This is a genomic window from candidate division KSB1 bacterium (assembly GCA_016214895.1).
Lineage (GTDB): Bacteria > Electryoneota > RPQS01 > RPQS01 > RPQS01 > JACRMR01.
On record JACRMR010000020.1, the window covers coordinates 115,344 to 230,686 of the forward strand.

The window sequence follows — 115,343 nt, forward strand, 5'->3', positions numbered from 1 at the left end:
AAGCGGCGACTCTTTCGAGTCGCCGCTCATGAACGAGGAGTCAGTCAGAATTACTTCTTGACCGGCTTCGCGGGGGCCGGCTTCGGCGCCGGTTTGAGCTTATTCAGCTCTTCCTGGGCCTTCATCATCGTCTCGGTACCCGCGAACTTGGGGTTCTTGACGAATTCTTCGGCCTTTGCGATCTTGGCCTTTTTGGCCAGTTTGGCGATTTTGTCCCATTCAGCCGCGGCCAGCTCATTACGAGCCTTCATACCGGCCGGGGTGTTGGGATACTTCGCGACGAGTTCATCGACCTTTTTGGCATCGTAGAGGCCCTGGGCTTGGGCATTACGGGCCTCATTGGCCGCCGGCGTGTCGGCATACTTGGCGAGCACTTCGTCGTACTTCTTCTCAGCCACGAGCTTGGCCGCGATGCGATTCTTGGCTTCGCCGACGAACTTGGTATCGGCGTAGTTGGCGAGGATTTCGTCGAATTTGCCATCGGCCAGCAGTTTTTCGGCGACCTTCTCTTTCGCTTGAGCCGCGATCGGCAGGTTCGAGTACTTGGCCATAATTTCCTCGTACTTACCCGCATCAAACAGCTTTTGCGCGCGCTGCTCCGGCGACGCACAGCCGCCCGCCATCAGGGCGATGACCACTAGAACTGAGACGACACTTAACGTGCGCTTCATGGAAATTTACTCCTCCTTGGAGTACACTAAGATCTACCCGCCTGAATTCTCGCAGCGCGACATCGGGGCGAGTCTCCGGTGTGCCTTGCTTTCTATTGTTTGTAGAAAAAAAACGAAGGGGATCGGGCGGGCCAAACGGGCAGGCGGTCCGATCAGAGCCGCGGAGCCGCGACGGCAGCCTATTTCTTACCGGCCTTGCTGCGGATCTCCTGCAGGAGTCGGCTGGCCTCTTTGTAGGATGCGGTACCGGGCCACTTCTTCAGCAGCAGGTCAAATGCCTCTTCCTTGGCCTTACCTTTGAGCTTCTTGGCAGCCTCGAGATCGACCTTTGACAGCGAATCTTTGTACGCGGTAGCACGGGGCGCATCCGGGAAGCGCTTGAACAAAGTATCAAAGGCAGCGACGGTGATCAGGGAGTCAACGAGCTTGTCGCGCGACGACGCCGCGAACTGCGATCCGGGGAAAGAATCGAGCACAGCCTGGTATCGTCCGGCGTCAAAGAGCTGCCGGGCGAGTTCGTTTTTGGCTTTGAAGGCGGCTGGTGTATCTCGGTAATTTGCAAGTACTTCGGAGTAATTCTTGGCATTGACCAGCTCTTCGGCGACTTTGGCGCGGGCGCGGCGTCCGATTTCGAGGTCACTGAAGTTATCCATGACCTTTTGATACTCACCCTTGTCGAAGAGTTTCTGTGCCTGGGCGGCTCGGTTTGAACATCCGTTGATGCCGAGCAGTGCGAAAAGGAGGGTCAGGGAGAAAGTGAAGAGCAGAACGCGTTTGCTCATGACGAGATTATGCGAAGTGGTGCAGGCCATCAATTACAAACGGGGAATTTAGTCAATTTGACTCAGAAAGTCAAGCGGAATATCATATTTTTCACCACCCTACTCGTTCGGGCGAGACCAAAACGGTCGGTTGGTGAGCAGCTTGGCATCGCGTTTGGGGCGGCGAATTGTCGGCGTGGTCCCGTGTTTGCTGTCGCTCGGCAACATGCCGGGCGCGGGTTAGGACCGGCGAAACGGGGCGAAAATTCACAGTGATAAGATACAAGGTTTTGGAATCACTTGCAATTATGACGGGTCGCGGCTATATTCCGAGCTATAGCACTGTTCAGGGGTCACTCACCACCAAACCACCGAAATGAGCCCACGTTTGAAACTCCTTGCGCGCCGGGAATCGCTCGCCATTGCGGGGCTGAGCTTGATTTTGACGGTCGTTTATCATTCACTATCCTACGCATCGCCCACGACGGGATCACGTTATGTCACGATGTCCGAGCGCATCGGCAATGTGCTGGTGTTGTTCCGCAATCTGGACGTCTGGATCTATTTTTTCCAGGGCATCTTGCTGTTCGGCGGCATCGGCCTCACGGTCTATTACATGGTCGTGTTTCACCGCAAAGGATTCATCGCGACTCTGCAGCATAAGACGGAAGAGCTGACAAAGACGTCCGATTTGCAGGCCGCGGTCAATTTTGAGTTGGAGAGCCTGGCGAATCGGTTCTTGTTTCTCGATCTCATGGTCGGCGGGGCGCCGGTCGCGGGCCTGTTGGGCACGGTCCTGGGTCTGGTGCAGGTGTTCAGTGAGCAGACGCTGGTGGAGAACGTGACGATGCAGACGATTGCGGGCGGGATGTACGTAGCGATGGTGACGACGGTGTGCGGCTTGATCGTCGCGCTGTTCGGCATCATCGGCCGACACCTGTTGAACACGCGGTTGTCGGAGATTCGGGATACGCTGACCGGAGCCAGGTAATCCATGAGACGAACTCGCGATCCGTTCGACGAGTCGATGACGTCGCTCATTGATCTCGCCTTCAATTTGCTCTTGTTTTTTGTGATCTCGCTGGTGATTGTGCCTGAAGATCTGGTGCCGCTCAAGTTGCCGACGAATTTCGGCGAAGGGCAGCCGGATTTGAAGGTCGGTGACGAGATCATATTCCATGTGCTGCGCTCGGGCGCGGTGGTGGTCGAGGATCAGTTGCTGGCCGATTCGACGGTGCTCGACTCGCTGTTGTTTGCGCGGGCGGACACGCTGTTGTCGCAGTTTCACGCGTCGAAGCCGCAGGGCAAGGTGATTCTAAAGGCGGACAGCGGCGCGGTGTGGGACCGTCCGATCCAACTCATGCAGGCGGCGGGGAAGCAAGGCGTTCCGATCAGTATCGCCTTGACACCCGACGTGGGAAGTCCGGCGGCAATTCCATGAGCGACAAACAGGTCAAACGCGGCATTCACGGGGCATCGTTGGTGCTGACGACGATCATGCTGCTCACGATCCCGACGGTGAACCTGCCGAAGTCACTGGCGGACGTGAAGCTGCCGTTGCTGTTGATTCCGATCGAGGAACTCATCCGCATCGAGCAGGAGCGACCCAAGCCGAAGCCGATCCCGCTGAGTCAAGCGGGGATTGCTTCGGCCAGCACCCATGCGCCGATTTTCGCGCCGACGGAGATTCAGGCGGAGCCGTCGGAGATCCTGGTGGCGGAGCCGTCGCTGGAGCAGCCGGAGTTTGGATTGCTGTCTCCGCTGTATGAAGTGCCGCCGCCGGAGAATCGCGAGCCGACGCGGATGGAACCGGTGTCGTCTCCGCTGCCGGACATGCTGACGATGCGGAGCAATGAAGGACCGTTAGTGCCGCCGGCCGCGATGCCGGCTCCGGTATCGCAACGCGGGGCGAACTACCGCGGGTCGGGCGCGGCGGATCTTGATATGGCGACTCAGCCATCCTATACGGGACCGAATCTCAATCTACCGGCCAGCGACATACCCGCAACCGGACTCAGTCACGGAGACGCGGTCTCGACATCGCCGACACCGGGCGCGGCCCGGGGGGATCGGTATCAGAGCAACGCGGGCAATTCGACCGGTCCCGCGACGAGCGCGGGTTTGAGCGGGCCGGGCGACGATGTGATCGGCGAAGGCGAGTTGAGCGGCTTGCTGAACTGGTTGCGCAGTCAGCACGCGGAGTTTCCGCCGGTCGTGCAATCGTATATGGAGACTCGGAGTTCCGATTTACGCGGGATCACGAGTCACTCCGGGTGGGATATCTTCGTGCAGTTCAGCGAGGCGGAGCATCAGCTCAAGATCTTTCTGGCACGCGGTGGGATTGGAATTCTGCTGGCGGATTCCGACTTCAAGTCGCGCTCGCAGTTATTTGGCATGGGCAACGTGACGCGGGAGGGTGGAGTGATCAGCGCGATCGCGGCGCGGCGGGATAAGCCCACGACGGAGCGGACGGATGAATTTTATCGTGTGTTCACGGAATGGATGAGCACGATTGGCATTTCGTTGGGATCGAGGGCGGCGCGATGAAATCTGAAATCCGAAATTCGAAATCCGAGTATCGATTCCGGCGGGGTCGGGAGACTCTGCGCGGGGTGAGGGAAGCGAAATCGCGCGCGGCCGCGCGGTGCTACGGAGGATGCTGCGCAATTCTGATGGCCCTGGTCTTGCTCGCGGGAACCGCGGTGGCGGGAAAGAAGCAGGCTCCGGCCCCGGCGGGAGTCGATTCGACGACCGTCCAGCAGGCGGATTCGTTGGCCCGGGAGCTGTTCGGCGACCAGAAGCGATTCGACGAGGCGCGTCGGCAGTTTGAAAACGGCAAGGATGATTTCAATGCCGGCGAAGCGTTCATTCGGGAGGCGGACTCGTTGCGCGCGATTGGAATTGACACGACGCTGCGTCGTCCGGGCGGAGTGTTCGGCCAGATCCGGCAGGCGCTCGGGGATACGGTACCCTCGTCGCGGGAACAGGATACGCGCAAGCGGGCCGAGGCGGCGTTCAAGCGCGCCGTGCGTGAATTTGAGCAGGCCCAGAAGATTCAGCCCGACATGCAGGAGATCCCGCTCTGGCTGGTGGCGACGTACGATCGTTTGCAGGATTGGACGAAGTCGCTCGCGCTGTATCGCGAGATCCTGAATGAGCGCCAGGGCGAGGACCGGCTGTGGTTCAGTTACGGCTATGCGGCCCTGCGGGCGGGTCAATATGACAAGGCGGTGATGGCGTTCGGGCAGGCGATCTCGGTTCACTTTCTGGTGAATGAGGACTCGGCCCGGATTCCGAACCGTTACCGCGCATATCTGGGCGAGGCCTACATCAAGACGTATCAGGACCGGCTCGCGCTGGAGCAGTTCCGGCAGGCGCAAGAATATGCCGCGGATACGAGCGAGCGCGCGGAGCTGCAGCGCACGATCGATTGGATTCAGTGGGACGAGGGCGGGATTGCGACGGTGGAGTATCGCGATGCGGCGTTTCGGGCCGAGACCGAATCGCGTTGGAATGACGCACGGGAGGCGTATCTGGGCGGCATTCAAGCGTCGCGGAGTCCGGCCGCGCGCAACGAGTTGAGTTACCGGCTGACGCTACTCGAATTCCGGCAATCGTCGAAGTCGGATGCGCTCGCGCGGATGAAGTCACTGATCGATGGGACGCCCGATGCCAGCGACGAATGGCGTGAGAATTACGGCAAGATGTTGTATGCGTATGCGCAGGAGACGGAGCAGGGCGGCGATACGCGCGGCGCGCTGGGCTATTATTTGCAGGCCACGAAGTTTCCGTGGAGCGGGCAGGGCGTCGGCTATTTGGAGATTGCGCGCGTCGCGGCGAACGATCTGGACCAGGCGATTGAGCACGCAACGCACGCGCTGGAGTTTCCGCTCTCCGCGGAGCAGCGGCAGGCGGCCTACAAGCGGCTGGAAGAAGCCTATCGATCAAAAGGTAACTGGGACAAAATGAAATACTATCGCAGGTTGCAGGAAGGCGGTCCGGTCGAGGAGGGTGAAGCAAAGCGATGAATCTATGCCTTACCGTTTTGCAGTTCGCCCGGTCTCGTTGGCGAGAGTTTCGGGTCGGTGGTATGCTGTTCGTGGCGGTGCTTGCGCTGACGACGGATGCGACCTACGCGGCCGGCGATTTGGAGTTCAAGCTGATCACGCTGAAGACGATCAGCGATCAGCGGGAGATCGGGTTGATTCGCAACGAACTGCTGCTCGGTTCGGAAGCCATCGACCGCATCGTGATTACCGATCTGTTGAATGACGGGTTTGATGAGAACGATTTTATGCAGCTCTATCCGACGGGCCGCGTCGTACGGATCCAGCGGATTGAACCGCGGCTGGACTCGCTGCTGCGATCTTACAAGCTGCCGTCGAACGTGGAGATTCATGAATCGAAGTCGTTTTTTACGAAGTACGATTCGACTTCGCGGGTGCGCAACGGCGGCCAGGCGTTGGGGTACGGGCTGTTGGGCGGGATCAGCGAGCGGTTGTATCGCGGGTACCGGGGAACGGATGTGGAAGGCTATTTCAAATTTACGCCGAGCGGGATGGCGATTCAAGCCTGGAATTTCGATTCGACGAAGGTCCGATTTCCGCCGCCCGATGCGCCGCGGGTGGACACATTTTATGTGTATTTGCACGACACGATCCGCGTTCCGGAAGTCGTAACAGTCGCGGCGGAACCGATCGTGATTCGCGACACGGTGTATATACCTAGCGAGTTGTTGCTGCGCCCGCGCGGCATGTTTTATCGTGTGGGATTAGGGCTTGTGGGCGGCAGCTACCACACGGGCTTGCGCGAGGTTTCGCGCGGTCGCTTGACGTTGGGGGCGGGCAATGAGTGGGATTTCGGAGTGTGGGATCCGTGGATCAGCGGCCGGCAGGATGTGGATTCGCGGATTGGGTTGCGGTTTCTGGCGGACATGGCGCCCTGGAAGAGCGACACGCTGTCGCCGCGATTTCTGGGGACGTCGATGGAGGCGATGTACATTCCGGCGTGGGATCGTTCGCTGTTCGCCTTCGTGGGCATGCGGGCCTATCTTGACGATGATCCGTTCTGGGATCGCGCGCGGGCCGCGTGGGACGAAGCGGATTACGAGGAGCCGTCGGCGCAGGATTTATCGCAGTACGAATTGACGTTTAAGGGCGGATTGGACAAGTTAAGCGCCACCGGCGCGGGCAAGAAGCTGGGCTTATGGCTGAAGCTCGCGGGGTTTATCAACACGAACAAGTCGGGTTACGACGTGACGGTGGCCGGACCCGTGGTTGGCCGGTTCTACAGTTCCGCGCAGCCGCTGCGGTTCCGTTGGGAGCATAGCGGCGGCGGCGACATCGAACTTGGCTTGAACGCGCGGCTCAGCGACTTCGCGCAATTGACGATCAGCGCGGGCGATTATCAGTTGCCGAACTTCGCCTGGGAATACACGGACTCGACGCTGGGCGCAAACGGGACGCGGACGGGCCTGATTCGCGCGCAGCAGATTTATCAGACGGTCGCGGTGCGGATCGCGCCGATCAACTCGGAGGACGCGCGGTTGTCGCTGGAGGGCTGGTTCCGCAACCACAGCTTCACGAAGTCGAACAAGCGCGGCGAGGACAACGCGATCATCGAGCGTGTGTTCCTGCCGTACTTCGAGACGCCGGAAATGGGCGGCGCGGTGCAGCTCGACATATCGTTTGTGCGGGTCGAGGCCGGTGCGAAGTATTTTGCGCCGCCGGACGGTCTGAACGCAGTCGTGCGGCCTTATGGATCGGTGCATTTCATGATTCAGTAGCCGGTGCGGCGAGCTGGACGCATCAAAATCCCCGCGAGTCGTCGCGGGGATTTTTGTGTCGGGGTGTGCGGTGGTTTGCTCAGCGGATCTTGCGGGCGGCGGCGTGATCGAGGAGCCACAGGCACTCGCCGGGTGCGGGATCCACGCGCGCGGCGGGAAGTTGTACACGGTTTTCGTGAATGATCTCGTGGACGCGCTGCGCTTTTGCTTCGCCGCAGACGAGGAAGATGACGCGGCGGGCGCGGTTGATCAGATTCAGCGTGAAGGTGATGCGGTGACGCACCGGCTGATCGACCTCGACGGCTTCGATGAGGCTCGCGGATTCCAAGGCGGGCTGGCCGGGAAATAGCGAAGCGGTGTGGCCGTCGGCTCCCATGCCGAGCAGAATCACGTCGAACACGGGAGGACCGGGATCGAGCCGCGCGCGCAGCGTGCGGGCGTATTCGGCAGCGGCTTCACGCGGGTCGATCTCGCCGCGGATGCGGAACACTTCACCGATGGGCATCCGGTCCAGCAGCAGACGTTTGGCGATCGCGAAATTGGAGTCGGGGGAGTCGGGCGGCACACAGCGCTCGTCGCTCCAGAAGACTTCCCAGTTTTCCCAGGCCATCTCATCGCGCCATTCCTCGGTGGTGAGCCGCGCGAACAGCAGACCCGGAGTCGTGCCGCCGGAGAGTGCGACGCGAAATACACCACGCTCGGCGACGGCCTCGGTCTGAGATTCGAAGATGAGATCGGCGGCGGCGTCCGCCACGTCGTCGGGGGTTTCGCAGAAGACGATTTGTCGAGAATCCGCGGTCATGCCCGTCGCTCGAGTCGCGCGCGGGCGAGGTTCAGGGTGGATTCCATGACGGGATCGCGTCCCCACACTCGGAGCTCGGCGGAGATGAGATCGGTCATTGCCCGCTCGACTTGAGCCTCAGGCGCAGCCTGCACTCGGCCGTCGGCGAGCAACAGTTCGGTTGTGTTGGCATCGGCGACGATCTCGCAGACGGGACTGCCGCCGTGGTGATGCAGCGTGGTCTCGATCCAGCAGGCGAACAGTAGATCGGCGGCGCTCAGGCCGCTGGCGGGCAATCGCAGTCCGCGAATCGGCGGCCGCGACGTGCTCTCATACCATCTCACGAACGCGACGCGACGCGGCTGTAATCGGGTCCAGCACAGGTCCGAACATACGGCATCCCTTCCGAGCAGTTGTCGTAAGGAGAAGAATTCGCGCAGCGCGGCGGCGGAGCTTGCGGGCCTGATCAAGTCGGTGATGACGCGGTTCGCGGAATGGCCGAACTGCAAGAGCAAGGGATGCGCGGAATCGACGGCCGCATCCCAGATCAGCACGATCGGCAGGCCGGGCAGCATGAGCGAGAGCAAAGTGGATGCGATATGGTGCAGGCCCGAGCCGGTGACTTCGAGGGAGATGAACTCGCTGCAAATCTGCGGCGCATTCGGCGCGGGTTGGTGGCAATAAGCCGTAACCCAGGCGGTCTGCGTGGGCGGCGCGGCGGGATCGCCCATACGCAGGAGGATGCTGCGGGAGGGGTGCGCGAGTGTCAGGCGGGCGAGCAGATTGCCGGCGTTATCATCCGCGGCGGGCGCCACGTACACGAGATTGAAGGCGGTGGCGCGGGTGACGGACTCGGTGTCGCCGCCTTTCGCGGCATCGCGCCAGAGCGTTTCGAGTTCGCGTTCGATGGCCGCGACGTCAACTTCGCAGGGGTCCGCGAGGGCGTAAACGGCTGGGCCGGTCTCGCTCATCAGATCTTTCTCCAGCGGCGGCCATCTTGTGCCAAGAGAATATCGGCTTCGGCCGGTCCCCAACTGCCCGCGGGGTACTGTGGCAGCTCAGAAGCGATGTCCTGTTCCCAGTGCTTGAGGATCGGTGAGGCGAAGCTCCACCCCGCTTCGACCGCATCGCGCCGGGCGTAGAGCGTGGGATCGCCGAGCATGCCGTCGAGCAGCAACCGCTCATAGGCATCGGAGATTCGACCGCCGAACGACGTTCCGTAACGAAACTCCATGTCCACGCCGCGCAAGTGCAGCGCATGCCCGGGCAGTTTCGCGTTGAACTTCAGACTGATTCCTTCATTGGGTTGAATGCGGATGGCCAGCGTGTTGCGCTCGACTTGATTCAGCGGCGAGTCGTCGAACACCATATGCGGGACATCGCGGAACTGTATGGCGACCTCGGTCGAGCGTTTCGGCATGCGCTTACCCGTGCGCAGATAGAATGGGACGCCCTTCCAGCGCCAGTTGTCGATCCACAGGCGCAGCGCGGTAAAGGTTTCCGTGCGCGATTGCGGATTCACGCCCTGCTCCGCAAGATATTCGGGGACGGCGCGACCACTCACGGCACCGGCGGCATACTGCGCGCGCACGACGGACTTGCGCACATCGTCGGCGGTCAACGGTCGAATCGCGGCGAGCGCTTTGTTCTTTTCGTCGCGAATGGCCTCCGGAGTGAGCGTGGCGGGCGGCTCCATCGCCACCATGGCCAGAATCTGCAACAAGTGATTTTGGATCATGTCGCGCAGCGCGCCGGACTCTTCGTAATACGCGGCGCGATCCTCGACGCCGAGTGCTTCGGCCGCGGTGATCTGGACGTGGTCGATGTAGCGGTAGTTCCAGAGCGGCTCGAACAGTGCATTCGCGAGCCGCAGGACGAGAATGTTCTGGACGGTCTCTTTGCCAAGATAGTGATCGATGCGATAGATCTGCTGCTCGTCGAAGGCTTCGGCGAGGGTGGTATTCAGGCGGCGGGCGGTTTGGAGATCGCGCCCGAAGGGTTTTTCGACGATGATGCGGGTCCAACCGTTTTCGGCTGAACGCGCGAGTCCCGACGCTCCGAGTTTGAGCACCAGCGGCTCATAAGTCGAGGGCGGAACGGAGAGGTAAAAGAGGATATTGTCGCGGGTGTTGTGTGCCGCCGCGATCTGCTTCAGCTTATCGGGCAGCGTGACAAACGGATTCGTGCCGGACAGTTCCTCGCTGTGGACGAACAGGCGGTGGGCGAAGCGCTCGAGGAAATCGGGATCGCGCGGGGAATCGGGGGCGAATTTTGCGGCGGAATCGAGGACCGTGGCGCGGAATACGCTCGCGTCGAGGGGTCGGCGCGACACCGCGATCATCACAGTCTCGCGAGCCAGCTCACCGCCGCGCGCAAGGTTCATGAGCGCGGGAAAGAGCTTGCGTTGCGCGAGGTCTCCGGTAGCGCCGAAGATCACGATCAGGCAGGGATCGGCGGCCCGATCTTGCAGGAGTCCGGCGCGGAAGGGGTTGTCGCCCGTGTTGGTCATGCCTTTTTCACGGCGTGGCCGCCGAATTCGTTGCGCAGCGCGGAAATCAAGCGCAGACCGTAGGCGTTGTCATGGCGCGAAGCAAACCGCGCGAACAGGCTGGCGGCGATCACATAGGCGGGGACGTCGCGGTCGATCGCTTCCTGTAGCGTCCAGCGGCCTTCGCCGGAGTCCGCGACGTAGGCTTTTACGGCAGCGAGTTCGGGATCCTTTTCCAGTGCGCGAGTCGTCAGTTCGAGCAGCCAAGAGCGCACGACGCTGCCCTGTTCCCAGAGCTTGGAGATGCGCGCGAGATCCAGATTGAAGGGCGAGCTCTTGAGAATCTCGAAGCCCTCGCCGTAGGCCTGCATCATGCCGTATTCAATGCCGTTGTGCACCATCTTGGTGTAATGTCCGGAGCCGACTCCGCCGGTATGCAGATAGCCGTTTTCCGGAGCGAGTGTTTTCAGGGCGGGTTCCAGATAAGCAAATGGTTCTGGTTCACCGCCGACCATCAGGCAATATCCGACTTGCAAGCCCCAGATGCCGCCGGACGTTCCGGCATCCATGAAATGGAGTGCTTTGGTCTTGAGCAGCTCGCCGCGCCGGATGGAATCCTTGTAGTTGGCGTTGCCGCCATCGATCACGATGTCACCGGGTTTGAGCAGGTCCATGAGTTCGACGAGGGCGCTCTCGGTGACGTTTCCGGCCGGCAACATTACCCACACGGCTTTGCGTCCGCCGGGCATATTCCGGACGACGTCGTGGAGGGTTGCGGCCCCGACGGCGCCCTGGCGAACGGCGTCCGCGACGGGACCGGGGCTGCGATTTCCGGCGATGATGGAATGTCCGCCGCGGAGCAGGCGCTCCACCATATTTCCGCCCATACGGCCCAGACCGAAGAAACCTAAGACCATAGTGAGTATTCCTGCAAGTTGGTGTTGATTGATAGGCTCGCCGACCGGGTCAGGCGCGCTGGGGAAAAGGTGTCGAATTTTGGGGAATGTTGCAACTCCGGTGCCGCAAATGCGGCGGACCGTCCGGGAGGAATGCGAAGCCCCCTTCGTCCGGAAACGAAGGGGGCGACATCGCACATCGCGCCGGGGCGCTTACTTCAGCAGGACAACCTTGCGCGTGACGGTGGTTCCGTTGGCACTCAGTTGCGCGAAATAGAGGCCGGAAGTCAACTCGCTCGCGTCAAAATGAACGATATGAGCGCCGGCGGCCATGGCACCGTCCACCAACGTTGCAACCTGTTGCCCGGCGAGGTTGTAGATTCGCAGGGCGATGTTGCCTGGGTTGGCAAGCTCAAAGGCGAAGTCAGTCGATGCGTTGAACGGATTCGGGTAGTTGCCGGCGAAATCGAAGCCGCGGGCAACCGTCGGATCGTCATCGACTCCGTTAATGTCATCACCGGGCACCGCAATAACCTGGACCGCCCAGCTGACGATGCTGCCGATGTCTTCGGCATGGTTATCGTAAACCAGCAGAGTCCAGCTGCCTTCGGCGGGAGCGGAGTCAAAGATGTTTAACGGGTTTGCAGGGCGCAGCGTGCCGGAATAGGGCGGCGACGTGAAGAAGATGTAGTCCGTGGCTTCGTCATCGAACATCACGTCTTCGATATTGTCACCCCAGATATTCAGGTTGTGCTGGTACAGCTGGACGGTGCGGCCGTCGGGCGCACGCAGCCAGACGTCGAGATCTCCAATCCACGAGTGCTCGATGTTGACCCTGACGTTCAGATCGAGGACGGTGAAGTTCAGCGGGAAGCTGATCGGCCACGAGGTGGTGTCGAAGTCCAGCACAGCCCGGGGGAGGCCCAGGGCAGGATAGGTCCGCGTCAGCGTGTCTTGTCGTTGCAGAACCAAGTTCGCCGAATCCGTCACCGCACCGACATTGACATTGATGTTCGCCAGGGTCCCAAGTTCATAGTGAACGCCGGCATTGATGCTGATACTGTGAACTCCGGCGGGAATGAAGTTGAACCGGTACGAGCCATCATCGAGGCAAATGGTCTGGTATCCGAGTCCGTCAACGGTGACGGCCACATCGGCATCGGTGATCGGCCGAAAGTGGGTTTCATCCACGGCCCAGCGGATCACACCGGCGAACGATCCGGTGGGTCCGATGGCATCGGTGTTGATTTCGAAGTCATCGAACTTGAGCACGAATCGATTAGACGACGTGCAATGGAGCGCGATATAGATCGACTGATCGGCGAAGGCGGCGAGGTCAACTATGTGTCGAGTCCACTGCACCGGCGCATCGTTGACGGTTTCAATCACCGTGGTGAAGTCCTCGGGCGCGAATCCGGTCGTGGAGACGCGGATTTCGTAGGATTCGAGAAACGCAGGGTCCTGCGAGGCGGCGTAATAGTGCAGATTCAGTCCGGCGCCGGCGGTGATTTGCGGCAGGATGAGCCAGTCGTTGTTGGGCAGGCCGCCGTCATTGTAGTGAACCATGGCGATGCGCGTTCCGCTGCGGGCGTTTTCGCGACCATAGTTAAAGACTTCGAACAGGGAATTGCGATTCCACTGGTTGCAGAAGCCACCATCCTGGTCGATTCGGCGCCAGCCGCTGGGAAGATCGCCGCTCACGATCGATTCGAAATCTTCGCTATAGACCACATCATCAAGGCTGCGCGAGCCGCTGCGTCCGGGCAGATCACCGGCCAGCGGAAGGGCGGGCGGATCGGCGCTGACATCCGCTTTGCTCGCGGGGCTGAAGGGGAGTTTGGCGGTTGGGCCGCCGGCGAGAGCGACCGCGGCAGCAAGGCAACTCGTCAAAAGGACCGCGGTAAGAAACCGTTTCATCTGAACTTCTCCTGAGAGGGGGGGAATATGAAGGAACAGAAATCTCGTAATGAAGAAGGCTATTTGACCAGCGCGATTTTGCGGGTCAGGGTCTGGCCGGGCGATTGCAGGCGCGCGAAGTAGATGCCGCTGGGCAGGTTTCCGGCGGCGAGATAGACATGATGTACGCCTGCGTCGGCGCGCGCATTCAGTAGTACGCTGACCTGTCGTCCGGTGATATCGAAGAGCGTAAGCGTCACGTATTGCGGAGCGTCGAGCGAGAATCGGAATTCGGTCGAGCTATTGAACGGATTGGGGTAGTTAGTCAACAGCTCGAAATCGTCCGGACGCGCGGGTCGAGGATCATCCGCGGACATGGGGACGGTGATGTGTAGCGCGAAGCTGACAATCCGACCTTCGGTATTCAGAAAGAAATCCGCCGCCAGCAGCTGCCACTCACCACGCGTGGTATGACCGTCAATCGCTGAGAGCGTTCCGTGCGGGCGAAATCTTCCGGTAAACGGTCCGGTTCCGTCATTGATCGACAGCTCGGCCTCGTCGTCCAGCGTCGTCTCCGTCAGATTAGCGTCCGTGCGCACTTGGGGGAAGTTCACTAGATCGACCGCCGTCGCTTCCGGATCAATGATCTGCACGATCAGGTCATACACCCGAGGATGCTCGAGATTGATCGTCACATCCACGTCGCTGACCGAGAAGTCGTCATTCACGAACAGGCTCATCGTAACGCCGCTCGACGTCGTGTCCGGAATCGTCACTGGCGGGTCGTCACTGGCGTAGTCGACGCTGTTGATCAGCGAAACGAGGCTGGTGTCTATGACTGTGAAACCGCCCTCAACGATCTCGACTCCGCTCACCAGCACAGTGTCGTAGGTGGCCTTTGTGAACTGGAGTGTGTACAGGCCGGGAGCGATGTCCGCGAATTCGTAGCGGCCCTGCGAGCTGGTGGTGGTCGAGTCTTCGGAGTCGATCAGCTTGACCTTGACCAGCGAGAGCGGTGAGCGAGTTACGCGATTCACCACGCGACCGCTCAGCGGAACCGCCCGGTTGATTTCGATGGCCCAGTGCTCGATGAAGCCGGTGTCGTCGGCGAATTCATCTTCTACGCGCAGTGTCCAGGTTCCGTTCGGGTCGATGCCGTCAAGCGAGTCCAGACGTTGCAGCGGACGAAACGAACCGGTGAACGGCGGCGCGCCTTCATAGATGCCAAGATCGGCTTCATCATCGAACCAGCAATCGGTCAGATTCTCCACGGAATCACCGGGAAAGCGACGCAGCAGGAGAATTTCGGAGGCGGAGTCATTGGGGGCGATCAGCGTAATGTGCAAGTCGCGCACCCAGGGGTGCGTGATGGTCACGCGCACGTTGAGATCCGTGACTTCGGTCTCGCCGCTGATCTGAATTGATGACGTGGCGACTCCGCCCGGACCGTCGGGAATCGGCAGGTGAATCTCTCCTGATTCATGAACGCCGTCAAGCGTGTGCACTGGAGTCCGCTCCGCGGTCGAGCCGATTACGGTTCGGCCGCAATGTTTTCCATCGAGCGGCTTGGGTGAGGCGGCGGCCAGCGCCAGATAGATCAGCGCCAGCGTCGCGACAACAACGGCGAGTTTCAGTACGGGCAGCTTCACGCGACACTCACCTCCGTAGTCAACCGTACATTCATGGATTGCAGGTCGTTCACAAATCGGTTCGGCTCGACGATATGTCCCATCATCTGCAGACCTGAGTTCGGTTTGAGCGAACCGTCGAGGTATTGTTTCAAACAGGCGACGACGGGCGCCGCAGTAATCAGGTAGCCGTCATCACTTTCGGCAACCATGCTCACGGAAAGCGGCTGTTCGTTTTTCAATCCCTTGACCTCGACGATCATTTGAATGGTCTCGGGCGGCTTGAAGAACTTGGTCGAACTCCAGATGAACAGCTTCGCGAGCCGGTCGCGCACGAGGTCCGAGCGGGACTTTCCGAACATGGCCACCAAGGGAAAGACGAGGTAATCTGTAACCGGATCGAACCCCGCGACATACATCGCGAGGTCACGGATTCCGAGCATTTGCGGCAACGGTTTCAGTTCGTCGAGGAACATTGCGTAGCAGGTCCTCACACCGAAGCGTGGACCAAAATCGAATTTGGCGGTGTCGCGGTAGCCGGATTTGCGCCACTGCCCCGCGCGGCAGATTTCGGCGTGGTAGTCGGCGAGTTCCTCGACGAATTCGCGCGCGGAGTCGAGCGTCTCGATCCTGGCATGCACAAGGAGACCGATGGAAACGGAATTCAACCGGTCAAAGCGCGGGGCGAGATAACGGATCAGCGCCGCGGGCAAGCCCGGATGGAATCCGGCCTGCGTGATGAACAAGCGGCCCGCAGCTTCGATTTGCCTGGCCAGCGGCGCCAGCGCGGGGTACACGTTCGGGCCGAAGTGAATGTCGAGGTAATCGACCCCGGCATCGAGACAGATTTCCGCGATCTCGTCAACATGTTTCGCGCTGGCGGAGGCGATCAGGACCAGCTCGGCTTTCGTGATCACATGCGACGCGCTTTCAATATCGGCGGCGTCCACATAGACGCCGTGTACGCGTTCGCCGGGGAAGTCGCGATTCAGCCGGCTGGCGAAGTCGTTAGCTTTATCCAGATTTCGCCCGGCGATAATCACGCGGGCGTCGGTCTCGCGCAGGATCATTCGCGCGAGCGCGGAGCCGGCGCCGCCGTAGCCGCCAATCAGCAAGATGGTCTTCATGAGCACTGCCTCCGGCGCTTGCGTCGCTGCCGGGACAAACGAGGAATGTCGCGCGCGCTTTCGTTCAATTGAGATCGAGCGTGTATCCCACCCAGCCCGCGCTCTTCGTATCGTACGGATCGAACAAGTACTGTGCCGTGACGTCCATGTTCTTGATGAACCAGACGATTCGCCGGTGCTTCCGTTTTCTCGCCCAACGCAACGCATGATCGAACAGTTGGCGGCCGAAGCCATTTTCGCGGTGCGGCACGGAGACAAACAGGTCCTGAATCCGCGGAAACTGTTCCGCGTGCAGTGTTGACGGGGTAAGAAAGATCGAAATGAAACCCACCGGTTGACCGCTGGAGGTGCGGCCGAGGAAGATGGTGCCCAGTCTCTCGTTGGCCAGAATTTCGCTCAGGTACCGTTCATTTTGAGCGACGTCAACTTTGTCGATGGTCTCGTCAAGTTCCTGATACTCGGCAACCAGCTCAAGCAGGTCTTTCAGGTCGGCGGTGCGCGCCGTAGAAACATTCATGGCTATGGATGTGCGAAACGATAGCGTGAATTGTATCGAGGGGACCGAATGCGGCGCTCCGGGCCGCGGTTAGGGGAGTTCGAGCAGGATGGCTTGGCCCTGACCGACGCCGACGCAGAGGCCGGCGATGCCGTATCGGGTATCGTAACGGCGCATGGAGAAGGCCAGGGTTCCGGCCAGTCGAGTTCCCGACATGCCCAGCGGATGGCCGATAGCGATCGCGCCGCCATGCGGGTTGACGCGGTCGATGACGGGATCGAGTTCGGCGATCACGGCGAGCATTTGCGCGGCGAAGGCTTCGTTGAGTTCCCACAGACCGATCTCGAATTTACTGCGGCCTGTGCGGGCGAGCAACTTCTCGACGGCCGGGACGGGGCCGACGCCCATGTAGCGCGGATCGACCCCGGCCGAGGCGGTGCCGAGCATCTTGCAGAGCGGCTTGAGGTTGTGCTCGCGGACGAACTGATCGGAGGCCAGCAGGCAGGCGGCCGCGCCGTCGTTCAGCGATGACGAGTTACCGGCGGTGACCGTGCCGTCCTTGCGAAAGGCCGGTCGCAGCGCGGCCAGTTGTGCCAGTGATGTATCGGAGCGCGGCTGCTCGTCTTTGTCGAGCACGGTCAGCTCGCCTTTTTTGCCCGGAATTTCGACGGGGATGATCTCGGCGTTGAAAAAGCCGGCCCGTTGTGCCGCGACGGCTTTTTCGTGCGACTCGAGCGCGAACTGATCCTGCTTATCACGGGAGATATTCCACTTCTGTGCGACATTTTCGGCGGTCTCGCCCATAGACTCCAGCGGGAACAGCTCTTTCATTCTGGCATTCGGGTATCTCCAGCCCAGCGTAGTGTCGTAGGCCGTGAGATTGCCGAATTGAAAGGCGTTTTCGAGTTTCGGTACCGAGAACGGTGCGCGCGTCATGGACTCGACGCCGCCGGCGAGTACACAGTGATTCTCGCCGCTCTTGATCGCGCGAAAGCCGCAGGCAATCGCCTCCATGCCGGACGCGCACAGGCGGTTGATCGTGACGGCGGGGACGCTGTGCGGCAGCCCGGCGAGCAGCACGGCCATGCGCGCGACGTTGCGATTGTCTTCGCCCGCCTGATTCGCGCAGCCGAGATAGACTTCGTCGATTCGTTCGGGATCGAGGGAATTGCGCTCGACCAGTCTCTTCAGTACCAGCGCCGCCATGTCGTCGGGCCGCACGGATTTGAGGATTCCGTTGTGCCGTCCGACCGGCGTGCGCGTCATATCGCAGAGGTAAACTTCAGGCATATCTACGCGTCGGTCGGTTGGCAATCGCGGTCCGACGCCCAAGTTGCCTTACCATTCAAGTCGTATGTGGCTGCGCGTACTCCGGTTTCGTGAACACCAATGGACGCTCGGGGATGACCATCGGAATCACACAATACGATTTGAAATCCTGCCTTATCAGAACGGATCATAACTCCCATGTTGCCCTTAGGACTCGAAATCATGATGGCCGGCTGGCCAGAAGCGTCACTTGTCGTGAAATGCACAGCTCCCCTCTTCCCAGTACCCAGCAGACTCATCGAAATCGACTCGTCCTCTTGGCTGAATGATAGCATGAACCGTGAATTACCTCGCTTATCGACGACACCGATTGAAGGTTGAGAGTCCACGCCCTCGAATCCAACGATCACTCCTGCTCCATTTGAATTCAGTAGACTTATGCAAGGCTGCGGCTCAGATTCAAGGACTATGCGAGGATTCTCTGCCGAATCGCGGACAGAGATATGGCGAGTCGACATTGAATCCGCAGTTGCAGTAGGAGTGACAGTGCCGTCCACCAAGAGCTCAGCCGAGTCGCTATCGTTCTCGACGGAGAAGCTTAAGCGCACTCTGCCCTGCTTGTCACTTGCGCTGACATAAGGTTGCGAAGACACTTCATCTAAACCAATCAATATGCCCGCACCTGTTTGATTGCGCAACCCAATAGTGGGGTGGCCACGTGAAGCATCCAAAGTAATGCGTGGTTGGCCAGATTCGTCAACAATTGCAAGGTAATCGGTAAAGACGGGTTCGGGCTTCATCTATTCCTTCACCTTGACCGTCTTTGGCTTGAGGTAGGCGTCGAAGAATTCGATCTGCTTTTCGTAGGTCTGGATCGTGTTCTCTTTCTTGGCGGAGCCGTGGCCTTCGTCGGCGAAGATCAGCGTATCGACGATGCCGCCATTGGCGCTGATGGCCGCGCACATTTGGCGGGCTTCGCCGATGGGGACGCGCGGATCGTTGGCGCCGTGGATCAGTAGCAGCGGCGTCTTGACGTCGCCGGCTTTGTGGATCGGCGAGATCGTCGCGAGGAAAGTCGAGTCCGACAGCGGGCCATATTCGGCTTCGCGCAGCGCACGGCGATAGGACGCGGTGTTGGTGAGGAAGGTCACGAAATTCGCAATCCCGACATCACAGACGGCGGCGGAGAACAGCGTCGGGTATTCGGTGATCATCCCGAGTGAAACATAGCCGCCATAGGAGCCGCCGCGAATGGCCATCATGCCCGGCGCGGAATAGCCCAGCTTGACCAACCAATCGGCCGCAGCCTTGTAATCTTTCAGCGAATCCTTGCGCTTCTTGTAATTGTCGAGGGCCATGAAGTCGCGGCCATAACCCGACGAGCCGCGCGGATTGACCGCCAGCACACCGTAGCCGTTCAACATCAGATACTGATAGTTGCGGATGAAGCCGGGGCGCGCCTGACCCTCGGGGCCGCCGTGCGCGTCGATCACGAACGGGACAGGTTGACCTTGCTTCCAGCTCGGCGGCAGATAGAGGAAGGCGGGAATCTGCAACTTGTCGAAACTCTCGAAGCGGACGAGCCGGGGTTCGATGAACATGCTGCGATCAATCCCGGCATAGATCGAGAACGTAAGCTGTTTGAGCTCTTTGGTCGTCGGGTTCCACTTCCAGACATCGGGTGCGCGAGTGGGGCCCGAAAAGGAGACGTAGATGTTGCCGTGCTTGTCGGAGCCGCCCGCGCCGAGCAGACCGTCGAGGGGCGGATTGGGCAGCGGCTGCTTCGTCGTGAAGTCACGCATGTACATCCGCGCGTAGCCATCTTCGTTCACTTCCGCGAACTGAATCCGTTTGTCGCGGGAGAAACCGCAGCCTTCGACTTCCCACTTGGTGTCGAACCAGCCATCGTTGACGTATTCGAGTTTCCTGGTGGTCAAGTCCAAGGTTGCGATCTTGGACATGCCGCTGGGATTATCATTGCAGGTCAGCCAGATTGTCTGTCCGTCAGGCATCAGCTCGATGCTGCCGTAAACTACATCGCCCGAATCGTTGTTCAACTGCTCGTGACGGCCGGTCTTGAGGTCAACGAGAAAGAGATCGTTGTTGACATTGGATGTGTAGCGCGCGACGATGATCCTCGAATCATCCTCGGACAGGTCGTTGATCGCCAGATTGCCGCGCACGCCGTTCGTGTCGCCAAAGACCTTGGCGTAGTTACCCGTCGCCATCTCGAACCGGTAGATGAAGAAGTCCTTCAGATTCTCCTCGTTGGAGCGGAAGAAGAAGGACTGGTCATCATGCGCCCACGCGACGTTGCCGAACTGAACGTTGGGCATGTCGATGAGCTGCTGCTGTCGTCCGGATTGCGGATCCATCCAGAACAGTTGCGAGTTCTCATTGCCGCCGACCGCCGCGGTCGTGATCGCCTGATCGCCCGCCCACGACAGCGAGAAGCCACTCACGCCATCGGTAAACGTGGTCAGCTGCATCGGCCAACCGGCCTCATTGACACGGTAAACCTGCGGCTCGCCGGACATGTTGGCGGTAAAATAGACGTCTTTGCCGTCCCAGCTCACGCCGGACGGTCCACAGCCTCCGATCTGGAGAAACGTGGCGATCTTCGGAACATAGGGGCGGTGCTTGAAGCTGGCCGATTGCTGCGCCTGCGCGGCGGACACTAAAGTCAGAACGAGCGCGGCGAAAATGGTGATCGGATTCTTGGTGTTCATGGTTGGATATCGCCTGCCGCGGGTCGCGGTGTTGAGGTTCCGCGCGCCTCCGGTTCCGCCGGGTACCGAACTGGAGGGTTCGTAACGATTACTTCTTCCAGCTGTGATAATGCGGCAGCAACGGGTGCGTGTCATCGATGCTGTTGGACATCACGGTCGCGACGCTGAACTCCGTGGCTTTGCCGTCGAACGAGATCAACGGCAGCTTGCCGCTCTCCCCGAGGTAGTTGCCGTTTGAGGACTCGAAAGTTTCCGAGCCGGTGTCGAGATAATAAAGTACCGGGCAGCAGTCACAGTTGGCCGCGCGCATGAAACCGGCGCTGTCCCACGAGGAGAAGGTGAACTTGATTTCGCCGACCAGCACGCCGCCTTCCTCGTAGAGTTTTTTCTCGGTGACGCGAAACGCAGCGTTCTCGTCTTCCCACTTCGTGCCTTCGACGTAGTCCGTCACGAGTTCGGCAAAGTCCTTGAACGAGACGTCCTTGTCATCGTCATCGCTCGACAGCAGATTGATGAAGCGAATCGAGCCCGTACCGCTGCCATCGGCGCTCACCTTGAAACGATACTCTTTCTTCTCGGCGACGATGCAACCGGACGCGAGCAGCGAGACCAGCGCCGCCAAGCAGAGCCGGGCGATCAGTCGTGAATGCGGGAATTTTGGCATGGGAGGAAGGGTTAGAGCAGACAAAAAACCGGAATCAGCGGTAGGTGTGAAAGCCCTGTCCGACGAGCACACCGGTGCGCCCGGCGCGAACTTGTCGTTTCAGGAGTGGCACGGGGCGGTAGCGCTCCTCTTTGAATTCCGCGAACAAACCATCCATCACGGCGACCACGCGGTCGAGGCCGATTTGATCGCCCCAGGCGAGCGGCCCGGCGGGATAGTTCACACCGAGTTTCATCGCGGAGTCGATTTCGGCGGCGGTGGCGATGCGCTCTTGCAGCGCCAACGCGGCCTCGTTGACGAGGCAACAGACGGCGCGGACGAGCACTCCCGCGGGCGCATCTTCCACGTGCACGGCGGTCATACCGAGGCTCTCGCAGAACCGGCGTGCCGTGTGGAGCGCTTCACGCGTCGTGTCCGGCGCCGTCATCAATTCGGCGACCTTGGTCTCCGCGAACGGCGGAAGCATGGAGACGCCGATCACACGTTCGGGCATGAGCATCTCGCGGACCAACTCGCCCGTAGAGATCGCCATGGTCAGCGTCAGGATCGGCACCTGCTCATTGAAAACGTCTTCGAGATAGAGCAGGGTTTCGGCCTTGGCTCCGAGATCCGTGCAATGTAGTTCGATGGCGAGATCGAAATCGTCCTCGCCAATAACCGACTCGGAATTCAGCACCGGGAAGTTCTGCGGCGCCTGCTCGACCTCTTCGTCAGGAATCAGCAGACTCACCTGGTGTCCCGCCGCGCGCGCGCGGGCGCCGATCGCAAGGGCATCGGTCAGCGGTCCGCAGACCAGCAGTCGTTCGATGGGATAGAATTCGCCGGTCAGATCGACGCTGTCACTTGCCATCGGCGTATTCGTAGAAGCCGCGGCCACTCTTGCGCCCGAGGTATCCGGCATCGAGCATTTTTTTCTGAATCGGATGCGGACGGTAGCGCGGATCCTCGAAGTAGGCTTCCCAGATCGAGCGCGTCGCCGTGAAGTTGATATCGATTCCGATCAGATCCATGAGTTCAAACGGACCCATCTTGAATCCGCCGGCCCTGAGGATTTCGTCGATGGTCTTCACGTCCGCGACGCCTTCGCCAAGGCAGCGCAAGGCTTCGCCGTAGAACGGGCGGGCGCACCGATTGACGATGAAACCGGGCGAATCTTGCACGAGCACCGGTTCCTTGCCGATGTCGCGCGCGAAACCCAGACAACGCTCGACGACATCGGGGGCGGTCTGGTGTGCCTTCACTACCTCAACCAGTTTCATCCGCGCGGGCGGATTAAAGAAATGCAAGCCGGCCACCCGGTGCGGAAATCGCGTTGGCGCGGCAATCGCGGTTACGGAAAGCGAGCTGGTATTGGTCGCCAGCACGGCATCGGGTGACACGAGGTCATCGCACTTGGCGAACAGCTCTTGCTTGAGTTCAAGGCGCTCCGGCACGGCTTCGATGACCAGTTCAACGCCCTCACAATCGCCGAGCATTTGCGTGTATTTCAACCGCGCATGGACCGCCCGTTCGGCCTCCCGGTCGAGTTTGCCCAGCTCGACGCCCTTTTTCAGATCCGTTTCGATGGATTTTTGCGCGCGCTTCTGGACATCGGGCGCAGGTTCGAACAATACGACATCGCATCCGGCCAGCGCGCAGACCTGCGCGATTCCGGCGCCCATCGTGCCGGCGCCGAGCACGGCGGTTTTGTTGAAACCCTGCGTGCTCACTTACTCAAGGGCTCCGCACTGTTTGAGCAATTGCATCATCTGCGCGGCTTTCGCGTAGGCGGCGACACGCAACGGTGTCCAGCCGTTTTCATTGTGATCATTGACATCCGCGCCGCCGGCGATCAGCACTTTTGCCACCGCCACGTTGTCGTTCAGGCCGCACAGATTGAGCGGTGTCTGTTTGTTGTTATCGCGTGTGTAGAGCAGCGCTCCGGCCTTGAGCAGCAGCGCCGCCGCACCGGAATCCCCGGACAGCGCACAGCAGTGCAGCGGTGTGAAGCCGTCGTTGTTGACGGCATTGACGTCCACCCCGCCGGCGACCAAATAGCGAATCACCGTGTCGGCGCCGCCCCAGGCGGCATAGTGCAAGACCGTGGAGTTATTGGCGTCGAAGTCATTCAGCGAGGAGCCGTTGGTCGTGAACAATTTGAGCAGTTCCAGATCCCCGTCGTGGGCGGCCTGCAAGATCGTCCCCGGCGCACTCTGCGCGGGCAGCAGCGTGTGCAGCGCGAGCATCGTGAGCAGGACGCTCGTCCAGCGGATCGTCGAATTCATCGCACCCGCCCTGGGGAGATCGTTGGCGGCATGGTTACTTCAACAACTCCTTGGTCTGCCACTCCAGTGACTCGCCGAGGCTGGGATCGTATCCCACGTGACGATAGGCGATTTTGCCGTTCTTGTCAATCACGACCAGCGTCGGAATTCCCTGCACGCCATAGTTGCGCGCGATTTCATCGGTACCCAGCAGAATCGGGAAGTGAATCCCGCGCTCTTCGACGAACGGCTTTACGCCGCCGGTGCCACCGCGCTCCCAGACGTTGACTCCAAAGACTTCCACGCCCGCGGGTCTGGACTCCGAATAGAACTTGTCGAGCAGCGGCATGGTCTTGCGGCACGGGCCGCACCAGGTCGCCCAGAAATCCAGAATTACGACCTTGCCCCGCAGGCTCGATAATTTGACGTCTTTGCCATCGAGCCCGTTCACGGTGAAATCCGGGGCCTCCGCGCCGAGGCGTTGTTCGATGGCCGCTTCGCGCCGTTGCGGGGCCGTCTTGGCCATCTCCTGCATGTAGGCCAGCAAGTCCTTCTGCTGGTTCGCCTCAATCCGATTCAGCAGGTCATCCCAACGCGGATCCGATTTGATTGGAATCAGGTCTTCATCCTGCTTGTACTGCTCAAGGTCATTATAACCGCCATCAGTCGCGGCAAACAGCGCGGTAAATGCCGAGTCAGTCATTCCGCTCAGCGTGAAGGCGCAAGCGAGGTTGTAGTAGTTTTCGCCGCGGGGTTCGGCGGCGACGGCCTTGCGCATGGACCGCACGTAGCCGGTCCAGTCCGCCTGCTCGCGTTGCGCCGCACCCAGCGTGTACAGCGCGTCAACGTGCGCGGGGTTCTGTTTGAGGAAGTCGGTGACGAGCTTGGTGGCCTTGTCGATGTCGCCGGCACAGAGCCGCAGTCGGAGTTGGATCGGTTCGAATCGCTCGGGCTGCATGCCGGCGAGTTTGGCATACACTTCGTCGGCGGACTTGGGATCGTCGCGTCGTTCGAAGATTTCGCCCAGCGCGGCCACCGCATAGGGTTGGGACGGATTCGCGTCGATCGCCTTGCGCAGCGCCTGTTCAGCTTTGACCAGTCCCTGATCCTGATCGAAGGTCATGGAGGTGCCGCGAAGCGCGTTGCCCCAGTAATTATCCGGTTCGACCTGCAGAATCTTATCCGCGTAATCCTGACGTTCGCGCGGCGAAGCGGACATCCGACCGGCCAGAAACAGCGCGGCGAGGTTTTGCGGGTTGGCTTCGGCGCGGTCCGCATAGAACTTGCGGGTAGCTTCGACGTTTTCCTGCGCGAGTTCCGTGGATACGAGTAGCTGCAACTCCACATCGTCCGGCGCGCGATCGCGAAAGGCGCGCGCCACGATCAGCCGTTGCGCGAACGTTTTCGTCGAGTCCAGCGCGGCGCGATAGTCGCTGATGCTGGCGGGAGTCTGGTACGGTCGAACGGATAGCTCAAGAGCGAAGGCGGCCAGGGAGGATGCGCCGGCGAGCAGGACGAGCAGGAGTTTGGTCATCGGGAAATGTCGGGAACAGGATCAGGATCGGGAGGGATAAGTTCGCCGCGGCCGGGGTGCTTGACCTTGACCAGCTCACGAACGTAGTCCGGTCCGCCGATCTGTTCTTTGACCAGACCGACACCGGGGGCAAACCAGCGCGAGACGACGAGCCGGGCTTGCTCGATTTGCAGCTGATAGTCCTGGACGGTCAGCGAGCCGTCATTTCGTCTCGACGTCAACGAATCGAACAGTTCGGGCGACGCTTCGGTCACGGTTCGATAGCAATGCTCGAAGGTTCCGGCCGGGACGGTGACCGATTCGAATCCCGCCATGACGGTGCGGGTTCCCGTGTCGGGATCATCCCAGCCTTCGCCGCGGGCGACGGATTCGTCAACCCAAACTTGCCGGAACTCGGGCACAATCCGCGGGGATTCGAGCATGGTCAGCGGCTTCGTCGTGGCAAAGGTGATAGCGGAATCACTCTGGATCAAAGTGCCGTCGCCCATGTCGATACCGTCGATCGTCAGCGAGAAGACCTTCACGCGTTTGCCGCCCAACCAGTTCTGCCGCCAACTATATTCGGTGGTGACGTCGCCCCGCCGCTGGCGGTAAACCATCGTTCTCCGGTCCAGCAGCGGGAAGTGGGCGGTTCCGGCAATCGGGTACTTTCGTTCCGGTCCGCCGCAACCGGACGCGAGCACGAACAGCAACAGCGCGCCAATCGCGACTCCCCGAAACTCCGCTCGACAAGACGAACGCTTCACACGACTCCCATCAAATGCATCAACCCGATTTGCCTACGGAGTGGGATCAATCGCCGTCACGCGAAACATTCGGATGGTGTCCACGGTCGCGGGGGCGACGTAGAACGTGTCCGTCACGGTGTCGATCGCGAGAAACGGGTCGAGCGCGTAGCGAGCGGCATAGATAACGTATCCGGGCACCGGCGGATCGAGCGCACATCCGATGGACGACACGTAGATTCCGCCCCAGACAACTTTGATGCTGTCCTCCAGTCCGATGATCACGACGCTGTCCGGTTCATCGGGCACGGAGAACTGCGTCACGGTCATCGGAAATTCAAAGTAATCGTTGACTGCGTTTGCCGCATTCGTTCGCATCCGCAGCGTATCCGCGAACGAGCCGTCGAGCCCGTCACCGAAACGCGGCAAGATCGAACACGAAGTGTACGCCCCGGGTGCCACGTAGAACGAATCGGCACACGTTTCCTGCGCGGAGAAGCCCGGCGTGGTCAGCGGCAGCGGTACGGAGACCAGCAAGGTATCGGTGCCAAAATTTTTGATGTGAAGTGCGCGTTGGCGGGCGGTCCCGCACTCGACCACACCGATATCCCACGAATAGATCGGGGTGGTCTGGTCGGGCAATTCGATGAAGGCGATTTGGCCGTTGCTGGATCGGACGGAGAAATCGATGTCTGATTCATCGCTACCGCCGACGGGCAGTTGTGTCACGCGAATCCGGCAGCTGTCCGATGGCGGCTGGCCGATGGCGACGACCTCGGCGCCGTCGTCCGGGGTACTGCCGGTCAGGATTTCCCACGGGCCATCGGGGTAATCGCGGTTCAGCTCGATTCTTACATTAGCGACGGGCGGGCTGCTGAACCATGAAACCGTGTACGGAAGCAACACGGTCCACTCCTCATAGCCGTTGGGCGCCAGCAGCGAGAGCGCGCCTTCGGCCCCGGTCTTGACCAAGTAGATATCCGCGTTTCCACTGAAGGAGAAGCTGTATCCACACATCACGATCCCGCCGTCACTCATCTGTTCGGCATCGAGACAGTAATCCTGTTGAGCGCCGCCGTAGTTGCGCGTCCACGTGACCACGCCGTCGGGCGTGTATCGGGAAAGGAAGTAATCGGTTGATCCAACGGCGAGGGAGTAACCGGCTAGATAGCATCCACCTTCCGCGGTAGGCATGACCGACCACGCGGGACCTCCGCCGACTCCCGCCGTCCGCGTCCAGGTGGTGTCACCGGTTCCGGTAATCTTCAGCAGGTAGGGATCGCCGGAGGGGAATCCGGTGGACGTGGTGTAGCCGCAAACGAAGTAGCCGCCGGTATTGTCCGGACGAATCGAGTAGCCGACGTCGGTCAGCGTGCCGCCGTAAGTACGGGTCCAGAGCGTGTCGCCGTTGGCATCCGTCCGCACGACATAGACGCCCTCGGCACCCGCGCCCGCCGATGATGAATACCCGGCAATCACGAAGCCACCGTCAGATTCAAGGATAATATCATGACCGACTTCTGATCCGGTGCCGCCGATGCGTCGCGTCCAGAGGGTATCGCCGACGGAGCTGAATCTCACGAGCCACAATTGCGATCCGCCGGAGTTGCGCGTGCCGCACATGATGTAGCCGCCGTCGTCCGTCTGTTGCACGCCGTAACCGCGTTCAATGGCGCCCGATGTTCCGACGTATTTCACCCACGACGTATCCCCCGCGGCGGTGAGCTTCACGAGCCAGGCATCGCCGGTGCTATTGATCTTTTTGGAGAAACCGGTGAGGATGTACCCGCCATCGCTGGTCTGTTGGATGTCGAATGCCTGATCGTCCGGCACACCTCCGACGGTCCGGGTCCATTCCAGTGTACCGGCGGCCGAGTATTTGAGCACGTAGCCGTCGATCCCGCCGGCGCCGAACGAGCGGGTCTCTCCGGCCAACACAAAGCCGCCATCGTCGGTTAGATCGAGGGCGTTGGCATAGTCAATGTTACCGCCTCCCGTGACGCGTGTCCAGAGGGTGTCCGGGTCGGGCTGGGCGATCGCACCAACGGTCATGCTGAGGCAAACGGTTAACATAATAAGTTTCAACATCTTGCACTCCTTTATCGTCGTCGCTCTATCCATGTTTCATCTATGCAATACCCCAATTGGCCAATATACCAAAATCACTCAGGATTGTCAAGCAACTCAAGGATTTTGAGTAGTTTGGGGTGGGTAATGGCTTGGCATTGCGCGTGGTTAGTCGCTGCGGCAGCGTTCGATACGCGGGAAATTCGATGCTTTCTCTCCGGCCCGGCTCTACTTCTTCAAGCGTGCGGAGAGCCGAGCGGCCAGTAGGGCATCCTCTTGGAGCGACTTGCGGAGCTGTTCCAGGCTCATGGTCCGGAATTCGGGATTTGGAACCTGCAACCGGGCATGGTCGAGGTTGGATTCGTTATACCAATCCGGGATGGCCGAGACGGTTAGCATGTTCTCAAACGGGAGCTGGAAGACGTACCCATCGCAGTAATCCTGCAGTTTGAACGCGTCGTATCCCGCCGCATAGACCGCCCCGGGCGCGGGCAGTGAGCCGAACGGAGTTCCTTTCGTGTCGAAGGCGACCGGGTATGCGGTCGGGCCGAGTTCAGCCATCAGCGCGTCCACCACGCCCTCTACCGGTCTGACCAATCCCTTGTCGTAGCCTCCGGCCTTGTACCACGGCGAATGCAGGAAGATCGTGATCGCGCGTTTGCCGACGGCGCGATAGACGAAGTTGCCCATGCGGTCCGTTTCGAAGCGGATGAACTTGCCGGTGGCACCATCCACGATCGGTTGCTGGAATTCGCTGAACGCGTGATGCATTCCGCTATAGACGCAGACTTTACGGCCCGCGTTGACCTGATTGAGAATGACATCAGCCCAAAACTTCTCGCCGCCGCCGCGCCAGACTTGGCGCTTGATCTCATCGTTGTCGCGATCCGCTTCGGTCTTGATCAGACTCCAGTCCGGGGAATCATTCACACCGAGAATCCGGAACCGCGGTGCCGTCGCGGGCAGGTCGTGGTTGAGCGTCCAGGCCGCCTTGTAGATATCCACGTACTCCTGAAATCCCCAGGGCACAAATTGCAAGAACACGATCTTGCGCGCGAGCATCTCATCGTAGGTCGGCGAGTTCAGCAGCGAATCGATCAGCGGCTGGTCCTCGCGTCGCGCGAACTCCGTGGCCAGAATTCGCACACTGTCAGCATAGAGTTTTGGAATTAGGTTCTGGACGAAATGCAGATCCTGCCCGAGCTTGTGAAATTCACCGATGAACACGACGTCATGATCCTTGAACTTGGTCAGCACGTACTCCACCGGCCGTTGACCGTGCTGTTGCAGGTACTCTGACAACGTGGATTTCAGTTGCGGCGTCAGTAGCGACGCCGTTCGTTTTTCAGTGCAACCGGACAAACCAACGACAAGCAGGACAAGCAGCATGAGTAACTGCATAGGACCTCCGTTTACTCGGAAAGTTGCAGAACAGAAAGCGCCCCGTTGCCGGGGCTTATGTTGCTGAGATCGTGGAGTTGCATACGCGGCGCTCGCCCGCTCACTTACCGGCGGGCCGGAAGAATGCAATCAGCCCGAAGCAGCCGGGCTCATTCTGGAAGACTCCGATCAGTCCCCGCAGCCCAGGCAAGCCCCGATAGCCCAGATCGCGACCCATGGATCTTCCACCTCCGTCCGGGTCATACTTCGCGTTGCGCATTTCGTATTGCCGTTTCCAGCTCCGCATCGCGGAACCGGAACCCCGCGAGCGTCAGTCGTCGCGGAATCGCTCGAATGCTGTCCGTAGCCATCTCCTCCACCACCCTGCCGAACAGGAGGCGCAGCGCCAGTGGCGGTACCCGGAGGAGCGCCGGGCGATGCAGCACACGGCCCAGCGTCCGCGCAAATTCGTTCATCGTTACCGGGTTGGGCGAGCAGACATTTAGCGCGCCGGTGGCCGCTTCGTTCTCTATGGCGAACACGAAGGCGGCAGCGGTGTCTTCGAGGGCACACCATGGCAGGTATTGCCGCCCGTTGCCAATGGGTCCGCCGACGCCGAATTGAAATGCGGGGAGCATCTGTTTCAGGAGTCCGGCCTTGCGGGACAATACCGGTGCGATCCGCAGATTCACGACGCGGATTCCCGCTTGACGCGCGGGTTCACAAGCAGCCTCCCAGTCCCGCACGAGTTCCGCCAGAAAGCCGCTTCCCAGTCCTGCGGACTCGTCGAGCACGCGGTCGCCCTGATCGCCGTAGTAACCGATCCCTGAAGCACACACGATTACGCTGGGCGGCTTGGGCAGACCGGCGAGACTCATGCAGAGCGCGTGAGTCGCGTCAATCCGGCTTGCGCGAATCTGCTGCTTGATCGCAGCGGTGATTCGTCCGTGGCCGATGCTGCGTGCCGCCAGATGCACGACGGCATCGCCTGGCGGAAGGTCGGCGCCCGGCGACACACCCGTTCGCGGATTCCAGCCGATTTCACCGGCATCGGCGACGCCGCGCGTCAGCCTGACGGTCACGTGTCCCCGCGCCCGCAGCTGTCGTGTCACCGCGGAACCGATCAGGCCCGTCGCGCCGGCAATCCAGACGTTCACCGAAGCCTCAGGAAACTCCGCCGCCGCGCTTAAGTTCACGCCCCTTCACAATCACGTAAGCGATGAGCGCGAACACGAAGAACACCAGCAGCATCCACGCCACGGCCTGCAGCGTGCCGATGATGGTGCGGTAGAGTTCCAGTGACCAGCGCTCGGCTGTCAGTTCAAGAATGGTGCTGTTCTCGCCCTGCGGAAAGACGTAGCGCTCAAAATCCCACACCCGCACGCCGCCGGACAGACCTGTGACGAAAATCGCGAAGCCGAGGTACCGGGTCCAGGCCTTGTAGATTTCCTCGCCCACCAGTCGATGCAGGATCTCATTGACCGATTTCCGGAAGACACGTGCCACCACGACGCAGGTGATAAACGAAGCCGCGAAGGTAACCGCCAGCAATGTAAAGAACATACTTCCCTCTCTTAGAGATAGACAAACTGCAGGACGCAGAACTGATTGTCGTCGGGGTCAGAAAACCAGAAAAGCTGAAGTCCTTCGAGCTGCTGCAATTCCGTGACCTTGATCTGCTTGGCGACAAAGGCCTGGCGTTCGCGTTCGGGATTGTCGGATTGAAACACGACATAGGGCGCGGCGATGCCCGCGCGAGTCACCGGGCGTCCGGGGTGGTCCTGGCGGATCGAGAGGTCCGCGCCACAGGGCAGTCGCAGCGCGACGACGTTCCAGGCATGATCGCGCCGCACGACACCGGCGCCGAGTTTTTCCTCGTAGAACTGGATCGCGCGATCGAGATCGCTGACCCAGAGCATGGTCGTCAGACAACGCAGTCCACCCGGATGTGGTGCGATGGTATCAGGCATCATTCTGCTCGTCCTCCGTTGTGCTGATCGGATGTCGGATATAGCTTGTTCCGGCGATCACCATGACAAACTCGCCGCGGGGTTCCGTGCGCTCGAAGTGCCGGAGGTGATCGCTCAAGGACCCGCGCCGGATCTCTTCGTAAACTTTCGTCAGCTCTCTGGCCACGGCGGCGGGTCGGTCGCCGAGTCGCAGGAGCAGTTCACGCAGGGTCTTCACTAATCGATGCGGGCTTTCGTACAACACGATGGTGCGCGGCTCGTCGGCCAGCGTTTGCAAGCGGGTCTGTCTGCCTTTCTTATGCGGCAGGAAACCCTCGAACACGAAACGGTCGGTCGGTAGCCCGGCCAGTGACAGCGCCATGACAAGCGCGCTCGCACCCGGGACTGCCGTAATCCGTACGCCAGCCCGAACCGCCGCGTCCACCAGCACCGTTCCCGGATCGGAAATGCCGGGGGTACCGGCGTCGCTGACCAGCCCGATTCGCTTTCCCGCGTTAAGCTGCTCGATAATCCACGGGAGTTTGCTCCGCAGATTGTGGCTACCATAGGACGACGTGGGGATTTCGATCTGATAGTGTCCCAGCAGCCGGGCGGAGTGTCGCGTGTCCTCGCAGAGCAGCAGGTCCACGCCGCGCAGCAGTTCCACGGCCCGATAGGAGAGATCACCCAGATTGCCGATCGGGGTCGCCACCAGAATCAACTCGCCCTGATCCGTGCGTAGAGGTTGCATGGTAAACTTATGGCAGCGACTCGCCAGAGTACAGCGGGACTCCCTTAAGGGAGTCCCGCTGCCCTGACATGATGAGCGAAAACGGCCGCGAACGGAGGCAGACTCCGTTTGCAGCGGTGAAGCACACCGACCCGTGGGTCAGGCCACGGGCTGCCACTCCACCTCTTTGGTCATGCGGGCCAACGATTTTTGGAAGATGCTCAAGCCTTCTTGCACTTCGCTGGGACTGATGGTGAGCGGCGGACGGAATCGCACGGAGCGAATTCCGCACGGCAGGAGAACGACGCCTGCTTCGTAGAAATCCCGGCGCATATGATCGCGCACGGCCGGGGTCGGCAGATCAAACGCGCACATCAGGCCTTTCCCGCGCACGTTTGAGATGAGATGCGGGAACTCTTCTTCGAGCCTCTGCAAACCGTTGTGCAAGAGGTCGCCGGTCTTCGTCGCGTTCTCCAGCAGCTTCTCTTCCTGAATGATTTCCAGATAGAGCTTGAAGCGGTACATGTCGATCAGATTTCCGCCCCACGTGGAATTCAGACGACTCCCGACGTGGAAGCAGTTGTCCGGGATATCGTCGATTCGCGGTCCGCAGAGGAAGCCGCAGACCTGCGACTTTTTGCCGAACGCCAGCATGTCGGGCTGCACGTCCGCATGCTGATGGGACCACCACTTGCCGGTCAACCCGACGCCGGCCTGGACTTCGTCCACAATGAACATCGCGTCGTTTTCGTTGCAGAGTCGGCGCAATTCTTTCATGAACTCGGGCCGGAAGTGATTGTCGCCACCCTCACCCTGAATCGGTTCGATGATGATGGCACAGACTTCGTCACGGTTGTCGAGAAACGCCGTTTTGATTTGGGCGATGGCGATTTTTTCGCGGTTCTCAACATCTTCGAGATTGCCCTCCGTCAGCGGGAACTTGACTTTGGGGCTGATGATGCGCGGCCAGTCGAACTTCGCGAAGTACTTGTACTTGTTCGGATCGGCGGTGTTGGTCATCGACATCGTGTAGCCCGTCCGGCCGTGGAAGGCTTCCTCGAAGTGGATGACCTTGTTGCCGATCTCGCGGCGGTAACCCTTCGCGAGATTCTTGCGTACCTTCCAGTCCATCGCGGCCTTGATGGCGTTTTCGACACCCAGCGCGCCCCCCGCGACATAGAAGGAGTACTTCATGTACGGCGGCACGGCGCTGCGGTGAAACGTGTCAACGAATTCGGCCATCTCCACGGTGTAGAGATCGGAGTTCGTGATGTTGTTGACCGCGAGTCGGCCGAGTTTCTGAATCATCTCCGGCGTAGTCAGCTTCGGATGATTGAATCCGACCGGCGATGACGCGAAGAAGCTGAAGAAGTCAAGGTATTTGCGACCGGTGCGCAGATCGTAGAAGTAGGAACCCTGCGACTTCTCCAGATCGAAGACGAGCTCGAACCCATCGGCGAGCATATACTTGCCGAGGGTCGCATGAACATTATGTGGCGTGATGTGAGTCATGGTAAACTCTCCTCTATGGCTATGGTGATCCTGGCGATGACGTGTTGCACAAATTCGGACATAAGTCATCGCGGCGGGTCACAAGAGCCTGTCTGCCGTTGCGCAAACTGGTGGAGATTGGTCAGACTCAGCATGGTATCACTTTCTCCCCCGTCCGCCGGGGAGATCACGGAGGTTTCATCTATCTCAGGCGGTCAGGAATTTCTGGATAATCGCTCGGGTCTCCGCTTCGGCATCGAGCATCGGATATTCGCCGGCATCCACGCGATGCAGTTCGGCGGCGGTGCTCAATTCCGTGTCCGCCCCGGTTGCGAGTGCCGCGTCCCGGCTACCGATAATCGCGAGCTTGTGCCCCGGGAATTCACGCCACACGGCACGATGCGCGGCGGCACGATCGTCAAACGCGGCGCGGGCCCGCTTGATCTCGGATGGACCAGGGGCAGCACCCGAGCCCAATAGCAGCTCCTCAAAGAATGGCGTCCATGTGGCGGCGCACGTGGCGCTCATATTTTGCGCGACATACCGACTCAGTGCCGTGGCCGACCAGCGCCCACCGCCAAACCACGATGCAATTCGCGCGCCCAATGATCGGGGGACCGGTGTCCACGGTGATGGTTGAATCAGCGCAAGTCGCCTGACCCGACCAGGATGTCGTCCCATGAACTCGAGGCCGATGGCGGCTCCCATGCCGTGTCCAACCAGATCGAACTCGGCGACACGTTGCGTCGCCAGCATGTCGAACAACCACTGACGGCAACGCTCCGCTGACCACTCGAACGGTTGGCTCGCGAACGCTGACCGCGAACGCCCCCAGCCGGGCAAGTCGGGTGCGATCACCAACCGCTCGCGCGAGATTCCTGTGAGCAGCGGCCGCCACAGGAATGAGGCGCCGGGAATTCCGTGCAGGAAGACGGCGGGAAACGCATCCAACCGGCCTTCGATGATTGCGAATGTCCGCACCCCGCCCGCGGCAAATTCCTGATGGTCCAGTTCATCCGCTTCAAACCAGGCGCGGGGACGAACCGGATGGGACGAGCTTCCGGCAGGAAACGCTTCGCTCAATGCAAATTATGGCTGGTAATCGTAAATCATGACCGGCGCGATCCCCAGCATGCGCAGGTATGCCGTGAGCTGTCCGCGATGGTGCCAGTGCTCGTCGTACATGAAATTGGCGAACTGTGCGCCGGTGAATTTTTCACCCCACGCCGTGATCTCTTTATCCAGCTGGGCATCAGTCACGTTCGCCCAATCGGTCCAGAATTTCGCCTCGCAATCGGCCATGTACTTGAGCGCGTCAGCTTTGCTCTTCAGCGGCACATCATCGGAGAACTTCGATTCGCCCGCGACGAGCGTGGCAATCGTGTCCGGCAGCTGGCCGTACATATGCGATACGATTTCCGCGACACTGCGCGCACCCTCACCGGAACGAAAATCGAATTTCTCGGTCGGGAACTGCTCCACGATCCGGCGCGTCACGCCCAGGACCATCCGCAGATAACCGAACTTCGCATCTAACATTTGCTTGTTCATCTTGAACTCAATAGTTTAGGTATGAAATGGTTCAGCCAGTCCAACTCAATGGAACTCCGTCTTCACCGTCCCGGCACGGAGAACAGCAGGATGCCCCACACGACGAATACCGCTCCGGCAATGCCCGCGCCGAACAGCCGCATATTGCCCTCCCGCGAGTGCGAGTAGCGGCGCGACTGATTGAATTTCAGGAAAGCCGTCACCGCCGCCAGCGCCGGCAGCACCAGCAGCGCCGCTCCCAGCACGAGGATGATTGGCAAAGATAGTTCCGCGAGCTGGCGCATCGTCCGATAGACGGGATTCGCGGCGAAGAGAATTCCGGCGAAATAGGCTGACCAAAGGACTCCCGGAACCAGCAGCTCCCACCAGATTGCGCGCGTGCCGCTGTGTCTTTTCATTCAGGCGAACAACGCCTCGAAGGGATTTTCCACCGTCAGCTCGCGGATCGCCGCGAAGCCGTTGGAATTGGCGGTGACGATGGTCCGCACGCCGTGTTCGAGCAGCGTGGCGGCGATCTGCGATTCTATGAATCTGCCGCGCTGAACCGGGTACTTCTCCATCAATCGCAAGGCGCGTTTGTAGGTCAGCGCATCGGCTTCCAGCACCTGCGGCTGCGGATACCTGGTCAGCCGTTCCAGTGCTTTCGCGACCTGCGCGGGGGCCAGCGGTTTGCGCACCCGTCGCGGATCGGTCAGAATCTCCGCCAGTTCCAGGAGGCTTGTTTCGCACACGCAGGCCAACCATTTGCCGCCGATGGCTTGTTCCAGGACATCGACGGCGCGTCCATGCAGCGGCGCGGCGGTGTCCAGTGCGTACAGGAGCACAGAGGTATCGAGTCCTTTGACCATCGGCTATCCTCGCAGCGGGTCGATCACACCGATTTCCTGCGCGAGCTTGACGAACTCCTTCAGTCCATGACGGGGCTTTGCCGGCTCGTGGTTCGCCTCTTTCCGTTGTTTGCGTCGGGCGTTCTGCGCCTGCTTGGCGATCAGAATCTCTGCGCTTTGCCGCGGGAATCGCCACAGCCGGCCGACTTTGAGGGCGGACAGTTTGCCGTCGCGCGCCATTTTCGTGGCGGTACTCACGCTGATTTTGAGCGTCCGCGCGATCTCCGCCGTCGTGAGATAGTCGCTCACACCTTGATTCCCAGAGCCCGTTTCAGAATGGCGATCTGTCCGGCATGATACGTATCATGTTGCAGTACGCCGAGGTACAAATCCGCGCGCTTGAACTTGCGGGATGGCGCGGCCGGCTCGTCGAGCGTGTCGTCTGTGGCCGCCGCGAGCATCGCATCCCATTCCGACTGCGTGGCTTTCAGTTTCGCGACCGCGGCTTTCCACGCGCGTTCGGAAGAGTCCTTGATCCGCGGAAAATTCTCCGTCTTACTCACAGCCTTCCGGCTGCCGTGGATCCCGCGCAGCGGTCCGGCCTTCCAGGTTATCATGTGCAACACGAGTTCCCAGATCGAATGCGCGCCGTCAATCGGCTTGGCAATCGCATCCTTGGCTTTGACGTTTCGCAGCAGGGAAGCGACTCCCGGACCGTACCACGGACTGCCGGTAATTGTCTTGCGATAATAGGGTCGCAGTCGCTTGACTTGGGTGTGCTGTGCGGCCATTGCTGCCTCTTGCGAGTTAACCGGATGCGCCGAATTCTACAACTCGGCGCGCACGAAATAGAATCGACGGAGGTCTGTCGCGCCCGCGGCGATGACAAACTCGGTAGCGGTCACGCGGTCGAGAAACGTCCACAGGTCGGGATCCGCCAAGAGCTCCGTCGCGCTGAAGATCGCGTACGTTGCGGGGACGGTTGGCAACCCGGCGACATTGGTATCCGGCGGCAACCAGCGCAGTCGCAGGCCATTGTCAACGCGGTTGCTGACGGTCAATTGCTGCACGGGACCCGGAGCGAGCATGGTTTCGCCGGGTTGTGGCCAGGCGGCGAGCCGCTCGTAAACGGTGTCGCACAGCTGCGTGGACAGCGCGATCATGGCAGCGGAATCGGGCGCGTTTGCCGCGCGCCACTGATTCAAGAGCGGCAGCGTCTGTTCAAACACGTAGCTTTCGAGCGGGAACGTGGTGAGATGAATCCCCCCGCCGCGCCCGTCATTCAAGATGTACGTGTCGAGCGTGTCCTGCCAGCCGTCGAAGTGTTGCGCGAAAGTCCTGAGGCGCAGCCCCGCATCGGACAACGGCGCCGTCACAGGCCCGTTGACGAAGGACGGCGTGGAATGCGGCGCGAGCCAGAACGGAATCATGACGCCGTACTGCACAGCCATCGGGAATGCCCACATGGTCGTGAGCAGCGGATCTTCGTCCGGCAACACGCCTTCGATCACCAGCGCGGAAACACTGATGCGGCGGCAGATCGCTCCGGATGTGGAAATCCAACCGACCGGCAGTCCACCCTGCTGACCTTCGTATGGCAGCGGATAGGGATTGAAGGAACTCGTCGTGCGCAGATCGCGCATGACACCCGCGGCCATGAATTCGACGTCGAGCGTATCGGCGGCGGCAGCCGCTTCGATCAGTGCTTTCGCGCGATCGTGCCGATACACACCGATCCGACCCTGTGTGCTGCCCGCATACGACCAATTGGAGCGCACCAGCACTCCCGTCGGCGAGTCGGCGGCGTCGTAGCGAATATAGGAGTGCGTGTAGGTTTCGAACATCGCGGCGCCGCCCGCGGTGTCGATCACTCCATAGATCGCCGGAGCGGTGTAGCCACCGACATTCGCAGAATCCAGAATGGTCTGGAACTCAGCGACTACGCGGCAAGTTTGCAGTGCCAGCTTGATAATCCAGCCGTCGTCATCGTCGCCCGCGATGGTGTCGGGCGTATTCCAATTGTTGGCGTCTTCGATGGCGAAGCCCGCGCGGTTCACGCCGCCCCACGCCTGCGTGGAATCGCCCGCGTTGGTGATTGTAATATAATCCAGTGGCCCGTCATTGAAATAGACGATTTCCTGATCCTCGATGGAACGATCACGGTTCTTCCAGAGCAGCGGCCGGCCGGAAGCCGTCGCCGACCCCGCGATCACAGCCGTAGTGCAACCGCCCGGATCGATGAGATCGCTGTTTCGCTCGCGGAGCATTGCCTGCTGCCGGGACATGCCGAGACCGATCACCGCCGCCACGACCAGCGTGGCGCTGATGACGATCACTCGCGTCCGTAGTCTTGCACCGGGCAGTTGCATCGAATTACTTGCTTTCCCTGACGTGGTTGGTTACAGATGGCGCGGTTTCACGGAGAATTTCTGGCCCAAAGCATCCGCGACTAACGAACGGTGACAGGCTTCAGGCTTCGCTTCCACACAGCACAGGCAGATGGCGAGCGGTCCACCCTGAGCGCGCCGCTCCTCGATGAACTCGACAATGCGCTTCAGGTTGGCGGCGCGCAGCACGGTCCGCTTGAATTGCGCGACGAATTCCGGCGCCAGGGCTTCGCGCGAGCGTTGGCCGACGCCGCTGTACTTGTCCGCCTCATACTGCTGCGCGCGGAGCGCATCGGGCGTGGCCAACTCCAGCGCGTGATGGTACTCGATGCCCAGCTCCGCCAGCCGCTCCTGCAGATAGGTACTGTTTACGAAGCGGTACTCCGCGCCGCGCACTCCGCGTCGCGCCCTGATGTCCACGAAGACGTCGATTTTATGCTCGACAATCCGGTCGAAGAACTCGGCTTCGTTGCTCCCGTAAACTCCGATGGTGAACAAACGTAGCGTACCCGGAAGCTGAGCTTTCATCGTGGCCTCCTCACCCGTAATCGCAGCCGGCTATTTGTGCGTCTTGTTCGTGGAGGGCTTGTGCGCGACCGCTTTCACTTCGTGGCCCTTCTGATCGTGGATCAGCTTGATGAACTTGGACCAGGTGATCGTTTTCTTGGGCGCGGCATGATGTCCGTCGAACCAGCGCAGACCGCCGCGTCCGATTTTCAGCCTGCCGAGCAGAACCTTGCCTTTGTAAACATGAAAATCCGCCGGAACGGTTCCGAGATCATGCTCGGGAATGTCGAAAGTAACTTTGTTGGGCATCTGCTTATTTTAGTTGTTTCACTCTGCTTCTCGTCGCGGCGGTCGTCCTCGGTCACTCGGAATCGACATTCGGGTCTCCCCCCAGTCTCTGGGGGGACCAAGGGGGGTCGGAGAGAATCTGCTCCCCAGATATTTGCCCCGTACGGCAGTTCACACCGCCATACGGGAAGCCACATTCCATCGTGACTTAGTCGATCAGTCTGGCACCCGGCGCAGCCACCACGGGTCCAGCAACGATGCCGCTCAGTCGTCGATCTGCGCGCGCTGCATTTTGCCGGAGTAATCAACGTAGCAGGCTTTGGTCTCGGAATAGAATTCGTAGGCGCCCCAGCCGCCTTCGCGGTGGCCGTTGCCGGTGCCCTTCATGCCGCCGAACGGCATGTGAGCTTCCGCGCCGATGGTGGCGGCATTGACATAAGTCAAACCGGTTTCCAGATCGCGGAACGCGCGATAGGCCCGATTCACGTCCTGTGTGAACACGGCGCTGGACAGGCCGAACTCGATATCATTCGCGACTTCAATCGCCTGATCGAAATTCTTGACCTTGATCACCGACACGACGGGGCCGAAGATCTCTTCCTGCGACGTGCGCATCTTGGGCTTGCAGCCGGTGAAGATCGTGGGTTGCAGGAAATGGCCGTTCTTATGCTCGGGCGTCGTCAGCCGCTTGCCGCCGTACGCGAGCGTGGCACCATCCTGCTTGCCGATCTCAATGTAATCGAGGTCCGTTTTCAATTGCTCCGCCGACACCGCCGGCCCCATGGTCACGCCTTCGTCGTTGCCGTAGCCGATCTTCAGCTTCTTCGTCGCCTTGATAAATTTCTCGACGAACTCATCGTGAATGCCATCTTCGACGATCACGCGTGACGACGCCGTGCAGCGCTGCCCGGTCGTACCGAATCCCGCCCAGACACAGGCATCGACCGCCAGCTCGAGGTTGGCATCGTTGCAAATGAGCGTGCAGTTCTTGCCCCCCAGCTCCATGGCGAGTCGTTTCAGCCGCGGTCCGGCGAGTTCCGCGATCTTGCGGCCCACGCCGCACGAACCGGTGAATGACACGACCGGAGTGTCCGGGTGCTCGACGATGGCATTGCCGACTTTGGACCCGGAGCCGAACACGACGTTCACAACTTCCGGCGGGAAGCCGGCATCGAGCACGGCGTTGATGAGATTCCAGACCGACAGCGGAGTAATTTCGGCGGGCTTAATCACGACCGTGTTGCCGCACATCAGCGCGGGGAACATCTTCCAGGTCGGAATCGCCATCGGGAAATTCCACGGCGTCACCAGACCGCACACGCCGATCGGAAAGCGCATCGTCATGTTAAACTTATTGGGCAGTTCGCTCGGGACGGTCTTGCCGAATAACCGGTAACCTTCGCCGCAGGCGTACATAGCGGTATCGATCCCTTCCTGTACATCGCCGCGCGTTTCGAAGATCGGCTTGCCCATCTCACGCGTCATCTGCCAGGCATACAGCTCTTTCCGCTCCTGCATGATATCGACGAGGCGGTAGAACATCTTCGCCTTGTGCGGCGGAGGAACGAGTCTCCACCACTGAAACGCCTTCTTCGCCGATTTGACAGCCCTGTCAACGTCTTCCTTGGTCGAGCGCGGAAAGGTCCCGATCAGATCTTCGGTGTTCGCCGGGTTGCGATTTTCCGACACTTCGCCGCTGGAGCTATCGCACCACTTTCCCGCGATAAAGTTTTGGTAGGTCTTGGTGTCATGCTTAAACGGGTATTTGCCCTGCATTTTCCCGTTTGTCTTGGATTTGTCGGCTTTGGCAGCCGGTTTCTTGGTCACAGTCTCAGCCATGGGAAAGAATCTCCGATTTTGGGTCTATGTAAAGGACCTTGTTGGACTCGGTATCATCGCTTTCGCTCGCCGGGTCAGCGGCCGGAAACCCGGCCTCATGGCGGACCTTCCGAACCGACTTAGCGAAACTCTACAAGATACGAAACATAGGCGCAAACGTCAACCCCTTCCGTACTCGTTAAGAATTGTTTTAACAATATCTTATAACCTGACAGACACACGCCTCTCCGGGTTGCCTCGTCGCGGCGCTGGAGTAGTACTACCGGACCAGGCCGGTTCAGCCATCCCCGGCAGGAGCTGACGGAAGCGCCGCAGTCGGCTCCTGCTGCTGCCTTTTCCCCACCAGTAATGGAACCCGATTTGCACGCCAGTATCCGTCAGCCGTCCGCTCGCACGATCAGGTCCGGTGCGGTTCGGCCCATCGCCGCTATTCCTAACTATTTCAACTCCGATAGTGGAGCACTTACATGTTTCGACGAGTCCGTGACCAAATCTTGCTCTTACTGGCCCTGATCGCGTTAGCCTCGGTGGGAATCATCGTCGCCTATCGCAACGCGCAGTTGCGGCAGATGCACAGCCTGCTGCGCGATCGGACGGCGACGGAACGCGTGCGACTGCGGGAAGCCGTCAAGTTCCTTGGCGACGGTCCGGTGACGATGGTGGGCGAATGTTCGCAGTGGGACGGGATCAATGAATTCGTCGCGTCGCGCGACACCGCCTGGGTGGCGCGAAATCTCCGGCGGTCGCTGAGCGCAAATGAAGAGCAGGCCGCATGGATCCTCGATGCGCAAAAGGAACTCATCTACGCAACGAACCTACTGGGTGAGGCGGAGTTGAATGCGTTTCCGTTAACACCGCAAGAGTGCGCCCGCCTGCTGGACGGACGGCCGTTTGCCGACTTCTTCGGCCTGTCCGCGCTCGGTCTGGTCAAATATTGTGCGGCGCCGATTCAACCGGCTGCCGACACCGCGCGAACGAGTGCCCCGCGCGGGTATCTCATCATTGGCAGACTGTGGGACCGGGCGGTCCTCTCCGAACTGAATAGCCTGTCGTCCAGCGAAACGCGGCTGGTCCCGGTCGGCGAGGCGTGCCAGGACCAAGTGACGACCCATCGAATTCCCGCGTCGATCATCATTCAGGATACGCTCACGGGGTGGGACAGCCAGCCGCTGGTGGTGATCTGCTCGAGCAGCGAGTTTCCCGTGGGCGCCAGTTTCATGGGGTTCATGCGGTTGATGTATTGGGGCACGATCCTGCTATCGTTGGCGATGCTCGGCATCGTCGCACTTTTCATGTTGAATTCGGTGAGCAAGCCGCTGGCCATGATTTCGAGCGCGCTCCGGGACGGCGATCCGACAGCACTCACTGCGCTGCTGGATCGCCGGACCGAATTTGGCACGATCTCCCGTCTGATCCGCGAATTTTTCGCGCAACGGGACTCGTTGATCCAGGCGATGGTGCGGCAGGAACAGGCCGAGCTCGAGGGTCGGCGCTCGGTCTCGCTGCTGGAGGCGACGCTGGACTCGACCGCGGACGGTATTTTGGTGGTAGCCGCTGACGGCAGAGTCAGCAGCTACAACCGTCGGTTCATCGACATGTGGCAAATTCCGCCGGAGCTGATTTCGACGCGGGACGACCAGGCGCTGCTCAATCACGTTCTCGTTCAGCTGTCGTGCCCGGAGGAATTCCTCTCGCGGGTCAATGAGTTGTACAATCATCCTGAAGAGTCCAGCTTTGAAGTCGTCGCGTTTCTGGATGGCCGGGTCTTCGAGCGCTACTCGCAGCCGCAGCGCGTAGGCCGGGAGATCGTGGGCAGAGTCTGGAGCTTCCGGGATGTTTCCCGGCAGCGCAAATCCGAGGCCGAGCGGGATCAGTTTGAGCAGCAGTTGCGTCGGTCCCAAAAGCTCGAGACCATCGGCACGCTGGCGGGCGGCGTGGCGCACGACTTCAATAACATTTTGACGCCGATCCTGGGCTATGCGGACATGACGCTGTTGCAGTTGCCACCCGAGAATCCGACCCGCACGCACATCGAGAGTATCTCGCGTGCCGCGCTGCGCGCCAAGGATTTGGTCAAGCAAATTCTTACGTTCAGCCGGCAGACGGAACAGGAGCATCGCCCGATGCTGGTCCAGCTGATCGTCAAGGAAGCAACCAAACTGCTGCGGGCATCGATTCCTTCGACCATTGAAATTGTCGAGGACATCGACACCAACGTCCCTCCGGTGAACTGTGATCCGACGCAGATTCACCAGGTGTTAATGAATCTATGCACGAATGCCGCGCATGCCATGCGCGCGAACGGCGGCACGTTGTCAATCGAACTCATCAGATTCGAGCTCGACGCGACGACGGAGGCCGGAGCTCAGACGCTCCCCCCCGGCGCCTACGTTCGTCTGATCGTCGAGGACACGGGCGAGGGCATGGATCAGGCGACGCTTGACCGGGCGTTCGAGCCGTTCTTCACGACGAAGAAGCCCGGCGAAGGCACCGGACTGGGGTTGTCCGTTGTGCACGGAATCGTCAAGTCACACGGTGGCGTGATTTCGGCGAGTAGTGAACTTGGCCAAGGGACGCGCTTTGAGATTGAATTGCCCTGCACGGAGGCCTTCGTTGAAACCGACACTCCGCAGCCGGATGGGCCGATGGGCGGGCAGGGTGTGATTCTGCTGGTGGACGACGAACCGGACAATGTTGATATGGCAAAGGAGATGCTCGAATTCCTGGGCTACGAGGTCGTCGCCTGCTGTACGGCGGCTGATGCGTTGGCCAATTTCCGCGAGGATCCGGCGAAATTTGACGTCGTGATCACAGATCAGACCATGCCGCACATGACCGGCGCTCAGCTTGGGTCCGAGATTCTTCTGCTTCGTCCCGACACACCGATCATCCTCATGACCGGATTCAGTGAGACGGTGACGCAGAAGAACTATCGTCGATACGGTTTTCGCGAAATCGTGATGAAGCCGATTCTCGCGCGCGATTTGCACAACGCGGTCCAGCGCTGCATCACGGCGGCGGCGATCTCCTGATTGCACGACTCTTCTGAGGACAATTGAAACAGAGGCGACCCGCCGGTCGCCTCTGAGGTGCTGTGATCACTCTCCCGCTGGAGCTCCGCGTTACACGACGGAATTCGCCCCGGAAATCGATAGTGCTCCGTCGCGCTCGACAGGCATGCAGACCTCGGTCAACAGCTCATCTTCGTTCGTGCTTTGCGGATTGTTGAGGTAGAATTCGAGGCCTGCCGAGGAACGGAGGCGGTAGTTCGAATTCGGAATCCAGCGTCCGCACAGCTCTGTGTAGGTCTCACCCAGTTTGTTGTAGGAACCCTTGTGAACCGCGACGGCGAACTCGCCGCCGCCGACCGTTTGTACACCGACGACTCCCGCGGCGGTGACTTCGCGATCCACCACGAGACATGCATCATAGCGGATCTTCTCGGGCGGGGTTACCTCGGGGTCATCGTGGCAGATTCCGAGCATTTTGGGCACACCGTGGACGAGTCCCCGGGGAAACGCCCATTGAAACAACGTTTGCCATGCCGCGCCGATGGCCGGGCACCCGTAGGGGCCGGAGGCCCGCACAAAGATGACGGTGATCGGTTCAATCGTTTTGATCGCGACGTCCATTTCGGATTCTCCTTGCGGTAATCGGTCAAGTTCCACTTGTCCGCGCACACTGAACGGAATCCGATTCCGCGTCACAGCCGGCGGCGACTTCTGCTTGCGATATTCCGAAGGCGGATGTCCGAACATGGCGCCGAATGACCGCGAAAAGGCATCGAGTGTTTCGTACCCGGCCTGAAAGGCAATCTGGGTCACGGAATCCTGTTCCAGCTTCAGCATAACCGCGGCCCGCTCCAGACGCAATCGCCGCACATGGTCCATGACCGATTCGCCGGTCATGCCGCGAAATATGCGGTGAAAGTGATAGGGCGAGAAATTGGCGATGGCCGCGAGTTGATCCAGCTCGATCGCTTCGTCGAGATGGGTCTGGATGTGCACGAGTACGCGCAGCAGCCGTGTGCGGTAGTCCTGTTCGGTACTTTCCTTCATTGAATACCTGGCGCCTAATTTAGGGAGTTGTGCCGCGCAATACCCGACCGATTTTGCGCAAATGTGAATCCCCCCGGGTGTTCGGGGGGATTTTGCTCATTGGAAGGGAGACCGGTCATTTCAGCAGGACCAGCCGTTTGCCCCGCGAGACCCCGGCGCTCGTGACCTCCACCCAGTAGATTCCAGACGCCCACTTGTGTCCCTCAATGGTCACGCGATGCGGCCCTGCGGCAAACTCTCCGGAAGCGAGCGTGCCGATCGCGCGTCCCATCAGGTCAAACAGGGTCACGTTGACATGCGCTCGCGCACTCAACTCGAAGGGAATCGTTGCGCTTTGGTTAAACGGATTGGGATAGACGTCACCGACGTGCAGGTTGCCGGGCAATGGCGGCAGTGGGGGGTCCGCGGCGTTCCCGACTTCGAGTGTAAAATCGACGTTGTCCGGGAAATTGGTTTGTTCGACTTCGATGGGCGCGGGAGTGGCGCCGCCGAAGATATCTTGCGGTTCGCCCGGATCCGGAGTGAAGTTGTTATTCAGGTCCATGAACGCGCGGGCATAATAGGTTCCGAAGCTGTCCACGAACGCCGTGTAGTCGCCGTTGCCGGTGTCGGTCAACAGGAACCCGATGCCCGCCGGAACCGCGTCGAAGGTCGGAGTGTGAAAGGCTTGAATGAAAGTTCCACCGGTTTCGGCTCCGGCGTAGGTGATCGTGCCGCTAAACCCGCCGGTATTCGGGGGGCTCAGGGTGATGTCGATCCCGGCGGTATCTGATGTTAATTGCAGGACCGTTGGCACACCCGTGTCTCCGTAGAAGCCACGCGGTTCGTCCAGATCCGGCAGCAGGTTCGTATTCAGATCCTGATACGCCATGATCAGATACCCGCCCGCATCCAACCCGGCGAAGGAATACTCCAGATTGAACGGGTTCGCCACGGTGATGAAGAACGTGTCGAGCGTCGTGGGAACGGCGTAGATCCAGCGGAGCGGGAAGCCGTCACCGCCAATAACCTCTCCGGACAGTGTAAATGCCCGGGCGGAAACGGCCGGCATGGTCAATAGTAGAAGTGCACAAAAAAGTCGGCGCGGATGCATCTCGTTCCCCTTCCTTTGAGGACATATCTGATTATTCATATTGTACAAAAAACGAACCACAGAGTCAAACTGCCCCCCGGCTTCAGCAGTCGGCGGTGAGCAATTCGTGGCAATTTGGACTAATTTCAGATAGTGATCGGTGACTGTGCGGCTGCGGCTGGGAGGTTTAAGGCATGGGCCGGTGTGTGTGCTCAGCTTGAACGGGGCGCAGAATTGCCGTATATTATAGATTGCACTCAACTTGGCGAGCGGAAACGGACACGGGCGCAACCCGCTCGGACCGGGGCGCGACGTCAACAAGCGATTGGGACCAGGCGTTTAGTTCATGCACCCTATTCTATTCGAAATCGGGCCTTTTGCGCTGCATAGTTACGGCTTGGCGATGGCTGTCGCCTTCGGGCTGGGCATTTGGATTGCAATGCAGCGCAGTGGCGCGCGCGGGTTGGGCGACAAGTACGCGATGGATCTGTCGGTCATGATTCTGATCTTTTCGCTGTTGGGTGCGCGCATCAGCTACGTGTTTACTCATTTGGAGGAGTTCAGGCAATATCCGCTCGACGCGATCTCGCCGATTCAGCACAATGGCAAGATCGGAATCGCGGGACTCGTGTTATTGGGCGGAGTGGTCGCCGGGTTCGCGACCGCCTACGTTTTCGGCCGACGTCGCCAAGTGCCGTTCCTCGTGACGACGGACATCTTTGTCCCGTCGCTCGCGCTGGGCATTGCGATTGGGCGCATCGGATGTTTTTTCAACGGCTGTTGTTTCGGCCTGCCCACGGAGCTTCCGTGGTGCATGCACTTTCCCGCCGAGAGTATTGCGGGCGGGGTCTTTCCTGAGACTTGCCTGCATCCGACGCAACTATATGAATGCCTGTGGATGTTGCTGACCTTCGGTTTCCTGCTGGGGATAGATCGCAGACCGCGCGGGATCGGTCGCGTGACCGGCTGGTTTCTGCTGTTGAACGGCACCGGGCGGTTCTACGTTGAGAGCCTGCGCTGGTACGAGCAGAGCATGATCGTGTTTCAAGGTGCGTCCCTGCGAATCACGATCTCCCAACTCGTGTCGCTCGGGTTGGCGCTCACCGGGCTGGTTCTGCTGTTCCGCAGGTTGCCGCTGCCGAGACCGTCGGAGCAGCGCGCCGCTGAGCATGCCAAGGTTCGCATCTCATGATGCGATTCATCTGCGTAGCGACGAGCCTCTTGTTCTTGGCGGTGTCCGGTTTTGGTCTTGATCTCGCGGCGGTGGGCGCGCGCATGGGGATCGCTGTGCGGCAGATCGAGATCACAGCCGAACTTCCGCACGACACGGCGAGCTTCACGCAGGGACTGGAATTGTACGACGGTGTGCTGTATGAGAGTACGGGTCTCTATGGGCAATCTTCGTTGCGCGCGCTCGATCCGAAATCCGGTGTGGTGCTGCGGACGGTTGCACTGCCCGCCGGTTTCTTTGCCGAGGGGCTGACGGTGATGAATGACCGGTTGATCCAGCTCACGTGGCAGGAACATACGGCGTTTCTCTACGATTTGAAAACGCTGGAGCGCAGCGGCATGTGGGCATACTCGGAGGATGGCTGGGGGTTGACGCACGACGGGGCGTCGTTCATCATGAGCGACGGGACGACCAATTTGTTGTTTCGCGCGGCGTCTGATTTCACGTTGACGCGCATCCAGCCGGTACAATTCGGCCAGGGCCGGCTGAACAACCTGAATGAACTGGAGTACGCGAACGGCCGGGTCTATGCCAACGTGTTGGGCGTGGACTGCCTGTTGGAAATCGACCCGCAATCGGGCGAGACCACGGCAGTGATCGATTGTGCGCGGCTGCGCGCGGCGGTTCCGGGCGATGCGGAGCAATTACCCCTCAACGGCATCGCGATCGATCGCGCCACGGGCGAGTTTCTGCTGACAGGCAAGCACTGGCCGACCCTGTTTCGGGTCCGGCTTTCACCATAGCAACTCATGGGTCTATTTTTGACGTTCGAAGGGATTGACGGGTCGGGCAAATCGACGCAGATCGGACTGACCGAACGCTGGCTGAAAGACGAAGGCTATTCCGTGCTGGTGCGCCGCGAGCCGGGTGGAACGGATCTCGGCGAGGCCATTCGCGCGATCTTGTTGGATCCCCGGTGGACCGCCATGCATCCGCGGGCCGAGTATCTGCTCTATTCCGCCTCCCGCGCTCAGCTCGTGGAAGCGGTCGTGCGGCCTTACTTGTTGAACGAGCGTTCGGTGATGATCCTTGATCGTTACATGGATTCTTCGACGGCCTATCAGGGCGGCGGGCGCGAGATCGGCGCGGAGGTTATTGCGGCTATTCATCCGTTTGTCACGGGCGGACTGGTTCCCGACCTGACGATCTATCTCGATTTGGACTGGGCGACCTCGCAAACGCGGCGCGCACACGAACAACCGGATCGACTCGAACAGAATGCGCACGATTTCTTTGACCGCGTGCGCACTACGTATGTGAACATCAGCAAGAAGTTCCCGGAGCGCGTGGTCCGGATAGACGCGAGCGGCAGCGTGGAAGAGGTGTTCGCGCGGATTCAGCGGCGGATTCGGGGTAAGTTGTAAGTTACCCCAGGACCACCTCGAGCCGATTGCGGGGTGGCGGCAATTCTTATAGATACCGGAGACAATCATGCGACGCGTACTCTGGACGATCGTGGGACTCTTGAGTCTCATCAACAGTTCGGCCTATGCCGATACGACCTGGGTGACGAGCGGAGATGTCACGGGCCTGTGGATATCTCCGCAAAGCCCGTATGTGATTACGGGCGATGTCTCGGTGCCAAGTGGCGGCACGTTGATCATCGGACCGGGAGTCACGGTCTCCTTCGCCGGGCAATACCATTTCAATGTGCGCGGGGCCTTACGCGCGCTGGGGGTCGCGGAGGATTCAATCCGGTTTACGACGGACACGCTGGCCAACCCGGCGCGGTGGCAAGGCCTGCGCTTCGTGTCGGCGCATAATTCCAGCGAACTCAACTATTGCGTGATCGAAAACGGCAAGGCCATTCTGGAGGGCGCGGATCGCGCGGGCGGCGGCATTGACATGCAGACGACCACGATGACGATTCGACGCACGACGTTTCGGCGGTGTCAGGCGGCGGTCGATGGCGGGGCGATTCATGTCCGCGAAGGCAGCAATCCCCTGCTTGAGGACTGCGTAATCGAGCGCTGCACCGCGGGCCAGGGCGGGGGCGCGCTACTGATCCGCAATTCATCGGGCGTGATTCGCCGGACGGTGATGCGAGACAACCGCTCCGCACTGTACGGCGGAGCGCTGTTTGTGCGAAACGACTCCTATCTGGTATTGGAGGATTGTCGAATCGAGCGTAACATAGCCGTCTTCGACGGCGGTGCGGTGTGTGGCTCGCACAGTGGGTCGAACATCGTCGCCCGCAGGTGTTACGTGGCTAACAATCAGGCCGGTTCGCGCGGCGGCGGCGTTTTCGGCCGGGACTGGCGGATGACCTTTGAGAATTGCGTTTTTGATTCCAATAGCGCGGACTCCGGGGGCTGTTGCAACACGGTGGTGAGTGCCGGGCGCTACGCGCGCTTCTATCATTGCACGCTGTCTGGCAATGCAGCCGCCGTGGGTGGGGCCATTTGGTGCAACCGCGGACCGATCGAACTCATCAACAGCATCGTTGCCGGCACGACCGGGGGCGCAGCCCTGGAGATTAACCCGATCAGCCCGGATTCGGCCAGCGTGCGTGCGTGTGCATATTGGAACAACACGCTTGGTGATGTCGGCGGGATTCCGTTTTCGGAGCACTTCGGTGTGGTCGATTCTCTGAACGCGAATGATTATCCGTGTGACCGACTCGGAAATATCTTCGCCGATCCGCAATTCATGGACTCACTGACCGGCAACTATCGGTTACGCGACACCAGCCCGTGCATCGGCGCGGCGCTGGGCGGCATCCTCGCCGAGGATATTCAGCAGGTCGAGCGCCCGTTTCCGGAGTTCACGATGCCCGACATCGGCGCATTTGAGAGCGAGATCGGCGGCACGCACCATTTTCTTTGCGGACCGGTTGCCGGTCTGATCGGCCCCGGGGACGTTACGGCCGGCTGTGATCTGGTGATCAACGCGGGCGACTCGCTGACGATCGCTCCCGGCACGCGGATGCTCTTTCCCCCGGGAGCGAAGTTAAGCGTGCTGGGAACGCTGCTCGCCGAGGGTACGGAAACGGACTCGATCTATTTTACGCGCTCCCAGCCGACCGATACGAGTGGTTGGTTCGGTGTACGAATGTTGTCGCTCGACGGACTGCGGACGTCACGCATGCGCTACTGCGTAGTCGAGTACGGCGGAGCGTCCGGCAACCCGGCCTCGCGTGGAGGTGGTCTGGAGGTCGCGAATTCAGCCGCGCTGGAGATCAGCCACTGTGAGCTTCGGTACAATGCCGCGGTATTGTATGGCGGTGGCATGGCCATCGACGGCTCGGCCTCGGTAGTCATGCAATACTGTCGGTTCCTGCTCAATCGCGCGGCCAATCCGGGCGGTCAGGGCGGTGGGCTGTTCGTGGGCAGTTCAGATGCGCAGTTCGTCTCGGATTGTGTGTTTGACTCGAACATGTCGGCCTCGAACGGCGGCGGAGTGTACTTTCAATCCTCCGGTTCGGAGTTTCTCAACTGCCGAATCATCGGGAACAGCTCCCGTTCGGGCGCCGGACTGCACCTCGCCGCCGACGATTGTCGCGTGTACGGCTGCACGTTTCAGTTAAATCGTGCGAGCTCGGAGGGCGGCGGCATAGTGGCCTATTTCCGTTCGGAATTCGATTCGTGTTGGATCACGGAAAACGCCGCCGAAACCCGCGGGGGCGGTGTGGCGATGTACGGTGCGGGCGGTCATCCCGTGTTTTCGCGGTGCCTGATCGCGCATAATCAGAGCGGATTCGGCGGCGGCGTTTACGCGTGGCTTGGCGGAGATCTGGAACGGTGCACCGTGGTTGACAACACGGGCAGCTCCGGCGGGGGAATATATTCCACGGGCAGCGGCTTGGTAATGAACTCGACCGTGGTCAGCCGCTCCGTCGGCGTTGGTATTTACTTTGCCCCTGATGTGGACTCCGTTGAGTTCATGTACTGCGACACTTACGGAAACTCGGATTCTGATCTTGGTGGTCCAGGGAACCCCCCTGAGTTTCCACCGGACCTCGGCATGATCGCAACCCTGAATGCGCGGGGCGACTCCTGCGACATCTATTCCAACGTCAGCTTGGATCCGTGGTTCGAGGATGCTGAGAACCGCGACTATCATGTGCAGGCGCTATCGCCGTGTATCGACGCCGGTTCTCCGGAGCTGGCGCCTGATCCCGATGGCTCGCTTGCCGATATCGGCGCGTTCTTTACGACCTCGCCGTTCTCGACCCCGGAGCCGTTTGCGCTGACTGCACCGGGCGCCGGCGACACGCTGCGCGACAGCGTTGTATTTTCCTGGGAAGCGGCCGTGGATCCGGACACCGGCGAGTCTATCTGGTACGAGTTGGAATTCGCGGCGTTGGATACGTTTGCGCAGGCCTGGGAGGTTCTGGTCACCCACGATGCAGGACAGCTCACGCAGCGCGCGGTTAACATAGATTCACTTCCGCGACGCGAGCGGGCCGCATACTACTGGTATGTGTTGGCGCATTCGCACTATCCCCGCTACACCACGCGTAGCGCCGAGACGCGACGGTATTACCCGTGGAACTATGCCTCACCGCCGCCCTTCAATTTGCTGGCTCCGGATGCGGGAGATACGCTGCGCGGACTCACGGAGTTTTCTTGGGAAACAGCCGTTGATCCGGACACCGGCGAGGTCATTTGGTACGAAGTGGAATTCGCGGCACTCGATACAATCCAACAGACGTGGCAAACCCTGGCCACGTACTTCACCGGTCCATCCACCAGTCGTTGGATTGATATTGATTCTCTGCCGCGGGTTGACCACGCGACCACTCATTGGTACGCGCTGGCTCACACGCAACTTCCGGAAGCCACCACGCGCAGCGCGCAGATTCGGCAATTCTATCCCTGGCGCTACACACCGCCCGCACCGTTCAATCTAATCAGCCCCGCCGACGAGGACACACTTCAGCTGCCGGCGCAGCGGTTCTGCTGGCATTCGACCACGGATCGTGATCCGGGCGACACCGTGCGCTACCGACTCGTCGTTACCGTCGAGGACAGCGTGACGCATCAGGTGACGGAGCTGCGCTCGCTGGACACCGGCACGGACACCTGTGTGACGGCTACGTTTGATTCGCTGGAGCACGGCCGCTGGACTCACCTGGACTGGCACGCTACGGCGCGCAGTTCTCAACCGCAGGGCGAGGTTTTCAGCGCGGAGACTCGCCAGCTCGTTTGGATCATGGGACCGCCGCGCAGCCTTCCGCGGCCTTTCCATTTGACGGCGCCGCCCAGTGGCGCGACGCTCGGCGGCCTCGTGGAGTTTCGATGGCAGGCGACCGTCGATCCGGATTCGGGCGAGCACATCACGTTTGACTTGCAGTTCCTCAGCTACGACTCGTTGACGCAGGAACTGGATACGGTGGCCACACTTGCCGCCGGGCCGTTCACACACTTTACGACGAATGTCAATGTGCTCGACCAGCGTGAGCATGTTTCCTACTACTGGCATGTGCTGGCTAATTCGCTCTATCCTCCGCTTGCGGTGCGCAGTATCGAGCAAGATCCATTCGTTCTGGACACGACGCAGGCGACGGCGAACCGCACGACCGAGTTGCCGCGCGAGTTTGCCTTGCGGGCGATCTATCCCAATCCGTTTAACTCGTCGACGACGATTTCCTTTGACTTACCGCGCCCGAGCGCGGTATCGATGCGCGTCTACGATGTGACCGGTCGGGCCACCGCGACGTTGATCGAATCGCCACTGGAGGCCGGATCACACCGCCTGACTTTTGATGCCCACGGATTGGCCGCGGGAGTGTATTTTGTAAGCCTGCAGGCGGAGGGATATTCCGCCACGCGCAAGCTGTTGTTGTTGAAATGAAGGATATCTTTTCGAGGACTCCATGACGAAGCGTTTGTGGGTTACGCTGGCGGCGTTCTGGTTGGGCGCAAGCTCGGTCTGGGCCGGACGGCCTTCGGCGCAGGATACGCTGTACGAGCAGATTCGACACAACATCAATCTGTTCGGCGACGTGTACCGCGAAATCACCTTGAAGTATGTCGATACGATCGACCCGAACCAGTTTATTCAGGCGGGCATCGACGGCATGCTCTCGACACTCGATCCGTACACGGTGTTCATCGCCGAAGACGAGACGGACGATCTCGACGTGATCACGCAGGGCAAGTACGGCGGCGTGGGGTTGGAGATCGGCGTGCGCGGCACGGACAAAGTGCTGACCGTGATTTCGGCCATGGACGATTCGCCGGCGCAGCGCGTAGGTATTCGCAACGGTGACCGCGTATTGGCGATTGACGGCAAATCGACGCTGGGATTTTCGACCAACGACGCCGCGCATTTGCTGCGCGGCGAGCCGGGCACGGAGGTGAGTCTGACGATTGAGCGGACGGGCAGTTCCGAACCGATCGAATTCGTGATCACGCGCCGCGACATTGATATCAAAGATGTCCCGTACTCCGGTTTCGTGAAGCCGGGCGTGGGCTATCTCAAGCTTTCGCATTTTTCGCGGCGGGCGCCGGACGAGCTGGAAGCGGCGATCCGGGAACTCAAGGAAGGCGGCATGACGTCGCTGATTCTCGACTTGCGCGGCAATCCGGGTGGACTTCTGAGTTCGGCGATTGGTGTGTTGCAGCGGTTTTGCGGCAAGGGTGAAGAGGTGCTCGCCGTGCGCGGTCGCGGTGCGGAAGCGGGACAAGTCTTCCGCATGCCTGCCGATCCCGTGGCGGGCGACATACCGCTGGCCGTGCTCGTCGATGGCGGTTCCGCTTCGGCGGCGGAGATTGTGGCCGGGGCGGTGCAGGACCTCGATCGCGGCGTGATTATCGGCGAAACCACGTTCGGCAAGGGCCTGGTGCAATCCGTGATCGCGTTTGAAACGGGTGAAGCGCTGAAACTGACGACGGCGAAGTACTACACGCCGTCCGGCCGCCTGATTCAGCGCGTTGACTATTTCCACGACCAGGACAGCGTGATCGTCCTCCCCGCCTCGGAAAACCGCGCCGGCAGCTTCGTCACCCGTAACGGTCGGCCGGTCGAAGGCGGCGGCGGCATCGATCCTGATCTCGAGGTCGCGACTCCCAAACCCGGTCCGCTCGGCACGGAACTTTGGCGTCAGGGATTGTTCTTTGACTATGCGACAGAATACCGTGCCACTCATCCCACGCTGACATCCGAGAAGCTGGATGACGGTACGATGGCGAATTTTCGAGCCTGGCTGCTGGCACGCGGATTCAGTTACGATGTGGACGGGCACCAGGAAGTAATGGCGCTCAAGAAAATGCTGGAAGATGCCGGACTCGCGGACAGTTCGAGCGCGGATTTTGACCATCTTGAGCAGTTGTTGAGCAAACGCCGTGATCAGGATTTCGCCGCCGAGCGCGATTTTATTCGTCGCAGCATCGAACAGGAGATTGCGACGAGTTTATGGGGACCGCGCGGGCGCATCGAGGCGACGTTCGACGACGATTCGCAGATTCAGAAAGCGGTGGAGGTGCTCGAAAGTCGCGACGAGTACGGAAAAGTACTGGCGGTGGATGATTCAGCGGCAAAGAAGCAGTAAGCTGACGGCGGCGAATCCGATCTGGTGTCGATTGTTACTGGATGAAAAGGAATTTGCACATGATGAGCTTGAGTTTGAACCTGTTATTGATCCTGATGCTCGCCGGGGCGGCCTGGTCGCAGCCCGCCTCGTCGAGCCGCGTGGTCGTGCACCTGAAGGCCGAGGCCGCGCAAGAATTTCGCGCGGGTCTGCTCACGGCCGCCGAGCTGTCGCCGCTTGCGGGTGCGCTGACTCCCGTCTTTTACGCTCCCCGCATTCCGGAGCGATCGGCGCTATTTGACCGGCTCGGCATGGCGAACTGGTTCGTGGTCACGTCCCAGGACGGCGATGCCTCCGCCTTGGCAGGCGACCTTGCGGGTGATCGACGCGTGATCTCCGCTTACCCCGAGCAGCGTGTGGAGACGACGGTGCTGCCGAGCGACTTTGCGGTTTACAACATGTGGGGACTATCGAAGATGCAGTGCCCGGCGGCGTGGAATCTCGACCACGGCGATTCGGAGATTCTGATCACGACGATCGACACCGGCTGCAAGATTCAGCACCCGGACCTCGCGGCCAACATCCATGTGAATCCCGGCGAGGACCTGGACTCGAACGGCTTATGGGACGTTTCCGACAACAACGGCGTGGATGACGACAGCAACGGCTTCATCGATGATCTTGTCGGCTGGGACTTCGTGTCCGACACGATCAGTGCCGGCTCACAGGCGGTCGGCGAAGATTACGGTCCGCGCGACAACCTGATCTATCCCGATATTCATGGTCACGGCACTCACGTCATGGGAACCGCTGCGGCGGTGACCGGCAACGGAGTGGGCGTCCCCTCCGCCTCCTGGAATGGGAAGGCGTTCCCGCTGCGCGCCGGCTATGCTTGGATCGACGGCGGCGGCACGATGCGCGGTTCCGGAAACGAGACCGACTTTGCCGCGGCGATTCAGTATGCCGTGGACATGGACACGCGCATTATCAGCATTTCGTTCGGTGGCACCTACTACGACACGACGTTCGCGCTGGCCTGCCAGTATGCCCGCGGCAGCGGCGTGCTCGTGTTCGCTTCGGCGGGGAACAGCAACAATCAGACGATCCAATATCCGGCGGGATTCGCGGGGGTAATTTCCGTGGCAGCCACCGACTCCTTCGATGCCAAGGCGTCGTTTTCGACCTATGGCACCTGGGTGGATATCTCGGCGCCGGGCGTGTACATCTGGAGCACGATCTCGAACAGCAGCTATCGACCGGGAGATTACAGCGCGTTGAACGGAACGTCCATGGCCTGCCCGAATACGGCTTCCGTGGCGGCATTGTTGTACAATTTCTATCCGGCACTGAACGCGGATTCCGTGGAGTCGATTCTGTTGCGCACGGCGGACAATATTGACGCGCAAAATCCCACGCGGATCGGGCTGCTGGGCAGCGGACGAGTGAACGCTTACGCCGCGCTTAGCGAGGCATGCCTCACCAATCCGCTCCATACTCCGCGGATTGTGGTGCAGCAGATTGGGAGCGATGTAAAGGTAACATGGCCGAAGGTCCCGTGCGCAAGTTCGTACGAGGTCTCCTACGCGGACTCGCTGAGTGGCGGCTTTCAACAGCTTGCCGTCACGACGGACACAACCGCGATCGATCCCACCGCCGCGAACTTGAAGCGCTTCTACTCCGTGAAGGCCTATGAATAGTGCCTGCTGTGGCCGGTTGCGGGCGGCCTTGCTCCTGGTGCTGCTGCTGACTTCGCTCGGCTGCCGGGAAGACGAGTCCAGCGAAGAAACCCTTCCGCCGGTGATCGGGAGTGTGAAGGGGGTCTCGATTTCGCCGCGATCGTTCGGGCAGGCGGACTTCGAGCAGTTTCTGGGACTCGTGGCTGACGGTGGTGACTGGTTGACCTGGGCCGGCGATTGGATTCAGTTGGGTGATACGTCGGCCGGGCCGCATGCAGTGGAGACTTTCGAAGCGGACTATCACTTTTCCACGGTTCCGATTGCCACGCTGTTCGGCAGTGACTTGCAGCCGCTCCGGCCGCTGAGCGATTCCATGTTGACCGCGTACGCATCGCAGGCGGCGTTCTATGCGCGGCGCTACTATCCTGAATTCATGGGCCTTGGGATCGAGGTCAACCGCATCTATGACTCCGCCGCGCCGGACGCCTATCAGGCGTTTGTCGAGTTCTTTCCGCGCGCGGCCGATTCGGTCAAGGCGGCCTCACCCGATACGAGAGTATTTACCGTGTTTCAGTTGGAGTGGCTGAAGGGTCTGCGCGGCGGGCTGTATGGTGGCGTGAACGATACGACGCGGAATCAGTGGCAGCTCGCCGCGGATTTTCCTGCCGCGGACTTCATCGCGCTCACCACTTACCCCGGACTGATTTACCGCGATCCCACGGAGATTCCGGCGGACTACTACGCGGGACTTGCGGCGCGCCTCGGCAAACCGATTGCCTTCACGGAAGTGGGCTGGCACAGTGCGGCATCGCCCGCGGGCTGGGAGAGTAGCGAAGGCGAGCAGGCAGAGTTCTTGACGCGGTGGATCAGTCTGATCGCACCGCTCGATCCGGTACTCGTGATCTGGCCGTTCCTGTTCGATCCGGCCGCTCAAGAGCCGTTCAATACGATGGGATTGTGGAGGACGTCCGATGGGCAGGCGAAAGCCGCCTGGCTTGTCTGGTCGAGCGCTAACCTGTGACCGCGATTCCGCTATTTCTGCTGGGGCTTGTGACAGGCGTCTTGGGCGGTTTTCTGGGCGTCGGTGGTGGGCTGGTGATCACCGTTGTCTTGCTGGAAGTGCTGAAAGCGCAGGGGATGCCGGACGATGTGCGCTATCACGTGGCGTTCGGCACGACGCTGGTGGGGATTATCGGCACCGCGCTCTCGTCGAGCTTCACGTATGCGCGGATGGGTCGCGTGATCTGGCGCGTCGTGGCAATTGTCAGCGTGAGCGCCGTGTTATTCTCATTGATCGGCTCGAAACTGGCGGCGGAGTCTTCCGCGAATCTGCTGCACACTGTGTTCATCGCATTTTGCTTCGTGATGGTCGTGTTGCTGCTTACGCGCAAGGCACGACAGCAAGCCGATGGTCATGTGCACTCGGCCTGGAAGCTGCTGACGATTGGTGCGGGCGCGGGGCTGCTCTCCGCGTATCTCGGAGTGGCGGGCGGCGCGGTGATGGTCCCGACGATGATCTTGTGGGCGCATGTCGCCGCGGAATACGCTCCCGGGACGAGCAATGCGGTGGGTGTGTTGACGAGTCTGGTCGGCGCGGTCGGTTACATGATTCACGGCGCGGGCGCGGCGAATTTGCCGGCGGGTTCGTGGGGGTTCATTGTTCCGGCCTACGCGATTCCGCTCTTCTTCGGCACCCTGATCGGCGGACCGTTCGGCAGTCAGTTAAATAAGCGCTACGGCCGCGATTCGTTCCGCTATGTGTTCGCGGCGTTTCTGCTGGTGGTGGCGGTGAAGATGTGGTTCGAACATTAAGCGGGTGCCAAGTGGTAGCCTGTTGCCGCTCGTCTCTAATTGGCAAAGTCGATGGTGGACGGTTCGGCTGAAAGAAGTATCAGGAGTGTCTCATGATCCAGTGCCTTGTAGAAGGCTGCAAGACTCCGGTGGCCAAAGAAGGTCACGACATATGTTTCGACCATTGGAAGGCCAATCGTGATGGCAAATTGAAGAAGTGCGAGAAGTGCGGAAGGCTGATGGAAAAGGACAAACCCCTCTGTCTTGACTGCTACAACAAGGGACGAGAGGGGCAGGCAACGGGTCGAGCACTCACGGCGACTGCGATTGGTGAAAAGGTGGCATTGACGGCTAACAGAGTCAATGCAATTCTGGTTGAGTTGGCGTGGATTACGAAGGGGCCTGGGGATCACGGCTGGATCAGCACTCCACAAGGGCGGAAGAACGGCGCAGTTGATCGAGAGTTTGGTACGGATAAGACGCCGTTCGTTCAATGGAGTGAGGGCATCCTGCGCAATCGCGCTTTCACGGATGCGGTTCGAGACTTTAAGGGAGAAAAGCCGGTCATTCCGGAAACGTCGTCTGGCGCCAAGTCTGACGAATTGGGATTCCGCGAGAAGTTCCCGGCAACACATCGCGCTACGGACGGACACATGGTTCGATCACGGGGAGAGATGCTTATCGACAACTGGCTCTACGCGGCACAAGTAATTCATGCTTATGAGCGGAAGGTACCCATTGAAGAGGAGTTGTACTGCGACTTCTATCTCCCGACGGGGAAAGTGTATCTCGAGTTCTGGGGAATGGAGAATGATCCGGCCTACGCGGCACGAAAGCGGGCAAAGTTGGAGTTGTATAAGAAAAACGGACTCAATCTGATTGAGTTGAAGGACGCCGACCTCTTGAAACTCGATGATGTCATGCCCGCCAAACTTCGCCCATTCGATATCAAGGTATCTTGATGCGTGTACGTGATGCGTCGCTGCGCGCCAATGCGCAGATGGCGGCGAAGAAGTTCGTGGTACTGAGGTAGCCTTCTTCTCCGCCCCGACGCAAATTAGTCGCCTCGACCAGCCCTCCCGATGCCTCCATTTTGAGTGCTTGTATGTTCAAGTAACTGTTTTTTATATGGGTCGCGGATTTGCGTTTTTGGCTTTTTCTTATTATATTTAGGTCATTATGTCCTGTGCCTGCTTGCCCCTCCTTGCGCTGTGTTTCCCTTGCTCTTGACCCCGTTTCGCGACATCCCTGATACGCGTCTAATTCTTTTTATCAAAAGAAGTTAGGCGGTTTTGTTTGGTCAAATAATATTTTGTCGCCATCCTCGGAATTCACCATTTATCTCCATTGTAGCTGGATTAGATTTCCGCCGAGCGGGCCCCCTCACCCCGCCGGAGCTGCAATCCTACCCGCCGAGCCGGGTTAAGTCTTCGCAACCCGGCCGGAATCGGACTCTGTACGCACGCAGTGCCGCACTGCTTACAGCCATATCTCCGTCATGCCCCCCACTCCCCGCTTTCTCCGCCGCGGCAAGGTCCGCGATATTTATGAACTCGATGCCGATCATCTGCTGATCGTCACGACCGACCGGCTGTCGGCGTTTGATGTGGTGCTGCCCGATCCGATTCCGGGGAAGGGCAAAGTGCTGGCATCGATTACACGCTTCTGGATGCGGAAGTTTGCAGGGATTGTGGGGAATCATCTGACGGACATTACCCCCCCCAGCCCCCCCAACCGAGTTGGGGGGGAGACGTACTCTTCCGAGCAGCTTGATGTGGTGAAGAAATGCGAGGTGATTCCGGTGGAGTGCATCGTTCGCGGGTTCATCACCGGCTCAGGGTGGAAGGACTATCTGAAGACTGGCGAGGTGTGCGGGTACAAGCTGCCGGCCGGACTCAAGCAGTGCGCGGAACTGCCCGAGCCGCTGTTCACACCGTCCACGAAAGCGGAAGCGGGGCACGATCAGAACATCTCACCGGCTGAGGCGGCCAGGCTGATCGGAGCAGAGACGGCAAAGCGGATTGAAGAACTCGCAGTGAAGATTTACACGGCGGGTCGTGAGCATGCCCGGCAGCGGGGGATCTTGATCGCCGATACGAAGTTCGAGTTCGGCATTCGTGACGGCGAAATCCTCCTGATCGACGAAGTGCTGACGCCGGATTCCTCACGCTTCTGGCCCGAGGACAAATATGAACCGGGCCACGATCAGCCAAGCTTCGACAAACAGATCATCCGCAATTATCTCGAAACGCTGGACTGGGACAAAGCCGATCCAGGCCCGAAGTTGCCGCCGGAGATCATCGCCAGGACGCAGCGGGCGTATGCGGAGATCTTGCAGCGGCTGACGACGTAAGATGGCGGCCGGGTTGCGGCCTCAACCCGGCTCGGCGAGCACAACAATGAACAAAATCAATCTCACGCAATCCATCGAATACAATCCGGATGCCGTGGTGAGCAAGACGCTGGTGAAGCAGCCCCACGGAACGGTGACGCTGTTTGCCTTTGACAAAGGGCAGGAGCTGTCCGAGCATTCGGCGCCGTTCGATGCGCTGGTGCATGTGCTCGACGGCGAGGCGGAGCTGATCATCGGCGGTGAACCGGTGCGCGCAAATGCCGGGGAGTTCGTGAACATGCCCGCGAATATTCCGCACGCGGTGAAGGCGGTCACGCGATTCAAGATGTTGCTGACGATGATCAAGGGTTGAATATGACTCGGCGAGTCCAAATATAGCAAGCAGAGTTGCGGATAAGGGCAGAATCGCGTATATTAGAGCAGTCAGGCGCACCGATGCGCAGTTTTTGGGCGGCTAATTGTGAAATTATTCACAATTTACGATGGTTTGCCGCCGCCAATGTCACCCTCCCTCCCACCCCCACCAACGTTCAAACCTGTGGAGTCAGTCCTCATGTCGAACAAGCAAGCCGACCTCGCCGGCCCCGGAATCGGCACCTACGAAGAAGTTGAAAAGATCCTCCCGACGGCCTATCAGTCGCTGCTCACGCCGAAGGAGACGCAGATCGCGCTGGCCAAGCTGAAGCGGTTCATCGAGGACGGGATGTGCAAGTCGCTGAACCTGTTCCGCGTGGAGTGCCCGCTGATTGTGGATACGACCAGCGGCGTGAACGACTACCTGGACCGTGACGGCTCGCGTACGCCGATCGACTTCCATATCAACAACGACTACAACAAGAATCCGATTGACGCACAGGTGGTGCAGGCAGCGACGAAGTGGAAGCGCGTCGCTCTGAAGCAGTTCGACTGCCACGTCGGCGAAGGCATCATGACCGATATGCGCGCCGTGCGCAAAGACTACTTTCTCGATCACGATCACAGCGCGTATGTGGACCAGTGGGACTGGGAGCGCGTGATCACGATGGCCGACCGCAATCTGGACTTCCTGAAGCGGATCGTCACGAATATCTGGAAGGTCCTGACGGACAGCGAGGATTTCATTCAGAGCGAGTTCCCCAAACTGAAGAGCTCGAAGTGGCCCAACCTGCCGAAGGAGCTGGTGTTCCTGCATGCGGAAGAGATTTTGGATATGTATCCGGATCTGCCGCGCAAGCAGCGGGAGACGAAAATCCTGTCGGAGAAGTATCCGGCGGTGTTCATCATTGGCATCGGCTGGACGCTGAAAGACGGCTACCCGCACGAGATGCGCGCGGCCGACTATGACGACTGGGTGACGCCGAGCGTCGTAAAGAACGGGCAGCAGATGCACGGCTTGAACGGCGACATTCTGGTGTGGAATCACGTGACGAAGCGCCGTCATGAGCTGACGTCGATGGGAATCCGCGTGACGAAAGAGACGCTGAAGCAGCAGCTCGAAGCGACGAAGCAGTTGCACTTCCTCGACATGCCGTATCATCAGGCGATCATGAAGGACGAGATTCCGCTGTCGATCGGCGGCGGGATAGGTCAGGCGCGGACGTGCATGTCGATCTTGAAGAAGGCGCATCTCGGCGAGGTCAGCGTGACCGTGTGGCCGAAGGTGCTGAAGGAGATGTGCGCGCAACGACAGATTCACGTGTTGAACTGATTTTTGCGGAGAACACCGGGGCAGACAAGCAGCGCGAGACCCGAGGGTCTCGCGCTGCGCATGTGGGGTGTCGGGAGAGTTACTTCGGCTGGATCGTGATCGTGCGGCTCTTGGCCTCTTCAGCCTTGGGCAGCTTGATCACAAGGACGCCGTCTTCGAACCGGGCCGTCACCGCGTCAGCCTTGACGGTGCGCGGCAGGGAAAAGCTGCGTTCGAACCGGCCATAGGTGCGCTCGACGCGGAGCAAGTCGTGCTTGCCCTCGCGGACGTCCTGCTTGCGGTCCCCGGAAACGGTGAGCACATTGTTGTTCAGCGTGAGATTGACGTCTTCGAGTTTGACACCGGGCAGCTCCGCCAGAATCTCGTAGCTGTCGGTGTGCTCGACGATGTCAACGTTGGGCCCCCAGAACATGGAGTCGGAATTCTCGCGAGTGGTGTTGAAAAACTCATCGAGCACGCGCGAGATGGGGGCCATCTCCCGGTGCCAGCACGGGGCCAGTTCAGGCTGGCCGGGTTTGAAACGGATGACAGACATGGTCGTGTTCCTCGGAATTGTGTTGCAGTTCATTTTGCGCTTTGGTTAGTGTCGTTTGGTCGTAGAATTGGGCTTCCGGCATCAGCAATTACAAGCCTCGTGCCAAAGACATAATATTTTGGTTATTATTAGTTTATGAGGATATGATGTTATGTCGCGACGGATGGCACGTGCCGGAACGGCAGTATGTCGTGCCAAGATGTCACGGTTGAGTATCGAAATGGCAGGCCTGATGTCCTTGGCTCACAGGAGTTGTCGCTCGTCGCGGGTGACAGACGGAGCTTGCAAGTATCGGCGTAATGGTTAAATTATGTCACATACGCAAACGACTGATTCTCAACTGCAACAAATAGAGCGGTTCGTGAATCTGACCGATGGAGGCCGGAAATGCGGCTTTTGCACGACGCAAGCGAAGCAGCATTCCGGAGGGCGAGGCAATCGGGTCCGTAACTCCTTGCATGCTCTGTGAGAACAGTGTATATTCGGCTTTCTGTGGACACTGCACAAAGTACATCCGTCTCCGCCCATGTCACCGAAACGCTGCATACATTGCCAGAAGCCGATTCCGTTACGAAAGCGCTTCAGCCGTCGTTGCCCCTTCTGCTTCAAGGCCTTTCGCCGTCGCAGCGGAATCAGCGAGCGTGGAACCGCGGGGCAATGGATGGAGGACCGCGGCAAATCCTTCTGGTTCTTGCTGCTCAGTGCGGTTCTGGTGATTGGCGGTGCCATGGGGCAGATTCTGGGCCAGCCGGACCTCATCAATTTCATCGACGCGCGACCTGTCTGGTTCTTCGTGTCGGTATTCTGGCTGGCGATGTTCGCCTCGGTGATCGGCCGTATCTTCTTTCCCTTGCTCCTGGGCGCGCCGACCATCTTGCGCAAAGAGCGGCACATGATCAGGCAGTACAAGACTCTGACCGCTATCGGTTTTGTGCTGGGCGTGGTTTTGGCCGTGTTGATGATCGGAGCGGATCGACTGTGGCAGGTCTTTCCGGGAACGGCTTTTTTGGTGACGGTTCCGATCGCCCTCATGTGGGGTTATCTGGCGTTAGTGCTGCAGGAGGGTGACTACGACGATGATCGGGTGTGGAGTTTTCTGTCGGAGATCGGCGCATCGGATCGCCTGGAACACCGGCAGAACGGCTACTTTGCATTGATCGGGCTGCCCCTGGCGGGACTGCTGTTCTTCTACTTCATGACGCATCCCTGGATGGCTTGGGCGATTCGCAATTCCACGCTGCTGGCAATGTTCCGCGAACTTTGGCGCAGGGCGACGGATCGTTCCACACTGGGCGGCGGATTAGGATAGTCGCCCGGCCTGACGGTCGGCGGGCGCGCATTGCAGCGGGCTGGTGAAGTCCGCGGGTCTAAACCAATATTTGGCTACAGAATGGCAAAGCAGAGAGTTGACAAGCGCCTTGTTTCGGCGACGGATTTTGCGGAGTTGAAGCATCCGCGCGCCTTGGCGTTGAGCCCGGACGGCGAATTGCTGGCATACACTCAGTGGTGGTGTGACCTGGCAAAGCAGAAGTACTTTGCCAATTTGCATATCTTGGAGACGCGCACCGGCGACAGCCATCAGTGGACGTTCGGTGAACACAGCGATCGCGCTCCCGTGTGGTCGCCCGACGGCACGAAGCTGGCGTTCTTACGGGTAGAGCAGGGCGCGGACTGCATCTTCGTGGTCGCGCGCTCGGGCGGCGCTCCGCAGCGGCTATTTAAGCGGCGCGGGAGCTTGGATTCCGTAAAGTGGGCGCAGGGCGGAGAATGCTTAATTCTCAGATTCCGTCCGGCCGATCCCGACGAAGCGGCGGACACCGCGGTTGCACAGGACAAGCAGCCTGAGGAGAAGCAGCCCGCGGTGCGCAAACTCAGCCGGCTGTATTACCGGTTGGACGGCGACGGGTTCTTCCCGCAGGAGCGCTATCAGCTCTACAAGCTTAGCCTCGCTGACGGCAAGCTCACGCAGTTGACCAAAGGGTTGGAAGATGTCGGCGGGTTCGATGTTGCGCCCGACGGCGCGCACGTCTGTTACATCGCGAATATTCAGCGCGATCCGGACACGAAGCCGTATCACCAGCAGTTATTCGTGCTCAACCTCAAGTCGCGCAAAAGCCAAGCGCTGAGGGTGGGTTTCGGCGAAAAGCATTCGCCGACTTACAGTCCGGACGGCCGGCACCTGGTCTATTTCGGTCACCACAACCTGAAAGACGCGTGGAGTGTCGAACCGGTTCACCCGTGGCTGGTTGACTTGAAGAGCGGCAAGGAGCGGAATCTGACGCCGAACTTCGATCGGATGGCCGGCGATCAATCGATCGGTGATCTTGGATTCGGTTCCGATTCGCCCGTGGTGGTTTGGAGCGGCGACGGCAAGTCGTTCTACTATCAGGTCTCCGACGAAGGCGACGTTTACCTCGTGCGCAAGGACCTGCGGGTGGGCGATCCGGAGCGGATCTGGCACGTGAAAGGCTGTGTTCCGCTATGGGACCTGGCGGCGGACAAGCTCGTGCTGCATCACCTGGACTTTCACGATCTGGGGACGCTGCACATCTGCCGCAAGGCCGGCGCGGCGCGTCCGGTATTCCACGTGCTCCGAAAGTTCAATGCGGAGTACGAAGCGCAGCGGGAACTCGGCCGGGTGCGCGAAGTGCACTTCAAGTCAGCGGACGGCGCGCGCGTGCATGGCTGGCTGTTGACGCCGCCCGACTTCAATCCAAAGCGGAAGTACCCTTCGATTCTGGAAGTACACGGCGGGCCGCGGGCACAGTACGCGCGGGTGTTTTTCCACGAGATGCAATATCTTGCGGCGCAGGGTTATGTGGTGATGTTCACGAATCCGCGCGGTTCACAGGGCTACGGGCGGGACTTCGCCGGCGCCATTATCGCGGCCTGGGGCACGAAGGATTACGATGATGTGATGGCTGCCGCGGACTGGCTGGAAGCGCAGCCATACATCGACAAGCGGCGGATCGGGATCACCGGCGGTTCGTACGGCGGCTATATGACGAATATCGTGGTCGGTCGCACGCGCCGGTTTCGCGCGGCGGTTACCCAGCGCTCGGTCTTTGATCTCGAGTCGTTCTGCGGCACGTCGGACATTGGCCACCTCGACAGCTATGAGTTCGGCGGGTTCCCGTGGGAGAATCCGGATGGCTATCGAGTCCAGAATCCGCTCACCTATGTCGGCAATATCCATACGCCGCTCTTGATCGAACATCAGGAAGCGGATTTTCGCTGTCCAATTGAGCAGGCGGAGCAGCTGTACGGCCAACTGAAGCTCAGGGGCAGAATCGTCGAGCTGCACCGCTATCCGGAAGAGAGCCACGGCATGTCGCGCGGCGGCCGGCCGGACCGCCGCGTGATCCGACTGGAGGCGATGGCGGGCTGGTTCAAGAAATACATGAAGTAAGGCGCGGCGTACGTTGCAGGTCAATCGTGTAGGAGCGATCATGCCTCGAGTTATGCAACGGAAAGGCCAGGAGTGTTGGTCAGGACACGCGGGGGCGTCGAACCCCCGCGTGTCCAGTAATGCATGGGTTTAGCGCAGGAGGCAAGGGCAATGATTCCGGGAGTTCGGGTTAGGATCTTGAAATGGATCGTGCGGTTGTTGATAACAGTGGTAGCCGTGATCGCGGTTGCGGCCGGCTACATCTACTGGGCATCAAGCGCAGTCCTAAACAAGGACTACAGCCACATTGCGAAGGGACAGCCGATTTATGCGCCGGGCGACAGTGCGGCCCTGGTGTGGGGGACGCACTTGGCGAAATCGATCGCGATGTGCGAGGAGTGTCACGGCGAAGGCATGACGGGGTTTACGTTAGTGGACGATCCGATGTTTGGCCGGCTCGCGACACCCAACGTGACGCGTGGCGGCAAAGGCAGCGAAGTCCCGGCGAGCTTTGATATTGCGGATTTTGAGCGCTTGATTCGGCACGGTGTCACACCGAAGAATAGGGGTGTGATCCTGATGCCGTCTTTTCACTACTGCTACATCTCGGACGAGGATATTGCCGCGTTGTGGACTTGGTACACTTCGTTGAAGCCGGTGGACAAAGAAGTTGAAGGGCCTCGTTACGGCCCGATTGCACGGATGCTGATCGCACAGGACAAGTTCACGAAGTTATCACCGGAAATGGTGAATCATACGGCGAAGCGTCCTGCGAAGCCCGTGGCGGGAGAGTCGTGGGAGTATGGTGAATACCTCGCGCACGTGGGCTGTACGGGCTGTCACGGCATGGACCTGTCGGGAGGTCCGATCGAGGGCGGGCCACCGGAATGGCCGTTGGCCGCGAATTTGACGCGCGGCGGCATTGGCGCGACGTACACGGAAGCGGATTTCTTTCGCGCGCTGCGCGAGGGCATCCGCCCGGGGGGCAAGCCGCTGTCGGCGGTGATGCCGTTCAAGCGCACGACGAACTTGACAGATTCGGAGATTCGCGCGTTGTGGCTTTACGTTCAGCACGTTCCGGCCAAGCCGGTGGGCAGCTTTGTATGGAAGGATGAGCAGCGGCCGTAGGCGGAGCAGGGACAGGATCACAAGAAGAGAGATATATTCGGAGCGCGGAGCAACTGCAATGCTACGAATCGCGACGATCGCAGGCTCACTGCGAATGGGGTCGTACAATCGGATGCTGATTGAATTGGCCGAGGGCTATCTCGAACAGACGGATGTTGAGATCGATCGGCTCGACTTGCGTGACTTTCCGCTTCCGGTGTATGACGGGGATATTGAGGAGAAGCACGGGCTGCCGCAGGCCGCGTGGACGCTGAAGGCGCGACTCGCGGCAGCCCATGGCGTGCTGATCGCCGCCCCCGAGTACAATCACGGCATGTCGGGCATGTTCAAGAACATGATCGACTGGACCAGCCGGGGCAATTCTAACCCGTGGGAAAGCAAGGTGATAAGTCTGATGGGCGCGACGGATGGGCCATGGGGCACGTTGCGCGCCATGCCGCAGTACCGGCAGACCTTTCTTTCCCTGGGAGCGCTACTCCATCCGCAATTTCTCAGCGTTCCATATGCGAACAAGGTCTGGCAGGCTGACGGGGAAATGGTCGATCAGACAGTGGCTCCCCGAGTCGAGAAACATGTTCGACGGTTTGTGGATTTGACCAGACGATTGAGAATCGCTTAGCTCTGGTCCCATAAGGAGTTAGTCGAAAGACCCGGTTCACAGACCGGGTCTTCTGCATTGATGAAATGCACCTGTGCGCAGCGCGTCGCATAAGTGGGCCACGAGAGTAGTCGCCCGAAATTTTCGTGCTTTCCCAGCAGCCCCTTGACATCGCGGTCTGTATTGCTTACCTTTTTGGTAAGATTCACGAAGCTGTACAACAATAAACAGGAGTAGTAGTCCGTGAAAAGATTCACTTGTATTACCTTGTTTGTGGTTACTCTGATGTTGGATGCCTCGTTCGCAAACGCGCCGCAGTACGTCAATTATCAGGGGACCCTTGCAAGCCCCGACGGCACGCCGCTCGATACGACGGTAGCTGTCACAGTCTCGATCTACAATTCCCCTTCCGGCGGTGGGCCGCTTTGGTCGTCGACCTTTGAAGCGGTGACGGTCACGGATGGACAGTTCACGGTCCTCTTGGGAAGTCAGGAGCCGCTGTTGGGCCTCTTTTTGGCGCCGACTCGGTGGCTCGGCGTGACCATCGGGAACAACACGGAGATGACCCCGCGGCAAGTGATGGTTTCGGTACCGTATGCCTACCGCGTCGGCTCGATTGATACAACGAGCGGCGGCACAGTGTTCGGGAACGTGACGGTTTCAGGCGGCAACCTGCAGGTCAGCGGCAAGCTGAACGTGGGAAGCGGCAACACAAACACAGGGAGTTTCGCCAATGTGTTGGGGCAGGACAATCTCTCGTCGGGTCTGAATGCGGTGGTGGGCGGTGGGCGCAATAGCAAGGCGCGAGGAAGCTATTCTGTGGTTGCGGGCGGCGGCGGGGCGGCGCCAGACGATTCCAACTCGGCCAGTGGTGATTATTCCGCCATTGGCGGCGGCGCGCGCAATTTTGCTTCCGGCGCGGGTTCCACCGTTCCCGGCGGTCTCAATAACACAGCGCAGGGGACCAATTCCTTCGCGTCCGGGCGCAGCGCGTATGCTTTCCACGACGGGTGCTTCGTCTGGGGCGATAACAACTCAGCCGTGGTTCAGTCCTATGATCTCAATATGTTTATGGCCCGGGCTACCGGGGGTTTTCACCTCTTCACCAACACCGCGCTGAATGCCGGCGCTCTTCTCCTGCCGGGCGGTGGAGCGTGGAGCACGTTCTCGGACAGCACAAAGAAGCGTAATGCGCGTGTTGTGGACACCAAGTCTATTTTGGAGAAGGTAAGGTCCCTGCCGATCAAGCAGTGGAGCTACAACTCTCAGAATCCATCCTTTGAACATGTTGGCCCGATGGCGCAGGATTTCTACGCGGCCTTCGGGCTGGGCGAGTGTGACACGCTGATTTCCACGATTGATCCGGATGGGATTGCGCTGGCGGCGATTCAGGAGCTGGCAAAGCGGTTGGAAGCAGTCGAAGCCGAGAACATGACCCTGCGTTCGCGGCTTCAAACTTTAGAGGCAAGTGACAAGCAGTCCTTGAACAAACCCACGGAGTAGATGGCCATGAAGCGGTTCGTACTCTCGGTTCTATTGCTGGCGACTCAAGCTTCTGCCATTCCGCTGCTGGTCAATTACCAGGGTCAGCTCACCAGCTCCGGCGGAACGCCGTTGGACACAACCGTGAGCATAGCCGTTCGCATGTACACGGGTGCGGTCGGCGGTGCGCAATTGTGGGCGGAGACACACTCCGCTGTGCCGGTCGCCGACGGTCAGTTCCAGGTTAGCCTGGGCGAACTCTCCAGCTTGACCGATGTCATTTTCAATCAGCCGCAAGTATGGCTCGGAGTGACCATCGGGAGCGACAGTGAACTGAGCCCGCGGACGCAACTGACATCTGTTGCCTATTCCTACTACACGGGAACGGTACACGCGGCAACCGGGGGAACGGTGACCGGTGATGTCACGATTCTCGGCAAAGGCAACATCGGGACCGGCAATGCCAATACCGGCAGCGGTGCGTTTGTCGCGGGCAGCAATAATTTCGCCACGGGCCAGAATTCGACGGTCGGCGGCGGAACGGGAAACATCGCGGAGAATTTGGCGGCCGTCGTAAGCGGCGGCGCTTCCAACTTCGCTCGCGGCGCATATTCCACGGTTGCAGGCGGCGGCGGAACGACGCTCGCGGATTCCAATCTGGCCTCCGGTGACTATTCGGTCGTCAGCGGCGGGGCGGGGAATGCCGCCGATGGTTTTGTTGCCACGATCGCCGGCGGGTCGCGAAACATTGCTTCGGGATCGCGCGCCGCCATCGGCGGCGGCCGCGTGAATCGCGCCCGCGGAGATTTCTCCGTCGTGGCGGGCGGCGGCGGAACGGCTCTCGCCGATTCCAATTCCGCGAATTTCCCCTACGGCACGATTGGCGGCGGACAGGGCAATCACATTCTCGCGGACTATGGCACGATCTCCGGCGGTCTGGGAAATGAAGTCGGCTGGAGTTCGGCGGTCGTTGGCGGAGAGCACAACGCGGCACAGGGAAATGCCGCCTTTATCGGCGGCGGTGTGAATAATTATGCGCGCGGCCCGTACTCGGTCATTTGCGGGGGAGGAAATGCCGTCGCCTCGGATTCCAATGCCATCGGCACCAACGGCTGGTACAGCTTTATCGGCGGGGGCCATCACAATACTGTCAGTAACCCCGAGGCGGTGGTCGTGGGGGGTGTCTTAAATCACGCCGAGGGCCACGCGTTTGTCGGGGGCGGGTATGGCAACGATGCGGCGGGCAATTACTCGGCGATCGGAGCCGGAGCTTCCAATACTGCATCCGGCGCCTACTCAACCATCGGCGCGGGCCGCGATAATGCAACCGACGATACAGCTTCGACGGTCGCCGGAGGACGATACTGTCGCGCGCGCGGCCGCTATTCATCAGTGCTTGGTGGCGGAGGTTATAATGCCGCTGACTCCAACTCCGCAACGGGCGATTGGTCCACGGTGCTCGGTGGGCGCGCGTCGCGGGCCACCGCGGACTATGCCATTGCTCTGGGCCGCAAGGCCGTCGCCATGCATACCGGCAGCATTGTCATCACCGACGGGAATGACATCGCGTTTAACTCAACCGCCGACAATCAGTGTATCATTCGGGCCAGCGGCGGAACCACGATCTACTCGGCCGCGTTGCCATTTTCCGGAGTATCCCTTGCCGCCGGAGGAAATGCATGGGTTGGCGTCTCCGACAGCACCAGAAAACGCGACATCCGTCTGACAGACACCAGATCCGTGCTCGCGAAGGTTTCATCACTTCCCGTTAAGGACTGGGAGTACAAATCCGAAGCTATAGGCGTCGAGCACATGGGTCCGATGGCGCAGGATTTTTGGAATGCGTTTCATCTGGGCAGTGATTCGCTCGGGATTGCCACGAATGACGCGGATGGGGTGTTGTTCGCGGCAGTGCGGGAGTTGGCACAAAGGAATGCTGAATTAAGCACGGCTGTGAGGCACCACGAGGCCAGGCTGCTGGAGCTCGAGGCAAGGTTGGACAAAATCGCGTCCGCGACGGCGGGTGGCTTGACAGACATAGCTACAGGCGTTACATTGGTGAACGGAAAGCGAGGACAGTAGAATGAAGCGCATATCACGGGTGCTGAACATTGGCTTAGTGCTTTGCCTGACAGCGGTTCCGCTGTCGGCGGTGGCCCAGCCGCAACAGAGCGAAAACTTCCGGATCACGAAGTCGGTCCTCGACGCGGGCGGGGGTGCCTCCTCCTCAGCAAATTTCCAGCTCCATAGCGCGTTCGGCCAACCCACCCCGATTGGGGTCCAGACCAGCGAGAACTTCATCCTCTACGCCGGGTACCTGACTCCGACTCTGGCACCCGGGGTTCTGAACCCGATTGACGACCTCGTGGTGGCGCGGGTAGTAGGACCGGCCAACGATGTCCGGCTCAACTGGGGGAGAATTCCCGCCGCAGCTCAGTACAAGGTCTATCGCTCCAACGACCCGAATTTCGTACCCGGCGGTGGCAATTTCCTCGTGGCGGCGACGGACACGTTCTACCTCGACCCGGGAGTCCTGTCCGGCCCGGAAGTCAAGTATTACTATATTGTAACGGCCACGGACGGGGCCGGGCTGCTGCTCACTCCGATCACGGCGCCCGCACGACCGGCGAGGGTGGCCTTGCAGCCGTCGCCGCTGGAGGCTGTTCCCGATGGGAGCACCACACCTGTCCCGAGTGTTCAGCCGTTGGATCCCAACCAGAAACCGTCGCCGGAGCCTAAGCGGCGGTCAGACATCCGATAACAGTCTTCCATAGCGCCGAAATGTGCGAAAGAGGCTGCTTCGGCGGCCTCTTTTGTTTTGGTGCGAAATGGCGGGCAAAGTGGGTCGGGGTTGGTTCTTGACATTAATCCTCAAAATCCCTATACTTGTGATTCACGGTCAGACACGAGTCGGGTGCAGTAAGGGCCTGGAAACGTGCGGTTTGCGCCCGTAGCTCAACTGGATAGAGCGTCTGGCTACGGACCAGAAGGTTTGGGGTTCGAATCCCTACGGGCGTACGAAGACAGATAGTCCCACTCCGCGGTAGTCCCCCAGCGAGGCGGGAGAGCAAGAGTTCAACCCCGCACGTGCGGGGTTTTGCATGGATCGAAACCGAACAAACTCCCACCAATTTCCCATTGGCTCGGATACGAGGTTGCTAATACAGTGAAGAAGCGGATTTGGGACGAGCAGTATTGGGTAAACGGTGTTCTCGCCAAAACCCAGATTCAGGCGCTTCAGGAAGCAGGTGAAATCAACACCGAGAGCGGGAGCTTATCGATTGGTGAGTCTTCGTTTGACCTGACCATCACCAATATGGCGTGGAAACTCAAACCGGGTCGCGGAACCATCAAGCCTTTCGGAGGAGTGTACCGGAATGTTCTGAATGACGTTTCCTTGTTCGAGAAGATGATCCCCGAAGAGGATAATTCATTTGCCTTGGAGGATGGGCATACTTACGTATTTGGGGTCAACGAGCGCCTTCTTGTCGGTGGCGGTCCATTCAACGGTCATGCAACAGCCAAGAGTTCCGTCGGAAGGGTGGACGTGATTGTTCGCTTGATCGTTGATGGAGAGGACGAGTACGACATCTATCACGCGGAGAATAGTCGACTCGGGCACAACGAAATGTTCATCGAAGTATCGCCAATTACGTTCTCAGTCCAGGTTCAGGTAGGCACTCCTTTGACCCAACTTCGGTTGTTTTATGGCCCCATCGAGGACGCAGAAATCGACAGCGCGTTCGTCAGATCACTTTGTATTGTCAGGGGTTGTGGGTCGGCATCCGACGGGATCTTACGCGTTGATCTCACTTCCGAGCATATTGGCGGTCTACCGGTTTGCGCATTCCAAGCCAACACCGACGAGGACCAACATCTTGATCCCATCAAGCTGTTCAAGTCCGCGAATTTACCCGATCCGTGCAACTACTGGCGTTTCTGGACGGCGGACCAAGCGCAACGCTTGACGGTCGTCAAGAACAGGTTCTATATATTGCGCTCAAAGGAGCTGCTTGCGGTACCTCCGGGAGTCGCTGTTTATTGCAGGGCGATGGATGAAGCATTGGGGGAAATGCGGATCCACTATGCCGGGTTTGTCCACCCGTACTTCGGATATGATCGTGAAGATCAGACAATCGGAACCCCGTTGATTTTCGAGCTTCGGGGACATGATCTCAATGTTACACTCCGCGACGGGGAAAAGCTAGCCAAGCTCGTGTTCTACCGTATGTCCACGGAATACGATCCGACCAAGGACGAGGACAGGCAAACCAGACCGAAGTCGGATGACTACACTAATCAGAGACTGAAGCTATCCAACTATTTCGCCAAGTTCCCAGATAGACTCGAACTATACGACCGTAACAGAGTTCGTGAGGCCCCTGCTCGTTCCACTGAATCGCGCCTAGAGAAGACAGATGCCTGACCTCCTTCACACTACAAGCAAACTGGGGATTGCCTGCGTTAACGGTCGGGACGTATTAGGCGAGAGCGACAAGTATATCCACCTGAAGCGCTTGATTGCCGATCACGATGACATGTATCCCGGTATCGATCGCTGGTTTGATCGCAAGGTCAAGCCGGGGCTACAAACCGGTGAGCGGATTGCCTTCATCGGGTATGACGCGGCAGTCCCAATCGTGTCATCCGTGGTGAAGATTGATGGCGATTCTAAGTTCTGCCACCTTCATATCGATGAGCGTTACCGTGAAATGCAATTGGGCGAAGTGTTCTTCTCGATGATGTCCCTCGCAGTGAGTAGAAGCGCAACCCGAGTCCACTTTACACTGCCGGAGGGACTGTGGTCAGAACAGAAGGAGTTCTTCAAGAGCTTCGGCTTCGCGACCGCCCGAAATGCGCATGTCAACTATCGTCCGGGTCAGGACGAACTCCTTTGTACCTCAAACTTCCAAGCCGTTTGGCAATCTGTCATCGCCAAGATCCCGAAGTTGATTGAGCGCTTTTCCACTGATGAGTCAACGTCAAATGGGCTGTTGATGAGCATCAAATCCGACCATGCAAACAAGATTCTGTACGGGAACAAGCGTGTTGAGATTAGGAAGAAGTTCAGCCGCGAGTGGATCGGGCGCACCATTGTAATCTACTCGAGCGACAAACAGCAGAAACTAGCAGGGCAAGTGAGGATTGCCAATGTGGTAAGCGGCACGCCCGAGTCAGTTTGGGAGCGATTCAATACGGAGATCGGTTGTTCGGCTGCGGAGTACTTCTCTTACGCGGGTAATCATCATCAGGTATTCGCCTTGTTACTCGATTCGGTGGTACCATACGAGCGCAGTTTGACACTTACAGAGGCCAGAAAGTACAGCTCGCAAAGAATTACACCGCCACAATCATATTGTCGACTGACCGAGAACAAAGGATGGGCTGAAATCGTCACCCTGAACGAGATACTTGCAGGTCAATTTACAGCGAAGATAGATGTCGGTTAACGCTGATAGTTGATTTTGAATCTCTTTGAAACATTCGGCCACCCCGATCACTCGCGCTGGATGGGTGAGGCGTTGCGCGAGGCGGCGTTGGCCGAAGCCAAGGACGAGGTGCCGATTGGCTGCGTGATTGTTCACAACGGGCTGGTGATCGGTCGCGGGCACAATCAGCTTGAGAGTCTGCAGGACCCGACGGCGCACGCCGAGATGATCGCGATCACCTCGGCGGCAGCAACCCTTGGTTCACGGCGATTGCTGGATTGCATTCTATACGTAACGCTGGAGCCGTGCGCGATGTGCGCCGGAGCGATTGTGCTGGCGCGGATTCCACTGGTTGTATATGGAGCGGCTGATCCGAAGGCTGGCGCCGTGGATACGCATTACACGCTGTTGCAGGATTCGCGTTTGAATCACACCTGTTCAGTGGTGCGGGGCGTGCGAGGGGAGGAATGCGGGGCGGTGCTATCGACGTACTTCCGGAGTTTGCGTGCGCGGAAGAAGAGTGGCGGACCGGAACAGGACACCTAATCTGGGGAGATTGCCATGAAACCACTGCTGATATTCCTGGTCTGGGCGATTGCGCTGGCGCTGGCCCCGAACGGTTACGCGCAGGACCCCGAATGCGCGAAGCTGGTCTCCCGGGTGCAGGCACAGTGCGATCGCTTCATGGCGGAAGTCTTCGACATGACGGTCGTGCAGACGCTGAGTTCGCTGGACACGGAGACCCAGCAGCGGGTGTTGCGCAAAGGCACTAAGTCCCGGGTGGAAACCATCGTCTCGTCGCACTCACAAGATCTCGGCACGATTTCGAAGGTTCCCGAGGCCCGCAACAGCGTGTGGATCTTCGACGGGACGGACGGCTGGATAATCGAGGGCGGGAAGGCGAAGACGAAGATTGCGTCCACGGACTTGAAGGCCTACACGACGACAAATAGCTGCTGGGGTTTTCACGCCTCGAGCGCGGAGGTCGATCAAGCGCACAAGATTCCCGACAAGAATTGTTGCATAGTGGGATTGCAGGACGGCGACACTCGCTATGAATTGTTTTTGTGCACGGAGCGGCTGATCATTCTTGAGGGCAGCACCACCGACAAGGCGGGGCGCAGCCTGCACTGGGTGCATTCGGATTTCCGTAAATTGGGCGGCGATTTTTCGTTTCCGTTCAAGACCGAAGTGTACATCGATCGCGAGTTGCAGTCCACCACAATCGTAAAATCAATTGAGGTCAATTCCGGTCTGACGGACGACCTGTTCGATGCCGATCACGAGGTACAGATGAAGAACGGGGTTCCCGATCAGCCGATTCAGGGCTCGCTGGAGCGGAATTGAAACCTGCGGAATTTCTACACAGCATGCTGGCCATGTCGTGCGGTTTGACGCGGGGCATAGCGCGGTTCGGCAGTTTCCTGGCCGCGGGGCTGATGCTCTTGAGCCGCCCGACCGGTGCCGCGGCGGCGGAGTTGCCTTCGGTACTGGTAGAGACGCAGAGCCGGTGTGAGCAGTTTCTCGCGTCGGCCAGGGACATGACGGTCGTTCAGGAGATGACGATGGCCGAGGCGGGCGACACCATTGTATCAGTGCAGACGATCTATCGCCGCGGTGCGGACAACCGGACGGACGTGCGGTTGCAGGGACCGGATGGCTTGCCGGCCGGGATGCCGACCACGGTTATCACGCGCGGCGGCAAGACCACGCTGTTAACGCCCATGGGGGCGGAGGAGCTGGGTCCCGAGGCGGCGGCGGAGTACGAACCGGAGCGTATCTGTTGGGACTTTACGAATCATGAGGCGACGATTATAGGCGAGGCAACCGTTGACGGTCATGAGTGCGACGTGGTGGAGATGGTCGAGGATGATCAGCGCTTCAGGCTGAACGTGGATCGGGCGCGCTTTCTGGTTTTGGGCGGCGAGCTGGTTTCCGCGGACGGTGAGCAGCTGCACTGGCGGTTTTCGGAATTCGCCCCGGCCTCCTATGATTTTGAGCTGCCACGCTTGATCGAGATGTACGCGGGGGACGTGCGGGTTTCGTTATTGCGCGTGACCGCTGTCGCGGTGAACTCTGGCTTATCCGACGCCATCTTTGACCCGGCGCAAGTGGAGATGCCCACCGCGGATGAACTGCTCCAGCAGATGATGGGCGGACAGGAGCAGAAGTGACCGGGGGGACGTTGGGTTTGGGTCGAGTGCAGCGGCCGCGCTCGAAGGCTGAGGCCAATGCGCCGGGGCATTAAGCGGCGCTCGCGGAAGGCCGGTCTGCCGCCGGGGACGCTGGTGCATATCGGCGAGCGGACGGGCGACCGGACGCGCGTGCGGGTACTGGCCTACGATGAGAATAGCTGCACGGACCGCGAGTTGGATTCGATCGCGGATGCGGCGGGGCTGCTGGGTCAGTCGCGCATGCTCTGGATGAACATCGACGCGGTGCATGACGTGGCGTTGATGGAGCAGGTCGGCAAGTTGTTTAACCTGCATCCGCTGGTGCTGGAGGATCTGGTCAACACCGATCAGCGTCCGAAAGTCGAGGATTACGGTGACTATGCCTTCGTGGTGTTGAAGCAGCTCAGCTATGATGACGCGGCCGGGGAAGTCGTCAGCGAGCAGGTCAGTCTGATACTGGGGCGGAATTTTGTGTTGTCGGTCGGGGAGCGCGAGGGGGATGTCTTCGATCAGGTGCGCGACCGTCTGCGCAACGCGAAGGGGCGGATTCGCGGGCAGAGTTCGGACTATCTGGTTTACCGTTTGCTCGACGCGGTGGTGGACCACTATTTTCTGGTACTGGAGAAACTGGGGGACCGGATTGAAGTGCTCGAGGATCGAGTGATCGGTGAAACCAGTGCGGAGATCTTGCGCGAGATCGACCGGATCAAGCGCGAGATGTTGTTTGTCCGCAGATCAGTCTGGCCGTTGCGGGAAGTGCTGACGGAACTCGAGCACGAGGAATACGAGTTGATCGACCCGCGGACGGAAATCTACTTCCGCGACGTGTACGATCATACGATTCAGGTCATCGACACGGTCGAGACGTATCGCGATCTGCTGGCGGGGATGATGGACCTATATCAGTCGAACGTGAATCTGCGGCTGAATACGGTGATGAAAGTGTTGACCGTCATTTCCACGATCTTCCTGCCGTTGACGTTTTTGGCGGGCGTGTGGGGGATGAACTTCGTGAACATGCCGGAGCTGTATCAAGCAAATGGCTACTTTGTCGCTCTGGGGTTTATGGCGGTGCTGGCTGTCAGCATGGTCTGGTTTTTCAAGCACAAGGGTTGGATGTAATCGGATGAAACGGATACCAAAGCGGAGCACGATGTTGACGAAGCGTCTTGTACTTGCCCTATTCGCGGCCCTGATGGCCGGGCTGACGATTGACGCCGCTGCGATGGACATGGCGACTTTGATTGCGCAGGCCGAGGCCCAGCGGGAAGCGAACCGCGAACTGATTCAGGATCTGACGGTGACACGCCAGAATACCATGAATACGCCGCGGGGTCCGCAGCAGATGACGGTGGTGACCGTGACGATGGGCGAAAAGATGCTCACGACCACGACCATGCCGGTGCCCCCGAAGCCCGGGGTCCCCGCGGGGCTGACCTCGATGACAAACATCACGCTGTTTGACGGGACGGACCATTGGGCGATTAATTCCGCGGGCCGGCAGAAGTTGCCGAATGCGGACGGGCGCCAGGCAGACGGCGATCGAACATTGGACTTCCTCTCCGGCGCGACGTTGGCGGGTGAAGAGACCGTGGACGGTCACGATTGCTGGGTGGTCATTCCGAGCACGGAACTCAAGAAGACGAAGTTTACGAAGGTCTGGCTGGCGAAGCACGATCTGACGTTGGTCCGCGGCGAAGGGGAAGAGAAGGGCCACACGATGCGGATGGCGAACAGCGATTTTCGCACGGTGGTCGGGCAGTATCAGATCGCCCATCACACGGAGCTGTTCCGGGGCGACGTTTCCGCGGGGACGATGGTTGTCAAGGATGTGAAGGTGAATCAAGGCTTGACGGATGCCGATTTTGTGGCTGACAATATCCCACTTCCCGAAGGGCCGAGCCTGAAGGAGATGCAGGAGATGATGCAGCGGACCGCGCCCCAACAGCCGCCGAAATGATGGCAGCCTGCGGACCTTCGTCGCGGGTCGGCCTCGAGCACCATCGTCTCGCACACGCTTTTGCACGATGAGTGCGACACTGCTCTGCAAGCAGTTTGATTTCAATCAGCTGCTGATTACGCGGGGGATCGCAGACCTCTCGAATTCCGACAGTTTGCGGGGCCCACAGCCGGCGGGGAACTGCATCAATTGGGTGCTGGGGCATATTCTGCTGACACGGTCGCAACTCGAGCTGATGCTCGGTGCTCAACCCTTGTTGTCGGGACCACGCTGGGAGTGTTATGAATCCGGGCAAGACGATCTCGACCGACAATGTGCGATCGGCTTGGAAGAGCTCGAGCAAGTAACCGCCGAGTCGCTCTCGCACATGCAGGATGTGATCCGGGCAAGCGAACCGCGGATGGGCGAAGCAATTGGAACGCGCGGGCGAAACATCGCGGAGACGATCGGCACGTTTGTCAGTCACGAGGCGTACCATGCCGGTCAAATTCACCTGATCCGGCGCACCATCGGGAAAGCGGGTGTATTTAAGTAAGCGGACGTTGATGGCTGTCCTGATCGCCGTGCTGGCGGATGGGCTGCCGGTGTTTGGAATCGAGCAGTCCGCCGTATTGGATTCGATTCGCGTGCGCAAAGCACGTCTTGATGCTTCCGTGCGGAGTCTGGAAATCAGCCGCGAGTTGGTGGTCGAAACGGCCGCTACCGCAGCGGCTGCCAACACGATACAGACCCTCTATTTGCAGGGGCCGAGCGCGCGACTTGAATCCGCGCGAGCGGGAGAGAAGTACGCGTTCGCCGTCGTGATCCATCACGCCGGCCGTACCACGGAAGTGCTGCCACCGGCAAAGCAGCGGCGCGGGAACCGCAAGGACTTTGAGTTGCAGCGCGTGCGGTGGGATTGGTGGTCGGTCATGTCGGACAGTTCGACGATTATCGGTCTTGATGTGGTTGACGGAGTGAGCTGTTGGCAGGTCAGTTGCGGCGACCGGAAGCCGTGGAAGTCCGTCCGCTACTGGCTTGATCAACGCACTCTGGACTGTCTCAAAGGGGAGTGCAGCGACGGCAAGGGGGGGCGATTGCGCTGGAAGCACGGCGACTTCCGGGAGCTTGTCACGGGAGTGGCCATTCCCTACCTGACACAAACGTATGCCGGTGGCTCGCTCACATCATCGGCGCGCATACGAAGTCTCGAGCGGAATCCGGAGTTCAAACCGGAGTTATTCGATGTTGAAAAGGTGAAATTGCGGTCACAGCGGCAGTCACGGGAACGTCGGCGGTCTTCCGAGTAGTGGAATTGGTGAGGTGGCAGAGTGGTCGAATGCGGCGGTCTCGAAAGCCGTTGTACTCCTTGTGGGTACCGTGGGTTCGAATCCCACCCTCACCGCAGCGCGGCAGGTCGCGAACGGACACGGTCTGCGGCCCGCGGTGCAACCGCGCGGGCATGTCGAATGACGAAGGTTCTCCCATACTTCAAGGGACGGCAAACAGGACAACCCAATAGCACTTTCTCCGGGGGCGAAGATTCCGGAGCGCGAGATCACCGTGATCTTGTCGGCGGCGATCTCAGCTCGGCTGCGAATCCTCGATCGCAGGCCTTGACACCAACCCAGACGGTCGGTCAACGACAACTGACTCCGGTTGGACCTTAGCAAGGAGGAGGTACCATGACCACGGGATTGACATCCGAACAGAAAGCGCAGTTGCTGCAGCGGCTGGCTGACGAAATGTTCTCTCGGGGCAACATGGGGATTGCCGACGAGATTACGACGGAGGACATGATCTACGAGAGTCCGACGGTGTACTGCAGCGGACGCGAGGAGTGCAAGCGGTACATCGCGACGTTGCGAACAGTGTGGTCTGGTCTGATCGTGGATGTCCGCGATGTCCGCGTGGAGGGCAACGAGGTTTCGGCCGGAATGACGTTCAGCGGCTTGCACGTGCGGGACTTCCTGGGCGTGCCGGCAAGTAACAAGCCGTTTGCGGTGAGCGGGAACGTGGTCGCGGAGTTGAACGGCAATCGGATCTGTCGTGTGGATGTCACCTACTTGATCAACGATTTTTTCCGGCAAGTTGACGGCGACTGATCTCCATGGCTAAGCAAGAAATCAATCGCTGCGGGTGGCCGCTCACGGATCCGCTGCTGATCGAGTACCACGATCTCGAGTGGGGTGTTCCCGTGCACGATGACTCGTTGCACTACGAGTATCTCGTGCTGGACGCGGCGCAGGCCGGGTTGAGCTGGCGCACGGTGTTGTACAAGCGCGAGAACTACCGCAAGGCCTTCCACAAGTTCGACTATCATCGGATCGCGCGTTACGGCGCGAAAGATGTTGACCGCCTGCTGGCGAATGTGGGGATCATCCGGAATCGGCAGAAGATCATGTCCGCCATCGGGAATGCGCGCTGCTTCCTCCGCGTGCAGGAGGAGTTCGGCAGCTTTGACAAATATGTCTGGCGGTTTGTGAACGGGAAGTCGATTCGCAATCGCTGGAAGTCGCTGAACGAGCTGCCGGCAAAGACCTCAGAGAGCGAAGCGATGAGCAGGGACTTAGCGGGTCGTGGCTTCAAGTTTGTGGGACCGACAATCTGTTATGCCTATATGCAGGCCGCCGGACTGGTGAACGACCATACGGTGGACTGCTTTCGACACAAGCAATTGTGATTGGGTAGCATCTCGGACTCCATCACGGGAGGTACCATGCGTTGGACTTGGGTGTTGCTGATGGCCGGGTTTGGGATCGTGATCGGACTCTTGAATTTGACCGGCTGGACGGAAGGCCGCGAGTGGTATTTGTGGATTGTCGTGGCGTTGATTTCCTCGCTGGTTCTGGCGCTGAAGGTCGGCGGCAAGTACTTTAAGCACGGCTTGGTTTCGGCGCTGATCGCCGCGGCGGTCAACACGCTGCTCATTTATGTGTTTTTTGATGAGTACCTGGCCAATAGTGCGAAGCTGCAAGAGGCGGTGAAGCAGGTCCCCGAGGGTTTCGACATGCGCAATCTGATGCTGATCAGCGCGCCGTTTACGATTGCCATCAGTGGCGTGGTCCAGGGCGCGCTGACCCTGTTAATGGGCAAGCTGTTGGGCGAGAAGCCTGCGCCGCCGGTGCCCCCGCCTGACAATCCTGCTCCACCCGTACCCTGACAGACGGGCGGCGGCACGGTCGTGGTGCTGTAGCCGCGGATCCCGGACGTTGGTTGATTGACCTGTTGCAAGAACTTGAAGGCAAAGGTTCACATTCATGCAAGGAGACACGAATGGGAAGTAGTCCCGCGCGGTGAGATGCAGGGCGCGGGGCGCGGAATTGAAGAAGTCGAAATGTCAGTGCGAGCACTTTCGGGGAAGATGATTGACCGAGTGAGAGGTTCGGCTCAACCGACCGGAGGTTTACGATGGAACTCGATCCCAGAGTTGCGCTGGCGAGACGGCTGGTGGAGAATGTGATTCAGGAGCAGCGACACGAGGTGGCCGAGGAAATTCTGGCCGAAAACGTGGAGTATCATGGCCCGACAACCTCGACGACGGGCCGGCGGGAGTTTCTGCATTGGTGCGACACGGTGCATCGGGCGTGGAAGGACTTCACGATCAAGCCGCACCGGCACACGCTGACGACGCATACGGTAGCGCTCGATTATGTGATGTCGGGGTTTCACACATCCGACTTTCTGGGGATTCCGCCGAGCAACCGGCACTTCTCCGTGAAAGGCCGGATGACGATCCGGATCCGCAACGGGCGGATCATTTCGATTGAATCGGTGTACGACACTCAGTCCTTGTTGAAGCAGGTCGGCGTCCTGGAGCCGGTTGCGCACGGGGCGCGACACCGACATTCGCGAACATAGGGAGTCCTGCGGCCATTGGCCGCACGCATGGAGAGATGGCCGAGTGGTTTAAGGCACACGCTTGGAAGGCGTGCGTGGGACTTATCATCTCACCGGGGGTTCGAATCCCCCTCTCTCCGCAACGAAGCGAGACATTAGCTGATCGGTACGATGGCACATGCATTAGGCCAGCTGGCGGTCTCCCGGATATTGCTGTAGGCGGCGAAGCGCACAGGTGCCCTGTGCGCTTTTTGCGTGCTTCGTTGACGGACATCGTTCCCGCGTTTCCCCGTGCAGTCTCTGAACACCATTCTCCTTACGGATACTCCCCCCCATGATTGGAATCACCGGATCCTCGACTGCGGTGCGTAAGCCCCGTTCCAAGCTACCTCAGAGTTTCTGGGTGGCGAACACGATGGAGATTTTTGAGCGGCTGGCCTGGTATGGCTTCTTCGCCGTTTCGTCGCTGTACATCACAGGCTCGCGGGCCGAGGGCGCGCTGGGGTTCACGTCCGAGCAGCGCGGCATGCTGCAAGGTGTCGTGCCGTTCATTCTGTATCTGCTGCCGGTGGTGTTCGGCGCGTTGGGGGACCGGTTTGGATATAAGAAGACGTTTCTGGTCGCGTACACCTTGCTGGTCCCGGCATATTACCTGTTGGGCCAGTTTAGCGCGTTCGGCACGTTCTTCATGGCGTTTCTGTTTGTAGCAGTGGGCGCGGCGATCTTCAAACCGGTGGTCGTGGGCACGGTCGCGCGCACCACGGATGAGACGAACTCGTCCATGGGGTTCGGCATCTTCTACATGATGGTGAATGTCGGAGGCTTTGTGGGGCCGATCGTGGCCGGCATCGTGCGTGTGCGCTACGGTTGGGATTGGGTCTTCATCGCCTCTTCGTTCTGGATCGCCTGCAACTTCATTTGGCTGCTGCTGTTCTATAAGGAGCCCACCACGGAGGCGGGCAGCGCGCAGAAGCGTTCGATCAAGCAGGTGCTCTCGGGCATCGTGGAAGTACTGGGCAATGGCCGCTTCTTCCTGATGATCTTCGTATTGCTGACGCTCTTGGCAATCTCGGGCCGTTACATCTCGTGGAATCAGATGCTGATCGTAGCTGCGGTCTGGGTGGTGCTAAACGTGCTGCTGGACATTCCGCTGCGCGCACGGGCAACGGGTAAGCCGGGCGGCTTCTGGCTGACGCAGCCACTGAAGCTCGGCAATTGGAAGTTTGCGCTCTACTTGCTCATTCTGTCAGGGTTCTGGACTTCGTTCAATCAGATTTTTCTGACGATGCCCGAGTACATTCGCGATTTCGTGGAAACCCGGGATATGGTGAACACGGCGCGGAACTGGGTCGGCGAGGATTTCGCGCGGGAATTCGCCGCGGTGAATGAAGACCTGCTGGCCGCGGAGATTCACAAGTTTGCGGCGGAGCAGCCGGCCGTACGAGCTACCGAACCGGAGAGTCCGGGAGTGATATTCGTCTCGGACGATCAGGCCACGAAATTCCGGCGGACGATGTTCGACTTCAAGGTTCGCGTACCCGAATCCGACATCAAGTCCTCCGTGTCGAATCTGAACCCGCATCCGGTGGGCGGCGGCAAATGGGGCGAGGACTCCACGCAGGTGCGTGCATTGGCGCACACTTGGGCGGAGAGTTATCGCCAGGTAAACCCGGAGTATATCATCAATATTGACGCGGGCGCGATCGTCATTTTCCAGGTCTTGGTCTCATTCCTGATTGGCTTCTTCCCGCCGCTTTCCGTCATGGTGGTCGGCATTCTGGTCTCCGCGGTCGGCATCGGCATGAGCGCATGGCTGGCGACGGGCTGGCTGGTGACGCTTGCCATCACTATCTTTGCGTTCGGTGAAATGATTGCGTCGCCCAAGAGTCAGGAGTATGTCGGCCGCATCGCGCCGCAACAGAAAGTGGCCATGTACATGGGCTTCTATTTCTGGACGGTCGCGCTCGGCAATATCTTCGGTGGGCGGTTGTCGGGCGAACTCTACGGTTCCCTGGCGCGCGATCAGGGCCGTCCCGATCTGATGTGGATGATTTTCGGCGGACTGGCGGTATTGACCGCAATTGTCCTCGTCATCTATGACCGCCTGATCTTGCGCAGAGGCAATCCCGAATAATCCGGTGCTTCGCATATGAGCAAGTCTGCTGCATCAGTAAGCGTCGTGGATCTGACGCTGGAGAATATTCCTGAGTTGGGGTTGTTCTGCGTGACCAATCCGAAACACGAAGGCTATCAGGCCAAGCTCAAGTGGCTAGAGCAGCGCTTCGCTGAAGGCTTGAAGCTCAAGCTCGTCGTCCCCGCGGGCGGCGGCAAGCCGCTGGGTTTCATTGAATACGTGCCCGGTGAATTCGCGTGGCGCGCGGTTGCGGCAAGTGATTACCTGTTCATTCATTGCATCTGGGTCTATCCGCGAATCCATCTCGGCAAGGGCTACGGCTCGCTGCTCGTCAAGACCTGCATCGAGGACGCCCGGGCGCGGAACCGCGCGGGAGTTGCCGTGATTGCGGGTGACACCCCGTGGCTGCCGGACCGCCGGTTGTTTCAGAAGAATGGGTTTGCGCTCGTGGAAACATCGGAGCACTACGAGCTGTGGGCGCTCGCGCTGAAGCACGCCAAGCCACCGCGGATTCTGGATTGGAAATCCGCGCGGGACCAGACCGGAGCCTTGACGCTGGCTTGCGCAAATCAATGTCCGTACAGCGCCAAGGCGATGCTCGATCTGCGGGCCACCGCTGAGTCCACCGGAGCTGCACTGCGCGTGAAGGAGCTTAAGTCCGCGGCGGCGGCCCAAGCCGCGCCGTCAGGATACGGCGTCTTTTCACTTACATGCGAGGGCCGGCTATTGGCGGATCATTACATCAGTGGCACGCGCTTTCGGAATATCTTGCGACAGGGACTTAAGTAGAACTTAGCGGGGCAAATCGCCCGGGAGACGAACTACAGATTGGGCTCTTCACTGATCATCGCGCGCGGTGAGCGCGACTTGGAACTGGTTCCGAAGCGGGCGAACCGCCACGGCTTGATCGCCGGCGCGACGGGGACGGGCAAAACGGTTACGTTGCAGGTGATGGCGGAGCGGTTCAGTCATCACGGCGTGCCCGTATTCGTCTCGGATGTCAAGGGCGACGTCTCCGGCGTAAGCCGGGCGGGCGGCGGAAATCCTAAAGTCGCAAGCCGCATTCAGCAACTGGGACTGCAAGGGTTCAGCCATTCCGCGTGCCCGGTAACATTCTGGGACTTGTTCGGCGAGCAGGGACATCCGGTGCGCACGACGATCTCCGACATGGGGCCGCTGTTGCTGAGTCGCCTGCTCAATCTCAATGAAACGCAATCCGGCGTGCTGAATATTGTGTTTCAGGCGGCGGACGACAACGGCCTGCTATTGCTCGATCTGAAGGATTTGCGGGCGATGCTTGATGACGTCAGCCGGAACGCGAAGACGCTGTCGTCGCAGTACGGCCATGTCTCGGCCGCGAGCGTCGGCGCCATTCAGCGCGGACTCTTAACGCTCGATCAACAGGGCGGCGAGCAGTTCTTCGGCGAACCCGCGCTCGATCTCGACGACCTGCTGCAGACGGATGCCGGCGGCAAGGGCGTGGTAAACGTGCTCGCGGCGGACAAGCTGATGCAGTCGCCGCAGCTGTATGCCACCTTTCTGCTATGGCTGCTGTCGGAGTTGTTTGAGCGGTTGCCGGAAGTCGGTGATCCGGAACGGCCGAAGCTCGTGTTCTTCTTCGACGAAGCGCATTTGCTTTTTGATGATGCGCCCGACGCCTTACAGGAGAAGATTGAGCAAGTGGTCAGGCTGATCCGCTCCAAGGGCGTCGGCGTGTATTTCGTTACGCAGAATCCACTGGACTTGCCGGACAAGGTACTTGGGCAATTGGGTAATCGCGTGCAGCATGCCTTGCGGGCATTCACGCCGGCGGATCAGAAGGCGGTTAGAGCGGCGGCGCAGACGTTTCGCGCGAATCCGAAGCTCGACACGGAGAAAGCGATTCTCGAACTGGGGATCGGGGAGGGCCTCGTCTCTTTTCTCGATGAGAGCGGAACGCCGGGCATCGTGGAGCGGGCGTTGATCTACCCACCCATGAGTCACATCGGTCCCATCACTCCAGAGGAGCGGAAGCAGCACATGGCTTCGTCCCTGGTGGCCGGGCAATATGAAAAGCAGGTGGATCGCGAGTCTGCGTACGAGCTGCTGAAACAGCGCGGCGAGCAGACGGTTCAGGCTCAGTCAATGAAGTCACCGACCGCGAGACCCGTGTCGCAATCGAGCGGCGAAGTCCTCGAAGCGATGGTAAAGAGCGCGGCGCGCGCGATGGGCAGCACGGTGGGCAGGCAGATCATTCGCGGCGTGTTGGGCTCGCTTTTGGGCGGCGGCGGTACGCGACGGCGGTAGGCGGCGATCAAGTACAAATGCGGCGAGGGCACGCAATGATGCGTGCCCTCGTTAGTTCTGCGCTGCCGGCGGTTCCGCTTCCGGCTGGGTTGCGCGGACTTAACCCGGCTCGGCGGGATTCAGCGTAGATCGGCTCTGGGCGCTGCGCGCTCCTCGTCGGGAGTGGTATAGAACTTTTCCGGCTGGAAGGCGAACCAGCGCGCGATCAGATTCGACGGAAAGGTCTCGGTGCGATTATTCAGATCCATGACCGTCTGGTTGTAATTGCTGCGCATGTTGGCGATCATGTTTTCGGTATTGGCCAGTTCCTCCTGCAAGCGGGAGACATTCTGATTTGCCTTGAGATCCGGATAGCTCTCGGCCACGGCAAATAGTGAGCGGAGCGCGCCGCTCAACTGGTTCTCGGCCATTGCTTTCTCCGGAATTCCCTGAGTGGACATCGCTTTGCCGCGAGCCTCCACGACCTTGCTCAGCGTCTCCTGCTCGTAACCCATATAGTCCTTGACGACCTCCACCAGATTGGGAATGAGGTCGTAGCGGCGTTTGAGCTGAACCTCAATCTGCGCCCAGAGCGTTCGTACCTGATTGCGCAGCTTGACCAGTCCGTTGTAGATTCCGACGCCCCACAGGAGCAGGGCAACGATGATACCGAGATAGATGAGCAGAATCATGGTGAAGATAGTGAGCCTATTCGCCGTGGTTGAAGACGCGTTGCAGCGCGGGCTCATGCAGCAGCGTGTGCAGCAGAAACCCGTCTTCCGCGCAGATCGTAACATGACCGATTTTGCGGTTGGGCCGCGAAGACTTGCCATAGAGGTGCAGATGCACGTCCGGCAATTTCAGAATATCGGAAGTCTCGGGCGGCGAACCGATGATATTGAGCATGGCCGCAGCTCCGCGCAGCCGGCAGGAACCGAGCGGCCAACCGAGGATCGCGCGCAGATGATTTTCGAACTGACTGGTCTCCGCGCCTTCGATCGTCCAGTGCCCTGAATTGTGTACGCGCGGCGCGACCTCATTGGCATAGAGCCGGCCATCCCACTCGAACAACTCGAGACAGATCACGCCGACGTAGTCAAGTGCGCGCATCACCAGCGTTGCGTAGTGCGCCGCTCGCCTCGCAACCTCAGCCGGGGTATCGGGCGCGGGTGCGATGGTTCGACGCAGTATTCCGTCACGGTGCAAGTTCTCCACCGGCGGATACGCGTCAGCTTCGCCGGAGCGAGAGCGCACCGCGAGGATCGAGAGTTCCCGCTGAAACGGGATGAACTGCTCGACCAGGCAGGGCGCGGATTCGAGGAGTCGGGCAGCGGTTGTGTGATCTTCAGCGGACCGCACGATGACCTGTCCCTTGCCGTCATAGCCGAGCCGGCGGGTCTTCACCACTGCCGGATAGCCGACCGTTTCACAGGCGGCGGGCAGTTGTTCAGGAGTCTCGATCGCAACATACTTTGGAGTGGGAATCTCCAAACTCTCGAAGAGCTGCTTCTCTTGCAGGCGATCCTGCGCGACGGTCAGCGCATTGGTCGCCGGGTACACCGGCCGGTGCGCGGCGACGAGCTTCGCGGCGGCATCGGGAACGTTTTCAAACTCATACGTGACAACTTCAAGCCCGCGGCCGAATTCCGCTAACGCCGATTCGTCCGAGTACGCCGCGCAGACGAACTCACCAACGGCCTGCGCGGGTGAGTCGGCTATCGGATCGAAGAATCGGAATTGCAGACCCAGCGGCAGTCCCGCCAGACCAATCATTCTTCCCAGTTGGCCGCCGCCCAGCACGCCAAGCTTCATGCGCCGGTCCGCGGATCAGGATTGTCCAGCACATTCTGAGTCTGGCGCGCGCGAAACTGATCGAGCGCGACGGCGATCTCGGGGTGGTCCGCGGCTAAGATGCTCGCCGCGAACAGGGCGGCATTGATCGCTCCCGCTCTGCCGATCGCAAAGGTAGCGACGGGAATCCCCGCCGGCATTTGGACAATCGAGAGTAGTGAATCCACACCTTTCAGCGTCTTGGACTCCACCGGAACACCGAGCACCGGCAGGCGGGTCTTAGCGGCAGCCATACCCGGCAGATGCGCCGCGCCCCCGGCTCCGGCGATGATGACGCGCAGGCCACGCTCGCACGCCGCGCCGGCGAACGAGAACAGCAGGTCAGGAGTCCGGTGAGCCGAGATCACTTTGACCTCGTGCGGGATACGCAGCTCTTCCAGTGTTGCGGCGGTGTGCGACATGGTTTCCCAGTCGGAGCGGGAACCCATGATGATCGCGACAAGTGGGGACATGGATGAGTCGGAAGTTTCGGGGAATGTACAGGGCCAACACCTAATGTAAGGTCGATTTGGGCAGAAGTCAACTCCGGGCTGTCATTGCCCCAGCCGAGTTGCTCATCAAAATGTCATGCAAATTATGGTCTCGCTTCACAATGTCGCGTCTTAGTTGACGGGCCACTTGTCCCGGAATTGCGGCGGCAACCCGTCGCCGCTGTGGCGTAGGTTCATTGCAATTCTGACGAAATCCGTGTAGATTTTAGCGTGGAGGCATGGCCACCGTTCAACATGACTAAGGGAATATTAAACAATATCTTGGATGAATAGGGCGAACATAAAGTCAGCACTCGACAACTTAGTCCGGATGGCCATCGCGGTCCTCGGGCTTGGTTTGTTTGTATTCGTGTTCATCTTTTACGCACGCGAGGCGACGAAAGTTCAGAGCTGGCGGCGGTCAGGGACAACACTTTCCGAGGTCCGCAACGGGAACGGACCCCGGCCGGTCTTTGCGGTGGTGGATTCCACGGATTTCGCGGCTGCCCCATACCCGTCTTGGGGCGACACGGTCGTGACGATCGGGGACTCGGTCGCGACACCCGATCGCTGGGCGCGTTACTTTGGATCTCCGGGCCGGGCGGGCGAGCGCACGGAGATTTCCTGGCGCACGGCTCGCGGCGACACGCTGCGGAATGTGGTGATCGAGCAGTTGCCGCAGACGCACCAGTTGCGCGACATGATCATCCTTCAGGTCTTGCGCTTTCTGGTATCGTTCTTGTTTGTCGGGGTCGGACTCTGGGCGTTCTTTGCGCGGCCGCAGGCCGCTGACGTGCGGGTGTTCACGTTGTTTTGCCTGTCGATGGCCGCGTTCATGATCGCGGGCGTGAACGCGCTCGGGAAGGCGTTCGCGGCGTTCGATATCATCTACCTGAATACGATTATCGCGGTGCTCTCAACGCTCGGCTCGCTGTTCGCACCGTTCTGGCTGCACCTCAATCTGGTGTTTCCCCGGCCGCTTAAGTTCATCGAACGGCGACCCTGGCTGACCTATGTGATCTGCTATTCGATCAGTGCCGCGATCCTGATTTGGAACGGTCTCTTCGTTGACGGACAACAGGGTCGCACGGTCATCAATGTGTTCTTTGGGGCGCTCGCGGTGGAGATCGCGGTCGGCTTCCTGATTCTTGTCTATCGCAAAAAACGCGCGACGGATATCTTGGAACGGCGACAGGCGAACCTGGTTTCCTGGGGAGCGGGTGTCAGTCTGGGGCTGTTGCTGGTGCTGGTGTTGGCGGTGAATCTGTTCTCGGTGTGGTTTCAACGGCATCCGCAGTTGACGATTCTCGCGATCAACTTCGCCTTTCTCGGAATGCTGTCTGCGCCGCTTTCGTTTGCCTACGCCTTCGGACGCTGGCGGCTGCTGGATGTTGAGGCGCGGATTCGTCGCGGCACCCGCTACCTCTTGATAACGGGACTGGCGTTTGTCGTGCTCAGCCTGTTGGCGATGGGCTTGGGCTACTTGGTGGGAACGAATTTCACACCCCGCAATCAGATCGTTGTGGTGGCGGTCGCGATCGCGTTGACAGCCCCGTTACAAAGGCGCCTGCGGAACCGGATTGAGCGGCGGGTGTACCCGGAGCGAGAGCGCCTCCGCCAGCTGATCCGTGATTTCTTGCAGCGGGCGCTCCTGCTGTCGGACAAGGAGTCGTTTTGGACGCAGCTCGAAGAGCGGTTGCGCGCGGGTCTCTTGGTCGAGACGGTGTACCCGGTGGTACTTTCCGGCGAGGATGGCCGGTTCATCGGCTTTCGCGGCGCGCTGACGCCGTTCTGTCTTGGGACTGATTTTGTGTTGGCGTTGGAGCGCGAGTCCCGGCCGGTTTTGATTGACGAGGTGATCGCCAGCTCGCGCGTGCGGATGCGCGCGGATGAATCCTCGTGGTTGACCCAGCACGGCGTGGCACTCGTGCTGCCGTTGGTGGCCCAACAACGCTTGGTCGGTTTTCTCGGACTGGGCCGCAAACTCGAGCGCGAGGACTTCTCGGCGGAAGAGCTGCGCATTCTGGATTCGCTGGCTCCGCAGATTGCGTTGGCCAGTGAGAACATGCGGCTCATCGAGGAGAACGTTGAGAAGCAGCGGCTGGAAGAGCAGATGAAGATTGCCCGGCAGATTCAACAGGGTCTGCTCCCGCATGATCTGCCGGACACGCCGGGGCTTGAAATCGCGACCTGCTCGCACTTTTCTCTGGACGTCGCGGGCGACTATTTTGACGTCATTCCGCTGGCGAACGGCGAAACGGTGCTCTCGGTGGGGGATGTTTCCGGAAAGGGCGCCGGGGCGGCACTGTTGATGGCGAACTTGCAAGCCTCGCTGCGCACGGCGATCGACATCGGGGTCCCGCTGACGAAGACGGTGTCCCGCGTCAATGAGCTGATTCTGCGGAACACACCGCCGGAACAGTATATCACTTTCTTTGTCGGCATCTATGAACCCCGCGGTCAGGTCTTCACGTATGTGAACGCCGGACACAACGCTCCGATCCTGATTCGCGCGTCAGGGGAAACGCATGCCTTGGACACCGGTGGGCTGATTCTGGGCTGCGTCGAGGGTGTCGTGTACGAACAGGAATCCGTCAGGCTGGAAGATGGTGACGTGATCGTGCTGTACACGGACGGCGTCAGTGAGGCCATGAATCCGGACGAAGAGGAGTTTGGCGAGCAGCGTATTCTTGACCACGTCGTGCAAAACCGGCATCGCGGTCCGCGCGAACTTGTGCGCGGACTGGAGTCGGATGTGGTTCGGTTCCACGGTCAGGATCAGTTTGACGACGACTTCACGTTGATGATCGTACGCGGAATGAAGGGTACGGCCCGATTGGCCGGGAGGAGCGTGGATGGAACAGACCAGGCGTGAGTTCTTGCGCACGTGCGCGATCGCCGGCGCGGCGGGGCTATTGGCCGCCGGCGGGATCGGTTGCAAACAGGACGACGGGGACGATGACGCCGGAAGCGGCTGTCCGTTCACGATCGACGAGAACAACAACGTTCGGCTTGACCTTAATGACTGCGGCGAGTTGCTCGCGGATAACACCGCGATTCGACTTGACAACACGCCGCTGGGCCGACCCTTGCTCGTTACCCACACCAGTGGCGAGAGCTATTTCGCGCTGGATAGCCGCTGCACTCACCAGGGGTGCACCGTCGCCGCATCCACTCCGACTCTGAACTGCCCGTGTCACGGCTCGAAATTCAATCTCACCGGAACCGTCAATCAAGGACCGGCAGCATCCCCGCTGCGCGAGATACCGCTGACCAAACAGGGATCGGTACTGATCATCGAGCTGTAACGGGCGTTATGCCCAAATGCGCAAGGGGTGCCCAATCGCACCCCTTTTTCATTGGACGGCGCGTGCGAGGGACCTCTCGCTGGGCAACGACCCACGGCAGTTAATCTTGTCAGTGCTGTGAAAACAATGCATGGTCGCATTGACTTCGCTTGTCATTTTGGTTATCTTTGTGGGAACAATCTCGTTCGCCGCTCAGCCATCCGAGTCCTTCAACTGGCGGGCGAGAATTGCTGACCCAGTGTCTTCATGATTATTGAGGAGTGACAATGTACATTTCGCGTGATTTCATGCAAAAGAGTGCTCGCAATCGAATGATATCGCAAGTCGTCTGCATTAGTGCAGCAATCTTGATGGTATTGACCGCCGCGCACGCGCAGGTTAGTGCGGGTGGTTCGCCGCTTTCGTTTCAGCAAGGCCTGACTGACGTCATACCTACGGTTAGCATGGCCGGCGTGGACGTCAACGCCTACCTCGCGGAGGACGCGTTGGCGGACAAGGACGAGCCGTATCGGTTTGGTGCCAGTCTCGACGTGCACCTGACGCTGGACAACTCCGGGAAGTGGACCGCGCTCCCCGACGGCAGCCGTCTCTGGCGGCTTCGCCTTGCCTCACCGGGTGCGTATTCGATCAGCGTGCTCTATGACCGCTGGTTCATTCCCGAAGGCTGCGACCTGTTTATCTACAACGATGAGCGCGACCGGGTGATCGGCGCGTTCACGTCATTCAACAACTGGATTGACGGAACGAACATCACGGCGCCGGTCGCCGGCGATGCGGTCACACTGGAATACCATGAATCGGCGGAGCAATTCGGACAGGGCGTGCTGTCGATTTCCAATGTTGTGCACGCCTATCGCAATCTGTTCGGTCGGCCGGCGGACCACGCGATCGATGCCTTTGGCTCCTCCGGTTCGTGCAACAACAACGTGAATTGTCCCGAAGGCGCGACCTGGCAGACCAACAAGCGTGGCGTGACCATGATCCTGACGTCCGGCGGCTCGCGCATCTGCACGGGTTCGCTGATCAACAATACGGCACAGGATCAGACCCCGTACTTCCTGACGGCCAATCACTGCCTCGGCGGCAATAACACCTGGCAGTTCATGTTCAACTATGAATCGCCGGGCTGCCCGAATGTCGACGGTCCGACGAACCAAACGGTCTCGAATTCGACGCTGCGCGCGAACTGGTCCGGCTCGGATTTCGCCTTGCTGCAATTGTCATCCACGCCGCCCGCGGGTTACAGTCCGTACTATAACGGCTGGAATCGTGTCGATGCGGCGGCGACGAATTCCGTTTGCATTCATCATCCGAGCGGGGACATCAAGAAGATCTCCTTCGACAATAATGCTCCCACCAGCGATACGTGGTCTGGCACTCCGGCGAACTCGCACTGGCGCATTTTAGCGTGGGATGACGGCACGACCGAGCCCGGTTCGTCAGGGTCTCCGCTGTTCGATCAGAACCATCGCATCACGGGCCAGCTTCACGGCGGCACCGCCTCCTGCTCCAACAACATCGACGATTACTTCGGCAAATTCGCCCTGTCCTGGGCGGGCAACGGCACCAATGCCACGCGGCTGAGCAATTGGCTTGATCCCTCAAGCTCCGGCGTCAGCACGCTTGACGGGCTGGAAGGCTCGTCCGCCGCGTCGATTACCGTTACCGCGCCGAACGGCGGTGAGACCTGGGTTGAGGGATCGACGGTCACGGTCACGTGGACTTCGGTGAATGTGACCGGCAACGTGAACATTGACCTGAATCGCAGCTACTCCGGCGGAACCTGGGAGTCGATCGCCGCGAACACGGCAAACGACGGGACGCAGACGTGGACCGTGACGCTGCCCGCGTCAGCGGCGCTCGCGCGGGTCCGCATCACCAGCGTGTCGGCGCCGACGGTCAGTGATGTTTCCAACGCCAATTTTACCATCGCGGCGCGGTCGATCACCGTGTCGGTGCCCAACGGTGGTGAAACATGGATCGACGGCGTGTCGCAGAACATTACGTGGACTTCGGTAGGGTTGACGGGCAACGTGAACATCGAGTTGAATCGTACCTACCCCAGCGTGACATGGGAGAGCCTTGCCGCCAACACGGCGAATGATGGGACTCAGGTCTGGACCGTTACCCTCCCCGCGAGCACGACCGCGCGCGTACGGATTTCCAGCATTGCCTACCCCACGGTGGTGGACACGTCCAACGCGAATTTCACGATTGCCGCACGTGTGATTACCGTGACGGTTCCCAACGGCGGTGAATCCTGGGTCGAAGGAACCGCGCAGAATATCACCTGGACATCGGCCAATGTGACGGGTACGGTGAACATCGACTTGAATCGCAGTTACTCGGGCGGCGCATGGGAGCCGATCGTAGCGGGCACGACCAACGATGGAACGCACCCGTGGACGGTCTCACTTCCCGCGAGCTCGCTGGCGCGTGTGCGGGTAACCAGCGTCAGCTTTCCCGCCGTGTCGGACGTGTCCAACGCCGATTTCACGATCGCGGCCCGGACCATCACCGTGACGTCGCCGAATGGCGGCGAAACGTGGGTTGACGGCTCAAGTCACAATCTGACGTGGACCTCCTCCAACGTTACGGGGAACGTGAATATCGAGTTGAATCGCAGCTATGCCGGCGGCGCGTGGGAACCGGTGGCCATGAATGTGGCAAATGACGGCAGCGAGCCGTGGACCGTAACGTCTCCCGTTTCCACGCTCTGCCGCATGCGCGTCACCAGCGTTTCATATCCGACGGCGACCGACGAGTCGAACGCCAACTTCACGATTCAGGCGGGCAACACGCCGCCGGTCATCGCTCACGACCGGCTGGATGATCAACTCCCGGCCCCGTTCACGGCGACCGCAATCGTCACGGATAACGCCGGTGGTTTTGTGACTCGACTTATCTACTGGCCCGCCTCCGGTGGACCGAGCGATTCCGCATTGTTCAGCTCGACCGGAAATCCGGATGAATACGCGACGTCGATGCCGACGCTTGCGGAAGGCGGCTTCCGCTATTTCATTCGTTCAACCGACATCGCGGCATTGCAGTCGCTGACGGACACCCTGGAGTTTGAGGTGCGTTCGACCTGCGGCAGCGAATTGGGCTACGATGATGGCGTTGCCGAGGCCAGTCACTATTCGACGAACGTCGGCTATCGCTGGGCCGTCAAGTTCACGCCGGGTGCGACCTTCGCGTTGTGCTTTGCGCGGGTAGGAATCTCGGCGGTGAATCCGGATTCAACCCATTCGCCGATCGAGGTTTCTGTGTATCTCGCCGACGGACTCGGCGGCTTGCCGGGGACGCTGCTATCGAGTAAGCTCGTAGGCAGTGTCGGTAATCAGATTGGTGGCTTGCCGGCGGATCCGGCCAGCTACGCCGATGTCGCGCTGCGCGACGTGCTCGGCGATCCGTTGGGCGTCGCGAGTGATTTCTACATCGCGGTTTCAAACCCGGAATCCGGCAAGTACGAGGCTTTCTTGCATGATACGTCGGGCGTCGCCGCCGGGCACTCCTTCGTTTATGATCCGTGCGATTCGCTCTGGATCGACGAAACGGCGGTGCATGTGTCGGCTCGCCGCGGCAATCGCATGATTCGCGCGGTTGGCTATTCGCTGGTCCCGCCGGTTGTGGTCGTCTCGCGATCCGGCAATGACATTCGTCTGGATTGGTCCGCCACCGGCGCGGCTCAATATCACATCTACTCCGACACGATAGCAGATGGCGCCTTCGCCACATTTGAAGGCAGCAGCGCGACGAACTCGTTTATTGACATCGGCGTACTGCCGATCGATGCCCGCCGTTTCTACCGCGTGGTCTCGTCAACAACTCCCTGAGTGATATTGGCAAGTGGTGGTCGCAGACCGCCTTTATAGACGCGAAGCGGCGGCCGATTGGCCGCCGCTTTTACATGATCGACGATTCCTGGTGACCGATCAGCGCGCGGCTTGCTCGCCCGCCAGATAGAATTCCGTGCGGCGCTCATGCATCAGGTCGTTATAAATGTTGATGTGCTTGTCATCCGCCTGCGCCGGATCAATCTCCGCGGTAATGACTCCGGAACTCGAGCGCGGGGCCGAGGCGAGGACATCCCCGCGCGCCCCGACGATTTGCGAGACCCCCGTGAAATGGACGACACGTCCGTCCCGGTCCTCGGTACCGATGCGATTGGCGGTCATCGCAAAGACGTGGTTTTCCAGCGTGCGCGTGATCATAGCCTTCTGCGCGTAGGGCAGGACGAGATTGGACGGGTGTGCGATGATTTGCGCACCGAGCAGCGTAAGCGTCCGCGCGACTTCCGGGAATCGCCAGTCGAAACAGATCATCACGCCGATCCGCGCGTGGCCGATATCCTGTACGGAGAGCGGAATGTTGCCGCGATCAAAGCGCTCCGTCTCCTTGTCGAACAGATGCAATTTGCGATAACGGGAGATCACTCCTTTGGGGCTCATGAACATCGATGAGTTATAGAGTCCCTGTCCTTCGCGCTCGGGCAAGCCGATAATCGCATGACAATTGCGGTCATTGCAGAACCGCCGCAGCCACGTCGCGGTCTTGCCGTTGGGGACTTCCTCGGCCAGCTCGTCAACTTCCTGACGGCCTTGGAACTCATAACCGGTCAGGGCCAGTTCGGACATGACCCAGAGGTCGGCATGGGTACTGCCGACAATCTCCTCCAGTTGTTTCTGATTGCTTTCGACGTCGCCGAAGACGGGATGATTCTGAACAATGCCAATGATCATGGAGTCGGAATGGTGTGAGAGTGCAGAGGGGGCGAAATTGTGAAATCAGTGCGCGACGTACCCGGCGGGCCGCGCGTTCCAGAGTGAGAACATCAGCAAGGCTCCGAGCGCGCTGAAGCCGATAATCCCCCAGGTCCAGCTGCCCCAGCCGAAGGTGTCGAGAAACCAGCCCAGGCCCCATCCGACGACGCCGCCGGCGAGGTATTGACAGCCGTCGAACATCCCTGCCGCCGATGCCGCCGCGCGTTTGCCGCCGAAGTCCATGGATGCGACGCCGGAAAGCAGGCTATGGGTCGCTTGAATGCACACGGAAACCAGCATGAACATCCAGATCGAATACAGCGGCCCCCAGCCCTGACTGAAGTGCAAACCGAGCAGTGCGACCCCCTGTCCGACAAAGAAGATGGCAGCCACCGGCGGACGACGCGAACCAAACACCTTGTCGCTCACAGTCCCGGCGACCAGCCCACCGACAATTGCTCCGACCGGCATTCCGACGGCGGTCAGCAGGAATTCTTTGGAATTGAATCCGACCTGATGAACTTCGCGCATGAAACTCGGAAACCATTGGTCGATTCCGTGGCGGACAAAACCGGTGCAGAACTCGGCCAACGCAATGGTCAACATGGTCTTATTGGTGAAGACCTTTTTGATAATCCACGCGTAATTGACTTTGATACCCTTCTCCGCTTCAGAGCCATCACCCGGGTCGAGGTGCTTGAAGCCAACCTCATCCGGCCCGTTGGCGATCATCTTGTAGCCAAGCAGGACAATCAAGAGCAGCAGGGCCGCCGGAATGAAGAAGACGTATTGCCAGGCCATGTAGGTAACGATCAGTCCGCCCACCGCCATGATCCCCAGTCGTCCGGCCTGGATCATGATGCCGAAGATGCCGCCAAACACGCCGCGTTCACGAACATGGAACCAGCCGGCGTTGACTTTTACGATTGAAAGCGCGCCGAAGGATTGGAAATAGCTGTTCGCCATCCAGATCAGGATCATGACCGTCATGAGCACCGACGTGGACTGGGTAAACGCTCCCACGGCCGTTGCCGCGACGCCGAACAACAAGCTGAAGGCCACCACAAAGGATCCGCCGATCAGAATCGCTTTTCGCCCGCCGATGCGATCGGCCATCGGCCCGTTTAAGAACACGGCCAGCGCATAGGTCCAGAAACCGGCCGATACGATCATTCCCATCTGCTCCTTCGACCAGCCGAAGGTCTCACGCAGAATAGGATTGGCAATTGTGATATTGTAGCGGCACATGTAATACGCCGCATAGAGCAGTCCCAGAGACACCCAGTTTTGAGCGCGTCGCTTGCGAAAGCCCGGCTGGTCGAGGTAGGAGCGATCGAATCCGCCATTTGAGGAAGGCGGTGCGGGAGCGCGGGGCGGACTGGGCGGCGAAGCGACGGTCATAGGTACGACTCCTTCAGCTCATCGTGTCAGGCAGCGAGGGGGCAGGTCGTTATTTTGCGCGGGCATTCCAAAGCAGACTCATGAGAATTCCTCCGACGAGGGCGAATCCGGCCAGACTAAGTGTCCAGCCTTCCCATCCGTAACGGTCGATCACACCGCCCACGACCGGCTGCACGAGCCCGGCGCCGACGTATTGAGCAGCGTCGATCATCCCTGCGGCACTGCCCGCGGCCTTGCGGCCGCCGAAGTCCATGGCCGCGGCGCCGCCGAGCAGGCTGTGCGGGCCATTGACGAAGAAGGAAATCAGGATAAGGTAGATCGCCACGCCAGTCGCGTCACCGGGCAGATAGCGAAACATCAGCAGCAGCACAAACTGCATGAAGTACATGATAGCCGTCGGTGGCCCGCGTCGCGACCCAAAAAGTTTGTCGGACGCCACCCCGGCCGCGAACGCCCCGAGCGTGGCAGCCACGGGGAGGGCCAATGCCTTGAGCTGGAAGGCGACGGAGTTCGTCGGTAGTTTCATCACTTCCTGCAGATAGGCCGGGAACCACTGCTCGAAGCCGTGGCGCACCCAGCCGGTGCAGAAGTAGGCGGCGGAAATGATCCAGAGCGTTCGACTGCTGACGACACGTTTCAGCGTCCAGAGAATTCCCATCGGCTCCGTGCTGCCATGGTCGTCATGGCTGGAACCGGGTGGCGCGTCGAAGCCAAGCTCTTCCGGGTGATCTCGAATGGTGTACCACGCTATGACGGCGAACCCGGCGGTAATCAGTGCCGGAACCGTGAACAGCGCGGGCCACTCATAATTTGCAATCAGCCAACCGCCCAGCAGGGTGATGCCGAAGCGACCGAGCTGAATCATCATGCCGAAAATTCCGGTGAACGTGCCGCGTTCGCTGAGCGCGAACCAGTTGCCGTTCACGCTGACAATCGAGGGCGCGCCGAAGGCCTGAAAGTACCCGTTCGCGCCCCACATGATCGCGAAGTAGGTGAGAGTGCCAAAATCGCCGCCGGCCGACATCAGCAGGTTCAAGCTGACCGTCCCCACGGCCCCGAACACAATCGCACGACGTCCACCCCAGCGGTCGGTAATCAGTCCGTTCACGAACTGCCCGAGCGCGTACATCCAGAAGAACGAAGCGCTGATCCATCCCCACTGTTCGTTGGTCCACCCGAACTGCTCCGTCATCGTCGTCTTGCCGAACGACAGGTTATAGCGCGTCATGTAGTAAGACGCGTACATGAACCCCAACGGCAACCAGACGGTCGAGCGCACGCGACGATAGATCGGTGACTTGTGGTCCGTCATCTAACCCTTGTCCGCCGTCGCCATCAGATCGGCAATGTACTCGTGCATTTCTTCCTTGCGCGGAAGTCTCCAGACCCGCGGGGATTGCGGCTGGAGTTTGGTAAACGCGAAGGGATAGCGGTCCGTGCCGACCGGCTGCGCCACGAGAATACTAATCTCGCCGGGTCTAACGATCACGGAATCGAGCGCGCCCCCGGACGTTGGATTCAGTTTTCGCACCCAGGCCACGGCCGTGACCCGGTACACTCCGGACGGAACATTGAGCACCAGTGTCGATTGCAGGTCGGCCATCGGCACGCGGGGCAGCGCGCGGGTGTCCACTCCGCCTTCGAGTTGAATCTGCGACATCCAGCTTTCGCGGTCAAAATCCGCGAGTTTCGGGAAGCGCACGAGTACGGCGCCCGTTTGCGCGTCGAGCATCACGCTGCTCGGCGGGCCGGAGTCCTCCGCGTGCTTGCCCTTGCAGCCGGCGAGGACGGCAATGACAAGGATTGCGCTCAACGTGAGTTGCCGCTTACTTCGCACCGAGCGACCCCAGATATTCGACGACTTCCTTGCTTCCCATCTCTTGAGCCAGCAGCAGCGCGGTTTCGCCGTGGTCCGCCTGGGCGTTGATGTTGGCGCCTTTGCCGATCAGAAATTTGACCATGCCAATCTGATTCCGGCGCGCGGCCCACAGCAGCGGTGTCTTCCCGTGTATATCACCAAACTCGATATCTGCCTTGTGATTCAGCAGCAGCTCGGCCATGCGAAGTTTGCCGCCGTATGCCGCACGATTAAGGGGAGTCAATCCCGCTTCATCGCGGGAATCCACGAGCGCGCCGGATTGCAACAGAAACTCCGTGATCTCGTAGCGGTCGTAGGCCACCGCGATGTGCATCGCCGTCGCCCCGTGGTCCGTGGGAGTCTCGAGCTTCCAGCCGTGGTCGATGAATCGCTTGACATCTTCGAAGTTATTGTTGCGGATCGCCGCAAAAATGTCATGGGATACCGGCGTCGGCCCCTTGCAGGCGCCGACAAGCATGGTCACTACCAGCAGCGTTGACAAAAGCCGGGCGAAGGAACGCATCATCTTGGATCATCGGGTTAGTTAATACGGGTAGGGGTATCGCCCGCGGGAACCGCCGTATCCGGGCGGCGCGATGCCATAGGAGATGCCGAACGACAGCGACCGCGTTCGGTAGAAGTGATCGGGGAATGGTCGGTCTTGGTTTTCGTCGAAGTCCAGATTGATCGACAACTTGTCCTCGACAAAGTAGCGCAGATCCGCGGAGAATCCGACGCTCCAGGTGTCGTAGGTGCCGCTGTACGGGCTGGATGGCTCGGAGATCCGGCGATTCGTGAAGATTCCGGCCGCGGCTTGCCAACGGCCGGCAATAACGTATTCGGCGGATAGTTCTGAATTGGTCTCGAACCCGTCCACCGTGTCGTTCAATGCGAAGACAGCTTCCGCCGCAGCGCCTAACTGCCAGCGCATGCCGATGGGCAGGAAATACTCCCCGCGCAGACCCGCCAGCACGTCGTCGTCGAAACTCTGGGAGCGTTGGTATTCCGCCCGCGCGGAATCATACGTAATGACACCGTTGGCCGCATCGATCTGCTGCCAGTAGGTGGTCGATCTGTCAATGGAATTCCGGTGCCGCGCACTCAGCACGGGGCCGACGAAATAGCCGCGCTGGCGCAAGAAGGATCGGAACGCTTCGCTGCCGAGCGGCTCGTCAATGCGATACAGGTTGTAGGCATCGAGGCCGCGGCCGCGAACGGCCGGATCGTCGCGCAGTAGTTTTTCGATATCAGACCAGAAAAAGCGATCCGGCCGATTGTGCAAGCTCTTGTAATCGCTTCGTTGAAACAGCAGCGCGGCGACCTTGCGGCGAGTCTCGGCGGTCAGTCCGCTTTCGATATAACCGGACTCGAGTAAGCGCTCCTCGAATATTCGCGTCAGATAGACGGCATTCACGTCGCGGACGCGGCCGTAGCCCACACTCAGATCGGCATTCCCGGAGTAGTGGTAATCCCAACTCTCGCGGCGATCCTCGTGCAGCGAATACAGGGTGTCGCCGACAAGTTGACTACCGGACGAGTTCCAATACTGGTAATAGGATGCGGCGCCGCCAAGGCTCACTTCGCCGCCCACCGCCATCGCCCACGGGTACAATCGCGCATCGGCGTTGCCGCTGACGGATTCGTTGAGCTGACGAGTGCGCGAGTCCTGGTCGTGTTCGCCACTCGTCACGATCTGATCATGGTGGGACCAACTGCGTCGCCCATCGCCGCTGCCGCGCAGACTGAAGGACAATCGTCGCGGGTCCGAATCGAACAGCCGGGAATAGTAGCCGCTCGCCCCGCCCGTGTAGTTCTCCGCCTTGTCGCCGTAGTCGATCCCCGACGAGTGACGCTGGGCATAGCTGCCATCCATCGCGAGATACCACTTCTGCACGTGATGCGCAGGAATCCGAAAGTCCTTGAAGTCGTCAGCCCGCGCTCCCGTGCAGTAACTGAAGATCAAGATCAAGGAAACCAGCCTGACATGAACCATGACAAGCCTCGATGTGTGAAGATATGTGCATGCCCGTTACCCCCATGGTGACGGGACCGTCAGTCGTTTCGCGCTCACGGATCCGCGACCGCCACCACCCCGGTACCCGTGAATTTGCTATGCTTCAATGCGAGTAAGTGTTCGTTCAAGTGCTCGAAGTCAAAGACGGTAATGTCCGGACGCAAGCGCATTCGCGCGGCGATCTCGAGCAGTTCGCGAACATCGGCGCGCGTGGAATTGGCCACGCTGCGGATGCTGCGCTCGCCCCACAGTGGCTCATAGGGAAAGGCGGGAATATCGGACATGTGAATCCCGGCGCAAACTACCGAACCGCCCTTCACCAGCTGCGTGAGCGCGCGTGGCACCAATTCTCCTGCGGCAGCAAAAATGATCACACTGTCGAGTGGAACGGGCGGCTGGTCGTCCGGTCCGCCCGCCCATTTCGCACCTATCTTTCGTGCGTGTTCCTGCCCGGCCTCGCCGCGTGTGATGACATAGCACTCCGCGCCGCAGTCATGGGCGACCTGCAGTGTGAGATGAGCCGACGAGCCGAATCCGTACAAACCGAGTCGTCCTCCGCGCGGGACATGGGCGAGCTTCAAAGCACGGTAGCCGATGACACCGGAGCACAACAGCGGCGCTTGCAATACCGGCTCAACATGCGGCGACAACGGATAGACGAAAGTCGCCCGCGCCGTCATGTACTCGGCAAAGCCGCCGTCGGTGTGCTGTCCCGTATAGCGGCCATGATCACAGAGATTCTCGCGATCGCTCCGGCAATAGGCGCACACGCCGCACGTCCCGGCGAGCCACGGCACACCTACGCGCTCGCCCGTTCGCAGGTAGTTGACGCCTTCACCGAGTTTGTCCACGACTCCGACGATCTGATGACCCGGCGTGATCGGCAGCTTCGGCAGCGGGATCTCGCCCTCGATGGTATGCAGATCCGTCCGGCACAACGCGCAGCACAGGACGCGAATCCGCACGTCACCCGTTCCCGGCTCCGGCAGCGGTCGCTCAACGAGCCTTAAGGGTCGCGTCTCAATGCTTGCGGGTAGGTCCAGGATCCAGGCACGCATAAATTAACCGCGCAGACTCCGTTGGTAGTCGTCCCAGTCGGCCTGCGTTTCGACGATTCGCTGTGGCGCGACTTCGGTCCAGGCGGAATTCCGGGCGCGCAGCAGATCGCGAACATCATCCATGAAGAAACGCGAATCCCAATTCACTTGTTCAAACACGTCGGATAACGGAGCCGAAAGCCCCAGCAGATAGAGTCCGCCGTTCGACGCCGGGCCGAGCACGAGGTCCGCGCCCTTGAGGGCGAGGAACGCCTGTATTAGATGCAGTTTCGTCAGCCACGGACACTCGGCAACGGTAATCACCAGACGCGACACGCCGCGGACGAGCATCTCACGGGACATTGCGCGGATCCGCTCGCCGACGTCGGCATGAGCAGTCGTCAATGCCGTCACGCGCGGCCCGAAAAACCGTCGCAATTCCGGCTCGTCCACCGCGCGATCGACGGAAACATGGATAGCCGTAGTGACAGGCAGGCTGTTCAACAGTCGATCGGCGATGACCAACAGCGACTCCGCGGCAATCAAGGCTTGCTCTTCGCCCGCGGTTTCGGCGAACATCGGCAACACCGCTCCGCGTTCCGGCCAGTGGATGATGCAGGCGACGGCGTCCTTCGCCGTTGCCACAGCATCGCCGGCGCTATTCGCCATTCAGCGACCAATCGAATTCAGTGTATTCCAATCTCGGTTCGGGGGGGGCGCCGGGAAAATAGGTGCGGACAAAGGTCAGGATTCCGGCACGCTTGCCGAAGTCCATACTATACCAATCGAAGATCGGGGAGAGGGTCAGCGTTCCGTCGGCGAAGCGATTGCAGTCGGGGCGCTCGGTCATGAACGCGCGGACCTGATCGTCAAGCTGTGCATCGACGTGCTCCGGGAGGTAGGGGTCGCCGCGCAGTCGCGGACTGCCAACCGCGGCATTGCAGATGGCGAAATGCGTGCGTGGATCTTTGAAGGACGGCCGCAGCACGTCGTGCTCGAGATTGCCGAGCGAAACCGTGTGACCAAACAGGGGGATGAACTCGACGTTCCAGGGGGAGGTGAAGAAGCCAAGGTCTTTGACGGAGGTCAGCGGCCAGTGATTCAGGACGAGCTGAATCACCGCCGCATTATAGAGGTTCAATACGAAGGCGAGTCGCTCTGACCGGGTCCAGCGTTCGAACTCGGCGTAAGGTACCCGATCGGCCTCCGCGACAAAGCCGTCGAGTAGGGCACGGTCTTTGGCCAGCTCACCATACTGGACCTGGCCCTGATGCACGTGATTCGACAGGACCGCGCTCCAGCCGACATAGGAGTGGTCGAAGGCGTACGCCGAACCCAAGACTTGTAGCAGCACAGCGCAACGGAGCACGCAGCGACTCAGCAAGCGGCTCTCCCGTCTGTCAGGCGGGCGGTCTTGCGCGGGCCGACCCGGACGAATCCGAGCCAAATGCTATCAGCGAACAACGTATCGCCTCGGGCTTGCACATCTGACCAAAACTGCTATATTGACAGGAAAATATAGCGAACTTTCGGCGAAGTCGCAACGCAGTTTGCAGAGCGGAAACCTTCAACTATTCGTCTGCAATTCATCACGATTCGGGATGAGTCACGGACCTCCAGGCATCATGGGCACTGGCCAACAAGATAGTTCTCCCTTTCATTTGATCGTGATCGGAAGCGGACCCGCGGGCTGGGGTGCCGCTGTCGCCGCGGCGGGGCTTGGCGCGCGTGTCGCGCTGATCGAGCGCGGGACCGTCGGCGGCGATGGATTCCTCTCGTGCGCCGTCGCCTACCAGTGGTTCCGTGCCGCGTTGCTGAAGCCGTGGCCCGCGCCGAACGCCGGGCCGTCGGCCACGCCGCGCCACACCGACTTTGCGCGGATTTGCCGGGAGTCCCGGCAGGCGCAAGCACAAATTGCGAGTCGGCATCGACCGGACCAGCTTAGCGCGACGCAGGTCGAGTTGATCCGCGGTGAAGCGCGGTTTGTGGATGAACGGACGCTGGTTGTCGCCAACCGGAGCCTTCAGATTTCTCGCGCGGTAATTGCCAGCGGATCCCGGAACCGGATCCCGGAGCTTTCCGGCCTGCGCGCCGAACACTACATTTTTCCGGAGCAGATTGTCGAACTCGATTCGCTCCCCGAACGAGTCGGTGTCGTTGGCGCAGGTTCACGGGGCGTGGAGGTCGCGCAATGTTTCGCGCGTCTGGGCAGCAAGGTCACGCTTTACGAGCGAAACCCGCGAATCCTCGCGGGTTTCCCGGACGAGGTCGCTTCGCTGCTTCGTCGGCAGTTGCTTTCCGAAGGTGTTGAACTCCGCGAAGATTGTCGCGATGAAGCGGTGTGCGATGCCAACGCGGGAGTATGGATCGCCGGGGAGTGTGCGACCGGACGTTATCGCGATGCGGCTCTGAAGATCGTCGTCACCTGCGGTCGAATCGCGAATACCGAGCGCCTGGATCTTGCGCGCGCGGGCATCGAGTGTGCGGACGGCATCGTGGACGTCGGCGATCGCCTGCGAACGACCAATCGCCGCGTATTCGCGGCCGGCGATGTCTGCGCGCTCGATCGCTCTGTGCACGGCGCCCGGGCGCAGGCCCGGTTGGTCGTGGCGAATGCGCTGTTTTTCGGACGGGAGCGATTATCGAATCTGCACGTGCCACGATGCATCCACACGGATCCGGGCGTCGCCCTGCTCGGGTGGAGTCAGGCGGAGTCGGCGCGGCGGAGCACAACGTCGCTTTCGCTGAGCGAAGTCGATGCGGATTTGCACGGGGAGCATCCGGACGGTTACGTTTCGCTGGCCTGCGATCAAGCCGGCTACGTCCGGGGCGGGGTGGTCGTTTCTCGTTTCGCCGAGACGCTCATCGGCGAACTGGAACTGGCGGTTCATCATCGCCTCCGGCTCTCCTCTCTGACCTCTACGCTGCATCCCTATGGCTCTTCTGCCGAGGCCTTTCGGGTGGCGGCGGATCGTTTCCGTCGTTCGCTGCTCACGCCGTTTACCGCCGCCATCCTGAAGCGCGTGGCAAAGCTCAAAAGATGATCGGCCGCGGCCATCACAATTATGGAAGAGGCGAACCATCGGGTTCGCCTCTTCCATAACAGCCTCACACATCATCGCCGTCGTCATCCGAATCTCCGCCGCCACCCCCGCTGAAGCCACCGGGAGTGTAGTTTTCGTCCGGCGATTTACGCTGAGCCAGCTTTCGCTTGAGACAATTGAAACAGTACTTCTCAACCGACAGCCAACCAAACATCTGGCCGCACCCCTCGCATTTCAGCAACCTGCGCTCGCCTCGCGGGGCTTTGGGCTTCGGTCGGGGCGGAAGTGCCGCCCGCGGGACCTCGACCAGTTCAGGATCCAGCAATTCCAGCGGCACGTCGAGCGGATCGATATCGATGGCATCGGGGCTGATGACGTCCTCGTCATCGACGGGGAGGTCGTCCTCCAGTTCTTCCAGAAAATCACTGTCCGCATCAAACGCTCGCGGCGCTCGCGAACCGCGGGAGCTGCCACGAGTTCGCTTTGGCTCGAAGAACTCATCAGAGGCGTCATCGGTCCCTGCTTCGCTGTCCGAATCGGAATCGGCCCCACCGTCCTGACTCCCGTTGAAGAGCCGATTGTTCGGCGCCTCCACACTGAGGGCTGGCAGGTCCGTGCCGGGCTCAGCCGCCGCGGACTTGACGGCTTTCCGACTGGGCTTCGCGGTCTTTTCGACCGGAACCGGGACGATCGATGTAGTCTCAGCTAAGTCAGGGCTATCCAGCTTTGCGGACTTGCTGGGCCGGCCTCGCTTTGTCGGTTTCTCCGGCAACGGAGTCGCGGCAACCGTGGGCAGTTCCGCGGGAGATCGAGGAGCGATTTTCGGCGGCGGCACCGCACCGCTCGCTTTGGGAACGCTCGGTGCCTCGACCGCTGTTTTCAGTTTGTCGCGCTTTGCAGTTGGCTCCGCGGCTTCGACACGACGCTTCTTATTCTCGACAGGCATAGGCTGTGGTTTCTGGGCAGGCAGTGGGGGAGCAGCCTTCGCCTTTGCGGGCTTGGGGAGCACTTTCTGTGCCGACGGTTTGACCGGCTTCGGCTTCACGGCCTTAGGCCGCGAAGTCTGTTTAACCGCTTTCGTCGGCTTTGGGTTTCGCGTTGCCACGGCCTTTTTGGCGGGGGGCATAGCCTTCTTCTTGGCTGGCGCCGGCCGCTTGGAAACCTTGGATCGGGTCGAGCCGGAGTTGCGAGTCGCGGAAGGCGACATGTGGACTCCTGAGGTGGAACGGTACTGCCGACCGAACGCAGAGGCGACAAGAACCAGAGGACGCTCGGCTACATTCTGGCAAGCTAATATAGGCGGCAGCAGTGCTGAAAATCAAGTGATTCCTCCGCGCCGGCGGCTCAGCTTAGTTCCGTACGCAGCGCAAGTAACATTATTATAAACAATGTAGTAGAAAGCGCATCTGGCTCAGCTAATCAAAACAGTCGTACACGCGCATCACATTTTGTACACATGCCTCTCCTGCGTCAACGGGGGTAGAGGTTTTCCGCCCGACAGAGACGACCAGGGAAGCAACCTCTGGCGAAGAGTATGCAGCGCTGCACAGCCCGCCGAGGATTTGCGATTCCAAATCAAATATTGTAAATTCGGCCATGTCTGGTTTTGCGGCAAGGCTTGCTTGTTGGATCGGTTTGGTCGGCCTCTGTGCCGCCTCGTGCTCAGGGTCCTCATCGTCGCCGGGCCCTTATCGCCGCATGGAGTTCGCCGTTGACTCGACGCGTTTGGGCGTCGGCGTCACCGAGGGACAGGTCACATTGCTTGCGCCGGCAGGTTGGCCGCTCGCCGACAGCGCCACGACGGGTCGAATTCGTAGCGCCGTAGCGGGGGACACGAGCCGGTTTCGGTTCGAAGTGTCGTCCGCCTACATTGACGGTGTGGGCGGAGCGGCCTTGATTGTCAAACGATTCGCTGAAGTTCCGAACTTCCTTCCCTGGGCGCGCGACTTGGTTGCCGAGCTGAGGTCAGTGCGCAGCGGTCAGGACATCCGGGAAGAATGGCTGCTATTTGGCGATCTCGCCGGTGTCCAAGTATACGCAGCGGATTCGACACGCGTGCAGTTCTCGATTTTATTGGACACGCGTCCGATCACCGGACTTGACTACATCGTTCCTCGAGCTCACTGGGAGCATCAGGTTCGTTCCGTCGAGTCATCGCTTGGGACGATTCGCCGTCGCTGATCCGCGCCTTCGCGCGGACTCGCGAGTATGCTCCGCTTGATTGATCGAAATCCCCTTCCAACATACACATCCACATTTCCAGACGGAGGAAACTTCCCATGAAGAAGCTGGTTGCATTGCTGTTGATCGTCTCCCTGAGCTTCGCGTTCGTTGGCTGTTACACGTTTGAGCATCAGGTCGGCAAGGGTGCCCAAACCGGCATGAAGGTCGAAAAGAAGCAGTGGTTCATTCTGTGGGGCCTGGTTCCGCTGAGCGCGGTCGATTCGCAGGCGATGGCCAAGGGCGCCGCGGACTACACAATTAAGACCGAGATGAGCCCGGTTGACGTGGTGGTGAGCATCGTCACGAGCTGGCTGACGGTCTATCCCCAGACGGTCACGGTGACGAAATAGACTGGGAGGCGGCAGAGTTTGCAGGGGCACGGGCGACCGGGCCCCTTTTTTTGTGCTGTGCCGCAACAGAATTTCTGGCACTGGGCTTGCAACACGGAGAGGGTATGGCCTTCAGTGCAATCGACCCCCTGCAACCCTCGTCCGCTCCACCGCCGCCACACCGCGAGACGGGCCGGGTGCTGTTGCTCGCCCGGGACTCGCACTGGACGACTCAGCTCCTCGATACCCTGAAGCGCTTGGGTCTGAGCACACAGCGGCTGGACGGACCGATCGACGCGCTGGCGAGCATCGCGGATTTCGATCCGGCGCTGTTCATCATTGGCGATTATGCCGGAGACCTTTCGCTCATTGACATTTGCGACGCGATCCGCGTACCGCGTCAGCGTCGCCCGTTTGGCCTGCTGGTAACCACGCTGGTCCCGCTGCCGGGCGACGCGGAGATCAGCGAGTTGGGAATCGACGACATTCTCTGCGCGGAAACGGATCCCGGTTCGCAGTCGGCGACGCTGCTGCAACATTATCGCCTCGCGCGGATGAGTCAGCGCGTGCTCGAGCGGGAGCAGGAAATTCTGGACGGCTTGCCCGATCCGCTGTTCGTAGTGGACGGCGCGCTGCGACTCTGGAAATCGAATCACTCCTTCATCAGTCTGGTCGGCGGTCGATCCGAACTCGACGTCCGGGCCTTGCTGGGGCAACCCCTTGACAGGGTGCTTAGGATCACGGCGGGCGAACAGTCATCCAGCTTCGACGAGCTCGGCCTCAGTCTTGCCCGGGCGCTGTCCGAACACGCCCCCGGCTTTCGCTGCCGGCTGTTTGTGGGTGGCGAGGATCGCAGTTTCTCGGCCCGGGTAACGCCGTTACAACTGCAGGCGGACCATGTACTGGTGGATCTGCGCGACGTAACGGAACATGAACGCAGCCTGCTTGCCGATGCCCGGCGTGAGCGACTGGCGACCATTGGCAATCTCGCGCTCGGCGTGGCTCACGAGATTCAGAATCCAAATACTTTCAGTCGCGTTAACGCGGAAAACTTGCGTGAGTTGTTCGAGACGTTGAAACCTTTGCTTGCCGCCCAGGCCGCGGAACAGCCGGACTGTCGCGCCGGAACGATGCCCGTCGCTCGCGCACTGGCCATGATTGACGGAGCGATCGGCGGTGTGCGCGCAGCCAGTGACCGCATCGCGCAAGTGCTTGACGGCCTGAAGAGCTACGGAAAGATTGACGCCGGCACGGATCAGCCCTTCGACCCGCGCGCGGCGGTGGACGAAGCGATCCTGTTGACCAAACACGTCGTGCGGGATGTCTGCGAAATCCGGGTGAACTTACCTGAACATCTTCCGCCCGTCCATGGTTCGCGCGTCGAACTGTCGCAGGTGCTGGTCAACTTGATCGAGAACGCAACCCACGCACTCCGCGAGTCCGGACCGGGCGGCGCCGGGCTGCTCCGCATTTCGCTGGAGGAAGCGACGGCTGGCCACCTGGTGATCGCGGTGGCGGACAACGGGCCGGGCATCGATCCGGCGATTCAGACCAAGATTTTCCGTCCGTATTTCACGACCCGGGGCCAGGCCGACGGCACCGGACTCGGTCTCGCACTTTCATCGGAAATTATGCATCGTCTCGGCGGTGATTTGACGGTTCGCAGTCGTCCCGGTCGCGGCGCGACTTTTCTCGTGACCTTGAAGAAAGCAGTCCTCGCGCAACAGTCGATGCCGGGGCTGGAGGAAAAACATGGCCTATAAGTTACTGGTCGTCGATGATGAAGCGCAAATTCTTAGCGCACTCGATACGTACTTCACACTGCGCGGTTACGAGGTCACGACGTGTCTGAGTCCCGTGGACGCCTTGGACCTGATCTCACGCTCCAAGTTTCACGTCGCGCTCTGCGACATTAACATGCCCGTCATGAGCGGGATCGAGCTGCTGCGCAAGATCAAAGATGCGCGGCCGACCGTGCAGGTCGTGATGATGACGGCCTACACGACGATTGAAAAGGCCATCGAGTGCGTGGAGCACGGTGCCAGCGACTACCTGCTGAAACCGTTCCCGGAAATGAAGGATTTGGAAAATGTCGTTCGCCTGGCCAGCGAACGCGTGGCCAGATGGGAGCGCGTTGCCGCGGAAAGCCTGCGCAATCCCCGCGACGTCAGCCTCCACAAGGTATAATCTGGGTAGAGGCGACCCTGCGTGACGGTGTAACCAGGGTAGAGGCGCCCCTGCGAGACGGTGTAATCAGGGTAGAGACGACCCTGCATGACGGTGTAATCAGGGTAGAGACGACCCTGCGTGGTCGTGCGCAATGACATGACGAAACAAGGCGACCCGCGGGTCGCCTTGCTCGTTCTCTAATCTCACTGCGCGCTCGCAGCGTCAGGCTTTCACCGCCACCCCGTACTGCTTCTCCATCCACGCCTTGTAGTCCGCCTGCTTCTGCTTGATGGCGCGCCACCACTCTTCGTGTTTGACGTACCACTCGACGGTCTTCTTGATCCCGGCTTGGAAATCATGGCGCGGCTTCCAGCCTAACTTGCCGATCTTCTCGATATCGACGGCATAGCGGCGGTCATGTCCGGGCCGGTCCTGTACGTAGGTAATGAGGTCTTCACCCTTGCCCAACAGCGTCAGGATCGACTTGGTGACGACAATATTAAATTCTTCGTTGTTCGCACCCACATTGTAGATCTCTCCGACCTCGCCTTTCGTGAGCACCAGGTCCAGCGCTTCGCACTGATCCTCGACATAGAGCCAATCGCGCACCTGCTTACCATCGCCATAGACCGGCACCGGTTTGTTCTCGATCAGATTCGTGGTGAACAGCGGAATCAGCTTCTCCGGATATTGAAACGGCCCGAAATTATTCGACGAGCGCGTGATCAGCACGGGCAGTTTGTACGTCACGAAATACGAGCGCGCCAGCAGCTCGCCGCCCGCCTTTGCCGAGGAATAAGGCGACGACGGATTCAATCGGTCCAACTCTGTAAAGTGGCCGTTGTCAATGGAGCCATAGACTTCATCGGTGGAGATATGCAGAAACCGTTTCACATTCTGCCTCCGCGCCTCTTCGCAGAGCACGAACACGCCGCGCACGTCAGTCTCCACAAACGCGCCGCCTTCATGAATTGAGCGGTCCACATGCGTCTCCGCCGCGAAATTGACCACCGCGTCGCACCCCGCCATCGCCTTCGCCACGGCCACCGGATCGCAGATATTGCCATGCACGAACGAATAGCGCGGATCATTCTTGATATCTTCGAGATTCGCCAGATTCCCCGCATACGTCAGCGCATCGAGGTTGACGATCTCCAACTTCGGATACTTCGCGAGCATCCAGTGCACAAAATTGGAGCCGATAAACCCAGCCCCCCCGGTAACAAGCGAACGTTTCATTCAGATAATCTCGTGTTCATCAAACTCGATCAGCAGATCGTTATCCTTCTTCTCGTAGTAAATGATGCGTATTGGAGAACTCTCCGGGAGTTGCGACATCGCTTTGTACGTCAGCGGCTTTATTGAGACTGTTGTCTGGCCGATTGATCCGTCAATTCCTCGCGACTCTTCGTCAGGCTCTGCCAGCCGATAGTCAAGGCCAAGCTGTGCAGCGATTCCGGCAAGAATAGCTTCTTGGAATCGCAGTCCCACAAAGGTCTTCACCAGCACCAAGTCACGCACCCACCGTTCCACCATAGCCCGATCTATCTTGTGAACTGCATCCTTCAGCTTTAGTATCATCGGCCAAAATCGGTCTGCCGCAGTATCAATTCTATCGCCATACTTCGATAGATACCATTTCTCCCATTCGGCCACCGTCTTGCCATCGAACTCCTGAACAAGTTCGCTCATTTGACCAACAACTCTTGGGCGCGTTCCTTGCGAATTTTGGTTGGCCAAATTGATGAGCTGGCTGGTATATTGTGGCAGATTCAAAGGATCAGCATCCAGCAGATCACGCACTCTGTCCGAAGTCAGCTTAATTCGCAACTGCCGCTCCTGGCTTGCGACGAAACCGCTCAAGTGAATCCATCTTGCTCAATGGCCGCGAAGTATCGAGCTTGGCGAGCCCCCGCTTCAACAAGTGCCCATTTACAAAAGTCCTATCAGCAAGATATACATAAGCCAGAAGTCGATGTGTCTGATCGTACTTCTCTCCGTCAAAGCGCAACCCAACTCGACCGCCAATCAGTATCTTAGTCAGAAACTCGATTGCGTCCGTGGAACGAGCGGGATCGGATTGAATACCGAGCAGCCTTACAACTTGCCCGCCCTCTATTTCAATCTCGGTAGAACTCAGAACTCGCACGACTTTCGCACCCAGCTCGTTCGCTTCCTTCCCCGTAATCTTCGACCCAAACAGCAACCTTCTCGGATCAGTCTGCTTGTTCACCTTCACGTGGTCCGCAAACCGATGGGGCAAGCCGGCGCGCATATCGGTCAGCTCGTCCATCGCAGGGCCGACATCTGCTACTCGCGCAATTTGAAGATTCGAAAGTAAATGCTGCTCGTCGTCTAAACGACGGAGCGCAAAGTCACTGAACTCCGGGTTCACCTCGTACCCCACGGAATTCCGACCCAGCCTTGCGGCGGCAACGGACGTGGTCCCACTCCCCAAGAATGGATCGAGCACCGTCTCCTCGGGAAACGAAAACATCCGAATCAGCCGATGAGGCAGCTCAATCGGAAAGCGAGCGATATGGCCTTCCTGCTTTTCACCGGCGAAGTTCCAGTGACCGGCAAAATACGAGTTCCACTCCTCGGTCGTCAACCTTGCCTCATCCTTCTGCCGGGCAGAGGGCTTCGGTGCATCGCCCAGCTTCTTGAACAGCAGGATGAACTCATAGTCCAGCTTCAGAATCCCATTGCGCGGATACGGGAAGGACCCCATGATGGAAGCACCGCCCGTCGTATTCGTGGTGGTTACCTTCTGCCAGATCACCGCTCCCATGTAGTCCATCCCGATTGCTTCGCAGAACTTGATGATCTCCGTGCGTATCGGAATAACCTTATAACGCCCATAATAGACGGCGCGCGCGAATTGATCCCCAATATTGATGCAGAGCCGACAACCCGGATGCAGTACTCGATTGCACTCCTGCCATACCAAATTCAAGTTGTTAATATAGTCTTCGTAGGTATCGTCAAAGCCGATTTGTCCGGCCACGCCATAGTCCTTGAGCTGCCAATAGGGCGGCGACGTGATGACAAGATGCACCGACTCCTTCGCCACAGAACACATCCGGCGCGAATCTCCCACGACCAATGTATGCGAGGACCTCAGTTGCATGGGCAGAATTTAGACCTCATCCAATTCCGGAAACAACTTCTTCCATTTGGGGCCGCGGCGGCGCCACAGCAGGTAAGACTTTTCGCCGGGGCCGACCAGATAAACGGCATCAATCGGCTGATGCAGGAATTTGCCGAAATGCCCGCGCACGACACTGGCCAGATGCGCGACGTCGTTCTTGGTTGAGGAGAAGCGCAGTGTCGAGGGATGGGCGAGTGTGATCAGCAAGGCGAGCGGCAGGCCCGTATCCTGCGCGCCGTACTTCTTGATCTTGCGCTTCAGCGCGCCGACGACGCGCTGCTCCAACAGCTTCTGCCGTGATATCCCCTCCTCATCATCGTCACCACCCTCCGCCCCATGATGAGACCCGTTGCTCGAGACCGGCACCGGACGGCGCACAACATCCTCGGGTTTCAGCGGCGATGTGATCTCGAAGCCGACCTCCTCGTGCCCGCGCAGCGCGATCACGTCCGGCCAGTGATCGTTGGTGCGACCGGAAATGACACGGAAATGGGCCGGACCGTAGCGCGCAGAGACCGTCGCATGGAACCAATCCCATGTGCGCTGCTCGATGACATCGTTGGTGGGGCCGTTGTTTTTGTGAGGGTCGGGGTTGTCGCCCATGGGAATCGCGAATCTACGTGCTCCAGCAGTCACCTTCACGGTCTGAGAAGGCCCGGATTCACCAGCGGCGTAACGGGCCGAGTTGCGTCAGTTGGATTTCAACGCATGAACTGCGAAGTATGACCTATGAAGCAGAACCGGAGTCGGCCTCATAATTCA

Annotated in this window: 105 protein-coding genes and 3 tRNA genes; 52 read left to right on the plus strand and 56 right to left on the minus strand. The window is 59.8% G+C overall.

The window, feature by feature from the left end:
• Window positions 1–50: 50 nt before the first annotated feature.
• Both HZB60_10315 and HZB60_10320 read right to left on the minus strand, forming a co-directional pair.
• Window positions 51–671, minus strand: a complete 621-nt coding sequence (locus HZB60_10315; GenBank protein MBI5060159.1) for a hypothetical protein — start codon at window positions 669–671, stop codon at window positions 51–53.
• A gap of 179 nt (window positions 672–850) precedes the next feature.
• A complete protein-coding gene (locus HZB60_10320; GenBank protein ID MBI5060160.1) occupies window positions 851–1,453 on the minus strand; it encodes a hypothetical protein in 603 nt (200 codons plus the stop codon).
• A 367-nt stretch (window positions 1,454–1,820) separates the two neighbouring features.
• Between HZB60_10320 and HZB60_10325 the strand changes: the two genes are divergently transcribed.
• The 5 genes from HZB60_10325 (at window position 1,821) to HZB60_10345 (ending at window position 7,217) form a co-directional block, all read left to right on the plus strand.
• The gene (locus HZB60_10325; GenBank protein ID MBI5060161.1) at window positions 1,821–2,423 is read left to right on the plus strand and encodes a MotA/TolQ/ExbB proton channel family protein; all 603 of its coding nucleotides are present in this window, start codon (window positions 1,821–1,823) and stop codon (window positions 2,421–2,423) included.
• A 3-nt stretch (window positions 2,424–2,426) separates the two neighbouring features.
• Complete coding sequence (locus tag HZB60_10330) at window positions 2,427–2,873, plus strand: biopolymer transporter ExbD (GenBank protein ID MBI5060162.1); 447 nt, start codon at window positions 2,427–2,429, stop codon at window positions 2,871–2,873.
• Window positions 2,870–3,979, plus strand: a complete 1,110-nt coding sequence (locus tag HZB60_10335) for a hypothetical protein (GenBank protein ID MBI5060163.1) — start codon at window positions 2,870–2,872, stop codon at window positions 3,977–3,979. The genes HZB60_10330 and HZB60_10335 overlap by 4 nt, the downstream gene beginning before the upstream one ends.
• 125 nt (window positions 3,980–4,104) lie before the next feature.
• Window positions 4,105–5,460, plus strand: a complete 1,356-nt coding sequence (locus HZB60_10340) for a hypothetical protein (protein MBI5060164.1) — start codon at window positions 4,105–4,107, stop codon at window positions 5,458–5,460.
• Window positions 5,457–7,217, plus strand: a complete 1,761-nt coding sequence (locus HZB60_10345; protein MBI5060165.1) for a hypothetical protein — start codon at window positions 5,457–5,459, stop codon at window positions 7,215–7,217. Before HZB60_10340 ends, HZB60_10345 begins: the two co-directional genes overlap by 4 nt.
• Window positions 7,218–7,296: 79 nt before the next feature.
• On the opposite strand, the gene pgl is transcribed toward HZB60_10345, so the two are convergent.
• The 34 genes from pgl to HZB60_10515 form a co-directional block, all read right to left on the minus strand.
• Window positions 7,297–8,019 carry a 6-phosphogluconolactonase gene (gene pgl / locus HZB60_10350; GenBank protein MBI5060166.1) on the minus strand — a complete coding sequence of 241 codons (723 nt, stop codon included), beginning with the start codon at window positions 8,017–8,019 and terminating at the stop codon, window positions 7,297–7,299.
• Window positions 8,016–8,969 carry a glucose-6-phosphate dehydrogenase assembly protein OpcA gene (locus tag HZB60_10355; protein MBI5060167.1) on the minus strand — a complete coding sequence of 318 codons (954 nt, stop codon included), beginning with the start codon at window positions 8,967–8,969 and terminating at the stop codon, window positions 8,016–8,018. The genes pgl and HZB60_10355 overlap by 4 nt, the downstream gene beginning before the upstream one ends.
• Complete coding sequence (gene zwf / locus HZB60_10360; protein MBI5060168.1) at window positions 8,969–10,507, minus strand: glucose-6-phosphate dehydrogenase; 1,539 nt, start codon at window positions 10,505–10,507, stop codon at window positions 8,969–8,971. Before zwf ends, HZB60_10355 begins: the two co-directional genes overlap by 1 nt.
• Window positions 10,504–11,403 carry a decarboxylating 6-phosphogluconate dehydrogenase gene (gene gnd / locus HZB60_10365; GenBank protein ID MBI5060169.1) on the minus strand — a complete coding sequence of 300 codons (900 nt, stop codon included), beginning with the start codon at window positions 11,401–11,403 and terminating at the stop codon, window positions 10,504–10,506. The genes zwf and gnd overlap by 4 nt, the downstream gene beginning before the upstream one ends.
• 192 nt (window positions 11,404–11,595) lie before the next feature.
• The gene (locus tag HZB60_10370) at window positions 11,596–13,299 is read right to left on the minus strand and encodes a choice-of-anchor J domain-containing protein (protein ID MBI5060170.1); all 1,704 of its coding nucleotides are present in this window, start codon (window positions 13,297–13,299) and stop codon (window positions 11,596–11,598) included.
• A gap of 59 nt (window positions 13,300–13,358) precedes the next feature.
• Window positions 13,359–14,927 carry a proprotein convertase P-domain-containing protein gene (locus tag HZB60_10375; protein ID MBI5060171.1) on the minus strand — a complete coding sequence of 523 codons (1,569 nt, stop codon included), beginning with the start codon at window positions 14,925–14,927 and terminating at the stop codon, window positions 13,359–13,361.
• A complete protein-coding gene (locus tag HZB60_10380) occupies window positions 14,924–16,033 on the minus strand; it encodes a saccharopine dehydrogenase NADP-binding domain-containing protein (GenBank protein MBI5060172.1) in 1,110 nt (369 codons plus the stop codon). Before HZB60_10380 ends, HZB60_10375 begins: the two co-directional genes overlap by 4 nt.
• A 64-nt stretch (window positions 16,034–16,097) precedes the next feature.
• Window positions 16,098–16,550: a GNAT family N-acetyltransferase gene (locus HZB60_10385; GenBank protein MBI5060173.1), complete on the minus strand. Its 453-nt coding sequence runs from the start codon at window positions 16,548–16,550 to the stop codon at window positions 16,098–16,100.
• A gap of 69 nt (window positions 16,551–16,619) precedes the next feature.
• Window positions 16,620–17,819, minus strand: coding sequence for an acetyl-CoA C-acyltransferase (locus HZB60_10390; protein MBI5060174.1), 1,200 nt, complete (start codon window positions 17,817–17,819; stop codon window positions 16,620–16,622).
• Window positions 17,820–17,821: 2 nt separating this feature from the next.
• Window positions 17,822–18,598, minus strand: coding sequence for a hypothetical protein (locus tag HZB60_10395; GenBank protein ID MBI5060175.1), 777 nt, complete (start codon window positions 18,596–18,598; stop codon window positions 17,822–17,824).
• Window positions 18,599–20,527, minus strand: coding sequence for a S9 family peptidase (locus HZB60_10400; protein ID MBI5060176.1), 1,929 nt, complete (start codon window positions 20,525–20,527; stop codon window positions 18,599–18,601).
• A gap of 88 nt (window positions 20,528–20,615) precedes the next feature.
• Window positions 20,616–21,191, minus strand: a complete 576-nt coding sequence (locus tag HZB60_10405; protein MBI5060177.1) for a hypothetical protein — start codon at window positions 21,189–21,191, stop codon at window positions 20,616–20,618.
• A 34-nt stretch (window positions 21,192–21,225) separates the two neighbouring features.
• Window positions 21,226–22,041: a 3-hydroxybutyryl-CoA dehydrogenase gene (locus HZB60_10410; protein ID MBI5060178.1), complete on the minus strand. Its 816-nt coding sequence runs from the start codon at window positions 22,039–22,041 to the stop codon at window positions 21,226–21,228.
• On the minus strand, window positions 22,031–22,852 hold the full coding sequence (locus HZB60_10415) for a 3-hydroxybutyryl-CoA dehydrogenase (protein MBI5060179.1): 822 nt from the start codon (window positions 22,850–22,852) through the stop codon (window positions 22,031–22,033). Before HZB60_10415 ends, HZB60_10410 begins: the two co-directional genes overlap by 11 nt.
• A gap of 48 nt (window positions 22,853–22,900) precedes the next feature.
• Window positions 22,901–23,455 (minus strand): ankyrin repeat domain-containing protein, encoded by a 555-nt coding sequence (locus HZB60_10420; GenBank protein ID MBI5060180.1) that lies wholly within the window; start codon window positions 23,453–23,455, stop codon window positions 22,901–22,903.
• A 34-nt stretch (window positions 23,456–23,489) separates the two neighbouring features.
• The gene (locus HZB60_10425) at window positions 23,490–24,968 is read right to left on the minus strand and encodes a redoxin domain-containing protein (protein ID MBI5060181.1); all 1,479 of its coding nucleotides are present in this window, start codon (window positions 24,966–24,968) and stop codon (window positions 23,490–23,492) included.
• A complete protein-coding gene (locus HZB60_10430; protein ID MBI5060182.1) occupies window positions 24,965–25,714 on the minus strand; it encodes a hypothetical protein in 750 nt (249 codons plus the stop codon). The genes HZB60_10425 and HZB60_10430 overlap by 4 nt, the downstream gene beginning before the upstream one ends.
• 33 nt (window positions 25,715–25,747) lie before the next feature.
• Window positions 25,748–27,781, minus strand: coding sequence for a hypothetical protein (locus HZB60_10435; GenBank protein ID MBI5060183.1), 2,034 nt, complete (start codon window positions 27,779–27,781; stop codon window positions 25,748–25,750).
• Between the two features lie 207 nt (window positions 27,782–27,988).
• Window positions 27,989–29,161 carry a ChaN family lipoprotein gene (locus HZB60_10440; protein ID MBI5060184.1) on the minus strand — a complete coding sequence of 391 codons (1,173 nt, stop codon included), beginning with the start codon at window positions 29,159–29,161 and terminating at the stop codon, window positions 27,989–27,991.
• Window positions 29,162–29,400: 239 nt separating this feature from the next.
• Complete coding sequence (locus tag HZB60_10445) at window positions 29,401–30,297, minus strand: TIGR01777 family protein (GenBank protein ID MBI5060185.1); 897 nt, start codon at window positions 30,295–30,297, stop codon at window positions 29,401–29,403.
• A gap of 7 nt (window positions 30,298–30,304) precedes the next feature.
• Window positions 30,305–30,703, minus strand: coding sequence for a hypothetical protein (locus HZB60_10450; protein MBI5060186.1), 399 nt, complete (start codon window positions 30,701–30,703; stop codon window positions 30,305–30,307).
• An 11-nt stretch (window positions 30,704–30,714) separates the two neighbouring features.
• Window positions 30,715–31,113, minus strand: coding sequence for a VOC family protein (locus HZB60_10455; GenBank protein ID MBI5060187.1), 399 nt, complete (start codon window positions 31,111–31,113; stop codon window positions 30,715–30,717).
• Entirely contained in the window at window positions 31,103–31,840 is a 738-nt protein-coding gene (gene rsmI / locus HZB60_10460; GenBank protein ID MBI5060188.1) for a 16S rRNA (cytidine(1402)-2'-O)-methyltransferase, read from the minus strand. Before rsmI ends, HZB60_10455 begins: the two co-directional genes overlap by 11 nt.
• Before the next feature lie 138 nt (window positions 31,841–31,978).
• A complete protein-coding gene (locus tag HZB60_10465) occupies window positions 31,979–33,331 on the minus strand; it encodes an L-lysine 6-transaminase (protein ID MBI5060189.1) in 1,353 nt (450 codons plus the stop codon).
• 186 nt (window positions 33,332–33,517) lie between these two features.
• Entirely contained in the window at window positions 33,518–34,393 is an 876-nt protein-coding gene (locus HZB60_10470; protein MBI5060190.1) for an alpha/beta fold hydrolase, read from the minus strand.
• Between the two features lie 6 nt (window positions 34,394–34,399).
• Window positions 34,400–34,861 (minus strand): DinB family protein, encoded by a 462-nt coding sequence (locus HZB60_10475; protein MBI5060191.1) that lies wholly within the window; start codon window positions 34,859–34,861, stop codon window positions 34,400–34,402.
• A 62-nt stretch (window positions 34,862–34,923) separates the two neighbouring features.
• Window positions 34,924–35,259 (minus strand): hypothetical protein, encoded by a 336-nt coding sequence (locus HZB60_10480; GenBank protein MBI5060192.1) that lies wholly within the window; start codon window positions 35,257–35,259, stop codon window positions 34,924–34,926.
• Window positions 35,260–35,709, minus strand: coding sequence for a PIN domain-containing protein (locus HZB60_10485; protein ID MBI5060193.1), 450 nt, complete (start codon window positions 35,707–35,709; stop codon window positions 35,260–35,262).
• 3 nt (window positions 35,710–35,712) lie between these two features.
• Window positions 35,713–35,997: a helix-turn-helix domain-containing protein gene (locus tag HZB60_10490; protein ID MBI5060194.1), complete on the minus strand. Its 285-nt coding sequence runs from the start codon at window positions 35,995–35,997 to the stop codon at window positions 35,713–35,715.
• Window positions 35,994–36,479, minus strand: coding sequence for a DinB family protein (locus HZB60_10495; protein MBI5060195.1), 486 nt, complete (start codon window positions 36,477–36,479; stop codon window positions 35,994–35,996). The genes HZB60_10490 and HZB60_10495 overlap by 4 nt, the downstream gene beginning before the upstream one ends.
• 36 nt (window positions 36,480–36,515) lie before the next feature.
• Window positions 36,516–38,057, minus strand: coding sequence for a hypothetical protein (locus HZB60_10500; protein MBI5060196.1), 1,542 nt, complete (start codon window positions 38,055–38,057; stop codon window positions 36,516–36,518).
• Between the two features lie 30 nt (window positions 38,058–38,087).
• Window positions 38,088–38,603 carry a DUF488 domain-containing protein gene (locus tag HZB60_10505; protein ID MBI5060197.1) on the minus strand — a complete coding sequence of 172 codons (516 nt, stop codon included), beginning with the start codon at window positions 38,601–38,603 and terminating at the stop codon, window positions 38,088–38,090.
• A gap of 30 nt (window positions 38,604–38,633) precedes the next feature.
• Complete coding sequence (locus tag HZB60_10510; GenBank protein ID MBI5060198.1) at window positions 38,634–38,891, minus strand: hypothetical protein; 258 nt, start codon at window positions 38,889–38,891, stop codon at window positions 38,634–38,636.
• A 243-nt stretch (window positions 38,892–39,134) separates the two neighbouring features.
• On the minus strand, window positions 39,135–40,646 hold the full coding sequence (locus tag HZB60_10515) for an aldehyde dehydrogenase family protein (GenBank protein ID MBI5060199.1): 1,512 nt from the start codon (window positions 40,644–40,646) through the stop codon (window positions 39,135–39,137).
• 530 nt (window positions 40,647–41,176) lie between these two features.
• Between HZB60_10515 and HZB60_10520 the strand changes: the two genes are divergently transcribed.
• Window positions 41,177–43,741: a response regulator gene (locus HZB60_10520; GenBank protein MBI5060200.1), complete on the plus strand. Its 2,565-nt coding sequence runs from the start codon at window positions 41,177–41,179 to the stop codon at window positions 43,739–43,741.
• A 90-nt stretch (window positions 43,742–43,831) separates the two neighbouring features.
• Here the strand turns inward: HZB60_10520 and HZB60_10525 are convergent, their stop codons facing one another.
• Window positions 43,832–44,767 (minus strand): AraC family transcriptional regulator, encoded by a 936-nt coding sequence (locus tag HZB60_10525; GenBank protein MBI5060201.1) that lies wholly within the window; start codon window positions 44,765–44,767, stop codon window positions 43,832–43,834.
• A 115-nt stretch (window positions 44,768–44,882) separates the two neighbouring features.
• Window positions 44,883–45,818, minus strand: a complete 936-nt coding sequence (locus HZB60_10530; protein ID MBI5060202.1) for a T9SS type A sorting domain-containing protein — start codon at window positions 45,816–45,818, stop codon at window positions 44,883–44,885.
• Between the two features lie 367 nt (window positions 45,819–46,185).
• Here HZB60_10530 and lgt point away from each other — a divergent pair, with 367 nt between their 5' ends.
• The 12 genes from lgt to HZB60_10590 all read left to right on the plus strand — a co-directional run bounded on the left by lgt (window position 46,186) and on the right by HZB60_10590 (window position 62,051).
• A complete protein-coding gene (gene lgt, locus HZB60_10535) occupies window positions 46,186–47,031 on the plus strand; it encodes a prolipoprotein diacylglyceryl transferase (GenBank protein MBI5060203.1) in 846 nt (281 codons plus the stop codon).
• Complete coding sequence (locus HZB60_10540; GenBank protein ID MBI5060204.1) at window positions 47,028–47,813, plus strand: glutaminyl-peptide cyclotransferase; 786 nt, start codon at window positions 47,028–47,030, stop codon at window positions 47,811–47,813. The genes lgt and HZB60_10540 overlap by 4 nt, the downstream gene beginning before the upstream one ends.
• A 6-nt stretch (window positions 47,814–47,819) precedes the next feature.
• On the plus strand, window positions 47,820–48,434 hold the full coding sequence (tmk, locus tag HZB60_10545) for a dTMP kinase (GenBank protein MBI5060205.1): 615 nt from the start codon (window positions 47,820–47,822) through the stop codon (window positions 48,432–48,434).
• 67 nt (window positions 48,435–48,501) lie between these two features.
• Window positions 48,502–52,866: a T9SS type A sorting domain-containing protein gene (locus HZB60_10550; protein ID MBI5060206.1), complete on the plus strand. Its 4,365-nt coding sequence runs from the start codon at window positions 48,502–48,504 to the stop codon at window positions 52,864–52,866.
• 22 nt (window positions 52,867–52,888) lie between these two features.
• Window positions 52,889–54,565 (plus strand): S41 family peptidase, encoded by a 1,677-nt coding sequence (locus HZB60_10555; GenBank protein ID MBI5060207.1) that lies wholly within the window; start codon window positions 52,889–52,891, stop codon window positions 54,563–54,565.
• 59 nt (window positions 54,566–54,624) lie between these two features.
• Window positions 54,625–56,241 carry a S8 family serine peptidase gene (locus HZB60_10560; protein ID MBI5060208.1) on the plus strand — a complete coding sequence of 539 codons (1,617 nt, stop codon included), beginning with the start codon at window positions 54,625–54,627 and terminating at the stop codon, window positions 56,239–56,241.
• Window positions 56,234–57,241, plus strand: a complete 1,008-nt coding sequence (locus HZB60_10565) for a hypothetical protein (GenBank protein MBI5060209.1) — start codon at window positions 56,234–56,236, stop codon at window positions 57,239–57,241. The genes HZB60_10560 and HZB60_10565 overlap by 8 nt, the downstream gene beginning before the upstream one ends.
• The gene (locus HZB60_10570) at window positions 57,238–58,032 is read left to right on the plus strand and encodes a sulfite exporter TauE/SafE family protein (GenBank protein ID MBI5060210.1); all 795 of its coding nucleotides are present in this window, start codon (window positions 57,238–57,240) and stop codon (window positions 58,030–58,032) included. Before HZB60_10565 ends, HZB60_10570 begins: the two co-directional genes overlap by 4 nt.
• 128 nt (window positions 58,033–58,160) lie before the next feature.
• Window positions 58,161–58,973, plus strand: coding sequence for a glycerol kinase (locus HZB60_10575; GenBank protein ID MBI5060211.1), 813 nt, complete (start codon window positions 58,161–58,163; stop codon window positions 58,971–58,973).
• 536 nt (window positions 58,974–59,509) lie between these two features.
• Window positions 59,510–60,364: a phosphoribosylaminoimidazolesuccinocarboxamide synthase gene (locus HZB60_10580; GenBank protein ID MBI5060212.1), complete on the plus strand. Its 855-nt coding sequence runs from the start codon at window positions 59,510–59,512 to the stop codon at window positions 60,362–60,364.
• Window positions 60,365–60,410: 46 nt separating this feature from the next.
• The gene (locus HZB60_10585; GenBank protein ID MBI5060213.1) at window positions 60,411–60,716 is read left to right on the plus strand and encodes a cupin domain-containing protein; all 306 of its coding nucleotides are present in this window, start codon (window positions 60,411–60,413) and stop codon (window positions 60,714–60,716) included.
• A 201-nt stretch (window positions 60,717–60,917) separates the two neighbouring features.
• Window positions 60,918–62,051: an aspartate--ammonia ligase gene (locus HZB60_10590; protein ID MBI5060214.1), complete on the plus strand. Its 1,134-nt coding sequence runs from the start codon at window positions 60,918–60,920 to the stop codon at window positions 62,049–62,051.
• Window positions 62,052–62,130: 79 nt separating this feature from the next.
• Here HZB60_10590 and HZB60_10595 read toward each other — a convergent pair whose 3' ends face one another.
• On the minus strand, window positions 62,131–62,586 hold the full coding sequence (locus tag HZB60_10595; GenBank protein ID MBI5060215.1) for an Hsp20/alpha crystallin family protein: 456 nt from the start codon (window positions 62,584–62,586) through the stop codon (window positions 62,131–62,133).
• A gap of 526 nt (window positions 62,587–63,112) precedes the next feature.
• Here HZB60_10595 and HZB60_10600 point away from each other — a divergent pair.
• The 26 genes from HZB60_10600 to HZB60_10725 all read left to right on the plus strand — a co-directional run bounded on the left by HZB60_10600 (window position 63,113) and on the right by HZB60_10725 (window position 86,984).
• The gene (locus HZB60_10600) at window positions 63,113–63,895 is read left to right on the plus strand and encodes a hypothetical protein (protein ID MBI5060216.1); all 783 of its coding nucleotides are present in this window, start codon (window positions 63,113–63,115) and stop codon (window positions 63,893–63,895) included.
• A gap of 81 nt (window positions 63,896–63,976) precedes the next feature.
• The gene (locus tag HZB60_10605) at window positions 63,977–65,995 is read left to right on the plus strand and encodes a S9 family peptidase (GenBank protein ID MBI5060217.1); all 2,019 of its coding nucleotides are present in this window, start codon (window positions 63,977–63,979) and stop codon (window positions 65,993–65,995) included.
• Between the two features lie 177 nt (window positions 65,996–66,172).
• Window positions 66,173–67,102, plus strand: a complete 930-nt coding sequence (locus HZB60_10610) for a c-type cytochrome (GenBank protein MBI5060218.1) — start codon at window positions 66,173–66,175, stop codon at window positions 67,100–67,102.
• A gap of 58 nt (window positions 67,103–67,160) precedes the next feature.
• Window positions 67,161–67,721: an NAD(P)H-dependent oxidoreductase gene (locus HZB60_10615; protein MBI5060219.1), complete on the plus strand. Its 561-nt coding sequence runs from the start codon at window positions 67,161–67,163 to the stop codon at window positions 67,719–67,721.
• Between the two features lie 222 nt (window positions 67,722–67,943).
• On the plus strand, window positions 67,944–69,203 hold the full coding sequence (locus tag HZB60_10620; protein ID MBI5060220.1) for a tail fiber domain-containing protein: 1,260 nt from the start codon (window positions 67,944–67,946) through the stop codon (window positions 69,201–69,203).
• 6 nt (window positions 69,204–69,209) lie between these two features.
• Window positions 69,210–71,264 carry a tail fiber domain-containing protein gene (locus HZB60_10625; GenBank protein MBI5060221.1) on the plus strand — a complete coding sequence of 685 codons (2,055 nt, stop codon included), beginning with the start codon at window positions 69,210–69,212 and terminating at the stop codon, window positions 71,262–71,264.
• 1 nt (window position 71,265) lies between these two features.
• Window positions 71,266–71,943 (plus strand): hypothetical protein, encoded by a 678-nt coding sequence (locus tag HZB60_10630; GenBank protein ID MBI5060222.1) that lies wholly within the window; start codon window positions 71,266–71,268, stop codon window positions 71,941–71,943.
• 183 nt (window positions 71,944–72,126) lie between these two features.
• Window positions 72,127–72,200 (plus strand) — tRNA-Arg (locus HZB60_10635).
• A gap of 148 nt (window positions 72,201–72,348) precedes the next feature.
• Complete coding sequence (locus HZB60_10640) at window positions 72,349–73,608, plus strand: 2'-deoxycytidine 5'-triphosphate deaminase (GenBank protein MBI5060223.1); 1,260 nt, start codon at window positions 72,349–72,351, stop codon at window positions 73,606–73,608.
• Entirely contained in the window at window positions 73,601–74,632 is a 1,032-nt protein-coding gene (locus HZB60_10645; GenBank protein ID MBI5060224.1) for an ASCH domain-containing protein, read from the plus strand. The genes HZB60_10640 and HZB60_10645 overlap by 8 nt, the downstream gene beginning before the upstream one ends.
• A 60-nt stretch (window positions 74,633–74,692) precedes the next feature.
• Window positions 74,693–75,157: a nucleoside deaminase gene (locus HZB60_10650; protein MBI5060225.1), complete on the plus strand. Its 465-nt coding sequence runs from the start codon at window positions 74,693–74,695 to the stop codon at window positions 75,155–75,157.
• Window positions 75,158–75,172: 15 nt separating this feature from the next.
• Entirely contained in the window at window positions 75,173–75,958 is a 786-nt protein-coding gene (locus HZB60_10655) for a hypothetical protein (GenBank protein ID MBI5060226.1), read from the plus strand.
• Window positions 75,955–76,785 carry a hypothetical protein gene (locus tag HZB60_10660; protein MBI5060227.1) on the plus strand — a complete coding sequence of 277 codons (831 nt, stop codon included), beginning with the start codon at window positions 75,955–75,957 and terminating at the stop codon, window positions 76,783–76,785. Before HZB60_10655 ends, HZB60_10660 begins: the two co-directional genes overlap by 4 nt.
• 57 nt (window positions 76,786–76,842) lie before the next feature.
• Window positions 76,843–77,907, plus strand: coding sequence for a magnesium/cobalt transporter CorA (gene corA, locus HZB60_10665; GenBank protein MBI5060228.1), 1,065 nt, complete (start codon window positions 76,843–76,845; stop codon window positions 77,905–77,907).
• A 4-nt stretch (window positions 77,908–77,911) separates the two neighbouring features.
• Window positions 77,912–78,745: a hypothetical protein gene (locus tag HZB60_10670; GenBank protein ID MBI5060229.1), complete on the plus strand. Its 834-nt coding sequence runs from the start codon at window positions 77,912–77,914 to the stop codon at window positions 78,743–78,745.
• 67 nt (window positions 78,746–78,812) lie between these two features.
• Window positions 78,813–79,280 carry a DinB family protein gene (locus HZB60_10675; protein ID MBI5060230.1) on the plus strand — a complete coding sequence of 156 codons (468 nt, stop codon included), beginning with the start codon at window positions 78,813–78,815 and terminating at the stop codon, window positions 79,278–79,280.
• Between the two features lie 10 nt (window positions 79,281–79,290).
• Window positions 79,291–80,034, plus strand: a complete 744-nt coding sequence (locus HZB60_10680; GenBank protein ID MBI5060231.1) for a hypothetical protein — start codon at window positions 79,291–79,293, stop codon at window positions 80,032–80,034.
• A gap of 7 nt (window positions 80,035–80,041) precedes the next feature.
• A tRNA-Ser gene (locus tag HZB60_10685) sits at window positions 80,042–80,129 on the plus strand.
• Between the two features lie 280 nt (window positions 80,130–80,409).
• Complete coding sequence (locus HZB60_10690) at window positions 80,410–80,829, plus strand: ester cyclase (protein ID MBI5060232.1); 420 nt, start codon at window positions 80,410–80,412, stop codon at window positions 80,827–80,829.
• Window positions 80,830–80,834: 5 nt separating this feature from the next.
• Window positions 80,835–81,407, plus strand: coding sequence for a DNA-3-methyladenine glycosylase I (locus tag HZB60_10695; GenBank protein ID MBI5060233.1), 573 nt, complete (start codon window positions 80,835–80,837; stop codon window positions 81,405–81,407).
• Window positions 81,408–81,443: 36 nt separating this feature from the next.
• The gene (locus HZB60_10700; GenBank protein MBI5060234.1) at window positions 81,444–81,887 is read left to right on the plus strand and encodes a hypothetical protein; all 444 of its coding nucleotides are present in this window, start codon (window positions 81,444–81,446) and stop codon (window positions 81,885–81,887) included.
• Between the two features lie 248 nt (window positions 81,888–82,135).
• Entirely contained in the window at window positions 82,136–82,585 is a 450-nt protein-coding gene (locus HZB60_10705; protein ID MBI5060235.1) for an ester cyclase, read from the plus strand.
• 29 nt (window positions 82,586–82,614) lie between these two features.
• Window positions 82,615–82,704: transfer RNA gene (locus HZB60_10710), tRNA-Ser, on the plus strand.
• Window positions 82,705–82,928: 224 nt separating this feature from the next.
• Entirely contained in the window at window positions 82,929–84,698 is a 1,770-nt protein-coding gene (locus tag HZB60_10715; GenBank protein ID MBI5060236.1) for an MFS transporter, read from the plus strand.
• A 15-nt stretch (window positions 84,699–84,713) separates the two neighbouring features.
• On the plus strand, window positions 84,714–85,487 hold the full coding sequence (locus HZB60_10720; GenBank protein MBI5060237.1) for a GNAT family N-acetyltransferase: 774 nt from the start codon (window positions 84,714–84,716) through the stop codon (window positions 85,485–85,487).
• A 39-nt stretch (window positions 85,488–85,526) separates the two neighbouring features.
• Window positions 85,527–86,984, plus strand: a complete 1,458-nt coding sequence (locus HZB60_10725) for a DUF853 family protein (GenBank protein MBI5060238.1) — start codon at window positions 85,527–85,529, stop codon at window positions 86,982–86,984.
• Between the two features lie 119 nt (window positions 86,985–87,103).
• On the opposite strand, the gene HZB60_10730 is transcribed toward HZB60_10725, so the two are convergent.
• Genes HZB60_10730 through purE form a run of 3 tightly spaced genes read right to left on the minus strand, consistent with a single transcriptional unit; the run spans window position 87,104 to window position 89,266 of the window.
• Window positions 87,104–87,655: a LemA family protein gene (locus HZB60_10730; protein MBI5060239.1), complete on the minus strand. Its 552-nt coding sequence runs from the start codon at window positions 87,653–87,655 to the stop codon at window positions 87,104–87,106.
• 16 nt (window positions 87,656–87,671) lie between these two features.
• Window positions 87,672–88,775: a 5-(carboxyamino)imidazole ribonucleotide synthase gene (locus tag HZB60_10735; protein ID MBI5060240.1), complete on the minus strand. Its 1,104-nt coding sequence runs from the start codon at window positions 88,773–88,775 to the stop codon at window positions 87,672–87,674.
• On the minus strand, window positions 88,772–89,266 hold the full coding sequence (purE, locus tag HZB60_10740; protein ID MBI5060241.1) for a 5-(carboxyamino)imidazole ribonucleotide mutase: 495 nt from the start codon (window positions 89,264–89,266) through the stop codon (window positions 88,772–88,774). Before purE ends, HZB60_10735 begins: the two co-directional genes overlap by 4 nt.
• A 349-nt stretch (window positions 89,267–89,615) precedes the next feature.
• On the opposite strand from purE, the gene HZB60_10745 reads away from it, so the two are divergent.
• From HZB60_10745 to HZB60_10755, 3 genes are all read left to right on the plus strand, one after another.
• A complete protein-coding gene (locus HZB60_10745; GenBank protein ID MBI5060242.1) occupies window positions 89,616–92,159 on the plus strand; it encodes a SpoIIE family protein phosphatase in 2,544 nt (847 codons plus the stop codon).
• Between the two features lie 4 nt (window positions 92,160–92,163).
• Complete coding sequence (locus HZB60_10750) at window positions 92,164–92,592, plus strand: ubiquinol-cytochrome c reductase iron-sulfur subunit (protein ID MBI5060243.1); 429 nt, start codon at window positions 92,164–92,166, stop codon at window positions 92,590–92,592.
• Between the two features lie 266 nt (window positions 92,593–92,858).
• Window positions 92,859–96,428 carry a trypsin-like peptidase domain-containing protein gene (locus HZB60_10755; protein ID MBI5060244.1) on the plus strand — a complete coding sequence of 1,190 codons (3,570 nt, stop codon included), beginning with the start codon at window positions 92,859–92,861 and terminating at the stop codon, window positions 96,426–96,428.
• 99 nt (window positions 96,429–96,527) lie between these two features.
• On the opposite strand, the gene HZB60_10760 is transcribed toward HZB60_10755, so the two are convergent.
• From HZB60_10760 to HZB60_10800, 9 genes are all read right to left on the minus strand, one after another.
• Window positions 96,528–97,334 (minus strand): acyltransferase, encoded by an 807-nt coding sequence (locus HZB60_10760; protein MBI5060245.1) that lies wholly within the window; start codon window positions 97,332–97,334, stop codon window positions 96,528–96,530.
• Between the two features lie 45 nt (window positions 97,335–97,379).
• Complete coding sequence (locus tag HZB60_10765; GenBank protein ID MBI5060246.1) at window positions 97,380–98,756, minus strand: MFS transporter; 1,377 nt, start codon at window positions 98,754–98,756, stop codon at window positions 97,380–97,382.
• Window positions 98,757–98,805: 49 nt separating this feature from the next.
• Window positions 98,806–100,068, minus strand: a complete 1,263-nt coding sequence (locus HZB60_10770; protein ID MBI5060247.1) for an MFS transporter — start codon at window positions 100,066–100,068, stop codon at window positions 98,806–98,808.
• Window positions 100,069–100,569 (minus strand): hypothetical protein, encoded by a 501-nt coding sequence (locus HZB60_10775; protein ID MBI5060248.1) that lies wholly within the window; start codon window positions 100,567–100,569, stop codon window positions 100,069–100,071. It abuts the gene before it with no gap.
• 13 nt (window positions 100,570–100,582) lie between these two features.
• Entirely contained in the window at window positions 100,583–101,140 is a 558-nt protein-coding gene (locus tag HZB60_10780) for an ankyrin repeat domain-containing protein (protein MBI5060249.1), read from the minus strand.
• 18 nt (window positions 101,141–101,158) lie between these two features.
• Window positions 101,159–102,607 carry a hypothetical protein gene (locus tag HZB60_10785; GenBank protein MBI5060250.1) on the minus strand — a complete coding sequence of 483 codons (1,449 nt, stop codon included), beginning with the start codon at window positions 102,605–102,607 and terminating at the stop codon, window positions 101,159–101,161.
• Window positions 102,608–102,681: 74 nt separating this feature from the next.
• Window positions 102,682–103,686, minus strand: a complete 1,005-nt coding sequence (locus HZB60_10790; GenBank protein MBI5060251.1) for a zinc-dependent alcohol dehydrogenase family protein — start codon at window positions 103,684–103,686, stop codon at window positions 102,682–102,684.
• A gap of 3 nt (window positions 103,687–103,689) precedes the next feature.
• Window positions 103,690–104,334, minus strand: coding sequence for a DUF2064 domain-containing protein (locus HZB60_10795; protein MBI5060252.1), 645 nt, complete (start codon window positions 104,332–104,334; stop codon window positions 103,690–103,692).
• Window positions 104,324–105,019 (minus strand): DUF547 domain-containing protein, encoded by a 696-nt coding sequence (locus tag HZB60_10800; protein MBI5060253.1) that lies wholly within the window; start codon window positions 105,017–105,019, stop codon window positions 104,324–104,326. The genes HZB60_10795 and HZB60_10800 overlap by 11 nt, the downstream gene beginning before the upstream one ends.
• A 271-nt stretch (window positions 105,020–105,290) precedes the next feature.
• Here HZB60_10800 and HZB60_10805 point away from each other — a divergent pair, with 271 nt between their 5' ends.
• Complete coding sequence (locus HZB60_10805) at window positions 105,291–106,709, plus strand: FAD-dependent oxidoreductase (GenBank protein MBI5060254.1); 1,419 nt, start codon at window positions 105,291–105,293, stop codon at window positions 106,707–106,709.
• A gap of 64 nt (window positions 106,710–106,773) precedes the next feature.
• Here the strand turns inward: HZB60_10805 and HZB60_10810 are convergent, their stop codons facing one another.
• Window positions 106,774–107,655: a hypothetical protein gene (locus HZB60_10810; protein ID MBI5060255.1), complete on the minus strand. Its 882-nt coding sequence runs from the start codon at window positions 107,653–107,655 to the stop codon at window positions 106,774–106,776.
• A gap of 752 nt (window positions 107,656–108,407) precedes the next feature.
• Here HZB60_10810 and HZB60_10815 point away from each other — a divergent pair.
• From HZB60_10815 to HZB60_10830, 4 genes are all read left to right on the plus strand, one after another.
• The gene (locus HZB60_10815) at window positions 108,408–108,890 is read left to right on the plus strand and encodes a hypothetical protein (protein MBI5060256.1); all 483 of its coding nucleotides are present in this window, start codon (window positions 108,408–108,410) and stop codon (window positions 108,888–108,890) included.
• A 98-nt stretch (window positions 108,891–108,988) separates the two neighbouring features.
• A complete protein-coding gene (locus tag HZB60_10820; protein ID MBI5060257.1) occupies window positions 108,989–109,282 on the plus strand; it encodes a hypothetical protein in 294 nt (97 codons plus the stop codon).
• A 104-nt stretch (window positions 109,283–109,386) separates the two neighbouring features.
• The gene (locus tag HZB60_10825) at window positions 109,387–111,024 is read left to right on the plus strand and encodes a hypothetical protein (GenBank protein ID MBI5060258.1); all 1,638 of its coding nucleotides are present in this window, start codon (window positions 109,387–109,389) and stop codon (window positions 111,022–111,024) included.
• On the plus strand, window positions 111,014–111,448 hold the full coding sequence (locus HZB60_10830; GenBank protein MBI5060259.1) for a response regulator: 435 nt from the start codon (window positions 111,014–111,016) through the stop codon (window positions 111,446–111,448). The genes HZB60_10825 and HZB60_10830 overlap by 11 nt, the downstream gene beginning before the upstream one ends.
• 204 nt (window positions 111,449–111,652) lie before the next feature.
• Here HZB60_10830 and rfbB read toward each other — a convergent pair whose 3' ends face one another.
• The 4 genes from rfbB to HZB60_10850 are packed head-to-tail and all read right to left on the minus strand — an operon-like array spanning window position 111,653 to window position 115,223.
• Window positions 111,653–112,669: a dTDP-glucose 4,6-dehydratase gene (gene rfbB, locus HZB60_10835; GenBank protein ID MBI5060260.1), complete on the minus strand. Its 1,017-nt coding sequence runs from the start codon at window positions 112,667–112,669 to the stop codon at window positions 111,653–111,655.
• Complete coding sequence (locus tag HZB60_10840) at window positions 112,670–113,260, minus strand: MjaI family restriction endonuclease (protein MBI5060261.1); 591 nt, start codon at window positions 113,258–113,260, stop codon at window positions 112,670–112,672.
• Window positions 113,250–114,560: a thermonuclease family protein gene (locus HZB60_10845; protein MBI5060262.1), complete on the minus strand. Its 1,311-nt coding sequence runs from the start codon at window positions 114,558–114,560 to the stop codon at window positions 113,250–113,252. Before HZB60_10845 ends, HZB60_10840 begins: the two co-directional genes overlap by 11 nt.
• A gap of 9 nt (window positions 114,561–114,569) precedes the next feature.
• Window positions 114,570–115,223 carry a hypothetical protein gene (locus tag HZB60_10850; protein ID MBI5060263.1) on the minus strand — a complete coding sequence of 218 codons (654 nt, stop codon included), beginning with the start codon at window positions 115,221–115,223 and terminating at the stop codon, window positions 114,570–114,572.
• Between the last annotated feature and the right edge of the window lie 120 nt (window positions 115,224–115,343).

Coding starts and splice junctions, on each gene's coding strand:
- HZB60_10805 (MBI5060254.1), top strand. CDS start 105,291: ATGGGCACTGGCCAACAAGATAGTTCTCCCTTTCATTTGATCGTGATC.
- HZB60_10440 (MBI5060184.1), bottom strand. CDS start 29,161: ATGCAGTTACTCATGCTGCTTGTCCTGCTTGTCGTTGGTTTGTCCGGT.
- zwf (MBI5060168.1), bottom strand. CDS start 10,507: ATGACCAACACGGGCGACAACCCCTTCCGCGCCGGACTCCTGCAAGAT.
- HZB60_10585 (MBI5060213.1), top strand. CDS start 60,411: ATGAACAAAATCAATCTCACGCAATCCATCGAATACAATCCGGATGCC.
- HZB60_10655 (MBI5060226.1), top strand. CDS start 75,173: ATGAAACCACTGCTGATATTCCTGGTCTGGGCGATTGCGCTGGCGCTG.
- HZB60_10405 (MBI5060177.1), bottom strand. CDS start 21,191: ATGCCAAAATTCCCGCATTCACGACTGATCGCCCGGCTCTGCTTGGCG.
- HZB60_10690 (MBI5060232.1), top strand. CDS start 80,410: ATGACCACGGGATTGACATCCGAACAGAAAGCGCAGTTGCTGCAGCGG.
- HZB60_10485 (MBI5060193.1), bottom strand. CDS start 35,709: ATGGTCAAAGGACTCGATACCTCTGTGCTCCTGTACGCACTGGACACC.
- purE (MBI5060241.1), bottom strand. CDS start 89,266: ATGTCCCCACTTGTCGCGATCATCATGGGTTCCCGCTCCGACTGGGAA.
- HZB60_10415 (MBI5060179.1), bottom strand. CDS start 22,852: ATGGGCGCCGGAATCGCGCAGGTCTGCGCGCTGGCCGGATGCGATGTC.
- HZB60_10540 (MBI5060204.1), top strand. CDS start 47,028: ATGATGCGATTCATCTGCGTAGCGACGAGCCTCTTGTTCTTGGCGGTG.
- HZB60_10390 (MBI5060174.1), bottom strand. CDS start 17,819: ATGCCTGAAGTTTACCTCTGCGATATGACGCGCACGCCGGTCGGACGG.
- HZB60_10465 (MBI5060189.1), bottom strand. CDS start 33,331: ATGACTCACATCACGCCACATAATGTTCATGCGACCCTCGGCAAGTAT.
- HZB60_10425 (MBI5060181.1), bottom strand. CDS start 24,968: ATGACCAAACTCCTGCTCGTCCTGCTCGCCGGCGCATCCTCCCTGGCC.
- HZB60_10730 (MBI5060239.1), bottom strand. CDS start 87,655: ATGATTCTGCTCATCTATCTCGGTATCATCGTTGCCCTGCTCCTGTGG.
- HZB60_10680 (MBI5060231.1), top strand. CDS start 79,291: ATGGCTGTCCTGATCGCCGTGCTGGCGGATGGGCTGCCGGTGTTTGGA.
- HZB60_10315 (MBI5060159.1), bottom strand. CDS start 671: ATGAAGCGCACGTTAAGTGTCGTCTCAGTTCTAGTGGTCATCGCCCTG.
- HZB60_10495 (MBI5060195.1), bottom strand. CDS start 36,479: ATGGCCGCACAGCACACCCAAGTCAAGCGACTGCGACCCTATTATCGC.
- HZB60_10825 (MBI5060258.1), top strand. CDS start 109,387: ATGGCCTTCAGTGCAATCGACCCCCTGCAACCCTCGTCCGCTCCACCG.
- HZB60_10550 (MBI5060206.1), top strand. CDS start 48,502: ATGCGACGCGTACTCTGGACGATCGTGGGACTCTTGAGTCTCATCAAC.
- HZB60_10320 (MBI5060160.1), bottom strand. CDS start 1,453: ATGAGCAAACGCGTTCTGCTCTTCACTTTCTCCCTGACCCTCCTTTTC.
- HZB60_10515 (MBI5060199.1), bottom strand. CDS start 40,646: ATGCAGGGCAAATACCCGTTTAAGCATGACACCAAGACCTACCAAAAC.
- HZB60_10615 (MBI5060219.1), top strand. CDS start 67,161: ATGCTACGAATCGCGACGATCGCAGGCTCACTGCGAATGGGGTCGTAC.
- HZB60_10820 (MBI5060257.1), top strand. CDS start 108,989: ATGAAGAAGCTGGTTGCATTGCTGTTGATCGTCTCCCTGAGCTTCGCG.
- HZB60_10645 (MBI5060224.1), top strand. CDS start 73,601: ATGCCTGACCTCCTTCACACTACAAGCAAACTGGGGATTGCCTGCGTT.
- HZB60_10720 (MBI5060237.1), top strand. CDS start 84,714: ATGAGCAAGTCTGCTGCATCAGTAAGCGTCGTGGATCTGACGCTGGAG.
- HZB60_10770 (MBI5060247.1), bottom strand. CDS start 100,068: ATGACGGACCACAAGTCACCGATCTATCGTCGCGTGCGCTCGACCGTC.
- HZB60_10695 (MBI5060233.1), top strand. CDS start 80,835: ATGGCTAAGCAAGAAATCAATCGCTGCGGGTGGCCGCTCACGGATCCG.
- HZB60_10785 (MBI5060250.1), bottom strand. CDS start 102,607: ATGGTTCATGTCAGGCTGGTTTCCTTGATCTTGATCTTCAGTTACTGC.
- HZB60_10580 (MBI5060212.1), top strand. CDS start 59,510: ATGCCCCCCACTCCCCGCTTTCTCCGCCGCGGCAAGGTCCGCGATATT.
- HZB60_10760 (MBI5060245.1), bottom strand. CDS start 97,334: ATGATCATTGGCATTGTTCAGAATCATCCCGTCTTCGGCGACGTCGAA.
- pgl (MBI5060166.1), bottom strand. CDS start 8,019: ATGACCGCGGATTCTCGACAAATCGTCTTCTGCGAAACCCCCGACGAC.
- HZB60_10815 (MBI5060256.1), top strand. CDS start 108,408: ATGGAGTTCGCCGTTGACTCGACGCGTTTGGGCGTCGGCGTCACCGAG.
- HZB60_10510 (MBI5060198.1), bottom strand. CDS start 38,891: ATGCCCAACAAAGTTACTTTCGACATTCCCGAGCATGATCTCGGAACC.
- HZB60_10410 (MBI5060178.1), bottom strand. CDS start 22,041: ATGGCAAGTGACAGCGTCGATCTGACCGGCGAATTCTATCCCATCGAA.
- HZB60_10675 (MBI5060230.1), top strand. CDS start 78,813: ATGAGTGCGACACTGCTCTGCAAGCAGTTTGATTTCAATCAGCTGCTG.
- tmk (MBI5060205.1), top strand. CDS start 47,820: ATGGGTCTATTTTTGACGTTCGAAGGGATTGACGGGTCGGGCAAATCG.
- HZB60_10630 (MBI5060222.1), top strand. CDS start 71,266: ATGAAGCGCATATCACGGGTGCTGAACATTGGCTTAGTGCTTTGCCTG.
- HZB60_10555 (MBI5060207.1), top strand. CDS start 52,889: ATGACGAAGCGTTTGTGGGTTACGCTGGCGGCGTTCTGGTTGGGCGCA.
- HZB60_10380 (MBI5060172.1), bottom strand. CDS start 16,033: ATGAAGACCATCTTGCTGATTGGCGGCTACGGCGGCGCCGGCTCCGCG.
- HZB60_10480 (MBI5060192.1), bottom strand. CDS start 35,259: ATGAAAAGACACAGCGGCACGCGCGCAATCTGGTGGGAGCTGCTGGTT.
- corA (MBI5060228.1), top strand. CDS start 76,843: ATGCGCCGGGGCATTAAGCGGCGCTCGCGGAAGGCCGGTCTGCCGCCG.
- HZB60_10795 (MBI5060252.1), bottom strand. CDS start 104,334: ATGGCGAATAGCGCCGGCGATGCTGTGGCAACGGCGAAGGACGCCGTC.
- HZB60_10650 (MBI5060225.1), top strand. CDS start 74,693: ATGGGTGAGGCGTTGCGCGAGGCGGCGTTGGCCGAAGCCAAGGACGAG.
- HZB60_10670 (MBI5060229.1), top strand. CDS start 77,912: ATGAAACGGATACCAAAGCGGAGCACGATGTTGACGAAGCGTCTTGTA.
- HZB60_10595 (MBI5060215.1), bottom strand. CDS start 62,586: ATGTCTGTCATCCGTTTCAAACCCGGCCAGCCTGAACTGGCCCCGTGC.
- rfbB (MBI5060260.1), bottom strand. CDS start 112,669: ATGAAACGTTCGCTTGTTACCGGGGGGGCTGGGTTTATCGGCTCCAAT.
- HZB60_10790 (MBI5060251.1), bottom strand. CDS start 103,686: ATGCGTGCCTGGATCCTGGACCTACCCGCAAGCATTGAGACGCGACCC.
- HZB60_10530 (MBI5060202.1), bottom strand. CDS start 45,818: ATGCCGGCCGTTTCCGCCCGGGCATTTACACTGTCCGGAGAGGTTATT.
- HZB60_10705 (MBI5060235.1), top strand. CDS start 82,136: ATGGAACTCGATCCCAGAGTTGCGCTGGCGAGACGGCTGGTGGAGAAT.
- HZB60_10385 (MBI5060173.1), bottom strand. CDS start 16,550: ATGAATGTTTCTACGGCGCGCACCGCCGACCTGAAAGACCTGCTTGAG.
- lgt (MBI5060203.1), top strand. CDS start 46,186: ATGCACCCTATTCTATTCGAAATCGGGCCTTTTGCGCTGCATAGTTAC.
- HZB60_10505 (MBI5060197.1), bottom strand. CDS start 38,603: ATGAAAGCTCAGCTTCCGGGTACGCTACGTTTGTTCACCATCGGAGTT.
- HZB60_10500 (MBI5060196.1), bottom strand. CDS start 38,057: ATGCAACTGCCCGGTGCAAGACTACGGACGCGAGTGATCGTCATCAGC.
- HZB60_10395 (MBI5060175.1), bottom strand. CDS start 18,598: ATGAAGCCCGAACCCGTCTTTACCGATTACCTTGCAATTGTTGACGAA.
- HZB60_10340 (MBI5060164.1), top strand. CDS start 4,105: ATGGCCCTGGTCTTGCTCGCGGGAACCGCGGTGGCGGGAAAGAAGCAG.
- rsmI (MBI5060188.1), bottom strand. CDS start 31,840: ATGCAACCTCTACGCACGGATCAGGGCGAGTTGATTCTGGTGGCGACC.
- HZB60_10560 (MBI5060208.1), top strand. CDS start 54,625: ATGATGAGCTTGAGTTTGAACCTGTTATTGATCCTGATGCTCGCCGGG.
- HZB60_10810 (MBI5060255.1), bottom strand. CDS start 107,655: ATGCCTGTCGAGAATAAGAAGCGTCGTGTCGAAGCCGCGGAGCCAACT.
- HZB60_10565 (MBI5060209.1), top strand. CDS start 56,234: ATGAATAGTGCCTGCTGTGGCCGGTTGCGGGCGGCCTTGCTCCTGGTG.
- HZB60_10475 (MBI5060191.1), bottom strand. CDS start 34,861: ATGAACAAGCAAATGTTAGATGCGAAGTTCGGTTATCTGCGGATGGTC.
- HZB60_10370 (MBI5060170.1), bottom strand. CDS start 13,299: ATGAAACGGTTTCTTACCGCGGTCCTTTTGACGAGTTGCCTTGCTGCC.
- HZB60_10435 (MBI5060183.1), bottom strand. CDS start 27,781: ATGTTGAAACTTATTATGTTAACCGTTTGCCTCAGCATGACCGTTGGT.
- HZB60_10525 (MBI5060201.1), bottom strand. CDS start 44,767: ATGAAGGAAAGTACCGAACAGGACTACCGCACACGGCTGCTGCGCGTA.
- HZB60_10400 (MBI5060176.1), bottom strand. CDS start 20,527: ATGAACACCAAGAATCCGATCACCATTTTCGCCGCGCTCGTTCTGACT.
- HZB60_10420 (MBI5060180.1), bottom strand. CDS start 23,455: ATGAATTCGACGATCCGCTGGACGAGCGTCCTGCTCACGATGCTCGCG.
- HZB60_10745 (MBI5060242.1), top strand. CDS start 89,616: ATGGCCATCGCGGTCCTCGGGCTTGGTTTGTTTGTATTCGTGTTCATC.
- HZB60_10830 (MBI5060259.1), top strand. CDS start 111,014: ATGGCCTATAAGTTACTGGTCGTCGATGATGAAGCGCAAATTCTTAGC.
- HZB60_10590 (MBI5060214.1), top strand. CDS start 60,918: ATGTCGAACAAGCAAGCCGACCTCGCCGGCCCCGGAATCGGCACCTAC.
- HZB60_10450 (MBI5060186.1), bottom strand. CDS start 30,703: ATGTTCTTTACATTGCTGGCGGTTACCTTCGCGGCTTCGTTTATCACC.
- HZB60_10765 (MBI5060246.1), bottom strand. CDS start 98,756: ATGACCGTCGCTTCGCCGCCCAGTCCGCCCCGCGCTCCCGCACCGCCT.
- HZB60_10755 (MBI5060244.1), top strand. CDS start 92,859: ATGTACATTTCGCGTGATTTCATGCAAAAGAGTGCTCGCAATCGAATG.
- HZB60_10335 (MBI5060163.1), top strand. CDS start 2,870: ATGAGCGACAAACAGGTCAAACGCGGCATTCACGGGGCATCGTTGGTG.
- HZB60_10780 (MBI5060249.1), bottom strand. CDS start 101,140: ATGATGCGTTCCTTCGCCCGGCTTTTGTCAACGCTGCTGGTAGTGACC.
- gnd (MBI5060169.1), bottom strand. CDS start 11,403: ATGGTCTTAGGTTTCTTCGGTCTGGGCCGTATGGGCGGAAATATGGTG.
- HZB60_10600 (MBI5060216.1), top strand. CDS start 63,113: ATGTCACCGAAACGCTGCATACATTGCCAGAAGCCGATTCCGTTACGA.
- HZB60_10735 (MBI5060240.1), bottom strand. CDS start 88,775: ATGAAGCTTGGCGTGCTGGGCGGCGGCCAACTGGGAAGAATGATTGGT.
- HZB60_10330 (MBI5060162.1), top strand. CDS start 2,427: ATGAGACGAACTCGCGATCCGTTCGACGAGTCGATGACGTCGCTCATT.
- HZB60_10700 (MBI5060234.1), top strand. CDS start 81,444: ATGCGTTGGACTTGGGTGTTGCTGATGGCCGGGTTTGGGATCGTGATC.
- HZB60_10845 (MBI5060262.1), bottom strand. CDS start 114,560: ATGCAACTGAGGTCCTCGCATACATTGGTCGTGGGAGATTCGCGCCGG.
- HZB60_10605 (MBI5060217.1), top strand. CDS start 63,977: ATGGCAAAGCAGAGAGTTGACAAGCGCCTTGTTTCGGCGACGGATTTT.
- HZB60_10355 (MBI5060167.1), bottom strand. CDS start 8,969: ATGAGCGAGACCGGCCCAGCCGTTTACGCCCTCGCGGACCCCTGCGAA.
- HZB60_10520 (MBI5060200.1), top strand. CDS start 41,177: ATGTTTCGACGAGTCCGTGACCAAATCTTGCTCTTACTGGCCCTGATC.
- HZB60_10345 (MBI5060165.1), top strand. CDS start 5,457: ATGAATCTATGCCTTACCGTTTTGCAGTTCGCCCGGTCTCGTTGGCGA.
- HZB60_10625 (MBI5060221.1), top strand. CDS start 69,210: ATGAAGCGGTTCGTACTCTCGGTTCTATTGCTGGCGACTCAAGCTTCT.
- HZB60_10455 (MBI5060187.1), bottom strand. CDS start 31,113: ATGATGCCTGATACCATCGCACCACATCCGGGTGGACTGCGTTGTCTG.